Source organism: Nocardia sp. NPDC004711 (genome assembly GCF_053601595.1).
Genome location: NZ_JBSGCB010000011.1, coordinates 56,294 through 171,636, shown reverse-complemented (window position 1 = coordinate 171,636; position 115,343 = coordinate 56,294). Strand labels below are relative to the sequence as shown.

The 115,343-nt window shown below is 68.4% G+C and carries 103 protein-coding genes and 1 pseudogene (1 of these 104 cut by a window edge); 59 read left to right on the top strand and 45 right to left on the bottom strand.

Features of this window, described 5'->3' with window-relative positions:
- Window positions 1-56 carry the final stretch of a nuclear transport factor 2 family protein gene (locus tag ACWEKS_RS13440; RefSeq protein ID WP_452340320.1) on the top strand. 478 nt of this gene lie to the left of the window's left edge, so 56 of the gene's 534 nt are visible here — the last part of the coding sequence; its start codon lies off the left edge, out of view; its stop codon occupies window positions 54-56.
- 108 nt (window positions 57-164) lie between these two features.
- On the opposite strand, the gene ACWEKS_RS13435 is transcribed toward ACWEKS_RS13440, so the two are convergent.
- Window positions 165-404: a hypothetical protein gene (locus tag ACWEKS_RS13435; protein WP_452340319.1), complete on the bottom strand. Its 240-nt coding sequence runs from the start codon at window positions 402-404 to the stop codon at window positions 165-167.
- Window positions 405-690: 286 nt separating this feature from the next.
- On the opposite strand from ACWEKS_RS13435, the gene ACWEKS_RS13430 reads away from it, so the two are divergent.
- Window positions 691-1,020, top strand: a complete 330-nt coding sequence (locus ACWEKS_RS13430; protein WP_452340318.1) for a hypothetical protein — start codon at window positions 691-693, stop codon at window positions 1,018-1,020.
- An 840-nt stretch (window positions 1,021-1,860) separates the two neighbouring features.
- Here ACWEKS_RS13430 and ACWEKS_RS13425 read toward each other — a convergent pair.
- The 11 genes and pseudogenes from ACWEKS_RS13425 to ACWEKS_RS13375 all read right to left on the bottom strand — a co-directional run bounded on the left by ACWEKS_RS13425 (window position 1,861) and on the right by ACWEKS_RS13375 (window position 11,326).
- A complete protein-coding gene (locus tag ACWEKS_RS13425) occupies window positions 1,861-2,337 on the bottom strand; it encodes a winged helix-turn-helix transcriptional regulator (RefSeq protein WP_452340317.1) in 477 nt (158 codons plus the stop codon).
- Between the two features lie 27 nt (window positions 2,338-2,364).
- Window positions 2,365-3,147, bottom strand: coding sequence for an alpha/beta fold hydrolase (locus ACWEKS_RS13420; protein WP_452340316.1), 783 nt, complete (start codon window positions 3,145-3,147; stop codon window positions 2,365-2,367).
- A 46-nt stretch (window positions 3,148-3,193) separates the two neighbouring features.
- Entirely contained in the window at window positions 3,194-3,757 is a 564-nt protein-coding gene (locus ACWEKS_RS13415) for an aldehyde dehydrogenase family protein (RefSeq protein WP_452340315.1), read from the bottom strand.
- A complete protein-coding gene (locus ACWEKS_RS13410) occupies window positions 3,754-4,467 on the bottom strand; it encodes an alpha/beta fold hydrolase (RefSeq protein WP_452340314.1) in 714 nt (237 codons plus the stop codon). The genes ACWEKS_RS13415 and ACWEKS_RS13410 overlap by 4 nt, the downstream gene beginning before the upstream one ends.
- Window positions 4,468-4,516: 49 nt before the next feature.
- Window positions 4,517-4,996 (bottom strand): cupin domain-containing protein, encoded by a 480-nt coding sequence (locus tag ACWEKS_RS13405; RefSeq protein WP_452340313.1) that lies wholly within the window; start codon window positions 4,994-4,996, stop codon window positions 4,517-4,519.
- A 36-nt stretch (window positions 4,997-5,032) separates the two neighbouring features.
- On the bottom strand, window positions 5,033-5,824 hold the full coding sequence (locus tag ACWEKS_RS13400) for an SDR family NAD(P)-dependent oxidoreductase (protein ID WP_452340312.1): 792 nt from the start codon (window positions 5,822-5,824) through the stop codon (window positions 5,033-5,035).
- 8 nt (window positions 5,825-5,832) lie between these two features.
- Complete coding sequence (locus ACWEKS_RS13395) at window positions 5,833-6,627, bottom strand: alpha/beta hydrolase (RefSeq protein WP_452340311.1); 795 nt, start codon at window positions 6,625-6,627, stop codon at window positions 5,833-5,835.
- 90 nt (window positions 6,628-6,717) lie between these two features.
- Window positions 6,718-8,997, bottom strand: a complete 2,280-nt coding sequence (locus ACWEKS_RS13390; RefSeq protein WP_452340365.1) for a helix-turn-helix transcriptional regulator — start codon at window positions 8,995-8,997, stop codon at window positions 6,718-6,720.
- A gap of 75 nt (window positions 8,998-9,072) precedes the next feature.
- Window positions 9,073-9,519: pseudogene (locus ACWEKS_RS13385) on the bottom strand (AAA family ATPase); the annotation flags it as partial.
- A gap of 283 nt (window positions 9,520-9,802) precedes the next feature.
- The gene (locus tag ACWEKS_RS13380) at window positions 9,803-10,759 is read right to left on the bottom strand and encodes a helix-turn-helix domain-containing protein (protein WP_452340310.1); all 957 of its coding nucleotides are present in this window, start codon (window positions 10,757-10,759) and stop codon (window positions 9,803-9,805) included.
- Between the two features lie 153 nt (window positions 10,760-10,912).
- Window positions 10,913-11,326 (bottom strand): hypothetical protein, encoded by a 414-nt coding sequence (locus ACWEKS_RS13375; protein ID WP_452340309.1) that lies wholly within the window; start codon window positions 11,324-11,326, stop codon window positions 10,913-10,915.
- Between the two features lie 87 nt (window positions 11,327-11,413).
- Between ACWEKS_RS13375 and ACWEKS_RS13370 the strand changes: the two genes are divergently transcribed.
- The 13 genes from ACWEKS_RS13370 (at window position 11,414) to ACWEKS_RS13310 (ending at window position 42,693) form a co-directional block, all read left to right on the top strand.
- Entirely contained in the window at window positions 11,414-11,638 is a 225-nt protein-coding gene (locus ACWEKS_RS13370; protein ID WP_452340308.1) for a hypothetical protein, read from the top strand.
- Between the two features lie 260 nt (window positions 11,639-11,898).
- Window positions 11,899-12,177, top strand: coding sequence for an acyl carrier protein (locus ACWEKS_RS13365; protein WP_452340307.1), 279 nt, complete (start codon window positions 11,899-11,901; stop codon window positions 12,175-12,177).
- The gene (locus ACWEKS_RS13360; protein WP_452340306.1) at window positions 12,174-13,271 is read left to right on the top strand and encodes an acyl-CoA dehydrogenase family protein; all 1,098 of its coding nucleotides are present in this window, start codon (window positions 12,174-12,176) and stop codon (window positions 13,269-13,271) included. Before ACWEKS_RS13365 ends, ACWEKS_RS13360 begins: the two co-directional genes overlap by 4 nt.
- Complete coding sequence (locus ACWEKS_RS13355; RefSeq protein ID WP_452340305.1) at window positions 13,268-14,248, top strand: 3-oxoacyl-ACP synthase; 981 nt, start codon at window positions 13,268-13,270, stop codon at window positions 14,246-14,248. Before ACWEKS_RS13360 ends, ACWEKS_RS13355 begins: the two co-directional genes overlap by 4 nt.
- Window positions 14,248-15,273: an HAD-IIIC family phosphatase gene (locus ACWEKS_RS13350; protein WP_452340304.1), complete on the top strand. Its 1,026-nt coding sequence runs from the start codon at window positions 14,248-14,250 to the stop codon at window positions 15,271-15,273. Before ACWEKS_RS13355 ends, ACWEKS_RS13350 begins: the two co-directional genes overlap by 1 nt.
- Window positions 15,270-17,102 (top strand): non-ribosomal peptide synthetase, encoded by a 1,833-nt coding sequence (locus tag ACWEKS_RS13345; RefSeq protein ID WP_452340303.1) that lies wholly within the window; start codon window positions 15,270-15,272, stop codon window positions 17,100-17,102. Before ACWEKS_RS13350 ends, ACWEKS_RS13345 begins: the two co-directional genes overlap by 4 nt.
- Window positions 17,099-21,499: a condensation domain-containing protein gene (locus ACWEKS_RS13340; RefSeq protein ID WP_452340302.1), complete on the top strand. Its 4,401-nt coding sequence runs from the start codon at window positions 17,099-17,101 to the stop codon at window positions 21,497-21,499. Before ACWEKS_RS13345 ends, ACWEKS_RS13340 begins: the two co-directional genes overlap by 4 nt.
- On the top strand, window positions 21,496-22,341 hold the full coding sequence (locus ACWEKS_RS13335; protein ID WP_452340301.1) for a 3-hydroxyacyl-CoA dehydrogenase family protein: 846 nt from the start codon (window positions 21,496-21,498) through the stop codon (window positions 22,339-22,341). Before ACWEKS_RS13340 ends, ACWEKS_RS13335 begins: the two co-directional genes overlap by 4 nt.
- Window positions 22,328-25,759, top strand: coding sequence for an amino acid adenylation domain-containing protein (locus ACWEKS_RS13330; protein ID WP_452340300.1), 3,432 nt, complete (start codon window positions 22,328-22,330; stop codon window positions 25,757-25,759). Before ACWEKS_RS13335 ends, ACWEKS_RS13330 begins: the two co-directional genes overlap by 14 nt.
- 30 nt (window positions 25,760-25,789) lie before the next feature.
- Window positions 25,790-32,770 carry an amino acid adenylation domain-containing protein gene (locus ACWEKS_RS13325; RefSeq protein ID WP_452340299.1) on the top strand — a complete coding sequence of 2,327 codons (6,981 nt, stop codon included), beginning with the start codon at window positions 25,790-25,792 and terminating at the stop codon, window positions 32,768-32,770.
- Window positions 32,767-40,296 carry an amino acid adenylation domain-containing protein gene (locus ACWEKS_RS13320; RefSeq protein ID WP_452340298.1) on the top strand — a complete coding sequence of 2,510 codons (7,530 nt, stop codon included), beginning with the start codon at window positions 32,767-32,769 and terminating at the stop codon, window positions 40,294-40,296. The genes ACWEKS_RS13325 and ACWEKS_RS13320 overlap by 4 nt, the downstream gene beginning before the upstream one ends.
- A gap of 382 nt (window positions 40,297-40,678) precedes the next feature.
- Window positions 40,679-41,932, top strand: coding sequence for a saccharopine dehydrogenase family protein (locus tag ACWEKS_RS13315; protein ID WP_452340297.1), 1,254 nt, complete (start codon window positions 40,679-40,681; stop codon window positions 41,930-41,932).
- Between the two features lie 50 nt (window positions 41,933-41,982).
- Window positions 41,983-42,693 carry a transporter gene (locus ACWEKS_RS13310; RefSeq protein ID WP_452340296.1) on the top strand — a complete coding sequence of 237 codons (711 nt, stop codon included), beginning with the start codon at window positions 41,983-41,985 and terminating at the stop codon, window positions 42,691-42,693.
- Window positions 42,694-42,887: 194 nt separating this feature from the next.
- On the opposite strand, the gene ACWEKS_RS13305 is transcribed toward ACWEKS_RS13310, so the two are convergent.
- The 5 genes from ACWEKS_RS13305 to ACWEKS_RS13285 form a co-directional block, all read right to left on the bottom strand.
- Window positions 42,888-43,490 (bottom strand): TetR/AcrR family transcriptional regulator, encoded by a 603-nt coding sequence (locus ACWEKS_RS13305; RefSeq protein WP_452340295.1) that lies wholly within the window; start codon window positions 43,488-43,490, stop codon window positions 42,888-42,890.
- Entirely contained in the window at window positions 43,487-44,467 is a 981-nt protein-coding gene (locus tag ACWEKS_RS13300; protein WP_452340294.1) for an NADP-dependent oxidoreductase, read from the bottom strand. The genes ACWEKS_RS13305 and ACWEKS_RS13300 overlap by 4 nt, the downstream gene beginning before the upstream one ends.
- On the bottom strand, window positions 44,464-44,601 hold the full coding sequence (locus ACWEKS_RS13295; RefSeq protein ID WP_452340293.1) for a hypothetical protein: 138 nt from the start codon (window positions 44,599-44,601) through the stop codon (window positions 44,464-44,466). Before ACWEKS_RS13295 ends, ACWEKS_RS13300 begins: the two co-directional genes overlap by 4 nt.
- A 225-nt stretch (window positions 44,602-44,826) precedes the next feature.
- On the bottom strand, window positions 44,827-46,335 hold the full coding sequence (locus ACWEKS_RS13290) for a carboxylesterase/lipase family protein (protein WP_452340292.1): 1,509 nt from the start codon (window positions 46,333-46,335) through the stop codon (window positions 44,827-44,829).
- Window positions 46,336-46,593: 258 nt separating this feature from the next.
- Entirely contained in the window at window positions 46,594-46,719 is a 126-nt protein-coding gene (locus ACWEKS_RS13285) for a hypothetical protein (RefSeq protein WP_452340291.1), read from the bottom strand.
- A gap of 187 nt (window positions 46,720-46,906) precedes the next feature.
- On the opposite strand from ACWEKS_RS13285, the gene ACWEKS_RS13280 reads away from it, so the two are divergent.
- Window positions 46,907-50,347 (top strand): protein kinase domain-containing protein, encoded by a 3,441-nt coding sequence (locus tag ACWEKS_RS13280; RefSeq protein WP_452340290.1) that lies wholly within the window; start codon window positions 46,907-46,909, stop codon window positions 50,345-50,347.
- Between the two features lie 257 nt (window positions 50,348-50,604).
- Complete coding sequence (locus ACWEKS_RS13275; protein ID WP_452340289.1) at window positions 50,605-51,048, top strand: helix-turn-helix domain-containing protein; 444 nt, start codon at window positions 50,605-50,607, stop codon at window positions 51,046-51,048.
- Between the two features lie 67 nt (window positions 51,049-51,115).
- Here the strand turns inward: ACWEKS_RS13275 and ACWEKS_RS13270 are convergent, their stop codons facing one another.
- The gene (locus tag ACWEKS_RS13270; RefSeq protein ID WP_452340288.1) at window positions 51,116-51,898 is read right to left on the bottom strand and encodes an SDR family NAD(P)-dependent oxidoreductase; all 783 of its coding nucleotides are present in this window, start codon (window positions 51,896-51,898) and stop codon (window positions 51,116-51,118) included.
- A 97-nt stretch (window positions 51,899-51,995) separates the two neighbouring features.
- Between ACWEKS_RS13270 and ACWEKS_RS13265 the strand changes: the two genes are divergently transcribed.
- Window positions 51,996-52,619 carry a TetR family transcriptional regulator gene (locus ACWEKS_RS13265; RefSeq protein WP_452340287.1) on the top strand — a complete coding sequence of 208 codons (624 nt, stop codon included), beginning with the start codon at window positions 51,996-51,998 and terminating at the stop codon, window positions 52,617-52,619.
- A gap of 118 nt (window positions 52,620-52,737) precedes the next feature.
- On the opposite strand, the gene ACWEKS_RS13260 is transcribed toward ACWEKS_RS13265, so the two are convergent.
- Window positions 52,738-53,325: a TetR/AcrR family transcriptional regulator gene (locus ACWEKS_RS13260; protein WP_452340286.1), complete on the bottom strand. Its 588-nt coding sequence runs from the start codon at window positions 53,323-53,325 to the stop codon at window positions 52,738-52,740.
- 203 nt (window positions 53,326-53,528) lie between these two features.
- Here ACWEKS_RS13260 and ACWEKS_RS13255 point away from each other — a divergent pair, with 203 nt between their 5' ends.
- Complete coding sequence (locus ACWEKS_RS13255; RefSeq protein WP_452340285.1) at window positions 53,529-54,905, top strand: MFS transporter; 1,377 nt, start codon at window positions 53,529-53,531, stop codon at window positions 54,903-54,905.
- 96 nt (window positions 54,906-55,001) lie between these two features.
- On the opposite strand, the gene ACWEKS_RS13250 is transcribed toward ACWEKS_RS13255, so the two are convergent.
- Window positions 55,002-55,646, bottom strand: a complete 645-nt coding sequence (locus tag ACWEKS_RS13250) for a TetR/AcrR family transcriptional regulator (RefSeq protein ID WP_452340284.1) — start codon at window positions 55,644-55,646, stop codon at window positions 55,002-55,004.
- 237 nt (window positions 55,647-55,883) lie between these two features.
- Here ACWEKS_RS13250 and ACWEKS_RS13245 point away from each other — a divergent pair, with 237 nt between their 5' ends.
- From ACWEKS_RS13245 to ACWEKS_RS13230, 4 genes are read left to right on the top strand one after another with little or no spacing between them, the layout of a single operon-like run.
- Window positions 55,884-57,803: a linalool dehydratase/isomerase domain-containing protein gene (locus ACWEKS_RS13245; RefSeq protein WP_452340283.1), complete on the top strand. Its 1,920-nt coding sequence runs from the start codon at window positions 55,884-55,886 to the stop codon at window positions 57,801-57,803.
- Entirely contained in the window at window positions 57,778-58,689 is a 912-nt protein-coding gene (locus ACWEKS_RS13240) for a DUF2236 domain-containing protein (RefSeq protein ID WP_452340282.1), read from the top strand. The genes ACWEKS_RS13245 and ACWEKS_RS13240 overlap by 26 nt, the downstream gene beginning before the upstream one ends.
- Before the next feature lie 56 nt (window positions 58,690-58,745).
- Window positions 58,746-59,150, top strand: coding sequence for a DUF1707 SHOCT-like domain-containing protein (locus ACWEKS_RS13235; RefSeq protein ID WP_452340281.1), 405 nt, complete (start codon window positions 58,746-58,748; stop codon window positions 59,148-59,150).
- A complete protein-coding gene (locus ACWEKS_RS13230; protein ID WP_452340280.1) occupies window positions 59,147-59,587 on the top strand; it encodes an NUDIX hydrolase in 441 nt (146 codons plus the stop codon). Before ACWEKS_RS13235 ends, ACWEKS_RS13230 begins: the two co-directional genes overlap by 4 nt.
- Window positions 59,588-59,595: 8 nt before the next feature.
- Here the strand turns inward: ACWEKS_RS13230 and ACWEKS_RS13225 are convergent, their stop codons facing one another.
- Complete coding sequence (locus ACWEKS_RS13225) at window positions 59,596-60,048, bottom strand: nuclear transport factor 2 family protein (RefSeq protein ID WP_452340279.1); 453 nt, start codon at window positions 60,046-60,048, stop codon at window positions 59,596-59,598.
- A 231-nt stretch (window positions 60,049-60,279) separates the two neighbouring features.
- Between ACWEKS_RS13225 and ACWEKS_RS13220 the strand changes: the two genes are divergently transcribed.
- Complete coding sequence (locus ACWEKS_RS13220) at window positions 60,280-61,053, top strand: DUF72 domain-containing protein (RefSeq protein ID WP_452340278.1); 774 nt, start codon at window positions 60,280-60,282, stop codon at window positions 61,051-61,053.
- A gap of 51 nt (window positions 61,054-61,104) precedes the next feature.
- Entirely contained in the window at window positions 61,105-61,188 is an 84-nt protein-coding gene (locus ACWEKS_RS13215; protein ID WP_452340364.1) for a hypothetical protein, read from the top strand.
- A 658-nt stretch (window positions 61,189-61,846) separates the two neighbouring features.
- On the opposite strand, the gene ACWEKS_RS13210 is transcribed toward ACWEKS_RS13215, so the two are convergent.
- On the bottom strand, window positions 61,847-62,146 hold the full coding sequence (locus ACWEKS_RS13210; RefSeq protein WP_452340277.1) for a hypothetical protein: 300 nt from the start codon (window positions 62,144-62,146) through the stop codon (window positions 61,847-61,849).
- Window positions 62,147-62,629: 483 nt separating this feature from the next.
- Between ACWEKS_RS13210 and ACWEKS_RS13205 the strand changes: the two genes are divergently transcribed.
- Both ACWEKS_RS13205 and ACWEKS_RS13200 read left to right on the top strand, forming a co-directional pair.
- On the top strand, window positions 62,630-62,845 hold the full coding sequence (locus tag ACWEKS_RS13205) for a hypothetical protein (RefSeq protein ID WP_452340276.1): 216 nt from the start codon (window positions 62,630-62,632) through the stop codon (window positions 62,843-62,845).
- A 523-nt stretch (window positions 62,846-63,368) separates the two neighbouring features.
- Window positions 63,369-64,487, top strand: coding sequence for an AraC family transcriptional regulator ligand-binding domain-containing protein (locus ACWEKS_RS13200; RefSeq protein ID WP_452340275.1), 1,119 nt, complete (start codon window positions 63,369-63,371; stop codon window positions 64,485-64,487).
- Window positions 64,488-64,526: 39 nt separating this feature from the next.
- On the opposite strand, the gene ACWEKS_RS13195 is transcribed toward ACWEKS_RS13200, so the two are convergent.
- The gene (locus ACWEKS_RS13195) at window positions 64,527-65,789 is read right to left on the bottom strand and encodes a PucR family transcriptional regulator (RefSeq protein WP_452340274.1); all 1,263 of its coding nucleotides are present in this window, start codon (window positions 65,787-65,789) and stop codon (window positions 64,527-64,529) included.
- A 177-nt stretch (window positions 65,790-65,966) separates the two neighbouring features.
- Here ACWEKS_RS13195 and ACWEKS_RS13190 point away from each other — a divergent pair, with 177 nt between their 5' ends.
- The 3 genes from ACWEKS_RS13190 (at window position 65,967) to ACWEKS_RS13180 (ending at window position 70,994) form a co-directional block, all read left to right on the top strand.
- Complete coding sequence (locus ACWEKS_RS13190) at window positions 65,967-67,544, top strand: GMC family oxidoreductase (protein WP_452340273.1); 1,578 nt, start codon at window positions 65,967-65,969, stop codon at window positions 67,542-67,544.
- The gene (locus tag ACWEKS_RS13185; RefSeq protein ID WP_452340363.1) at window positions 67,538-69,238 is read left to right on the top strand and encodes an aldehyde dehydrogenase family protein; all 1,701 of its coding nucleotides are present in this window, start codon (window positions 67,538-67,540) and stop codon (window positions 69,236-69,238) included. The genes ACWEKS_RS13190 and ACWEKS_RS13185 overlap by 7 nt, the downstream gene beginning before the upstream one ends.
- 118 nt (window positions 69,239-69,356) lie before the next feature.
- Window positions 69,357-70,994 carry a long-chain fatty acid--CoA ligase gene (locus ACWEKS_RS13180; protein WP_452340362.1) on the top strand — a complete coding sequence of 546 codons (1,638 nt, stop codon included), beginning with the start codon at window positions 69,357-69,359 and terminating at the stop codon, window positions 70,992-70,994.
- Window positions 70,995-71,048: 54 nt separating this feature from the next.
- Here the strand turns inward: ACWEKS_RS13180 and ACWEKS_RS13175 are convergent, their stop codons facing one another.
- Window positions 71,049-72,008 (bottom strand): phosphotriesterase family protein, encoded by a 960-nt coding sequence (locus tag ACWEKS_RS13175; protein ID WP_452340272.1) that lies wholly within the window; start codon window positions 72,006-72,008, stop codon window positions 71,049-71,051.
- The gene (locus tag ACWEKS_RS13170; RefSeq protein ID WP_452340271.1) at window positions 72,005-73,507 is read right to left on the bottom strand and encodes a long-chain-fatty-acid--CoA ligase; all 1,503 of its coding nucleotides are present in this window, start codon (window positions 73,505-73,507) and stop codon (window positions 72,005-72,007) included. The genes ACWEKS_RS13175 and ACWEKS_RS13170 overlap by 4 nt, the downstream gene beginning before the upstream one ends.
- Window positions 73,508-73,726: 219 nt before the next feature.
- On the opposite strand from ACWEKS_RS13170, the gene ACWEKS_RS13165 reads away from it, so the two are divergent.
- The 12 genes from ACWEKS_RS13165 to ACWEKS_RS13110 all read left to right on the top strand — a co-directional run bounded on the left by ACWEKS_RS13165 (window position 73,727) and on the right by ACWEKS_RS13110 (window position 84,378).
- Window positions 73,727-74,368 (top strand): TetR/AcrR family transcriptional regulator, encoded by a 642-nt coding sequence (locus ACWEKS_RS13165; protein ID WP_452340270.1) that lies wholly within the window; start codon window positions 73,727-73,729, stop codon window positions 74,366-74,368.
- A gap of 316 nt (window positions 74,369-74,684) precedes the next feature.
- Window positions 74,685-75,437 (top strand): SDR family oxidoreductase, encoded by a 753-nt coding sequence (locus ACWEKS_RS13160; protein WP_452340269.1) that lies wholly within the window; start codon window positions 74,685-74,687, stop codon window positions 75,435-75,437.
- A 10-nt stretch (window positions 75,438-75,447) separates the two neighbouring features.
- Window positions 75,448-76,437: an NADPH:quinone oxidoreductase family protein gene (locus tag ACWEKS_RS13155; protein WP_379395347.1), complete on the top strand. Its 990-nt coding sequence runs from the start codon at window positions 75,448-75,450 to the stop codon at window positions 76,435-76,437.
- A gap of 37 nt (window positions 76,438-76,474) precedes the next feature.
- Window positions 76,475-77,236 (top strand): 3-oxoacyl-ACP reductase FabG, encoded by a 762-nt coding sequence (gene fabG, locus ACWEKS_RS13150; protein WP_452340268.1) that lies wholly within the window; start codon window positions 76,475-76,477, stop codon window positions 77,234-77,236.
- A gap of 34 nt (window positions 77,237-77,270) precedes the next feature.
- Window positions 77,271-77,723: a MaoC family dehydratase gene (locus tag ACWEKS_RS13145; RefSeq protein WP_379385610.1), complete on the top strand. Its 453-nt coding sequence runs from the start codon at window positions 77,271-77,273 to the stop codon at window positions 77,721-77,723.
- 18 nt (window positions 77,724-77,741) lie between these two features.
- Window positions 77,742-78,929, top strand: coding sequence for an acyl-CoA dehydrogenase family protein (locus tag ACWEKS_RS13140; protein WP_452340267.1), 1,188 nt, complete (start codon window positions 77,742-77,744; stop codon window positions 78,927-78,929).
- Window positions 78,926-80,044, top strand: a complete 1,119-nt coding sequence (locus ACWEKS_RS13135) for an acyl-CoA dehydrogenase family protein (protein WP_452340266.1) — start codon at window positions 78,926-78,928, stop codon at window positions 80,042-80,044. Before ACWEKS_RS13140 ends, ACWEKS_RS13135 begins: the two co-directional genes overlap by 4 nt.
- A 50-nt stretch (window positions 80,045-80,094) precedes the next feature.
- A complete protein-coding gene (locus ACWEKS_RS13130; protein ID WP_452340265.1) occupies window positions 80,095-81,324 on the top strand; it encodes an acyl-CoA dehydrogenase family protein in 1,230 nt (409 codons plus the stop codon).
- A 43-nt stretch (window positions 81,325-81,367) separates the two neighbouring features.
- Window positions 81,368-81,691 (top strand): putative quinol monooxygenase, encoded by a 324-nt coding sequence (locus tag ACWEKS_RS13125; RefSeq protein WP_452340264.1) that lies wholly within the window; start codon window positions 81,368-81,370, stop codon window positions 81,689-81,691.
- 10 nt (window positions 81,692-81,701) lie between these two features.
- On the top strand, window positions 81,702-82,703 hold the full coding sequence (locus ACWEKS_RS13120; RefSeq protein WP_379395337.1) for an NADP-dependent oxidoreductase: 1,002 nt from the start codon (window positions 81,702-81,704) through the stop codon (window positions 82,701-82,703).
- 15 nt (window positions 82,704-82,718) lie between these two features.
- Window positions 82,719-83,318, top strand: a complete 600-nt coding sequence (locus ACWEKS_RS13115) for a TetR/AcrR family transcriptional regulator (protein WP_364624609.1) — start codon at window positions 82,719-82,721, stop codon at window positions 83,316-83,318.
- Window positions 83,319-83,493: 175 nt separating this feature from the next.
- Complete coding sequence (locus tag ACWEKS_RS13110) at window positions 83,494-84,378, top strand: SCO6745 family protein (RefSeq protein WP_452340263.1); 885 nt, start codon at window positions 83,494-83,496, stop codon at window positions 84,376-84,378.
- Window positions 84,379-84,529: 151 nt separating this feature from the next.
- Here the strand turns inward: ACWEKS_RS13110 and ACWEKS_RS13105 are convergent, their stop codons facing one another.
- Together ACWEKS_RS13105 and ACWEKS_RS13100 are read right to left on the bottom strand one after the other, a co-directional pair.
- Complete coding sequence (locus tag ACWEKS_RS13105; RefSeq protein WP_452340262.1) at window positions 84,530-84,694, bottom strand: hypothetical protein; 165 nt, start codon at window positions 84,692-84,694, stop codon at window positions 84,530-84,532.
- A gap of 101 nt (window positions 84,695-84,795) precedes the next feature.
- Window positions 84,796-85,281 carry a PaaI family thioesterase gene (locus ACWEKS_RS13100; protein ID WP_354840086.1) on the bottom strand — a complete coding sequence of 162 codons (486 nt, stop codon included), beginning with the start codon at window positions 85,279-85,281 and terminating at the stop codon, window positions 84,796-84,798.
- 60 nt (window positions 85,282-85,341) lie between these two features.
- On the opposite strand from ACWEKS_RS13100, the gene ACWEKS_RS13095 reads away from it, so the two are divergent.
- Window positions 85,342-86,673 carry an aminotransferase-like domain-containing protein gene (locus tag ACWEKS_RS13095; RefSeq protein WP_452340261.1) on the top strand — a complete coding sequence of 444 codons (1,332 nt, stop codon included), beginning with the start codon at window positions 85,342-85,344 and terminating at the stop codon, window positions 86,671-86,673.
- Between the two features lie 34 nt (window positions 86,674-86,707).
- Here the strand turns inward: ACWEKS_RS13095 and ACWEKS_RS13090 are convergent, their stop codons facing one another.
- On the bottom strand, window positions 86,708-87,583 hold the full coding sequence (locus ACWEKS_RS13090; RefSeq protein ID WP_452340260.1) for an SAM-dependent methyltransferase: 876 nt from the start codon (window positions 87,581-87,583) through the stop codon (window positions 86,708-86,710).
- Between the two features lie 374 nt (window positions 87,584-87,957).
- Here ACWEKS_RS13090 and pnuC point away from each other — a divergent pair, with 374 nt between their 5' ends.
- From pnuC to ACWEKS_RS13070, 4 genes are all read left to right on the top strand, one after another.
- Entirely contained in the window at window positions 87,958-88,611 is a 654-nt protein-coding gene (gene pnuC / locus ACWEKS_RS13085) for a nicotinamide riboside transporter PnuC (RefSeq protein WP_452340259.1), read from the top strand.
- Between the two features lie 141 nt (window positions 88,612-88,752).
- Complete coding sequence (locus ACWEKS_RS13080) at window positions 88,753-89,565, top strand: MmyB family transcriptional regulator (RefSeq protein ID WP_452340258.1); 813 nt, start codon at window positions 88,753-88,755, stop codon at window positions 89,563-89,565.
- A gap of 46 nt (window positions 89,566-89,611) precedes the next feature.
- A complete protein-coding gene (locus tag ACWEKS_RS13075; protein WP_452340257.1) occupies window positions 89,612-90,475 on the top strand; it encodes a universal stress protein in 864 nt (287 codons plus the stop codon).
- A 302-nt stretch (window positions 90,476-90,777) separates the two neighbouring features.
- Window positions 90,778-91,392, top strand: a complete 615-nt coding sequence (locus ACWEKS_RS13070) for a cutinase family protein (RefSeq protein WP_364624593.1) — start codon at window positions 90,778-90,780, stop codon at window positions 91,390-91,392.
- Window positions 91,393-91,411: 19 nt separating this feature from the next.
- Here the strand turns inward: ACWEKS_RS13070 and ACWEKS_RS13065 are convergent, their stop codons facing one another.
- The 3 genes from ACWEKS_RS13065 to ACWEKS_RS13055 form a co-directional block, all read right to left on the bottom strand.
- The gene (locus ACWEKS_RS13065) at window positions 91,412-91,912 is read right to left on the bottom strand and encodes a hypothetical protein (RefSeq protein WP_452340256.1); all 501 of its coding nucleotides are present in this window, start codon (window positions 91,910-91,912) and stop codon (window positions 91,412-91,414) included.
- Window positions 91,913-92,074: 162 nt separating this feature from the next.
- Window positions 92,075-92,368 (bottom strand): hypothetical protein, encoded by a 294-nt coding sequence (locus tag ACWEKS_RS13060; RefSeq protein ID WP_452340255.1) that lies wholly within the window; start codon window positions 92,366-92,368, stop codon window positions 92,075-92,077.
- A gap of 2 nt (window positions 92,369-92,370) precedes the next feature.
- Entirely contained in the window at window positions 92,371-93,003 is a 633-nt protein-coding gene (locus ACWEKS_RS13055) for a TetR/AcrR family transcriptional regulator (RefSeq protein WP_452340254.1), read from the bottom strand.
- 197 nt (window positions 93,004-93,200) lie between these two features.
- Here ACWEKS_RS13055 and ACWEKS_RS13050 point away from each other — a divergent pair, with 197 nt between their 5' ends.
- From ACWEKS_RS13050 to ACWEKS_RS13035, 4 genes are read left to right on the top strand one after another with little or no spacing between them, the layout of a single operon-like run.
- Window positions 93,201-94,109: an ATP-binding cassette domain-containing protein gene (locus tag ACWEKS_RS13050; protein WP_452340253.1), complete on the top strand. Its 909-nt coding sequence runs from the start codon at window positions 93,201-93,203 to the stop codon at window positions 94,107-94,109.
- 21 nt (window positions 94,110-94,130) lie between these two features.
- Entirely contained in the window at window positions 94,131-94,832 is a 702-nt protein-coding gene (locus tag ACWEKS_RS13045; RefSeq protein WP_452340252.1) for an ABC transporter permease, read from the top strand.
- Window positions 94,833-94,861: 29 nt separating this feature from the next.
- On the top strand, window positions 94,862-95,986 hold the full coding sequence (locus ACWEKS_RS13040; RefSeq protein WP_452340251.1) for a sensor histidine kinase: 1,125 nt from the start codon (window positions 94,862-94,864) through the stop codon (window positions 95,984-95,986).
- 21 nt (window positions 95,987-96,007) lie between these two features.
- The gene (locus ACWEKS_RS13035; protein WP_379395307.1) at window positions 96,008-96,655 is read left to right on the top strand and encodes a response regulator; all 648 of its coding nucleotides are present in this window, start codon (window positions 96,008-96,010) and stop codon (window positions 96,653-96,655) included.
- Window positions 96,656-96,662: 7 nt separating this feature from the next.
- Here the strand turns inward: ACWEKS_RS13035 and ACWEKS_RS13030 are convergent, their stop codons facing one another.
- Both ACWEKS_RS13030 and ACWEKS_RS13025 read right to left on the bottom strand, forming a co-directional pair.
- Window positions 96,663-97,010, bottom strand: coding sequence for a DUF2218 domain-containing protein (locus ACWEKS_RS13030; protein ID WP_452340250.1), 348 nt, complete (start codon window positions 97,008-97,010; stop codon window positions 96,663-96,665).
- 5 nt (window positions 97,011-97,015) lie between these two features.
- On the bottom strand, window positions 97,016-97,636 hold the full coding sequence (locus ACWEKS_RS13025) for a class I SAM-dependent methyltransferase (protein ID WP_452340249.1): 621 nt from the start codon (window positions 97,634-97,636) through the stop codon (window positions 97,016-97,018).
- A gap of 114 nt (window positions 97,637-97,750) precedes the next feature.
- Here ACWEKS_RS13025 and ACWEKS_RS13020 point away from each other — a divergent pair, with 114 nt between their 5' ends.
- The gene (locus ACWEKS_RS13020) at window positions 97,751-98,323 is read left to right on the top strand and encodes a TetR/AcrR family transcriptional regulator (protein WP_452340248.1); all 573 of its coding nucleotides are present in this window, start codon (window positions 97,751-97,753) and stop codon (window positions 98,321-98,323) included.
- A 57-nt stretch (window positions 98,324-98,380) separates the two neighbouring features.
- Here ACWEKS_RS13020 and ACWEKS_RS13015 read toward each other — a convergent pair whose 3' ends face one another.
- Window positions 98,381-99,010, bottom strand: a complete 630-nt coding sequence (locus ACWEKS_RS13015) for a TetR/AcrR family transcriptional regulator (protein ID WP_452340247.1) — start codon at window positions 99,008-99,010, stop codon at window positions 98,381-98,383.
- Between the two features lie 65 nt (window positions 99,011-99,075).
- Between ACWEKS_RS13015 and ACWEKS_RS13010 the strand changes: the two genes are divergently transcribed.
- The 3 genes from ACWEKS_RS13010 (at window position 99,076) to ACWEKS_RS13000 (ending at window position 101,276) form a co-directional block, all read left to right on the top strand.
- On the top strand, window positions 99,076-99,507 hold the full coding sequence (locus ACWEKS_RS13010) for a tautomerase family protein (protein ID WP_452340246.1): 432 nt from the start codon (window positions 99,076-99,078) through the stop codon (window positions 99,505-99,507).
- Window positions 99,500-99,628, top strand: coding sequence for a hypothetical protein (locus ACWEKS_RS13005; RefSeq protein WP_452340245.1), 129 nt, complete (start codon window positions 99,500-99,502; stop codon window positions 99,626-99,628). Before ACWEKS_RS13010 ends, ACWEKS_RS13005 begins: the two co-directional genes overlap by 8 nt.
- Before the next feature lie 94 nt (window positions 99,629-99,722).
- Complete coding sequence (locus ACWEKS_RS13000; RefSeq protein ID WP_452340244.1) at window positions 99,723-101,276, top strand: amino acid permease; 1,554 nt, start codon at window positions 99,723-99,725, stop codon at window positions 101,274-101,276.
- A 25-nt stretch (window positions 101,277-101,301) separates the two neighbouring features.
- Here ACWEKS_RS13000 and ACWEKS_RS12995 read toward each other — a convergent pair whose 3' ends face one another.
- The 5 genes from ACWEKS_RS12995 to ACWEKS_RS12975 form a co-directional block, all read right to left on the bottom strand.
- Window positions 101,302-102,081 (bottom strand): 3-oxoacyl-ACP reductase, encoded by a 780-nt coding sequence (locus ACWEKS_RS12995; protein ID WP_379385907.1) that lies wholly within the window; start codon window positions 102,079-102,081, stop codon window positions 101,302-101,304.
- A gap of 10 nt (window positions 102,082-102,091) precedes the next feature.
- A complete protein-coding gene (locus tag ACWEKS_RS12990) occupies window positions 102,092-103,453 on the bottom strand; it encodes an aldehyde dehydrogenase family protein (RefSeq protein ID WP_452340243.1) in 1,362 nt (453 codons plus the stop codon).
- Window positions 103,450-104,193 (bottom strand): gamma-glutamyl-gamma-aminobutyrate hydrolase family protein, encoded by a 744-nt coding sequence (locus tag ACWEKS_RS12985; RefSeq protein ID WP_452340242.1) that lies wholly within the window; start codon window positions 104,191-104,193, stop codon window positions 103,450-103,452. Before ACWEKS_RS12985 ends, ACWEKS_RS12990 begins: the two co-directional genes overlap by 4 nt.
- Window positions 104,174-105,541 (bottom strand): glutamine synthetase family protein, encoded by a 1,368-nt coding sequence (locus tag ACWEKS_RS12980; RefSeq protein ID WP_379438320.1) that lies wholly within the window; start codon window positions 105,539-105,541, stop codon window positions 104,174-104,176. The genes ACWEKS_RS12985 and ACWEKS_RS12980 overlap by 20 nt, the downstream gene beginning before the upstream one ends.
- Window positions 105,542-105,703: 162 nt before the next feature.
- On the bottom strand, window positions 105,704-105,913 hold the full coding sequence (locus ACWEKS_RS12975; RefSeq protein ID WP_452340241.1) for a hypothetical protein: 210 nt from the start codon (window positions 105,911-105,913) through the stop codon (window positions 105,704-105,706).
- Window positions 105,914-106,087: 174 nt separating this feature from the next.
- On the opposite strand from ACWEKS_RS12975, the gene ACWEKS_RS12970 reads away from it, so the two are divergent.
- Window positions 106,088-106,630 carry an AAA family ATPase gene (locus tag ACWEKS_RS12970; protein WP_452340240.1) on the top strand — a complete coding sequence of 181 codons (543 nt, stop codon included), beginning with the start codon at window positions 106,088-106,090 and terminating at the stop codon, window positions 106,628-106,630.
- Window positions 106,631-106,706: 76 nt separating this feature from the next.
- On the opposite strand, the gene ACWEKS_RS12965 is transcribed toward ACWEKS_RS12970, so the two are convergent.
- The 4 genes from ACWEKS_RS12965 to ACWEKS_RS12950 all read right to left on the bottom strand — a co-directional run bounded on the left by ACWEKS_RS12965 (window position 106,707) and on the right by ACWEKS_RS12950 (window position 109,269).
- Window positions 106,707-107,432, bottom strand: coding sequence for a methyltransferase domain-containing protein (locus ACWEKS_RS12965; protein ID WP_452340239.1), 726 nt, complete (start codon window positions 107,430-107,432; stop codon window positions 106,707-106,709).
- A 253-nt stretch (window positions 107,433-107,685) separates the two neighbouring features.
- Window positions 107,686-108,522, bottom strand: a complete 837-nt coding sequence (locus ACWEKS_RS12960; protein WP_452340238.1) for a DUF5753 domain-containing protein — start codon at window positions 108,520-108,522, stop codon at window positions 107,686-107,688.
- The gene (locus ACWEKS_RS12955) at window positions 108,519-109,055 is read right to left on the bottom strand and encodes a DUF6879 family protein (RefSeq protein WP_452340237.1); all 537 of its coding nucleotides are present in this window, start codon (window positions 109,053-109,055) and stop codon (window positions 108,519-108,521) included. Before ACWEKS_RS12955 ends, ACWEKS_RS12960 begins: the two co-directional genes overlap by 4 nt.
- Window positions 109,036-109,269 (bottom strand): hypothetical protein, encoded by a 234-nt coding sequence (locus ACWEKS_RS12950; RefSeq protein WP_379438311.1) that lies wholly within the window; start codon window positions 109,267-109,269, stop codon window positions 109,036-109,038. Before ACWEKS_RS12950 ends, ACWEKS_RS12955 begins: the two co-directional genes overlap by 20 nt.
- A gap of 509 nt (window positions 109,270-109,778) precedes the next feature.
- Here ACWEKS_RS12950 and ACWEKS_RS12945 point away from each other — a divergent pair.
- On the top strand, window positions 109,779-110,093 hold the full coding sequence (locus ACWEKS_RS12945) for a hypothetical protein (RefSeq protein ID WP_452340236.1): 315 nt from the start codon (window positions 109,779-109,781) through the stop codon (window positions 110,091-110,093).
- Window positions 110,094-110,663: 570 nt separating this feature from the next.
- Here ACWEKS_RS12945 and ACWEKS_RS12940 read toward each other — a convergent pair.
- Window positions 110,664-112,067 (bottom strand): FAD-dependent oxidoreductase, encoded by a 1,404-nt coding sequence (locus ACWEKS_RS12940; protein ID WP_452340235.1) that lies wholly within the window; start codon window positions 112,065-112,067, stop codon window positions 110,664-110,666.
- 16 nt (window positions 112,068-112,083) lie between these two features.
- Window positions 112,084-112,971, bottom strand: coding sequence for an AurF N-oxygenase family protein (locus ACWEKS_RS12935; RefSeq protein ID WP_452340234.1), 888 nt, complete (start codon window positions 112,969-112,971; stop codon window positions 112,084-112,086).
- 347 nt (window positions 112,972-113,318) lie between these two features.
- Between ACWEKS_RS12935 and ACWEKS_RS12930 the strand changes: the two genes are divergently transcribed.
- Window positions 113,319-114,200 (top strand): carbon-nitrogen hydrolase family protein, encoded by an 882-nt coding sequence (locus ACWEKS_RS12930; RefSeq protein WP_452340233.1) that lies wholly within the window; start codon window positions 113,319-113,321, stop codon window positions 114,198-114,200.
- A 207-nt stretch (window positions 114,201-114,407) separates the two neighbouring features.
- Window positions 114,408-115,235: an SDR family oxidoreductase gene (locus ACWEKS_RS12925; protein ID WP_452340232.1), complete on the top strand. Its 828-nt coding sequence runs from the start codon at window positions 114,408-114,410 to the stop codon at window positions 115,233-115,235.
- Window positions 115,236-115,343 lie beyond the last annotated feature (108 nt).

The following is a 115,343-nucleotide window of genomic DNA, read 5'->3' as shown; positions in this document are numbered from 1 at the left end:
CCGGCCGACGCAACGACCTCTTCGGTGATCTGGCTCGAACGATGCGCCACAGTTGATCCGGATGCCGCTGCCCCAGTGCACGCTGGTGTGCGCGAATAGGCCACTGTCGCCGCGAGTGGCGCGAGAATGATTGCAGTGCGAGGGCTTCTCGAGTGCGACGCCAGTCAGGAACGCGGCCGCGGCGGCGCTGTGCCTGGACGGAAATGACGACGAGGTGGGTGCCGGAACCAGTCGCCGGTGGGCAGCTGCTCGGCGGCCGGTCTAGGGCGCGCGATGAGCGTCTTGAGTCCGGCGTTGACCGCGAGGCTCGTGCCCGCGAGGGAGGCCACACCGCGCAGGACGCCCGCGACCAGGCGGGCAGGTGTGCCGGAGGTCGCCACCAACGCATCGGAATAGGTGGTCATGAGGAATCTCTGCAGGCCAGAGTCTCAGGCGGCGGGGAACCTCAGTGCCGAGGGTGGTGGATCGGTGGCCGCTGTTTCGGCCAGACGGTACTGATCGGACTTCGGGCAGCGAGGGGCGCGCAGTCCTGTAGACAACCGATTGGGCCATGGATCCTCCAATGATCAGTGGCCACAGCCATGCCTCCATGTCCAGAACTCCGGCCACTCCGGCGAGGTCGCGTATTGCGGTGAACAACAGCCTGAACGTGCCGACCGCGATCAGTACCGTCATCAGGGTTGCGAGTGTGTGGATCAGTCGGGCGCGGGCGTGCGCACGCAGCAGGATCGTGACGCCATGCACGGCGCTGAGCAATGCGATCGGCGGCACGATTGCAACGGCCGCGGCCAGCAACACCAGCACGTGTGCGTGCAGCACGGCGTGGGTGGCCTTGCCGGTGATGCTGATGGCTGCGGCGGTGGCGAGTTCACACCAGAAGAAGGTGTGCGCACGTCGGTTCGCCTGGGCGGCGCCGTCCGGATCAGTCGCAGCGGGTCGTCAGCGGTGGACGGTTGTGCCGGATTGTCTGTGGGATCGTTGTCGGTGGGCATGGTGAGGTCCTTGGACAGTATCGAGTAGCGATGAACCTGCGTAGATGATTGCTGCTTGATTGCTATGGCGAGATATCCGATTCACAGCTCGGCGTGTCGACACGCCGAGCTGACGTGTGGGCTATCTCGGACCCTGGCGGCGGCCGCCTGGTGTGCGCATGGGTGTGCCGCGTTGGCGGAGTGCGTCGCGGATGGTGCTGGCGGGGAATCCAGTGAGGCGGCTGCAGCTGGCCAACGAGTGGCCGGCGAGGTAGAGCCGTTCGGCATTGTCGATGTCGTCCGCGGGTATCGACTGGAAGCGTCTCGGTACGCCGCGGTTGTTCAGCAGCGCAAGGACTGCGGTCTTTGAGATGCCGAAGCGCGTCGCGAGCTGTGCCGTGGAGGCGCCGTCACGGTAAGCGCTGATCAGCTGTTCGAGTATTGAGGGGCCGAGGCGCCGCTCGATTCGGCGGGGCTCGCGACGACCCTCTGTCGGAGGTTTCCGGCGTCGTCGGGGGAGCGTTGAGGGCCGCCCGGCTTCGATTTTGGCGCGGCTGGCTTCGAGTTTCTGCAGGTCAGCCCGTTTGGAATAACGCCCAGCCAGGTCCACCATGAAAGAAGTCGCAGGTGAACGACCTGCGGCTTCTTTCGTTCTATGGCAGCAATTCGGGACTGGTGCCGTTGAGCTGCAAAAAGGCGATCAGTCGGGGTTCGAACCCATCACGGGGTTGTGAGGGTTGGTGCTGGAGTGACTGTTGTGGCTCATGTATGCGATGGGCGGCTACCTGCTCGGTGAGTGCTGCCCATCGGTTACCTTTGGCGAGCAGTCGATCGCGGCGGGGGAATGGGCCCGACCGGTCAACCCGACTCCTGATCGTGCAGCAGTCCCTCAGCCCTGACCGCCGCAGACCGGTCCAGGGCTCGATTGCTTTATGTCTCTGCGTCGGGCTTGAACCCCAGGCGTGCTCGGCACGTGAATCGTGGTGTTGGCGGCCGAGATCGGTTCTCCGCACTCGGCGCAGACGACCGCAGCATGCGTATCGCGATCGCAGCTGTGATGGTGAAGGACGGTCGGCGAGTGGCCTTCCTGAGCCAGCCAGCGATCACCCCACCGTGAAATTACGACGAGCACCTCGAAGAGCTCCCGGCCTTTCGCGGTTAAGACGTAGTCGTGGCGGGGTGGTCTGCTCTGGTATTGGCGCTTCTTGGATCTGATCGTGGCACCAATGCTCAATACCGCTGCACTTCTATAATCATCGGCGGCGACACTCGGCGATCGGGATGCGTTCACCGATCGATCACGAGCAGTCCCTCGAAGTCGCCCCCGAAGCAAGCTGACGCTGTCCACTTTTCGGGGGAACCCCATGTTGCGGAATGCCTTGCTGCCGGTTCATTACGGCGAGGCTTGTTCGATGAACGCGGCGACCACATCTGGTCGGGAGACCAGCGAAGCGTGGGAAGCGTCGACCTCGGCGGTGTGCGCGCCCATCCGCTGTGCGAAGAAACGCTCTGCGACGGGCGCGATGACGCGGTCGGCAGCGGAGACCAGGTACCAGGTGGGTGTGGTCGTCCAGGAGGCCGGGCCACTGGGTTCCAGCAGCGCGGTGGTGGCGATGGAGTGCTGGTGAGCGATCATGCTCGCAGCCGTACTGGGTGAAACATCCTGTGCGAATACGCTATTGAAGGATTCGGGAGCGACGTAGCCGTCGAGTCCCGACTCTGAGGGCTTCAATGCGAGTGCGGGCGGTAGTAATTGGCTGCCGGGAAACCGGAAGGGGTCCATGGCGATCGCGATGGGCTCGCCCTGCTGAGGTGCGAAGGCCGCGATGTAGACGAGTGCCTTGACGTTGGCGTTGTGAATGTTGGTGATCACGGCACCGCCGTAAGAATGCCCGACGAGGACGACCGGTCCGTCGATACTGGCGAGTGTTCGCTCGATAGCGGCGGCGTCGTTGGCGGGACCGCGTAACGGATTGTCCGGCACCACGACTCGGTACCCGTCGGCGCGCAACTCGGCGGCGACTCCGTCCCAGCTGGTGGCGTCGGCGAAGGCACCGTGCACGAGCACGATGGTCGGGCGAACGGCCTCGGCGTGCGCAGGCGCGGCGGACGTCGCCAGCGCTGCTCCCAGCGCGGCGGCAGTGAACGTTGCTCGCAAGCTGCTGCGAACGTGCATAGTGGTTCCTGTTCGTGTGAGTTGCGATGAGCAGGGGCAGCAGGGCTCAGAACGAGTATCCGCGGCGCCGATGCTGGAGACTGACCCAGTGATCGGTCGTGAATTCGTTGATCGCCCAACGCCCGCCGAAGCGGCCGAGGCCGGACTGTTTTTCTCCGCCGTAGGCGGTGTTGGGCTCGGCGTTGACCGGCGAGTCGTTGATGTGGGTCATACCGACCTCGAGTTGGAGGGCGAATCGTGCGCCGCGTTCGACGTCTGCGGTGAAAACCGCACTGGAGAGCCCGTATTCGGTGTCGTTGGCGATACGCAGGGCGTCGGACTCGTCACGAGCCTTGATGATCGTGATCGTCGGTCCGAACACCTCTTCGCGTGCGGTCGCGACATCATTGGTGCCGAGCAGTACGTGAGGCGGCATGCTCAGTCCGGCTGGTCCACCGGGCTCGCCGCCGAGCAGCAGGTCCTCGGTCGTGGCCACCGGCAGCTCGGCCAGCACCTCGCCACTCCAGGGATCAGTGTCGGCCAGTACGGTATCGCTCGCGCCGCGCCGCCATTTCCCGCCGATCGGCATGGTATCGAAACTGCCGTAGGGAGTTGGTGCGTCGGTTGTCATTCGCGCTCCAGGCTTCGTGCCGCCTCGATGATCAGGCCCGCCACCGCGTCTGGTCGGCTGACAGCGATGGAATGCGAGCCGGGTACTTCGATCGTCTTCGCGCCCATGCGTTCGGCGAACATGCGCTGAGCGTCGGGATGGATCGCGTGATCTTCGGTGGCGACGGCGAACCAGTTCGGCAGTGTCTTCCAGGCCGGTGCCACGGTGAGCGGTTCGCCGAGGGCGAGAGCGGCTACCGGGCGCTGACTGACCGCGCCGATGGTGGTGACGCTTTCCGGAAGGTCCGCGGCGAACGCCGAGTGAAACCGGTCCTGCTTGATGTAGAACTCCGGTTCTTCGCCTCCCGGATAGGTTTTCGGCTCGAGCGAGACGCCGAGGCCCGGATCGGGATAGTTCGACACCGCTCCCAGGGCGCTCTCGCCCGTATCGATGCCGAAGGCAGCGACGAATACCAGACCGACAGCGTTGGCGGACTTGCTTGCGGCGTAGGTGATCACGGGTCCGCCGTAGGAGTGGCCGACCAGCAGGACCGGGCCCGCGGTCTGGGTGGCGACGCTGGCGACGTATTCGCCGTCGTAGGTGAGACCACGAAGCGGATTGACGAGTGCCTGCGCGCTGATCCCCGCGGCGTGCAGGCGCTCGATGACGTGCGCCCAGCTGGAACCATCGGCGAATGCTCCGTGTACCAACAGAACTGTAGGTGTACTCATGGGTGTTCCTCTGATTCGAATGATGTGATCGCTACTCGTCGTGTCGATTTCACGAGGGTGCGAAAGGGGGGAGCGGCGGGCCGCTGAGGCTGGTGTCGAACTGCCCCGCGGCAGCGGCCAGAGCACCCAGGTCCGGTGGGATCTGTTGCACCAGAGGCGCGGTGGCCTCGAAGAAGCCCTGCATGCCGCCGGGGATGTACATGGTCAGGAATCGCACCGGAATCGTTCCGCCGTTGATCCAGGTGTGGCTGGTGCCTCGGGGAATGAAGACCAACGCTCCCTCCTCGGCATCCTGGAGTACATCGCCGAGCAGGACGCGAAGAGTTCCCTCCAGGATGAAGAAGATCTCGTCGCTGCGATCGTGGATGTGCTGCGGCGGACCCGAGACGAACGGCAACGCGGTCACCTCGGCGGCATCGAAATGTCCACCGGTGCCCTTGGCGGTCACCTTCCACAGCAGGTGTTCGTTCTCGGTCATGGTGAACGGTTCGCCTTCTTTGGCGTGCACCACTGCGGGTTTGATTGTCATGGCTTGCCTCCGGGATGAATCGGGTACGGAACAGGGTCAGAGCGTTTGGATGAGTCCGCCGTCGATCCTGAAGTCGGCGCCGGTGACATTGGCGGTCCGTTCGCTCGCCAGCAGCAGCACCAGGTCGGCGACCTCCTGCGGGTGGGTGAACCGTCCGGTGACGCTCTCGGCCGCGGCCTTGCGGACCACCTCGTCGGGATCGGCGGCCGCGGCGGCGCTGACGACGGCGGCGACGCCCTGATCACCCAGCCACAACGCGGTGGTGACCGGTCCCGGCGAGATGGTGTTTGCCCGGACGCCCTGCGGGCCGAACTCTTTCGACAGCGATTTGCTGAAGTTGGAGAGGGCGGCTTTGGCCGCGGAGTAGTCGATGACGCCGGGATCGGCGAGAGAGGCGTTGACCGAGCTGATCGTCACGATGGCGGTGGTGTCGCGCTGGATCAGGTACGGCAGCGCGGCGCGCGCCGTGCGGACCGCGACGAGCAGGTTCGTCGTCAGCGACCACTGCCAGTCCTCGTCGGTGACGGCGAGGAACCCCTGCACGCGGGGGATGACGGCGCCGACGTTGTTGACCACGATGTCGATTCCGCCGAACGCGGTCACGGCCTCGTCGATCAGCTGCTGGGGTCCCTCGGGAGTGGTGAGATCGATCAACGGCGCCCGCACTCCGTCGTGGGCGGCCAGTTCCGTCAGGCCCTGGCTCCCGGTTCGCGATCCGGCGACCACCGAGACTCCCTCAGCGGCAAGCGCTTTCACCACGGACAGGCCGATGCCCCGGCCGGCGCCGGTCACCACGGCCACTTTGCCCGCGAGGTTGAGGTCGAACATCGCGGCCCTCAGAGCGCCTGGCGCTTCAACCACGACAGGCAGGCATCGGCGACCTCACGCCAACCGTGATCGACGACCAGCGAATGGCCCCGGTCCGGGAACTCCAGGAGATCGGTGACCGCGTCGGAGTGGCGATACTGCTTCAGCGTCGCCCTTGTGACAGCCTCGGGAACCGTATGGTCTTTGCCCCCGGTGATCAGCAGGAGCGGGCCGCGGCCCGCGTTGGCGGTGTCCACCTTGGCAGCGGAGTGCGGGTTGAAGTTGGCCGCCGCCGCTTCGAACAGTGGTTTGCCGGGGGCGGGTACCGCCCACCGTTCGTAGAGTTCGTCGGATTCCTCGGGGGGAAGCGTATTTCCGAAGGCGTACCGGAATTCCGCGACCGTGAGCGACACCGCCCTGTTCCGGTTGGCGGGGTTCTTGAATACGGGTGTGGTCGAGCGCAGCGCCGAAAGCGGTAGCGGCAGTACGCCTTTGATCTGGGCGGCGTCGATGGCGATCGCGGCGGCGGCGCGATCCTGCCCGAGAAGTTTCTGGGCGATCATGCCGCCGAACGAGTGCCCGATGAGGATCGGCGGCTTCGGCAGGTCGGCGATGATCGCGGCATAGTGTTCGACCACGTCGTCGATGCCGTGACCGGCCACACCGTCCGGGGTGGTCCGCGCCGCCTGGACGGTGTCGAGTTCCCCGGGCCAGCCGGGCGCGGAAACCGGGTAGCCGTGTTCGTGGAACAGGTCGAGCCAGGGTTGCCAGGACGCCGAGTGCAGCCAGAGTCCGTGAATGAACATGACCGAGGTGTCAGTCACTATGTCGCCCTTCGATTTCGGTGGGGTTGACTCGTTCATGAGACCGTGCGCGAGCCACCCGGCGAATCGGAGAAACCCCCCAGCGGTTCCCTAGTCTCCGGGCCCCAGCGTCGCTCCTGGCCCCAGCGTCGAACGAAGCTGTCTGCGGGAGGTCACCGTGAGCTTCCGGAAGACCTTCGTGAGGTGGTACTCGACGGTGGAAGTGCTGATATAGAGCCGAGCCGCGATCTCGGTATTGGTCGCCCCGTCTGCTGCGAGCGTGGCGATCTGGGATTCCTGGGGTGTCAGCTGGGGGTCGGGCGTCGGATTTCTGCGGAGTACTCGTTCACCCGTGGCGGCCAGTTCGGCGCGAGCCCGCTCGGCGAAGAGCGGGGCTCGGGCCGAGCAGAACATTTCGTAGGCGATCCGCAGCTGGATCCGGGCCTCCAGTCGCTGTTTTCGTCGGCGCAGCCACTCGCCGTACAGCAGGTGCGTCCTGGCGAGGTCCACGGTGATCGCGGTCTGCCCGAGCTGGTTGATCGCTTCCTCATAGGAAGCCGCGGCGACGTCGTCGTCCGACAGCAATGCCCGCGCTCGCGCCAAAGACCCCAGCGCCCAGTGCGTTCCGCTGGCCCGCGCCTGCGTATCCAGCCTGGCGAAGGCGAGCAACGCCGACTCGATCTCCTGTGCGCGGACTCCCGCCTCGACCATGTCGGCGAGCATCAGGTTGCTGTGACCGGGCACGTCTTCGTCGTAGAGGGATCGCGCCCGGTCCAGGGCTGCGCGATAGTTGCCCAGACTCAGCTCGAGGACGATCAGGTGGCGTGCCGCCTGTGCCGCCAGCATGGCCCGAGACGGGAAGTCCGCTCCGTCGACACTCGACGCCAGCGCGCGAGCCTCGGCCTCCGCACCACTCCAGACCAGCAATTCGAGCCTCTGCATGTACTGCTCCTCAGGCAGACCGATCACCGTGAGCAGCTCCTGAGACTCCGTCAGACAGCCAGCGCACTCGTCGGGTCGACCCGCCCGCAGCGCGTCGGTCGCCTGACATTCCAGCACCACTCGCAGTCCGACCAGTGCGCCGTTTTCCCTGTCGAAGGTATGCAGCCGTGCGAACACGACCCGCCGGGCGCTGTCGTCCCACAGTTCGTCGCTCGCGAAATGGGCGAATACGGCCAGTGGTATTCCGTCTTCCGCGAGTTCGGCATCGCGCACGGCCCGTAGCGCGGTGCGCCAGAGGGGGATCGCTGCCGAATGGCCCTCGCTGATCCGGGTGGCGAAAGCGACGATGAAAAGGTCGTGCACCGACAGCGCCGACGACCGTCGCTCGAGCGCACGCAGCGCGGCGTGGGCGACCTCCGCCAAGGTGGTGCCGACGGTGTCCCCTCTGGACAGCATCGCCGAACTCAGCGCCTGGGACAGCATGAGCCAAGCCAGGTCGCCGTCGGCCGGGTCCAAATCCGCCACGGCGGCCAGCAGCAGAGCGGGCTGATCTTCGAATCGGCAGAAGTAGGTCTCGATCGCCGCTTTCAGCCAGCGAGCCCGACCCCGCATCGCAGGCGCCCCTCTCACCGATTTCGACTCGAGAAGCAGGCGCTGTGCGGACTGGGGGTCACCGCACATCAGATAGACCTGGGCCGCGGCCAGCCGTCTCTCGTCGCGTCGCGGGACCGAGGGAGTCAACTCGGCCGCTCGGGCCAGCAACAGCGCCTCGGCCGCATAACCGCCCCGTGCTCGGGCGCGTTCCGCGGAGTTCTCCAGATCACGTGCGACCGCCTCGTCGGCTCCCGCCGTGGCGGCGGCCAGATGCCAGGCTCGGAGGTCTGGGTCATGGTCGGGATCGCAGGCCGCGGAGATCGCCTGATGCGCTCGCCGTAAGGCGCCCGGGTGGGCTGCCGCGTGGACGGCGGACCGGATCAGCGGATGGGAGAAGGCGAAACCGTCCCCGAGTACGAGCACTCCGGCCTCGATCGCGGGATCGGCGTCGTTCCCTGACAATCCGAGCAGCGCCGCCGCCCGCCACAGCAGCGCTTCGTCCCGGATCGGACTGATCGAAGCGAGCAGGAGCAGATCCTGGGTCGGCTTGGGCAGTGCCCGGATTTGCGCGAGAAAGCAAGTCGCGAGTCGCGAGCCGATCGGTAGTGGTTCGGGCAGCGCCGCTTGGCCGCTCAGCTGCTCGGTCGTCAGCGCGGACACCAGGGTCATCAACGCGAGAGGGTTGCCGTCGGTCTGCTCGGTAAGTCTTCGAGCGACTCCCTCGTTGAGAGAGCTGCGGGCGGTGCGGGCCAAGAGCTCCCTGGCGGCCGACCCTGGCAGTCCGGTTACCGGATATACCGGCAGGCCTTCGAAAACCTCGTTGCCGGCAGCCAATTCGCGTACCGCGAACAGCATACCGACACCTTCGGCATGCAGGCGACGCGCGACGAACGTCAACGCCTCACGGGACTCGCGATCTAACCATTGCGCATCATCGACCAGACACATCAGCGGACCTTCGGCCGCCAGGTCCGTGAAGAGGCTGAGTGTCGCAAGGCCCACCAGGAAGCGATCGGGCGCGGGACCCGTGATCAGTCCGAAAGCTGCTCCCAGAGCGGTCTTCTGCGGCTCTGGAAGGCGCTCGCGACGATCGAGGAAGGGGCGAAGGAGACGATGCAGCGCGGCGAATCCCAAGGGCAACTCCGACTCGAGGCCCGAAGTCCGCAACACCAGCAGATCCTTCGTGGTATCGGCCACATGGTCGAGTAACCGGGTCTTGCCTATCCCCGGCGTGCCGGCCAGTACAAGTCCTTCGCTCAGACCTGCCCGGACCTTGTTGGCAAAAGCCTCCAGTACAGAGCATTCCGCTGCCCTTCCGACGAGCGTCACCCCCAATGCTCGCGTCGGTGTGGGCGCGTGGTCCGCGATTTCGGTCATCAGTGCTGCCTCAGCTCGACATTCGATCTATCCGAGTCCGGTTCAGCGGTGGTTTCGTTGTGTGCCGGACAGCGGGGCTGGGAAGGACGCCGACATCGAGACGTCGGCCGAGATGCCGGGCGATCTCGACTTCGTGACGAGAACCGCGATGACCTCGATCATCGTGTCTCCTTCGCCTCGAGTCGTCTGCGTCCGACGCTAGGGCGATGGCGGACCGGCGTGAACTACCGGACCGCGAATTGTGCAGGCACAGATAATCGCCGTGCCGAATCAGTCAACTCTGTCAATGGGCCTGGCGGTCGTTGGTTTGCTGCCATTCCCGGGGCGACATGCCGTAGGCGGCACGGAAGCGGCGCGTGAAGTGGGCGGGGCTGGTGAAGCCCCATCGGTGCGCGACCACAGCGATCGGCACGGCTCGACCCTGACGAGCCAGATCGGCGTACGCACCCTCGAGACGGGCGCCGATGATCCACTGGCTCAGGGAGGTTCCACGCGCGGACCAGATGTTGTACAAGTGCCGGACCGAAATGTTATGTGCCCGCGCGATTTGATCGGGGCTGAGACCCGGGTCCCCGAGATGCTCTTCGACATAGGCGGCTATCCGCAGATACAGCGTGTCGTGGAGGTCTCCATGCTGACGAGGGTCGGCTGCGGCGGTGGTGATCAGGGCGCGAATCAGTTGGGTGGTAGCCGATTTGAGCATGATCCGTGCGGGTCCCGGTTCGATATCGCCCTCCGCGCCGAGCGCGGCGATATGGGCGGTGACCAGTCCGTACAGCGGACTCGATTGGAGCCGGGTGGCTGCACTGCGGACGGTTTCGACGGGCAACGCGAGTTGGTCGTAGTCGAAGATCACCACCTTGGAGCCGCCGATACCGGTTGATGAGTAGTCCGAGGTGCTGGTGCCGTCGGTGAGCGACAGCTCCCCGACACTGAGGACCTGGTCCGCACCGCAGTGTGAGAAGGTGCCGGATCCGGTCAGCTGAACACCGAGGCCGACCCGTTCGGGTGCGGCGATGCGCAACTGCTTGTCACCGCGCAGCACACTCAGGCCGGTGCCGACGAACTGCGTCACGTGTACACCAACGCCCAGGTCCCATACGGTGAAGCGGTGCCACAGTTGACCGGCGACCGTCCCGAGCTGGTTGATCGCCGGAATCTCTTTGTCGGCCAGCAGATCCTGCGCTGCGTCGATGCGCTCACCCACCGGAAGCAGACCGGTATCCAACACCACAACCACGCAACACCTCCACGGCCCCTCTACGGAGGGGTGAACCAGTGGAACAGACTAACTATTGTCGGGCCTGTCCGAGAGACGAATCGCCTGCAGGTCAGTGCCTTCGAGCACCGCACCTGCGCAATGCGTCCTGCGTGACCCCGTTCGACTGGGCGACTACCGAGATGCCTCGACCGGGCGGCTTTCTCGACAACTGCGGCGATCTCGTCCACTGAATGCCTTGTGATGGTGACGATCGGTCGCAGGGGCGAGGCTTGCACGATCGGACGAGTTCTCCTGCGGCGCAGCAGACGTCGCTGCCGCCTGGATCGGGGTTGTGGCGTGCGCACGGGTGCCGGTAGAAGTGCGCGCGATGGCGAGCAGCGCGAGAGTTGCCTGCGCCACCGAGCCCTCGTAGAAGTCGTCACCGCTGTTCACCCCGTCGATCTGATCGCCGATGCCTTCGAGGAAGGAGTCGAATGCGTTCTGGCAGACGATGATCAGCCGATTCTGATCCGGATGTGCGGCCAGTAGCACCCGATGGCCGATACGCAGCCGCACCGTGCGCCGGATCGGAGCGGGAATCGGCAACTGGCCGTTGCGAGCGATGGAGTATCCGCCATCCGATGGCGCGGTGACGAGGACTACATCAGGCGCAGGTCAGAGACCTGCGGCTGCTTGGGTGAACTGGCGGATCTGATGGTGAACTGGAAATCGGCCGGTCTCAACGGCTTTCGGTTGCGACCGGCCGTGCTGCCCGACGATCTCCAGGTGATCTGCCGCGACCTGGTCCCGCAATTGCAGAGCCGGGCGGGGTTTCGGACCGCGTACGAGGCGACGACGTTACGGAGCATGCTCGGCTTGCCCCGGCCGATCAGTCGCTTTGCCGATGCCAGCCAGTGAACTTGAACCGCCCCGGCGAGTCCGGAGACCTGATGGTGTGACAGCTCAGCGGAATGCCGAACACGCTCCCGTGTCACGGGTGGCACGACAGCGTGCTCGAGTGTTGCGCGAGGCGGGACTCGGACCCCTCTGCGTGGCATCCGTGCCGGTCCGCCCGTGAAACCCGGGGCTTGTCCGGGAGAACCCGCGATGGTGTCGTGGTCTACGCGGGAGGACGGGTTGACGTGCTCGCTGTGAGAGGTCGTTGAGAGGGAGTGTTGGTGGAGGATCTGGCGCGGGGCGTGCGGCATCGGGCGGAGCTGACGCAGGAGTTGCTGGCCTACTTCGGGTCGATGGCCGAGATCGAATTGGCGCCGGAGGACGACATTTTCGCGCTCGGACTGGTGAATTCACTGCGGGCGCTGGAGATTGTCGTGCACGTGGAGAACACCTACGGGATCTCGGTCGATGTCGATGATCTCGAGCTCGACAACTTTCGGAGTGCCGCGCGTGCGGCGGCCTTCGTTGTCCGAAAGCAGGGCGGGGACAGCCACTCGTGATCGACGTGGACGACCTCGTGCAGGCTGCGGCCCGCGATGCGGCACGGTGGGATCGGGACGGTCTGCCCGACGAGATGATCGAGCTTGCGGCTCGGAATGGGCTGCTGGGAGCGGATCGGCCCGCGTGCTTCGGTGGTGCGGAGCTCGATGCGCGGGAGCTCGGGCGATTGGCCGCGACGCTCGGGCACGCGTGCACCAGCCTGCGTTCGCTGGTGACCGTGCACGGCATGGTGGCCGCGGCGGTGGATCGGTGGGGTACGGCCGCGCAGCGCGAGGCGTGGCTGCCCCGGCTCACCGCCGGTGAGGTCATCGCCGCGCTGGCGGCGACCGAAGTCGGCGCCGGAACCGAGTTGTCCGCTGTCACTACGGCTTTCGAGCCCGAGGGCACGGATATCCTGGTGTCCGGTACCAAGCTGTGGGTGACCTTCGGTCAGCGTGCGGACGTCTACCTCGTGCTCGGTCGAGCGCCGGGTGGACTGTGCGCCGCACTGGTGGATCGGGACCGGCCCGGGGTCGGTGTGGAACCTGCCGAGAGCGGTCTCGGGTTGCGCGGCGCCCGGCTGGCGACCGTCCGGTTCGACCGCGTGCGCATACCCGCCACCCAGCTGATCGCACCACCGGGGTTCGGTCTGTCCCATGTCCTCGGCACCGCATTGGATCACGGCCGCTACACCGTCGCCTGGGGCGGTGTCGGGCTGGCCCGCGCCTGCCTCGGCGATGCGACCGCCCATGCGGTCACCCGCGTCCAGGGCGGCACCGCGCTGGCCGAACATCAGCTGATCCGTGCGACGCTCGGCCGCTGCTGGGCGGATGTGGAAGGCGCGCAAGCCCTCTGCGAACGCGCGGCCGATGCGCGGATCAAGGGATCGCCCCAGGCGCTGATCTTCACGATTGCCGCCAAATACGCCGCCGCCGGTGTCGCGGCGGCGGTCAGCGAACGGGCCGTGCAGGTACTCGGCGCGGCGGGCTGCGCACCGGACAGCCGGATCGGGCGCTTCTATCGCGACGCCAAAGTCATGCAGATCATCGAGGGAGCACAGGAGGTCGCCGAGGTGGCCATGGGCGAGCACGTCATGCGGGGTGCGCGATCATGAACGAACGCGTGCTGCTGGGTCCGGTCGCGACCTGGTTCCCGGACCGGATCGCCGCGGTCGCCACGCTCGCGGAGTTGGCCGATCTGCCCCCGAACCGCCGGGAACACGCCCTGGCCCTGGGCATCGACACGGTGCGCACCGCTGACGACATGACCGAGGTCGATCTCGCCGCCGAGGCGGCACGCGCGGCGCTGGACGACGCCGGTCTCGCGGCCGCCGAGCTGGACGCGCTGATTCTGGTCACCGGCCGCGCGCCGCAGTACCTGCTCGCCTCGGAAGCGACCCGGCTGCAACACCGCCTCGGCGCGGCCCGCGCCTTCACCACGGCGGCCGGGGACCTCGGCTGCGTATCCGTCTCCGCCGCACTGACTCTCGCCGCCAGCCTGGTTCGCGCGGATGCCCACTGCCGCAATGTCCTGGTGGTCACCGCCGCCAGGACGCCCACCCGGAATCGCTACCGCGCCCCCATGACACTGCTCGGTGACGGTGCGGCCGCACTGCTGGTCACCACCTCCGGCCCCGGCCGCTGGGAGTTCGTCGACCAGATCGTGCGCAGCGAAGGCAAATACGCGGACCTGTTCCGCATCGACTACCGCGATGTCGGCTCCGGCGAGTGGGCCGAGGTATGCGCGGACGAGTCCACCTACTCGTTCCGGCTCGCGGTCGAGAGCAAGAAGCGATTCGACGCCATTATTCCGGAACTGCTGCGGCGCAATGGCATTCGAGACGGAGAGGTGGGACCGATCCTCATGCAGAACCTGTCGGCCGGCGCCTTCGCCTTCTGGGAGGAGGCCCTGGATCGCCCGGTCGACAAGGTCTGCCGGACCAATCTCGCGGCCTACGGCCACCTGGGCTCGATGGACATGATGATCAATCTGGAGGCTGCCGCGGCCACCCGTGCACCCGGTGCATACGCGCTGCTGTTGAACAGCAGCCCGGTCGCCGCGTGGAGCGCCGGCCTGCTACGGAGGGTGTAATGGCGGCGACAGTGAAATGCCTGGTCTGGGATCTCGACGATACGGTGTGGCCCGGCGTTGTACTGGAGTCGGACGGCGGCACGCCGAAACCGGAAGCGCTGCATGCAATCCGGACACTGGATGAACGCGGCATCCTGCATGCCGTCGCAAGCCGTGGCGAACCAGATGCGGCCACAGCGCATTTGCGCAAGCACGGTATCGAGGACATGTTCTCGGCCGTCGAGATCAGCTGGGGACCCAAGTCGGAGGCCATTCGCCGGATCGCCGAATCCCTCAATATCGGCCGGGACACGATCGCCTTCGTCGACAACGATCCGTTCGAGCTGGCCGAGGTGGCCGCTGCCTTCCCGGAGGTCCGATGCTATCCGGCCGACCGGATCGCCGAACTCCCGGACCTTCCCGAATTCAGACCGGCCACAACGTCATCCGAGGCAAGGCAGCGCCGTTTGCTGTATCGCGCGGAACGGGAGCGCACGACATCCGAAGCCGAATTCAGCGGCTCGGACGCGGATTTCCTGGCCTCGCTGGATCTGGTCATGACCGTCGGCGAGGCGACCGAGGCGGATCTGGTTCGCGCCCACGAGCTGACCGAACGCACCCACCAGCTCAACACCACCGGCGTCACCTTCGACATGGACGAGCTGCGGGCATTGTGCGCGTCCCCGCGTCACGAGGTGCTCGTCGCTGCCCTGACCGACCGTTTCGGCGGCTACGGCACGATCGGGCTGGCGGTGACCGAACGGCGCGGCCCCGATGCGGTTCTGCTCCTGCTGCTCATGTCCTGTCGGGTCATGTCGCGCGGCGTCGGCACGACTCTCATCGCCGAGGTGGTGCGCCGTGCCCGCGCGGCCGGTTTGCGGCCTGCGGCGGAATTCGTCGCCACGCCACGGAATCGGGTCATGCTCGTGACTTTGCGCTTCGCCGGGTTCGAAGTGGCCGAGAAGGACGGCGATCGCATCCTGCTCGTGTGCACCGTGCCCGCCGAAAACATCGGCGGCACCGGCCATGTCGAGGTGGTTCGATGAGCGTGGATCTGCTCGGCGGCCTGATGTGCCAGTTCGAGCGGGTGCCCGATCGTCTCGCGGTCGTGGTCGGGGATCGGTCGCTCACCTACCGCGAACTGGACACCGCGACAATGGCTCTCGCACGCCGCCTGCTCGTGGCCGGGGTGCGGCCCGGGCAGACGGTTGTCGTCTACCAGCGGCAGACCCTGGACACCGTGATCGGCATGATCGCGGCCCTGCGCGCCGCCGCGGCCTGGTGTGTCATCGAACCCGGCCACGGCGGCGAGTCGTCGCTCGGTGCGGCGCTGGCGGCAATGGACTGTGCCGCGGTGATCATCGACGGCCGGGATCCGCTCACTCCGGGCGATACGGCGGCGGCGCTGGCGGACGCGACGAATGGTCCAGCGGTGATCGACATCGCGGCGCGGGTGGATCCACCCGGGATCCCGCTGCCCGGCCCGCCGCCGCGGCTCGCCCCGGCCTACGCCATCACCACCTCCGGCTCCACCGGTGTTCCGAAGGCGGTGGTCGTCTCACGCGCCAACCTCGCCACCCAGATCGGGTCCCGGAACAATGCGCACACCGACGGTGCGCTGGTCACCTTCTCGGCCCTGCGGCTGATCTGGGACGGTTCCCTGCTGGGTGTGGTCTGGCCGCTCGCGGTCGGCGGCACCAGTGTGTTCCCCGATTACCGGATGGTGCGAGATGTCGACGCCGTCGCCGAACTCGCTCGCAGCCGACGTGTTTCGCACTTCATCGCGACGCCGTCGTTCTATCGGCTGGCGCTGCCACGGCTGGCCGAGCTACGGCCGACGCTGCGAACGGTGATCCTGGCCGGGGAGGCGGTCCCGCCGCACCTGGTGGACGAGCACCGCGAAGTCCTGCCCGCCGTGGCGCTGCACAACGAATACGGCCCCACCGAGGCGACGATCACCTGTATCGGCCCGTACGTCGCGGACACGCCGCGGCAGGTCGTCCCGATGGGCAAGCCGGCCGCGGGCACGACGGCTCACCTGCTGGACGACAAGCTGCGCCCCGTGCGCCGCGGCACTCGCGGCGACCTGTACCTCGGCGGCGGGCAGATCGCCGACGGTTATGCGGCCCGTCCCGGACTGACCGCGTCTCGATTCGTGGCCGACCCCTTCGCCACCGAACCGGGTGCTCGCATGTACTTCACCGGCGACCTCGCCCTCGCGGACGAGAACGGCGACATCGAATTCCACGGCCGGGTCGACACTCAGGTGAAGGTCCGTGGCGTGCGGATCGAACGCGGCGCGGTGGAGGCGGTGCTGGAAGACCATCCCGCCGTGCGTGAAGCGGTCGTGCTGCCCGTCGCCGATGTCGACGACTCGGTATATCTGGCCGCCTTCTGGGTGCCGCTGGACACCACGGCGACCCCGCCCGCATCGAGCACGCTGGCCGGATTCTGCGCCGAACACCTCGTGCCGGAAGCGGTTCCGGCACGGTTCGTGACCGTCGATGCCCTGCCCATCACGCCGGGCAGCAGCAAGCTCGACGAGGCGGTGTTGCGCGCGCTGCTGACCGGTTCCACGGTCCGGCCGGCGGTGTCGCGGGACGACTGGACCGAGACCGAGCGTGCCCTCGGCGAGATCTGGTCGGAGGTGCTGCTGCACGACGAATTCGATCGCGCGGACCGCTTTCTCGACGTGGGCGGCAACTCCCATCGCGTGGTCGCGCTGCACATGCGCCTGCAGGCGCGCTGGCCGGGCGCCATCTCGGTGGGCCTGCTGTTCGATCTGGACACCGTGGCCGCGCAGGCGGCCGCACTGCCCGCCGACCTGTTACAGCCCGCCGCACCGGCGGACGTTCCCCTGGCATTCGAAGTGTGAAGGACATCGTGACCGCACCCGCACCACGCGACGGCGACATCGCCGTCATCGGCATCGGCGCGCGCTTCCCGGACGCGGCGAACCTCGACGAGTTCCGCGAGAACCTCGCCGCCGGCAGGGATTCGATCGGCCCCATGCCGGAGTCTCGCGCCTCGGCGACCGCCCTGGACCGCCGCGTCCGGTATCTGCCCATGGGGCACCTCGTCGATATCCACACCTTCGACTACGCGTTCTTCGGCCTCTCCAAACGTGAAGCGGCCCTGATGGATCCGCAGCAGCGGATCGCCCTGGAGCTGGCGCACCGCGCCATCGAGGATGCCGGCTACGCACCCGCCACCCTGCGCGCGGCCACCACCGCGGTGGTGTTCAGCGCGCCCATGCCCAGCTATCACGCCATGGCCGTCGACCCGGGCCCCCTTGCCATGCTGGGCAATCTGCCCTTCGGCGTCCCCGCCCGCATCGCACACCTGCTCGGCTTCGACGGCCCCTGCTACGCCGTCGACAGCGGCTGCAACGCCTCCCTCATCGCCGTCCACCACGCCTGCCGCGAATTGCGCAGCGGCGACGCCGACTACGCACTGGCCGGCGGAGTCAGCGTCCGCGCGCACGGCGCTCCGGCCTGGGCTTTGCAGACCATGACCGAGATCGCTTCACCGAGCAGCCGGGTCCGAGCCTTCGACGCCGACGCCGACGGCACTGTCCCCGGCGAAGGCGGTGCGGCGCTACTGCTGACCACGCTCGAGCGTGCCCACGCCGACCGTGCTCCGGTCTACTCGGTCATCCGGGGCAGCGCCGTCCTGCACAACGGCCATGCCGCCGCAACCATCAGCACCCCCAGCGCCGCCGCACAGGCCCGGGTCATCGCGCGCGCCTGGCGCCAGGCCGGTGCCGATCCCCGTGATGCCGGATACCTCGAAGCCCACGGCTCCGCCACCCGGCTGGGCGACGCCATCGAACTGGAGGGCCTGCGCACCGCGTTCGGCGAGCGCGCCACCGTCCTCCCGATCGGATCGGTGAAGACCAATATCGGCCACCTCGATCACGCCGCCGGTGTGGCCGGCCTGGTGAAGGCCGTCCTGTCGGTCGCCGGCGGACAACTCTTCCCCTCTCTCCATTTCCACCGTCCCACCGGCGATCTCGACTTGGCCGCGGCCGGCCTCGAGGTGGTCACGCAACCGAGACCGTGGCGGAGCGACGGCCCGCGCCTGGCCGGTGTCAGCTCCTACAGCCTCGGCGGCGCCAACGCCCACTGCGTCGTGCAGCAGGCCCCCGATGCGGTACCGCAGCCGGAAGCCGAACCGGCCGAGGCGAGTCGCGAGCCGGTGTCCCGGCTGATCGGGGTTTCGGCGCGGACGGCGACTGCGCTCGCGGACCTGTGCGGCTCACTGGCGGGGCGTATGCGGGACGATTCGATCGATCTCGCGGATGTGGCGTTCACGCTCGGCCGGGGCCGTGCGCACTTCGGCCATCGCATCGCGGTATGTGCGAGCAGCACAACGGAATTGGCCGATCTGCTCGAAACACGCGGCGCTGCCGTCGATTCGGACGGTGTGCAGCCGGTCGCGCCGCGAGTGGCGCTGTTGCTCTCGCCGGGTGCTCGGCCGACCGGGCAAGGTGGCGCCGCACTGCCGGAACAGCTGCCCGCGAACGGGGAGACGGCCGCGGTGCTCGCGGCACAGCTCGCGGTGCACGATCGCTTGCGGGCCTGTGGGATTCAGTTCGCGGCCGTGCTCAGTGGGGGCGCGTCGAAGTTCGCGGCACGCTATCTGCTCGGGTCGCGGGAGCCTGTCGACCCGGGCGAAGTGGCTGTTGCCGCGGAGACGCCCGCGGTGGACCGGGCGCGTCTGCTCGCGGCGGCGGAACTGCTCTTGCGAGATGGGCCGGTCGTCTTCGTCGATCCCAGCCGGGACGGCATGCTCGGGCGGTACCTCACCGAGGACCTCGCGGGTCGTGCGGATGCCGAGATCCTGTTCGGCTCCGCCGATTCCGCGGGGGCGCTCGGCATCCTGGGGCGGCTCTACGAGCGTGGAGTGGATCTCGACTGGGCGCGGGTGCAGGACGGGACCGGTCGCAGGATGCGGTTGCCCGGGCACCCGCTGCACGGCACCCGGTGCTGGGTCGAACCGCCCACTGCGGCACAGCATGCCGAGATCGCGTCCGAGCCCGTCGAAGCTGTCGCCGCGCCCGAACCTCCGGTGGTCGCCGTGCCGTCGGATGCGGCGGAGTGGTTGCGCGCAGTGCTGCGCGAACTGCTGCACGCGGAGACCGAAATCGGGCTGGATGACGACTATTTCGATGTCGGCGGCAATTCGATCATTGCCGTGCAGTTGGTCGAGCGGGTGGAGGAGGCATTCGGGTTCCGGCCGAAACTGCTCGATGTGTACGAGCGGCCCAAGGTGGCCGAGTTCGCGGACCTGCTGCGGGAAGGGGCGCGCCCGGCGCCCGAGGTGATGCCGGGAGCCCGCGGGCTGCCGGCCATTACGCGCACCGACGAGCTGGTCATGTCGCCCGGGCAGGAACGGATGTGGTTCCACCATCAGCTCGTTCCGGACACCACGCTCTACAACTATCCGGTGGTCAACGTGCTGCGCGGGCCGATCGACGTCGACGCGGTCAAGGGAACATTCGAGGATTTCGCGGAGCGACACGAACCGCTGCGCTACAACCTCGTCGAGGTCGACGGTGTGCCGGCGGTGCGAGTGCGGCCCGCTCTCGGCGAGTTCTTCAGGGTCATCGATGTGTCCGGTGCAGGCGATCCGGTCGCCCGGGCACGCGAGCTGCTCCGGGAGGCCGCGGCCCGGCCGTTCGATCTGGGCCGCGACCCCATGGTGCGGGTGCTGGTGGTCGAGCTCGCTCCGGATATGCATGTGCTGCAGGTGGTGTGCCATCACTGCGTCACCGACGGCCAGACGCCGGGGATTCTCGCGCGCGAGATTCCGGTGCTCTATGCCGCCCGGCGGGAGGGGCGCCCGGCCGAGCTGGAACCGCTGCCGATCCGCTACCGCGACTACGCGCGCTGGCACCGGGAGCTGCTCGACTCCGGCGCGCTCGAGCACGAGCTCGAATACTGGACGCATATGCTGCGTGGCGCGCCGAAACTGCGGCTGCCCACCGACTTCCCGCGACCAGCGCGCAAGACGTTCGCCGGTGAGCTGGAGCCGTTCACGGTGCCGGCGACGCTGCTCGCCGCGGCCCGCACGGTCGCGAAGCGGGAGTCGGTGTCGCTGTTCGTGGTGCTGCTGTCCGCCTTCTATCTGCTGCTCGCCCGGCGCAGTGGTCAGCGCGACCTCGTCGTCGGCACGCCGACCACCGGCCGCACCCGCCGCGAGCTGGAAGGGCTGATCGGCTTCTTCAACAGCACCGTCGCGCTGCGCGCCAACCTCTCCGGTCCCGCGACGCTGGGCGATCTGCTCGAACGAGTGCGTGGAATCGTGCTGGGCGCGTTGGAGAATCAGGAGATCCCATTCGAGCGGGTGGTCAATGCCCTCGACGATCAGCGCGACATGTCCCGCACCCCGATCTTCGATGTGCTCTACGTCCACCAGGACCTCACCGGCGCCGGCTCGGCCAACCCGCTCGGCGGCGGGGCGACGGAGTTCTTCGACTCCGAGCACACCATCCACAATGCCTTCGGCGGATTGCCGCCCGGCACGGCCAAATTCGACCTCAGCCTGATCACCTACGATCGCAGCGACGACCTCGACATGCTGGCCTGCTTCGAGTACAGCACCGAGCTGTTCACCCAGCGCACCGCCGCGGGGTTGGCCGCGGCCTACCTCGAGATCCTCACCGAGGTCGTGGAGTCGGCTCCGGCTCGGTCGATCGAGGAACTGCTCGTCACCGTGCCATCGCCTGCCGGCGTGGATTCGGCGGAACAGGCTGTGGCACTGGATATTCCGACAGATCGCCCGCGCGGAACCGGCTCGGCCCGATACACGCCGGGGACGGTGCGCGAGCGGCTCGATGCCGTGCCGGGCGATGCGGACCTGCTCGCCGCCTGGGCGGCACTGCTGAGCTGGTACTCCGGCTCCGATGACGTAGTCGTCGGCTCGGCTACCGGTACCGCCCGAATGGACTTCGCCGACGAACCCACCGGGGCCGAACTGCTCGAACGAACCGTCGCGGAGTTGGCCGCGTCGGCCCAGGGTGACAGCCGGGCCGGGGCCATCTGGTTCGGCGACACCCCGCCGGACACTGCGGAACTGGCGCTCGACCGGGATCCCGGTGACCGTGTGGTCCTGAAACTGGCGTACGCCACAGAACTTTTCGACGAATCGACCGCGCAGCAGATGCTCTCGGATCTGACCCGGCTGCTGCACGGCCTGCTGGCGGCACCGAATGATCCGGTGCCGGATATCGCGGTGCGCTGCATCACGGAAACGGAGGTGACCCGATGACCGGAGTCGTGGCAGTGATCGGCGCGGGCACCATGGGCGCCGGCATTGCACAGTGCCTCGCGCAGGCGGGACGCGATGTCATTGTGGTCGAACCCGATCCGGCCGCCGTGGAGCGGGCGCGCCGCGGCCTGAACGAAGCGGTGCGCCTGGCGCTGCTGCTGGGCCGCGGTGATCGGCGGACGGCGCTCGAGACTGCTCGCCGGGTGCGCTGGACCGACCGCCTCGATGACCTCGACGCGGTCGAGTTCGTCATCGAGTGCGCGGTCGAGCGGATCGAATTGAAAGAGAAGCTCTTCGCCGAACTGGACCGTATCTGCCCGGCCGACGCCGTGCTCGCCTCCGCGACGTCGGCCATCCCCATCGCCCGGCTGGCCGCCGCGACCGGTCGCCCCGATCGCGTGCTCGGCCTGCACTTCATGAACCCGGCCCCGCTGACCGATGCGGTGGAAGTCGTTCGCGGGGCACAGACCTCGGCCGGCACCATGGCGCGCGCCACCGAACTGCTCACCGCGCTCGGCAAGGAAGCGCTCGTCGTCGGCGACCGCCCCGGGTTCGTCATCAACCGCCTGCTCATGCTGAGCATCGCGCAAGCCGCCGCCACCCTCGACACCGGTACCGACGCCGCGACGGTGGACGCCCTCTTCGAACGCTGCCTCGGCCACCGCATGGGTCCGCTGCGTACCGCGGACCTGATCGGCCTGGACAACGTCGCCGACACCATCGAGGTGCTGCGGCACGAGACCGGCGAGGACCACTACCGCATTCCGCCCGCGCTCGCGACGCTCGTCGCCGCAGGACATTTCGGCCGCAAGACCGGACAAGGATTCCATGACTATCGTTGAGACCACCCGCATCGCGACGGCCGGACCGCAGGTCCCCAGTGATGCGCAACGCGCCGCCCTGGCGGCCGGTGATCGCTATGTCGACCTGTACATCGAACTGACCGGCTCGGTGGACGCGGACGCCCTGCGCCGGGCCATCGACGCCGTCATGACGGAATGCCCGTTGGTGCACAGTGTGTTCCGCGATGACGCCGGCGCGATCCAGGTGTCCCGGAACCCGCCCGCCCCGACTGCCGTGCTCAGCGCCGACGGGACGGATCCGGGAGATTTCGTCGCCGAGTGGATCGTGCACGAACGTGCGCGCTCGATGGATATCGCGCACGGGCCGCTGTACCGGCAGGCCGTCTTCCGATTCCCCGATGGCCGACTCGGTTGGTACCAGCGCTATCACCGCCTGGTCAACGACCACCCGGGAGCGCTCGCGATCCTCGCGCGAGTGCGCGACCTCCTGGCCGGTGCGACCACCACCCCCGGCACGAATCCGCCGTTCGGCGCGACAGCGGACCAGCTGGAAAACGAGCGCCGATACCGCGAATCGGGCGCGTGGTCCGCCGACCGGGACTACTGGGAGCAAACCCTCGTCGATGCCGCCCGGCCCGAACCTGCCGCCGCGGGTATCGCGCCTTCCTCCGGTGGTACGCCGGACGAGGCGGTCTGGGCAGCGGTGGGGGCAGCGGCGGAGCTGACCCGGATCGCGCGTACGTGCGGCGGCGGTGCGCCTGCGGTGGTGCTGGCGGCGTTGGCCGTCTATGCGTCTCGCCTGGCGTCTGCGGGGGAGTGCGTGCTCGCACTCGATACCGGGGAAACGACGGTGCCGCTGCGGATTCCGGTCACCGCGCAGGCGGGGTTCCGCTCGATCGCCGAACAGGTGGGGCGGGAGCTGCGCAAGGCACGGCGGCACAGGTTCATCCCCGATATCGATGAGCCGTGGGTGGATTCGCCGGTGCACGGGCAGTGGCCGCTCACGGTACGCATGCTCGGCGGTGTGGCGGTCGACGGTGTCGGCACGGCATCGGTGACCGAGTGTTTCGGGGGCGGCGACGAGTTCACCGTGTGCGTCGACGATCGGGCGGCCGGTGGCTGGCGGATCGCCGTTCCCGGAGCGCATCGTTCGCACCGGGACCGGCTGGTTCGGCTGCTGGAGCAGTTGGTCCGCACGCCGCATACGCCCATTGCCCGGATCGACATCGCCGCACCGGGGGAGATCGAGCATCTCATCGGCAGTCCCCCTGCCGACGTGGTCACGGCGTCCACGACACTCGCGGCTCTGTTCGCCGAGCAGGCGGCCCGCTCGCCGGAGGCGTCGGCGATCGTCGGACGCGATCCCGGCATGACCTACGCGGACCTGCACGGTGACTCGAATCGGCTGGCGCGCAGGCTGATTACCCTCGGCGTCGGGCCGGAACGAGTGGTGGCGCTCGCTTTCGGGCCATCGGCCGAACAGATCCTCGCGGTGCACGCGGTGCTGGCAACCGGCGCCGCATACCTGCCGCTGGACCCGGAGCATCCGCGTTCGCGTCATGCTCAGGTGCTCGACATCGCACAGCCGGTGTGTGTCCTCACCACGCGGCGGGACGGGTTCGACGCTCCCGATGGCGTCCGGGTGATCCACATCGACGAACTCGACCTGGCCGCCGACTCGGGCGCCACGGTCACCGACGACGATCGCGTCGCCCCGCTGCGTCCGGAAAACCTGGCGTACGTGTTGTTCACGTCCGGCTCCACCGGGCAGCCGAAGGGCGTGGGCGTCACCCACGCGGCGGTGTGCGCTCATCTCACCTGGATGCAGCACCTGCACCGCCTCGACGACACCGACACGGTCGTGCGCAAGACCGCCCTGACATTCGATGTCTCGGCCTGGGAGGTGTTGTGGCCGTTCACCGTCGGTGCTCGGGTCGTGGTCGCCGGGGCGGGTGCGCACGGCGATCCGAGCGAGCTGGCGCGAGCGATCTTCGACCACGATGTCACCACGGTGCAGTTCACGCCGTCCACGCTCGCGGCGCACCGGCAGGCGGTGGCCGCGCCGATGGCGCCGAGTGTGCGTCGCATACTGCTCGCCGGTGAGGCGCTCACGCCCGCACTCGCCGCAGCTCTGCCGACTGTCGCTCCGGGCGCCCGCTACGACAATCTCTACGGTCCGACCGAGGCGACAGTCGCCGTCACCCGGCACGCGATCGGTGAGAGCGGCATTGCCGCAGTGCCCATCGGTGCACCCGCGTGGCGGGTCCGTGCCCACGTGCTGGACGCCTTTCTGCGGCCCGTTCCGGCGGGCGTGCCGGGCGAGCTCTACCTCGGTGGCGCGACGCTCGCGCGCGGCTACGTGCGCCGGGCGGGGCACACCGCCGCACGTTTCGTCGCCGACCCGTTCGGTGATTGCGGGCAGCGGCTCTACCGCACCGGTGACATCGTGCGGTCCACCGGTCACGGCGAGCTGGAGTACCTCGGCCGCAGTGACTTCCAGGTGAAGCTGCGCGGTGTGCGCATCGAACTCGGCGAGCTCGAATCGGTGCTCGCCGCACAGGAATCCGTGGCCCAGGCGGTTGCCATCGTTCAGGACGCCGACCCTGCCGGTGGGGCCGGTGGTCGCCTGATCGCCTATGTCACCCCGGCCGCCGGGCACAGCATCGATCCGCACGCTCTGGACCAGCGGTTGCGTGCCGTACTGCCCAGGCACCTGGTGCCCGCCGTGATCATCGGTCTACCCGCACTGCCGGTGAACCGTTCCGGCAAGGTGGATCGAAAGGCCCTGCCCGCACCCGATGTCGAGACGGTGGCCTTCCGGGCCCCGCGCACCGACACCGAAACCGCGCTCGCCGCCGCCTATGCCGAGGTGCTCGGCCGGGACGGCATCGGTGTGGACGAATCCTTCTTCGCGCTCGGCGGCGACAGCATCATGTCGATCCTGCTGGTGTCGCGGGCACGGTCGCGCGGTATCGCGGTGACCGCGCAACAGGTCTACGAGCACCGCACCGTCGCCCGCCTGGCGGCCATTGCCGAAACCGCGGGCGGAGAGGAGATTCCGCCGCTCGCCGAACTTCCGGGCGGCGGCGTCGGCGAATTACCGCTCAACCCGGTGCTCCGGTTCCTGGTCGAGCGCGGTGGCACCTTCGACCGTTTCTGCCAGTCCATGACACTGGACCTGCCGGCCGGAATCGACCGCGGTGCACTGGTTTCCACCCTCTCCGCCGTCGTCGATCACCACGACATGCTGCGCTCGCGGCTCTACCGCGACGGCTCGGGGGACTGGCATGCGCGGGTCACGCCGCCGGGCAGCGTCGATGTGGACTCCCTCGTCCACCAGGTTGCCTACGACGCCGGCCTCACCGGTGATGAACTCGGGGCACTCGCCGAATTCGAACTGAACGCGGCCATCGACCGGATCGACCCGTCCGTCGGCGCGGTACTGCGGTTCGTCTGACTGACCCCGGATTCGGGCACCGCTCCCGGAATGCTCGTCATCGCCGCGCACCACATCGCCGTCGACGGCGTCTCCTGGCGAATCCTGTTGCCCGACTTCATTGCCGCATGGGCGGCGGTCGCGGCGGGGAACACCCCGCGGCTGCCGGCGGTCGGAACATCCATGCGCCGATGGGCGCACGCCCTCGTCGACGCCGCGCACACCGAGGCGCTCACCGCGGAGCTGCCGCTCTGGCGCGAGATCGTCGAGGGCCCGGCGCCGTCCTTCGGCGAGCGGCCCTTCGATCCACACCGCGATATGGCAGCCGACGTCGCGCACACCTTTGTCGAACTCGACGAACGTGATACCGCCGCCATCCTCACCGCCATTCCCGAGCGCTACCGGGCCCGCGTCGCGGACGCGCTGCTGACCGCGCTCGCGCTGGCGGTGACGCGCTGGCGGTCGCGGCGCGGCGAGGACGAGCGGTCGGTGCTGCTGCGCCTGGAAGGCCATGGCCGCGAACAGGATGCGGTGCCCGGGACGGAGCTGTCGCGCACCGTCGGCTGGTTCACCTCCATCGTCCCGGCGCGGCTGGACCTGACCGGAGTGGATCTCGACGACGCCTTCGGCGGCGGCCCGGCCCTGGGAGTCGCGATCAAGGCCGTCAAGGAACAGCTGCGGGCAGCGCCGCACAATGGCTTCGGCTACGGCCTGCTCAGATACCTGAACGAGGACACCGCCGCCGCACTGCCGGCGGGCGAGCCGGGGGAGATCTCGTTCAACTACTTCGGGCACATCACCGGCCTCGACATTCCGGAGGAGCTGGCCGGAATCGGCTTCCTGCCCTCCACCGACTTCGGCATGCTGGCCATTCGTCCCGACGCCCGCCGGGGCGCGCTGGGTGCCGTGGAAGTGGATTCCATCGTCCTCGGCCAGCGCCTGGTGACCGGCTTCGGTTACGTGCGAGGCATATTCGGCGAGGCCGCGGGTGCGGAACTGGTCGAGCTGTGGCGTGCGGCGCTGGGCGCGCTCGCGCGCCACGCGCGCGATCCCCATACCGGCGGCGGGCACACCCCGTCCGACTTCCCGCTCGTGACCGTCACACAGGGCGATATCGACACCTGGGAACAGCGGTACCCGACGCTGAGCGAGGTGTGGCCGGCTGCGCCGCTGCAATCCGGCATGATGTTCCACGCTCTGTTCGATCCGGACGCGGTCGACGTGTACACGGTGCAGCTGGTGCTGGGCCTGGAGGGCGCGGTCGACGCGGCGCGCCTGCGGTCGGCCGCGGCGGCCGTGCTGGAGCGACATGCCAACCTGCGCACCGCCTTCGAGGTGGATGCCGCCGGGACCCCCGTCCAGATCGTCACCGGCGATGTGGTCCTGCCCTGGCGCGAGGTCGATCTGTCCGCGGCGGGCGGCGATGACCAGGGCCTCCTCGACGCCGAACGGACGATGCCGTTCGACCTCACCGCGCCGCCGCTGCTGCGCTTCCTCCTGCTCCGCCTCGGCGACGGGCGGACCCGGTTCGCCGTGACCTGCCACCACCTGCTCCTCGACGGTTGGTCCATCCCCCTGCTGCTGCGCGAGATCATGGCCGGTTACGCCGGTCTCGCGGTCGAACCTCCGCATCCTTACCGCCGCTATGTGGAATGGCTTGCCCGGCAGGACAACTCGCTTTCGCGACAGGTGTGGGCCAAGGCCCTGGCCGGGGTCACGGAGCCGACGCTGCTCGCGGATTCCGCCGCCGTGCACGCCCCCACCACCCTGCCCCGGGAGCGGGCGTTCGACCTGGACGAGGCGCAGACCCGGGCGCTGACCCGGCTGGCGACCGAGTTCGAGGTGACGATCAATACCGTCGTGCAGGCGGCCTGGGCGATCCTGCTGGCGCGCACCACCGACCGCGACGACGTCCTCTTCGGCACCACGGTCTCCGGCCGCCCCGCCGACCTCGCGGGCGTCGAGAACATCGTCGGATTGTTCATCAATACGATCCCGGTGCGCATTCGACTGACCCCGGGAGAGTCCGTGGGTGCGCTACTGCGTCGCGTACAGCGCGAGCAGTTCGAACTGACGGCCCACCACCACCTGGGCCTGCCGGATATCGGCGCGCAGACGCAGGTCGGTGAGCGGAACCTGTTCGACACGCTCCTGGTCGTCGAGTCCTACCCCGTCGACGAGGCGAAACTGCGGTCGGACGCCCTCGCATTCGCCGGTTTGGCCATCGGCGGATTCGAGTCCAGGGAGGCGACGCACTACGCGCTGACACTGACTGTCCGGCAAACCGATCGGCTGCACCTGCTGGCCGGCTGGTGGCCCGAGCTGCTCGACACGGAGACCGTGTCACGACTGGGCGAACGGCTGACCCGGGTACTGGCGGCGCTCGCCGCGAATCCGAATGCCGCTGTGGCGGACATCGATCCGATCGGCGAGGCGGAACACAACCGGGTGCGGGGCTGGCAGCGCCCCGCCGCGCCGGTGCCGGACGTGACGCTCGTGGATCTGTTCCGTGCCCAGGCCGCGGTGCGCGCAGATGCCGTCGCGGTGCGCTGCGGCGACCGCGCGCTGACCTACCGCGACCTCGACGCGGCCTCCGATGACCTGGCCCGCGCGCTCGCAGCGCACGGCGTCGGCGTGGAATCGCTGGTCGCCGTGGGTGTTTCACGATCAGTGGAGCTCATCGTGGCGCTCCTGGGAGTTCTCAAATCGGGCGCGGGTTACGTGCCGCTCGATCTCGGCAATCCGCCGCAGCGGCTCGAATTCATCCTCGGCGAGACCAACCCGGTCTGCGTCGTGACCACGGCCGCCGACCGTGCGGCACTGCCCGCGAGCGACCGGCCGTATCTGGTGCTCGACGGTGCCGACCGCGGCCACGCCAACGGCGCCGAGTCCTCGATCGCGCCGGGCCCGGACAATATCGCCTACGTGCTGTACACCTCGGGTTCCACCGGGCGTCCCAAGGGCGTGAGCGTGACGCATCGCAATGTCGTCGCCATGCTCGCCGCGACGCGCGGTCTGCTCGATACCGGCCACACCGATGTGTGGACCATGTTCCACTCGCATGCCTTCGACTTCTCGGTGTGGGAGATGTGGGGTGCGCTCGCGAGTGGCGGCACGCTCGTCGTCGTGGACGCCGGGTTGACACGCTCGCCCGACGAGTTCGCCGAACTGATTGCCCGCGAAGGCATTACGGTGCTGAGCCAGACACCCTCGGCCTTCGGCGCGCTCCTCGGCACCGGACTGCGCCCCGCCGCCGTGCCCGCGCTACGGCATATCGTGCTCGGTGGCGAAGCGCTGGATCCGGGTAGTCTGCGGGCGTGGTACGACACGGATCGGGCGGGGGCGGCCCGGATCTCGAACCTGTACGGCATCACCGAGGCGACCGTGCACGCCACCCACTTCGCGCTGGACCGTGCACACGCCGGGGCGGCGCAGACCAGCGTTGTTGGTCGTGGCCTACCGGGAATGACTGTGCGCGTGCTGGATTCGCGCCTGCGGCCGGCGCCGGTCGGCGCGCGCGGCGAGATCTATCTCGCGGGAGCCCAGCTCGCCCGTGGCTATCACGCCCGCCCCGCGACCTCCGCGGAGCGCTATGTGGCCGATCCGTTCGGTGCGCCCGGTGCCCGCATGTATCGCACCGGTGATCTGGCGCGCTGGAACGGCGGCGGGCAGCTCGAATATCTCGGCCGCGGTGACCAGCAGGTGAAGATTCGCGGCTACCGCATCGAACCGGGGGAGATCGAGGCCGCGCTGCTCGAGCACGAGTCGGTGGCTCGGGCGGTCGTCGTGGCCCGGGCCGGGGATTCCGGATCGGCACGCCTGATCGCCTATGTGGTTCCCGCCGTCGAGACCGCACCCGCGGTCGAGTCGTTGGAAACGCATATCGCACACCGTGTTCCCGTCTACATGCGCCCGGCTGCCATCGTGCTGGTCGATACGCTGCCGTTGACCGGCAACGGCAAGCTGGACGTGGCCGCGCTGCCCGATCCCGTTCCGGTGCCGCGCTCGGATCGGGCGCCGCGGACCCCCGCCGAACAGGTGGTGGCCGAGCTCTTCACCGAGGTGCTCGGTGTCGGCCGGCCGGGCGTGGACGACTCGTTCTTCGCGCTCGGCGGGGACAGCATCATCTCCATTCAGCTGGCCTCACGGGCGCGGGCTCGCGGCCTGCACTTCACGCCGCGCGAGGTGTTCGAGCGCCGGACGGTGGCCGGGATCGCCGCTGTCGCAAGGACACCGGAGGCGGATGCCGACGCACCTCGGATGCTGCCGGAATTGCCCGGTGGCGGGGTCGGCGACATGCCACTGACGCCCGTGGTCCGGTGGCTGGCCGAACGTGGCGGCGGTTTCGGCCGGGTCAATCAGACCCTCACCATCGAACTGCCCGCTCGCACCGGGCACGATCACTTGATCCGGGCCGTCTCGGCGCTGATCGACCGGCACGATATGTTGCGCAGCAGGTTGTTCCGCGACGACTCCGGCGAATGGCGATTCGAGACCATGTCGACGGATGCGCTCGATGCGTCGGAGCTGGTGCACCGCGGCACCTTCGAGGATGCCGCGGACACCGATACCCTGCGCGAGCTCGTCACCGCGGAACTCGACGCCGCGTTGGATCGCCTCGATCCCGCCGCCGGGGTGATGGTGCAGTTCGTCCGGCTCGATGCCGCGCGGGGGAGTGTGCCGGGCCGATTGATCATCTCCGTGCACCATCTCGCCGTGGACGGCGTGTCCTGGCGCATCCTGCTGCCCGACCTGTTCGCAGCCCTCGCGAGTGCCGCGAGTGGCGTGGTGCCGCAGCTGGATCCGGTGGGAACCTCCATGCGCCGCTGGGCGCACGGTCTGGTCGACGCGGCGAACGCGCCGCAGCGGGCCGCCGAGCTCGAATTCTGGCGGCGGGTGTGCGCGACACCGGATCCCCTGCTGGGCTACCGGCCGCTGGATCCCGCCGTCGATAACGCCTCCGGGCTCCGGACGGTCGAGGTCGCCGTGGACGAAACGGTCACCGAGGCGCTCGTGCGGACTGTTCCCGCACGCTTCCACATGGGTGTCGACGAGGTCCTGATCGCCGCGCTGGCCGTGGCGCTCGCGGTCTGGCGTGCCCGGTGGGGCACGCACGCTCCGGTTTCCCTGCTGCGGCTGGAAGGCCACGGGCGAGAGGAACAGATCGCGCCGGGCGCGGACCTGACCCGGACCGTGGGATGGTTCACCTCGCTGTACCCGGTTCGGCTCGATCTTCGTGAGATCGGTATCGAGGCGGCGTTGGCCGGGACCGAGGCGATCGGTGCCGTGCTCAAGACCATCAAGGAACAGCTGCGTGCCATCCCCGACCACGGAATCGGCTACGGATTGCTTCGCTACCTGAATCCCGAGGCCGCCCAACAGCTCCCGGCGGCCATGCCCGGACAGGTCGGCTTCAACTACCTGGGCCGCGTCGACGACCTGGGTGCGGGAGTGCTCGCGACACCGGCTGCCGACCCGGATCCGGACCTGCCCGCGGCTGTCGCCGTCGACGTGAACGCGATCGTGACGGGCACCGAGTTGCGCGCCGGATTCACCTATCCCACCACGCTTCTCGACGACGCGGCGGTCTCGCACCTGGCGCAGCTGTGGGTGACCGCGCTCGGAGCCATCGCCGGCCACGCCCGGGACGAACGCGCGGGCGGGCACACGCCGTCGGACTTCCCGCTGGTGCAGGTGAGCCGCGAGGACATCACCGGCTGGGAGCAGGACTACGGCCCGCTCACCGACGTGTGGCCGCTCGCGCCTTTGCAGTCGGGGCTGTTCGTCCACGCCGTCATAGCCACGGCGGCCGCCGCCGACGTCGCCGATGTCTACAACGTGCAGACGGTGTTGCGGCCCGGTGGCGCGATCGACCGCGACAGGCTGCGACAGGCCGGGCAGCGCATCCTGCAGCGCTATGCGAACCTGCGTGCGGCCTTCGTCTTCGACGCTTCGGGCACGCCCCTCCAGGTGGTGCCCGAAACGGTCGAACTGCCCTGGCGTGAAGTGGATCTGGCCACCGCGGATGATCTCGTGGAGCTGGCCGCACAGGAGCGTGCACGTCGATTCGATCCGGCCCGTCCGCCGCTGCTGCGCTTCACGCTCGCGCGTGTCGCGGGGGCCGAGACGGTGCTGATCGTGACCTATCACCACATCCTGTTCGACGGCTGGTCGCTACCGCTGGTGCTGCGCGATCTGCTCGCGCTCTACACCGGTGGGGAGCCGCTGCCCGCACCGGCAGGATCCTTCCGCGACTACCTCGCCTGGAACCACGGCCGGGACGCGGCCGCATCCACCCGGGCCTGGCGGCGAGTCCTGGACGGCGTGAGCACACTGACCCTGGTCGCCCCGCCCGCCCGCACTCGCGAAAGCACGGTCACGACAGGGGAATACCGCTGGTCCCTCGATGCGGAGACCACCGGCGAACTCGGTGGGACCGCCGCCGAACTCGGCGTCACTGTCAACACCGTGGTGCAGGTGGTCTGGGCAATCCTGCTGGGACGCAGGCTCGGACGCGGTGACGTGGTCTTCGGAGTGACCGTCTCCGGCCGCCCGGCCGCGCTGCCCGGCGTGGAATCCATTGTCGGACTGTGCATCAACACCGTGCCGGTACGCGTGCAATTCGGTCCGAACACGCCCGTGGCGGATCTGCTGCACGCGGTGCAGGCCGAACAGGCCGAAATGATCGAACACCACCAACTCGGGCTGAGCGAGATCCACGCTGCCGCCGGTCTGCGCGACATGCTGTTCGACACGGTGGTCGTCTTCGAGTCCTATCCGGTGGATGCCGAGCAACTCGACGCCGCGCTCGCCGGGCTGGACGGTGTGACCGGCGCGCGCCTCGAACTCACCGACGGCACCCACTATCCGCTGTCGGTCACCGTCGATCCGGGACCCGAACTGAGAGTCCGAATCGGTTATCTCCACAGTGTTTTCGACGAATCACAGGTGGCCGAGATCGGATCCGTCATGCGAGACCTGCTGACCGCCATCGCCCGAAATCCCCACGCGACCATCGAGGAGCTAGCATGACCCGGCGCCTACCGCTGACGCGCGCGCAACAACACGTCTGGGTCGCACAGCAACTCGACGACACCGGGCAGCGTCTGATCGTCGGCGGCTACGTGCAGATTCACGGCGCGCTCGACGAGCAGGTGTTCGAACGGGCACTGCGCCTCGTCATCGCCGGGGCGGAGTCACTGCGCGTGCGCTTCGACACCGAGGCCGACGGATCGGTCGTGCAGGTGGTGGAAGAAGTATCGGACTGGCCGTTGTACCGCAACAGCTTCCGCGCCGCCGCGGACGCGCACGGCGAGGCGCTGCGGTTCATGGAGACGGCCCTTGCACGGCCGTTCGACCTGGGGCGCGCGCCGCTGTTCGAACACCATCTGCTCGATGCCGGCGAGGCGGGCACGCTGTGGTTCATTCGCTCGCATCACGTGGTGCTCGACGGGGCGTCCTCGGCCGCCTTCATCCGGCGTGTCGCCGACACCTACACCGCTCTGCTCGACGGGCGTCCGGTCGCCGAATCGGTGTTCGACCGGGTGGCGGATCTGGTCGCCGAGGACGAGCGGTTCCGGACTTCCACGCGGTTCGCGGCCGACCGCGAATTCTGGGCGCAGCGGCTCGCCATCGGCGGGTCCTACGAGCCACCGCAGTTCGCCGCCGCGCCGGCGGCCGCGGACGGCAATCGGTACCTGCGGCAGGCCGGAGTGCTCGCCGAGGCCGAGTGGAAGACACTGCGCGCCCGGGCGGATGCCACCGGGACCCCGTGGCCGGTGTGGATGCTCGCCGCCATCGCGCTGCTGTTGCACGCGGATTCGGGCACACGCACGGTCACTGTCGGTCTGGCCGTGCCCGCCAAGCGCTCCCGGCACGCACTCGGCATGACGGCGAACATCCTGCCGCTGCGGATCACGATCGATCCGGCCGCCACCCTCGGCGAGCTCCTCGCCGCCGTGCGCGCCGAATCCCTGATCATCCTGCGCCACCAGCGTTTCCAGTACGGCGATATGCTCGCCGACCTGGGCGGGAGCGGGCTCGAGGGCGGCATCCTCGGGCCCACCGTCAATGTGATGCCCATGCAGCAGGATCTGCGCTTCGGATCCGAATCCGCCTCCCTGCGGCATTTGGCGGCCGGACGCTCCGACAATCTGAACATCAGCGTCTACGACAACGGCGATCCGGCGCTGTCGGTGGTGCTGGAATCGACGGCGCTGCGGTACTCCGAGCACGACCTCGCCGCGCACCACCACCGGCTCACCGAGACCGTCGCCGCCCTGGCCGTGGCCCCGGAGGACCTCCCGCTCGGCATGCTGCGGCCCACACTCGATCCGGCCGGGCCCGCGGACACCGACGAGGTAGCCGAAACACTCGTCGATCGATTCGACCGCATGGTGGCCGCGAACGGTGGGGCCGTCGCCGTGGTGCACGGCGACGAGCAGCTCACCTATGCCGAACTCGACGAGCGGGCTCGCAGACTGTCCCGGATCATTGCCGGATACGGGGTCGGCCCGGGGGAATTCGTCGGCCTCGCACTACCGCGCTCCATGGACCTCATCGTCGCCATCATCGCGGTGCTGCGCGCGGGTGCGGCCTATGTTCCGCTCGATCCGAGCTGTCCGCAGGGGCGGCTGCGGGCGGTCCTCGACGATGCCGCACCGGCGCTCGTACTCACGGGTGCTGGAGTCGAACTCCCGGAGGGGATCTCGGCCGCGCCCGTCCTGCGCCTCGGGGACCCGGTGCAGGTCGTTCCGAGCGAGCGCGCTGTGCTGCGGTCGCCGCACTTGCCTGCCTACGTGATTCACACCTCCGGAACGACCGGCCGCCCGAAGGGCGTGGTCGTCACACACGCGAATGTGGTCCGGCTGCTCACCGCGACCCGGCCGTGGTTCGAGTTCGGGCCCGATGATGTCTGGACCCTTTTCCACTCCGCCGCATTCGACTTCTCGGTGTGGGAGATCTGGGGAGCCCTGGGCCACGGCGGCAAGCTGGTCATCGTCGACGCCGAGACGGCGCGATCGCCGCGTGAATTTCTCGAACTGCTGGTGACGCAACGAGTCACGGTGCTCAATCAGACGCCTTCCGCCTTCGGGATGCTGGTCGACGCCGAGGCGAGCCGGCCGGCCGAAAGGGACCGGCTCGCACTGCGTTACGTGCTGTTCGGCGGTGAGCCGGTGGAGCCGTGGCGGCTGGCCGAATGGTGGTCGCGGCATGAACCGCGGGCGCCGCGGCTGGTCAATATGTACGGCATTACCGAGACGACGGTGTTCACCACCGGAACGCCGCTGACCGGTGTCGCGTCGGCCGGCGAAATCGGCACGGCTATACCGGATCTGGCCGTGTACATCCTCGACGCCGCGCTGCGGCCCGCCGCGCCCGGGGTGCCGGGTGAGCTCTACGTCGCCGGTCCCGGCGTCACCGCGGGATATCTGCGCCAGCCGGGCCGCACCGCCGTGCGCTTCACCGCCGATCCCTTCGGCGGGCCCGGCGCCGTCATGTATCGCAGCGGCGATGTGGCGCGGTGGACCGAGAGCGGGACACTCGAATACCTCGGGCGAGCCGACCGGCAGGTGAAGATCCGTGGCTTCCGCATCGAACCGGGCGAGATCGAGGCCGCCCTGTGCGCACTCCCGGCGGTGCGTGCGGCGGTGGTGCTGATCGTGGAACACCGGCCGGGTGACCGGCGGCTGGCCGCCTATGTCGCCGGCCCGGGTATCGACATCGGCGCGGTGCGCAGCGCGATCGCCGAACGGCTTCCCGCACATGCTGTTCCGTCCATCATCGTGGCGGTCGAGGCCATCCCGACGACCTCCAACGGCAAGATCGACGAACGCGCTCTGCGCGCGCTCACCGTTGATGGCACGGCGCCCGCCGACGGTGTTTCGCCGCGTGGCGATGCCGAGGCCCGCCTGCGCACCGTGTTCGAGGAAGTGCTCGGGCACAAGGGTTTCGGCGTCGAAGACGGTTTCTTCGCCATCGGCGGGGACAGCATCCTCGCCATCCGGCTGTCGGACCGGGCCCGGGCCGCCGGGCTCGCGATCACACCGCGGGATGTGTTCGAGCACCAGAGTATTCGTGCGCTGGCGCGCACGGTCGGGACGCCTTCGCCGGTACCCGCCCGAGCGGCGGTGAGCCCGCTCGCCATGCGCGACGGCCGTACCCTCCTGCCCGCGACTCCCTTGCAGGCCGGGCTGTTGTTCCACTCGCTGTACCAGGGCGGGGAAGGCGAGGACCCCTATCTCATACAGGTTGTGCTGACGGTGGACGGCCCGATCGACGCGGAGCGGCTGAGCGCTGCCCTGCGCGCGGTGCTCGATCGACATCCGCACCTGCTTGGCCGGTTCGTCGTGGATGGCGACACACCGGAATACGAGATTTGCGCTGACATCGAGTTGCCCTGGCGGGTAGTGGATCTCGGCGATCCGACTTCGGACGAGCGTGACGAGGCGGTGGAGCGGGTGCGCGCCGAGGACGCGCACACGGAGCCGCTGGTGGGTCCGTTGCTCACGGTAACTCTCGTTCGCACCGGGCCGAACTCCGCGACCCTGCTGGTGACGCACCACCATGCGCTGCTCGACGGCTGGTCGCTGGGCATCCTGCTCCGTGAACTGCTGCTGGGCTACCGCGGCCTCGAATTGCCCGCTGCCACACCGTTCACCGCATTCCTCGAACGGTCCGCGGCGCAGGACCGCGACGGCGCGCGCCGAGCCTGGGCCCAGGCCCTCGCCGGAGCCGAACCGTGCAAGGTCGCGCATGCCGACCGGCGGCGGTGGCGGCGGCCCGACGAGCGCAGCTTCGTCCTGCCCGCCGCCACGGTCACCGCGCTGCGCGAACAGGCCGCGGCGCACGGGCTCACGCTCAACTCGATGATCCAGGCGCTGTGGGCGCTGGTGATGTCGAATCTCACCGGAAGCGACGACGTCGTCTTCGGCATCACCGTCTCCGGCCGCGATGGTGGTGATCTGGACGGTGCCGTCGGGCTGCTCATGAATACCGTGCCGCTGCGGGTGCGCTCGCGCATGCCGGAGACGCCGATCGAACTCGCGGTCCGGATTCAGCGCGAACGCGTGGCGTTGATGGAGCACGACCATCTCGGGCTGCCCGACATCCTGGCGGCGGCGAGCGCGAGCGACCTGTTCGACACCTCGCTCGTCTTCGAGAACTTCCCCATCGATACCGCTCTGCTCGACGATCCGGACGCGGACTTGCGGGTGACCTCCGTGAATGTTGTCGGCGGAACACATTTCCCGCTGACCGTCATCGTGGAGCCCGCTGCGGGCGCGCTGACCTTCCGAATCGCGGTGCAGCTCGAACAGGTCGATGCCCTCACCGAGGTCGACGAGCTGTGGTCGCGCATCCTGGTCGCCGCGGCGGCGCTCACCGCACCGCGGCAGTCCCCGGTCGGGCAGCTCGACCTGCTGCCGCCCGCGCGCCGGGCCGAACTGCTCGCCGCCGGACGCGGCACCGCGGCCGAAATCGGCAATGACGGGCTCGCAGAATGTTTCGAGTCGACCGTACGGGTGCACGCACACGATGTCGCGCTCTGGTGCGACGGTGCGGAGCTCACCTACGCCGAGTTGAACGCGCGCGCCAATCAGGTCGCCCGCTGGCTGCGCACCCGCGGTGCGGGACCGGGCGTGCCGATCGGCATCGCAGTGCCGCGCTCGGTCGATCTCGTGGTCGTTTTTCTCGCCATCGCCAAGTTGGGCGCGGTCTGCGTACCGCTGAGCGACCGCTACCCGCCCGCGCACGTGCGGCGGCTGCTGGCGTTCACCGGTGCCGAACTGGTGATACATGAACTCGACAGTGCGGCAACCGAGTTCGACGTCAGCGATCTCGGCGTCACCGTACTGCCCGATGCCGTGGCCACGCTCATGTTCACCTCCGGATCGACCGGGGCGTCCAAGGGCGTGGAGGTCACCCACCGCAATATCGTGGCGCGCGCCCGCGACCGGATCGGCCGGGACGACGGGCACCAGCGAATGCTGATGCATCTGCCCTACACCTGGGACATGGTGGTGTGGGAGCTGTGGCTGCCGCTGCTCAACGGCCACGCCGTGGTGCTCGCGCGATCCGGCGTCCTCGATGTGCACGACTACACCGAGGTACTGCGCGCGGGCCGGGTCACCTCGATCATGCTGCCGCCGGGCCTGTTTCACCTACTCGCGGAGCAGATTCCGAATGAGCTCGCCGAACTGCGGATGATCGCGTCCGCCGGGGATGTGCTGCCGCCGCGGGCCGCCGCGACGGTACGGCGGGGTGAGCACCCGCCCGTGGTGAGAAATCTGTACGGGCCGGTCGAGGCGACCAGCTTCGCGCTCCACTTCGCGCTCCCGGCCGACATGTCTCCGGACAGTCCGGTCCCGATCGGACATCCGGCCGGCAATACCCGGGTCGTGGTACTGGACTCGGGCCTGCGACCGGTACCCGCCGGGGTGACCGGGGAGATCTTCCTGTCCGGTGCGGGACTCGCCAACGGCTACCACCGGGACCCGGTCCGCACCGCGGAACGCTTCGTCGCCGACCCGTTCGGCCCGGCCGGTGCGCGCATGTACCGCACCGGTGATCTCGGACGCTGGGGCGCCCACGGCCGGCTGCACTTCCTCGGCCGTGCCGATCGGCAGTTGAAGATCAACGGTTTTCGCGTCGAACCCGGGGAGGTCGAGGCGGCCATCCGGCGTGAACCCGGCATCACCGCGGCGATCGTCACGGCGCGCCGGGCCGCGAGCGGACAGTCGCTCATCGCGCACGTCGTCGGGGACAGCACCGTCGACACCGCCGCGCTGCGGACCCGGCTGGCAGCGTCCCTGCCGTCGTACCTGGTTCCGTCGGCCATCGTGGCCATGGACGAATTGCCATTGACTCCCATCGGCAAGCTCGATGTCGGCGCATTGCCGATGCCCATCGCCGGTGATCACGTTCCGGTTCGCACGCAACGGCAGCAGGTCATCGCGACGGCGTTCGTGCGGGCGCTGGGTGTGGCGGAAGTCGGTGTCACCGATGACTTCTTCGCGCTCGGCGGCAACTCGCTGTCCGCGATCCGCGTCGTCGCAGGCTTGCGGTCCGCGCTCGGAGTCGCGGTATCGCTGCGCGATCTGTTCGAATCGCCGACCATCGCCGCCCTCGAGCAGACCCTGGATCGGCGCGAATCCCGGGATCTCCCGCAGCACATCGCCGCCGGGCGCCGCACGGACCCGATCCCGCTCGCGCCCGCCCAGCAGCGGCTGTGGACCGTGAACTATCTCAGCGGCAACCGCCCCGACTATCTGATCGCCACCGGACTCGAGCTGCACGGGCCGCTCGATGTGAGGGCGGTGGACGCGGCGGTGAACGATGTGGTCGAGCGGCACGAGATCCTGCGAACCGTTCTGCCGTATGCCCTGGACGGTCCCATTCAGCGCATCCTGCCCATGGAGTCCGCGCGGCCGGATTTCCGCGTCGTGGACGTCTGTGACAGCGAAACCATCGATAGGACAGTCGATTCCGAGCTGCAACGCGGCTTCGACCTCACCACGGAACTACCTCTGCGCATCCGTCTCTTCCGCTCGAGCCCGGAGCATCACGTCCTGCTCGGCGTGCTGCACCACGCCGCCGGCGACGGCGAATCCCTGGCCGTGCTCCAGCGGGACCTGCTCACCGCCTACCGTGCGCGCGCTACCGGGCAAGCACCCCATTGGCACACTCCGGCAACACAGTTCGCGGACTACACCCTGTGGCTGAGGCAATCGCTCGACGCTGCCGGCGCGCACGGAGGCCTGCTGACCCGGCAGGCGCGCTACTGGCGCACCACACTCGACGGTCTGCCACCACATCCGGTGTTGCCCACCGACCGTCCGCGCGCCGAACGTCGGGAGAACATCGCGGCAGCCGTCCCCGTCCACATCGACGCCGCCACCCACCGCGCCCTCGCCCGCACCGCCCGCACCCACCGCGCGAGCACCTACATGCTCGTCCACACCGCCCTCGCGCTCGCCCTGTACGACCGGGGCGCGGGCCCCGACCTGCCCATCGGCGTCGCCCTGAGCGCCCGCGACGCCGAGGGCCTGCAGGACCTGGTCGGCTGCGTCGTCGACACCGCGATCGTCCGCGTCGACCTCTCCGGCGACCCGCCCCACTCCGACCTCGTCCAACAGGTCCGCGAACGCGTCCTCGCCGCCTACGACAACAAGGAGTTCCCGTTCGACAACCTCGTCGAACTCCTCAACCCACCCCGCTCTCGAACCCACCACCCGCTCTTCCAGGTCATGGTCACCTACCTTCGCGGAACCGAAATCGCCACAGCCGGAGCCGAACTGACCATCCGCCACCGCCCGGTCCCGGTCCGCCACACCCCCTGGGAACTTCTACTCAACCTGCGTGAGGAGTACACCCCCGACGGCGACCACGCCGGGATCCACGGCGAAATGATCTACGCCGCCGAACTTTTCGACCACGCCACCGTCGAATCCATTGTCACCGCCATGGCCTCCGCCCTGGAGACGCTGTGTACCGAACCGGCGCCCACCGCTCACCCGCACCACCGGGCAGACCACGGGGATCAGGTCCTACCCCAGTAGGCGGCCGATCCGGAGTCGGTGATCCGCGAGTCGCGGCGAGCGCACCCCAGGTGAGGAGCCAGGCGGGATCTCCTACGGCTCGCCGTACGGGGCGTCGTCGGCGCCGAGGCGATGAACCGCCACGGCGTGCCGTCGGAGGTGGACGCCCGGCGTGCTCAACCGCTGGTTCCCGGACGTGGCCTGGCAGGACAACGTCGTGTCGCGGCGGTTCGTCGAGCCCCGACGGCCCGTTACATTTTCGATAAGGCTGTAACAATTTCGGCGAACGGCTAGCGCCGAGTGCGCCTCCGCACTAGCTTCTACTCATCAAACTCGAACTCGAATCGACTACGAGTAATGTCACCTGGACCGCACGCGGCCCTCGATCCACAGGAGCATGACCATGGGCACCAAGCGAATAGTCTTCATCGGGGCCGCGGGAGAGATGTGTCGGCTTGCCATTGAACGGTTCGCCGTCGCTGGTGGGGACTGGGAGCTGGCCCTGTACGACATCCGTCCCGAGCTGCTCGATCAGCTGCTGCAGCGGCTGCCGTCCGGCCTGGCGACCGCCGCACAGCTCGACCTGTACGACCGCGAAGGGCTTCGCACGGCCATCGAGGGGGCCGCGCTGGTGGTGCTCGGCGCCGGTCCGTACAACCGCACCGCCGGTCCCGTGATGGAGGCGTGCCTGGAGGCCAGGGTGCCCTATCTCGATTTCGACGACGATATCGAGAGCACCCTGCACGCGCTGTCCATGCACGACGACGCCCGGGCGGCGGGAGTCCCGATGTACATCGGCTGCGGTGCGTCGCCCGGCTTCACCAACGTGCTGGTCGCCGACGCGGCCGGCGAGCTGGACCGGGTCGACAACATCGACGTGTACTGGGTCGTCGGCGATGAGCGCGGAGCCGTCGGCCGCGCGGTTCTCGACCACATGCTGCGGGTCGCCGCGGGTCCCTGCGTGACCTGGGAGAACGGCGGACCGGTGTTCCACCAGTCCTGGGTGGAGACCCGCTGGACGGAGCTGGGTGCCGGACTGGGGCTGACCATGGTGCACGAGACCGCTCACCCGGAGCCGGTGACCTTGCCGCGAAAGTACCCGGATGCCAAGAACATTCGCTGCTTCGGCGGGCTCGATCCGGCCCCCTACAACGGCATGGTCCGCGGCGTCGGCCTGGCGGTCCAGAAGGGCGACATGCCGATGAACAAGGCCATCGACTTCTTGGAAGCCGTGATGACGAACAAGTTCGGCAGCGTGAAGGGCTGGCGCAAGGTCCTGTCCGGATTGCGGAACCTCGTGCGTACCGGTGAGGCGACCCGCACCGAGCTGGTCAAGTTCCTTGCCCTGGCGGCGGTGGGCCATACCTTCCCCCACAAAACCGCCCTGAAGGTCGAGGTGACCGGCCTCCGAAATGGCGTGCCCACGGTGGTCAGCCGCCGTACTCCGGTGAGTGGACCTGGCACCTATCTGTTCACCAATATGGCCGCGGCGACGGGAACGGCCTGCGCCGCGTTCATGGTGGTGGCACTCGACGAAGAGCCCGGAACCCACGCAGGGGTATTCACGCCTGAAGAGTGGGCCGAGCCGGAGCGGTTCTACAAGGCCCTCGAACGTGTCGGCACCCCGCGCGAGGAGATCTTCGAAGTCGCGCACTAGGTGTCGGTTCCTCGACACGTCAAATATCGAGCCTCGAAGCAAGGTTGGTCATGGATCTCAAAACCGCACTGTACGCACTCGCCGATCTCCTCATGATCGCCGCCGGGTTCACCACCGGCTGGAAGTTCATCCGGGACTACAGAAACTACTTACTCGGCCTCGAATGGATCATCGTCGCGACCTCGGGAACCAACTTCCTCATTTACGGGCTGGTCGGCGCGAACGAAACCAGTCCGATGTATCACCTCGCCTTCTTCTTCGATGCGTTCTCCCGGTCGGTCGGAATCACCGTGATTCTCGTCCTGGGTCTGATGCAGGTCACCCACGGGTTCAAGCCTTCGCTTGCCGGCGATATCGGCGTGTTCGGGCTGGCCATCGTGGGTGGACTGGTCATGTCCTTCTTCGCCGATGAACTCGGGCTGGCCGGGGCGATCTTCTATGTCGTGATGAACGCCCTGACCACCTTGTTCCTGCTCTATTTCGCGTGGCGGCTGTGGAACATCGGTGAGCGCGGTCACGCGATTGCGGTAGCGGCCGTCTCCGCTGCGGCAGCCGCGATAGCCGGGATGTACAACTTCTACCGCATACCCGGCGACGACGAGCACCACACGATCTTCTACATCCTGGCCCTCACCACCTGGGCCTCCCAAATGGTCGTGTACTACTTCGGCTATCGCGCGCTGCAAAAAAGCAATGACCGAATTGCAACTGGTCGAGCACCAGGGTCCTCGGTCGCGAGTTCGGCGGCAGCGTTCGACTGAGTTGATGCCGTCGCCGAAGCCACCTGGTTGAAGGACCTCGAACGTGAAAACTCCACCCTGAAAAGGCTTCTCGCCGAAGCTGAGCTGGAGAAGGCAGCCCTGAAGGAGATCGCCAAGGGAAAAGGTCGGTCCATCGCAGGTTTGTGATGGACCGACCTCCTTCCTGCCCGCATTCTGGCGAGGCTCGGGGGTGTTCAGTTCCCGACGGAACGCGCCTGGCGCCCGTCCATCAGGTCCTCGGCCAATGCCGTGAGGCGGACGGCGGGTCCACCGGTCGGGTAGATTCCGCCGACCGCGAAGGCACCGACGATGGCGAGGTGGAGCTGATCGGCGAGCCGATCGCCGTCCGGGACGCCGAGGCGTGCCGTCAGCGCGCGGAGCCGTCGCGCGAGTTCGTGTTCGTGCTCGGCGCACCGCTGCCGGATCTGCTCCGATTGCGCATTGCTGAATTCCGCGGCTGTGTTGACGAAAGCGCAGCCGCGGTAGCCCTCTCGCGTCGCGACGTCCTGAATCCAGGAGAGCTGGGCGTCGAGTTCGGCCCGTGCGTCGGCGTGACGCGACGCGGTCTGGTCCCAGTGGGCCCAGAACCGGTCGTCGCGCCGCTGCAGCACCGCGAGCACGAGGTCGTCCTTGGTGGGGAACCAGCGATACAGGCTCGCCTTCGCCATCCCCGCCCGTCGCACCACCTCATCGACACCGATGGCACGTACACCGTGGTCGTAGAAGAGGTCGGTCGCGATGCCGACGAGCTTGTCGCGCACCGCGATTCCGCGTAGCTGCTTGGGCTTTTCGGTCACACCGGATCCGTCGAGCTCACCGTGATCGCGGCCTTGCCGAAGCCACGCCGGTCCTTGACCCACTGCTGGGCATCGGCCGCCTGGGCGAGATCGAACTCGGCACCGACGATGACGCGCACCGCGCCCGAATCGACCAACTCCGCGATGGCCGTGAGGGCGGTGGGATCGGGTTCCACCAGGCACGAGGCCACATGGATACCTCGCTCCGCCGCAGCGGCCTGGTATCCCTTGACCGACCATGCGGTCGCCAAGGCGATCACGCCTCCGGGCGTCACGCGGTCGAACAGCGAAGCGCCGAAATCGAATCCGACCAGATCGATCGCCGCGTCGACCTTCCCGATCGCCGTGACAGCGTCCGGGTCGGTGTAGTCCACGCAGGTGTGCGCGCCCAATTCGTACAGTGCGGCATGGTGATCGGGACGCACCAGGGCAGTGACCGTGGCGCCGCGCGCGACCGCCAACTGCACCGCGAGGTGACCCACGCCGCCGGAGGCGCCACTGATCAGAACGTGCTGACCGGCGCGTGCCCCGACCGCGTCGAGCATCTGCCAGGCCGTCAGCGCGGCCATCGGCAAGCACGCCGCCTCCGCGAAGGAAGCCGACTTCGGCATCGGCACAAGGTGATACGCCGGCACCGTCATGTATTCGGCATACGTGCCCGCGGGATAGGGGAACCAGGCCAGACCGTAGAGGCGGTCGCCCACGGCATAGCGCGTCACTCCGTAGCCCACCGCATCCACCACACCAGCGACGTCCCACCCGGGGATGCAGGGCAGCCGCATGGACTGCTCGTAGCCGGAATTGTTGCCGGTGTGCATGTCGATCGGGTTCACGCTGGTAGCCCGCACCGCGATACGGACCTCACCCGCGGCGGGCTCCGGCCGTTCGACGTCGGCGATCTCCAGTGGTGATCCCCAGTTCTCGTGCCGAGCCGCGCGCATGGTGGTGGTGCTCGGCCGGCGAGCGCCGACGATCATGACGCCCGCACCAGGGCGCTCGCGTCGACGCCGTACACGGCCATCGCGGCCGCCACGTCCTGTCGGTTTTTCGCCTCTGCCAATCGTTCGACGATCTGGACGGCTTCCCGCACGTCCAGTACCTGCGCAACCATGTTCGACTCGCCTCCATCGGGCCAAAATCGAGACTGACCTGTCTCGATTTCAAGATAGTGGTGGGGCCGCATCCGCGTCAAGCCGGGCGTACGTCGACCGGTCGTGGACTGCGCATGGCCAACGCGCCCGGATTCGTTGGTTCCCAACGCCTCTCGCCGGCTCGAGCGGGCACGCACGATAAAGGCCGCAGGTTCCTGACCTACGGCCTTTGCCATTTCATGCCGCTAGACCGGCGCGCCGGAGGTGAGCTTCGCTCGGCGCAGGGCGCGTAGTTCGTCCGCGCGGGGGTCGGCCACCTCATGGGATTCCGGGGCGTCGAAGACGCGAACGGTGCGGGTGGTGGTGTCGAAGCGGGACCAGCCCGGGTCGCCGTGGGTGGCGAAGCGCACCCAGGCGCGATGCACCTCGTCGGCCAGGGGCTGCGGTGGGTTCGAGCCGGTCAGGGTGTGGGCGGCGGCGAGTTGGTCGAAGACGAAAGGGACCTCGATGACGTGGCAGGCGCCCAGGTCGGCAATGGCTGAGCGCCAGGCGAATTCGTAGACGTAGGCCGGGTTGCCCGCTGCGGCGGTGGCTTCCGCGATGCGCATGGCGTCATCGCGGAAGACGAGGTCGGTGAGGACGGCGGCGAACACGTCCGCGGGTGTGGCGTTCGGCCGGTTGGCGGCGTAGCGCGCGCCGACCGATGGATCCAGACCGTAGCGCGCGAGGAAATGCGGCAGTGTCTGGTCGGTGATTCCGGCGGCGAGACCGGAGGGGAAGGTGAAGAATCGGAATTCCTCGGCGGTCCATCCGGTGAGCAGAGGCACGGTCCGATCCGGTTGAGCGGCAAGGATATCCGCCGGACGGTCCGGGATCACATCGCCGTCGATCATCGGGAAGAAGCTCATGATGCCGAGGCCGTTGGCGACGATCGACGCACCCCAGCGGTCCGGATCCGGGGCGGTCATCAGCGCCAGGGCGAGCGCATCCTGGCCGCTGCGCAGCTCCTGCGGCCCGAGCCGGCCGAAGGCGGACGCGGTCGGTTCGATGCCGAGCAGATCGGCCAGCTGCCGCGCCACCTTGCCCGCGTCCTCCGCGGTGGCGACCGCGGAACCATTGGCGCTCTGTGCGATCGCGCGCCGGAACAGCCCGCGTGCCCGCGGTGACGCGAGCAGCGCCACCACGCTCATCCCGCCCGCGGATTCGCCGAAGACCGTCACATTGCCGGGATCGCCGCCGAAGGCCGCGATGTTCTCGCGCACCCACTCCAATGCGAAGATCTGGTCGCGCAGACCACGATTCGACGCGGATCCGGGAATCGCGGCGAACCCCGAGATGCCGAGCCGATAGTTGATCGACACCACCACGACGCCGTCGCGCGCGAAGGCGGTGCCGTCGTAGATGCGCCGGGCGTTCGACCCACGGACGAACGCCCCGCCGTGAATCCACACCAGCACCGGCAGACCGGACCCCGTGTGATCGGGCGTCCACACATTGACGTTCAGATACTCGTCGCCGGGGATCCCGTCGCTGCCGATGAGGGCGTGAATCGGTGCCGGATACGGGGATTGCACACAGGTGGGTCCGAATTCGAGGGCTTCGCGCACCCCCGACCAGGCTTCGACCGGTCGCGGGGCTTCGAACCGGGCCGGCCCGATCGGCGCCGCCGCGTAAGGGATGCCGAGGAAACGGGTGACGCCGCCCTCGCGCGTGCCCAGAACCTTGCCGCCGGTGACGGACACGATCTCTGCCATCTTGAACTCCTTCGCCGACATCAACTATCGCGCAGCGATCGCGGGGTGGACCCGATTCCGAGTTTTCCGGCTACGGTGCACGCGACTCGATGCGATGGCGCGATACACGCGCCGAGGAGCGGGCGGCGCGGCGATTTGGCAGACGGTAGGAGACATGTGGCGGACCGGACGTCTGGTCTCGCGGACTGCGTCCGATTATCGGACCACTCACCGAACCGACTCACCTCCCCGGAATCAGGGAAGCGGCCTCCGCAGACGTCAGAGCAGTGCGGGGTGCTCATGAGCGGCTTCCCTGTCGGACTTCGGCTTGGCGGCGGTTTCGTCCGGGCCCACCCCGGACTGGATTCGGCTGCCGGTACAGCACCAGCCGAACTCGGTCACCATCGATGCCATCCGCGCTCGCCGAGGGCGACCGCCGGCCAGGCCGTTGCTGGTGAGGCTGGTGTGGTCGCTGGGGGCACTGCGCGGGTTCGCGATTCCGGCCGCGGTCGGCAACAATCCGCCGATCGGGCATACCCGTGGTTACGATCGGGGTTGTCGGAGCCCAACTCGTCGAAGCAAATGAGCGGGCATGGTCGAACGGGAAAGTAACGGTACGCAGCCTGACCTGCGGATAGGGGTCGCCGAGGAACTCGCGGCGGCCGGGTTGGACGATGCCCTGGAGATCGGGCGGGGTGGTTTCGGGGTCGTCTACCGGTGTCACGAGCATTCGCTGGATCGGCTGGTCGCGGTGAAGGTGCTCGATGCGCGGTCGAGTGGGGATGAGCGGGAGCGGTTTCTCCGGGAACAGCGGGCGCTGGGCCGGTTCGGCGGGCATCCGCATATCGTTCAGGTGCTGTCCGCCGATGTCACGGTCACGGGGCGGCCGTATCTGGTCATGCCCTTCTATGCGCTCGGGTCACTGCAATCGCGGATTCGGGAGCGGGGGCCGCTGCCGTGGCAGGAGGTGCTGTCGGTCGGGGTGAAGATCGCCGGTGCGCTGGCGGCCGCGCACGGGCACGGGATGGTCCATCGCGATGTGAATCCGGCCAATATCCTGCAATCCGACTATGGCGAGCCGTTGCTGAGCGATTTCGGAATCGCCCGCATCAGTGGGGCTTTCGAGACCCGGTCCGGACTCATCGCCGGGACACCGGCATTCACCGCGCCCGAGGTGCTGCGGGGAGCCGAACCTGCCGAGGCCGCCGATATCTACGGCCTGGGCGCCACCCTGTTCTGTCTGCTCACCGGGCACGCCGCCTTCGAGCGCCGCGAGGGCGAGTCGATGGTCGCGCAATTCGTGCGAATCACCTCGGAGCCGGTGCCCGATCTGCGGAGCAGCGAGGTACCGGCGGCGCTGTGCTCGGCGCTGGAATCCGCTATGGCACAGGATCCTTCGGACCGGCCCGAGACCGCGAGGGAGTTCGGTGACCGGCTGCGCAATATCGAATTCGCCTCCGGGCTCGTAGTCGACTCGATGGCGCTGCCGGCCGACGCCGGAGCCCGGACGGTCACACCGCCTGTTCCCGTCCCGCCGCCGCGCTCGAGCCTGGCGCCGGCACCGACGCCGTCCACCCGGTACCGTCCGCCGAGCGCGCCGCGGCAGCCGGTACTGCGCGGGCGCCTGCTCGACCGGCTGCGGGAGGGGCAGGGCCGGCGGCTGGTGCTGATCCACGGACCCGTCGGATTCGGGAAGAGCACGCTGGCCGCGGAATGGGTGGATGTGCTTGCCGCCGAGGGCGTTCGAGCGGCCTGGCTCAGCGTGGACGACGATGACGACAATGTCGTCTGGTTCCTGACCCATGTGGTGGAGGCGATCCGCTACGCCCATCCGGGTGTCGCCGCGGATCTGGAACAGCTGCTCGAGGAGCATGCCAGTGATGTCGCGCGGCACGTCATGACCACCCTCATCGACGAGATCCACAACAGCGGCCAGACCGTGGCGCTCGTGATCGACGACTGGCATCGAGTAACCAGCCCCGCGACCGTGGCCGCGATGGAATTCCTGCTCGACCACGGTTGCCATCACCTGCAGGTGATCGTCACCAGCCGCCACCGTACCGGGCTTCCGCTGGGGCGCATGCGGGTTCGCGACGAGTTGACCGAGATCGACGAGTCCGCACTGCGATTCGACGACGCGGAAACCGCCGCGTTCTTCGCCGACACCAGCGGGCTGACCCTCGGTCCGGCGGAGGTCGAGCGACTGCGCGAATCCACCGAAGGGTGGGCGGCGGCACTGCAACTGGCCTCGATGTCGCTGCGCGGCCGCGACGATCCGGGCGCGTACATCGATCAGATCTCGGGACGGCACTACGCCATCGGCGAGTACCTGATGGAGAACGTCGTCGACACCCTCGAACCCGAACTGCTCGAATTCGTCACGCGGACATCGGTTCCGACGCGCATCAACGGTGAGCTCGCCGAGGTGCTGACGGGCGTGAGCAACGGCCAGGACATGCTCGAACAGGTGCGGCAGCGAGATCTGTTCCTGCGCAGCATCGACGACGATCTGCGCTGGTTCCGCTATCACGCGCTGTTCGCCGACTTCCTGCGCGAGCGGCTGATCCGGCAGTATCCGGGACTGCTCGAGGAACTGCACCTCACCGCCGCGCAGTGGTTCGAGGCCCACGACCTGCTCACCGAGGCCGTCGATCACCTGCTCGCCGCAGACGAACCCCAGCGGGCCTGCCGGCTGGTCGCCGAGCACGCCGGGCAATTGATAGAGCAGTCGCGCATGGGGACGCTGCTCGGGCTGGCGGCCAAACTGCCGGGCTCGCTCACCGCGTCGAATCCACAGCTGCAGTTGAACATCGCGTGGGCGAACGTAGCCATACAGCGCCCGGCCGCCGCGGAGACCGCCTTGGCACGCGCTGAGACAGCGCTCGCCGCGGCACGCGACCGCGATGGCGCATCCGCCGACCTCGAGCTCGAGCTGAAGCTGGTGCGTATCAGCCTGGCGCTCGCGACCGACCAGACGACGGTACTGGCGCCGGAGCTCGCACAGGAACGGGATTCGGTGCGGCCCTTCATGGCCCACGGGCTGGCAGTGGGGGCGATGATCTCGGCGCTGTATCGCTTCGACTTCGCCGAGGTGCACAGCTGGTATCGCTGGATCGAACCGTACCGCGACCGGGCGCGCGGACCGTTCGGCCCGGTGTACTGCGACTGCGTCGACGGGAGCGCGGCCTCCGAACAGCTCGATGCCGGCACCGCCGAGGCCCGGTTCCGCACCGCGCTCGGTCAGGCGCTGCAGACGGGCAGGCAGTCGCAGGCCACCCGGCTCGCCAGCGCGCTGCTCGGCGAATTGCTGTACGAGAAAGGCCAATTCACCGAGGCCGAGGAACTGCTCGCGGGCGGGCTCGGCGTCGAGGGCGGGGCGGTCGAGTTCCAGATGGCGGGCTACGGCACCGCCGCCCGCCTGGCCGCGGTGCGCGGCGATGTCGACGCCATGAACGACCGATTGGACGAGGGAACCAAGCTCGCGGCGAACATGATCCTGCCGCGGCTGGCAGCCCGCATGATCAACGAACGCATCCGGCTGGGTCTGCCGATCACCGACACCGACAGCCGCGACCTCGAACACCTCGAGCCGTATACCGCCCATCCCGATGCTCCCACCGCGGTGGCCGCGGAACTGGCCCACGACTCGGCCATCCGGCTACTCCTCGGCAAGGGCACCCGGGCAGCGGCCGAACAGGCGTGCCGGCAAGCGCAGCGCCTCGTCGACGTGATCTCCACCCAGAACCGCCCGCGCGCGCTCACGAATGCCGAACTCCTGTACGGCTGCTGCCTGTCGGCCGCCGGCCGGACCGCGGACGCCGCGAAGTTCCTCGAGCCGACCCTGACCCGCTGCGCCGAACAAGGCCTGGTGCGCCTGGCCGTCGACACCGGCCCGCAGCTGCAACCGGTAATCGAAACCCTGTACAGCGCAACGACATCAGCCCAGCACCAGATTCGAGCCTTCCTCCGTCACGTGCTCACCGAGTTCGAAGACGTACCGCTCCACCGCAACAACTCACCTGAAAACGGCTGACACGGCTCGAGGTCGGCAGCGCCCGTGACTCGCCGGTTCGCAGCTGCCGACTCGGCGTTGCGGTCGGAAATCCGGGTGGGTTCGGAGTTCGGCGGCTCGGGGTGCGGTCGCCATCCAGCGATCGACAGGTCGTCTGTGCGTGCGCTTTCGAGGCTTGGCACGCCGAGGGGGAGGAGATGGCAGGGGAATCGTGCGAACTTGTGGCAACCTTGCCGGGGCTTCAGTGAAGGCTGGGATTGCGGATCGAGGAGCGGTGTATGGCGAAGATGGGTAGACGGAAGCGGTCTCGGCTCATTACCCAGGGGGTGATTGGTTCCGGGAAGGCACCGCGGGTGCTGGATGCGCAGGGGGCGAAGGCGGAGTCCGTCGTTTCGGAGGCTGCGGCGCCGGCCGTTTCGGAGCCGGTGGCGGTGGCGGCGGCTGCGGAGACCGGCGCCGCGGCGACGGGCGGAGCGCCGGATATCGAAGCGCTGGCCGAGCGGGTGAAGGCGCGGCGGCGGGAGAACGGGTGGACGCAGGCTGAGGTGGCCAAGAAGGGCGGGCCATCGGCAGGGGTGATCAGTCAGATCGAGCGGTGCCTGGTCGAGGCGCCCGCGGGGGATGTGCTGGACAAGCTGGATGCGGCGCTCGAGTGGCCGGCGGGGACGGCGGACGGCATTCTGCGCGGGGCGTCGGCCGAACTGGTGGGTGCCGCACAGTAGTTGCGGCCGTGGGCCCCGATCGGATCGTCGATCGGGGCCTTGCCGTATCGATCGGGGCCGTGCCGTATTACGTGTGGGCAGCGCCGTCGATGCGGATCTCGGTGCCGCTGATGAAGCGGCCGTCGTCGGAGACCAGCATGGCGATGACGCCGGCCACATTCTCGGGGCCCGCCAGTTCGGCCGGATTGTCCTGGGGCAGAACGGCGATCAGGCGGCCGAACAGCGACCAGTCGGCGTCCTGGGGGAGGTAGCCGGGGGTGGCGTCGGTGATGCCGGACTTGATGCCGCCGGGGGCGACGCTCACCGCGCGCAACCCCTGCTTGCCGTATTCGAGGGCCAGGACATGGGTGAGAGTCTGGATGCCGCCCTTGCTGGCGGAGTACGCGGCCATGTACGGGTGGGCGAAGTTCGCCGAGGTCGAGCTGAAGTTGACGACCGTGCTGCGCGGGTTGGCGAGCAGGGCGGGCAGGGCCTCGCGGATCACCAGGAAGGTGCCGGTGAGGTTGACGTTGATGATCTGGTTCCACAGATCCAGCGACGTCTCGTGGGTGTGGGCCGCGCGCAGTATCCCCGCCGCGTTCACCACCGCGTCCAGTCCGCCGAGGGCATCGATGGCGGTGCGCACGCCCGCGACCACCTCGGACTCCACGCCGATATTCATCTCGACGGTGGTCAGCCGCGCGGCGGTGCCCGCCTCGGCGGCCTGCTTGCGGGTCAGGGCGAGGCCCTCGGCATTGACGTCGGCGCCGGCGACGACCGCGCCTTCGGACAGCAGACGGAGGACGGTGGCCTGGCCGATACCGGATCCGGCGCCGGTCACCAGAATGCGGCGCTGCTCGAGACGGTTCATGGATCACTTCCTGATCGGTGGAACTGGTTTCTGACACGATATGCCGAAAATGGCACGTCGCGCCATCAAACGTTTTCGACCTCGGTACAGTTCCCGGGTGACCAGCGAGCGAAACCGTGCCGGGCGCCCGGCGCTCAGTGAGACCCGACGGGCGGCCACACGCCGGGAAGTGGCACTGGTGGCCGCCCGCCTCTTCATCGAAAACGGTTATGCCGCAACGACCGTGGACGAGATCGCGGCGGCCGCGGGAATGGGGCTGCGCACCTTCTACCGGTACTTCGCCGGGAAGGAGGACGTCGTCGCGCCGCTGCTCGCCATCGGAACCCAGGCCTGGGCCGACGAACTCGCCGCCTGCCCGCCCGAACTGTCGCTGCGGGAAGCCCTGAGCCGCTCGTATCGCACCGCGACGGTCGGCACGCTCGCGATCGAGGGCATTGCCGAGAGCCGCCTGCGCCCATTGGTCCGGGCCGCGACTCAACTGCCCGCCCTGCGTGCGACCTGGCTGCGCGTCCAATACGACTGCGAAACCCAGCTCATCCCGATCATCGCCGCTCGCACCGGCCGCCCCGCCGACGACCTGGACGTCGCGCTCGCCGCCGCCATGGCCAATACCGCCGTCCGCCTGGCGACCGAAATCTGGGCGGCGGGGGAGGCGTCCGGCTCCGCCGCCGACGTCGTCGACACCTGCCTCGCCCGCCTCGCCGCCAACAGCTTGCTCTAGCACCTGCCGCCGAACCCCGCCGCGCTCACACCGCCGGTTCTCCCGCGTGGTTCGCCCAGCTCGATCCACATTCATTTCCCTTGCTGGAGCGCAGTTTCAGCTGGGTTCGGGAACAGCCCTACAACCGCTGAGCGTCGGCAGGGGTGGTGCGCAGGCCGTCGAGGGTCACCGAGATCAGGCGTTCGGCGGCGTCGGGTGTGGTCTCGCAGGCGACGCCCAGGCCGTGCCCGAGCCGGATCAGATCGCGCGGCTCGATGTCGGCGCGGATGGTGCCCGCCTCCCGCGCCGCCTGTACCAGCAGGGAAGCCGCCCCGGTGATCGCCTCGCGGCACAGCGTGAAGGTCGGCGTGTTGTGGTCCATGCCCGCCTTGAGCGTGGTGGCGAGGACGCGATTGGCCATCACCCACTCCACCTGTTCGCGCATCCAGTACTCGAAAGCCGTCCCGGCCGTGTGGGTTTCGAGGAGGTCGTGGGCGCGTTGGCTCAAATGCTCGATGCTGGAACGGTAGACGGCCTCGATCAGCGCCTCACGATTGGGGAAGTGCCGGTACAGGGTGCCGATGCCGACCCCGGCGCGGCGCGCGATCTCCTCGAGCGGCGCCTCGGGGCCCAGTTCGGTGAAGGCCTGCTGGGCGGTGGTCACGATCCGCTCGTAGTTGCGGCGCGCGTCGGCGCGCATCGGCTTTCCGGTCGACGGTGCTTCCACAAACCCTCCACTAGAAACGGATGGACCCTCCGGTTAGGCTTGCGCAAGTGGAGGAACCCTCCATATGATAACTCCATCGAAAACGGAGGGTTCCTCCGTTTGTATCCCATTCGATGGAGCATTCCTTGTCGACCACCCTTCCCTCGAGCGCTGCCGTGCGCGTGCCGGCACCCGCTCGAGCCCCCCGACTCCGGTCGGGAATTGTGCTGGCCATCCTGTTGACCTGCCAATTGATGATCGTCCTCGACATCACCGTGATGAATGTTGCGCTGCCGCGCATCCAGACCGACCTGCACTTCAGCGCCACCGGCCTGTCCTGGGTGATGAACTCCTACAGCCTCGCCTTCGGCGGATTACTGCTGCTCGGCGGGCGTGCCGGCGACCTGTTCGGCCGCCGCAACCTGTTCATTGCCGGCGCCACCCTGTTCACCCTGGCCTCGCTCGCGGGCGGGCTGGCGCCCTCCGCGGGCTGGCTGCTCGCCGCGCGCGTCGTGCAGGGCATCGGCGGGGCCATGGCCGGACCGAACACCCTCGCCCTGCTGACCACCACCTTCAGCGATCCGAAAGCCCGGATGCGCGTACTCGCGCTGTTCTCCGGAATGTCCAGTGCCGGTTTCGCTATCGGCCTCATCGTCGGCGGACTGCTGACCGAATGGCTGAGCTGGCGCTCGGTGCTCTTCATCAATGTGCCGTTCGGGTTGATCGTCGTGGTGCTGGCGCTGCGCTACCTGCCCAGGGCCGAACGGCAGCCGGCCCACCTCGACCTGCCCGGTGCGCTGACCGCCACCACCGGCGTGGCGGCTCTCGTCTACGGCTTCATCAACGCCGCCTCGGACGGTTGGGGGACTGCCACCACCGACATCTCGCTGGCGGCCGGCGCGATCCTGATCGCCGCGTTCCTCGCCATCGAATCCCGTGCGGCCCAACCGCTGCTGCCGCTGCGCCTGTTCGCCGACCGCAATCGCGCCACCGCCTACGCGAACATGTTCCTGGCGCCGATGGCGGGCATGTCGATGTTCTTCTTCCTCACCCAGTTCCTGCAGGACGTGCTCGGATTGAGTGCGCTGGCAACCGGTTTCGCCTTCCTGCCCACCGCCCTGCTGATGTTCACCATGATCCGGCTGATCCCGCGCCTGCTGCCCCGCTTCGGCCCGAAACCGGTGACCGTCACCGGCGCGGCCCTGATGGTGGCCGGCCTGGTCCTGCTCACCCAGCTGACGGCCGACAGCGGCTACTTCCCGCTGCTGTTCATCGCCATGATCCTGATGGGATGCGGTATCGGCCTGTCGGTTTCGCCTCTGAACGTCATCATCATGTCGAATGTCGACACCCATGAGGCGGGTGCGGCCGGCGGTGCACTGCAAACTCTCCAGCAGACCGGCGCGTCCCTCGGTCTGGCCATCCTGGTCACGGTCTTCGGCACCGCGTCCCGCAATGCCGGCGGCTCGCTCCAGCACGCGCTGGTCGGCGGCATGACCACCGCCTTCGCGGCGGCCGCCGCCATCGCGGCCCTCACCTTCGTCGTTGCCCTCACCTTCCGGGCCATCGGTCCGGTGACCACAGCGGCCCGGCGCGGCTAGCCCCGGCGGTATTCACGTCGGAGTAGGTAACCGGCGTGCGGCGAAGGTTTCATCGAACGATCGGCCCACCACGAATCGTGGTGGGCCGATCGTCGTCTACCGAATCCCGGTGCCCCACACGGCGGTCAGCCACACCTGCCGGACGGCGGCCATAGTGCGGGCGGCGGCCGCGGTGTCGGCGGCCGCGGTCTCTTCCCGCAGGACCGCAACCGTCATGGCGACGAGCACGCTGATCAGGGTGGGCAGGTCGGCGGAGGCCGGGCGCATGTGGTGGGAGTCGACCTGGGGCTGGATGAAGGCCACGAGCTTGTGCTCCAGGTTTCCGATGAACGCGTCCCACATGGCGCGCAACTGGGCGTCGGTGTCGCGGGATTGGGCGCAGGCGTTGAGGAGGTGGGCATTGCGGCGCCAGACCGCGACCGCGCCGTCGATCATGCGGATGGTGAAGTCCGCCGGGGGCTCCTGGTTGTCGTAGGAGGTCAATTCGCTTGTCTCCTGGTCTATTTCGGTCCAGACCTGCTCGAGGGCGGCGGCGACCACCGAGTACTTGGACTCGAAATAGAAGTAGAACGCGGGGCGGGAGACGCCGGCGTGCTTGGCGATCCGCAGCACCGACATATCGGTGATCGACACCGTGCGCAGCAGATCGGTGACCGCGTCGATGATCAGGGCGCGCTGCTGGTCGCCTCGGCTGGGCGGGCGGCGGTCCCCGGCGACGTTGCGCGCGGCTGCCTGCGTCATCGACTGCACCTCCGAATCCTGGGTTCGCGGTCAGTCTACCGGCTATTGACACACTGTCAGATTGGCTGACAGTGTGTCAGGTATGGGTTGCTGTATTGCCGTGGCTTATCTGATCGCCCTCGCCGGGTTCGGCTGGCGGCTGCTGACCCGGCGTGGCGGGGCGCCGTCGACATCGGCGCCGCCGCCCGCCCGGCGGCTCGCGCCCCAGGCCGTGGCTCCCGCGCCGAGGAGTGCCCTATGACGATCGGCACGCTGTATCCACCGGGCAGGCGGACCCGTACGGTCCGGCTGAGCCTGCCCGAGGGCCTCGGCCGGATCGGCACGACGACGCGGCGAAAGCTGCTGCGTGCCATGGCCTGCTGGACCGTGGTGTGGCTGGCCGCCGCCACGGCCGTGCTCGCCGACGTCTCGCCCGCGGTGACGTCCTTCGCCCTCGGGGCGGTCGTACCGGGCGGCGGCCTGGTCTACGCCGGGCATCCGCTGCTCATGGCGGCGGTCTGGCTGGGCAGCCTGGCGGCACTGTTCGCCTGGTGGGCTTTCGGTCCGGTGGTGCTGCCGCCGCTGGTGTGGTTCGCATCGGCTCTGCTCGGCGCCGCGATGAGTGGTCACGCGGTGTGGTCCTGGGCGGCCGGGCTGGTCCTGGCGACACCCTTCGCGCTGGTATCGGTCGCGTTCATGGTCTTCCTCGTGCGGCGGGCGTCGCAGCGGAAGCGTGGCCGAGAGCTGAACGCGCGCTTGGAGTCCCGAGTGTTCACGATCACCGGTGCGCCGGAAGCGCCGCCGGTGGCCGAGCACTCGGCGGAAGACCTCGCGGCGCTGCGCTACGCCCTCGATCTCGCGTTGCAGCCGCTGGACCGGTTCGACGGCTTCACCAGGATCGATCAGTTCCGTGAGGCGGCCCTGCGCTACCAGCTCAACGGGCTGGGGTACGCGTTGGCGACCGCCCAGTACACGCGAACTCCGGCCTTCACCGGTTATCTCGCCGAGGCGCAGCGCAATGCCATCGTCAAGATGCTGGACCGCCGGGTCTGGGGCTATTGGGCGCTGGAGAATCTCTGGGGCAATCTGCGGTGGAATCCGGACCCGGCCGACCGCGAGAACATCATGCTCACCGGTTTTCTCGGGCTGATGGTGGGGATGTACGAGACGCTCAACGACGATCGGTTCTCCGCCCCCGGCGCACTCACCTTCCGGTGGAACGATCGCCGCGCATACCGGAACAGTTTCGGCACGCTCGCGGAATCGGTGCACCGCAATATGATCGCCGGGGACTACACCCTGTACCCGTGTGAACCGAACTGGATCTACACGGTGTGCAACACCTTCGGGCTCAACACCCTGCTGACCCACGACCGCTTGCACGGCACCGCGCTCACGGCCGATGTCATCGACCGCCTGCATCACGCCTACGAATCGGAGTTCCTGCGCCCCGACGGCCGGATCATCGGCGTCCGCAGCGCCCGGCTGGGCGGATCCTGGAACTTCTGGGCGGGTCCGGCGATCCAGCTCACCACCGCCCTGTGGCTGCACGCCGGGTTGCCGGAGTATTCGCAGCGGGCCTGGTGGATCGTGCGCGACCAGGAAATCCATGCTCGCGGTGAGCATGTCGGGTTTCCGCTGCGGGCGAGCTCGCGGGTCGATGCGGGCAACTATCGGTTCGGCAGTGCCTACGGGCAGGTCATGATCGCTTCGGCCGCCCGCGAGGTGGGCGATGAGGATATTGCGCGGACGGCGCTGGCGGGGATCGAGGAATTCGGTGATCCGGTGAGCGCCAATGGCGTTCGCTACTACCAGGGGCTGTCCGGACTGGGCAATATGTATGCGCTCCAGTTCCGCTTCAATCGGGCCGCCGGTGTGCGCGATCTGATCGCTTTCGGCGCGCCGCCGCAGTGGCGGGCCGGGCCGGTGCTGGCGGAGGCGGCCTATCCGGACGTCCTCGTGGCCCGTGCCGTCACCGACGGCCGCGCCCTCGACCTGGTGCTGAGGCCAGGGAATGGCCTGTGCCGCACCACTTTACGGATATCGCGCCTGGATCCTGGGCGCGCCTACAGCGTGGCCGGTGCGCGGGACGCGGAGTTCACCGCGTCGTACGCCGGTGAAGCCCTCATCGATATCGATCTCGGAGGTCGTCATGAAGTACGCATTGCCCCGCGCTAGGGGCGGACTGATCTCCGGCCGCGCGCTCGCTCGCCGGCTGGCGGCGCTCGATCCGGTACGTGACAACGAGGAGGCCACCCGCCTCAGCATCGAAGTCCGGTACGGTGACGCCATTTTCGTGCATGCCGCCTACACGGTCGCCTTCGCCCGGCAGGTCGCGATCCCATCCATCTCGCGCATCGTGTATCGGCGCGGGACCGGCGACATGATGCACGACGTGCGCCGTCGCAACGACGACACCCTGGTGTTCTTCGGCGAGATGTTGCGTCACGGCCACAGCAGTGCGCGCGGGCGCGCGGCGATCGACCGGATGGAGGCCATTCACAGCCGTTTCGGGATCAGCGATCAGGACAAGCTCTACACCCTCGCCTCGCTGGCCCTCGAAGCGGACCGGATCCTCGAACACCTGGGTCTGGCCGTGTTCACCGACGCGGATCGACTGGCCCGCTTTCACTTCTGGCGCGGAGTCGGTGAGCGTATGGGCCTCGAGGTGCCTGACACCCGAGCCGACCTGCTGGCCTGGACCCTCGACTACGAACACGCCCACTACGCCTACACCGAGGGCGGCCGCGCGCTCGTCGACCAGCTCTTCGAGGACTGGCGGCAACGCTGGTTCCCCGGCCCGCTGCGCCCGCTGGCCGACAATGCCCTGCTGCTCGTCATCGACGACCCGCTGCGCGCGGTCCACCGGCTCCCGAATCCGCCCGCCGCCCTGCAGTCCGTCGCACACCGAATCATCGGTTCCTACATGACTTTCCAGTCCGTCCGCCCCCACCGGCTGGACCGATCCTGGGTCGATCATTTCCGCCGCGATGACGCCGGCCCCGTCGACCTCGATCGGATCGGATACCAGCCGGGCCGGTACGGAATCGAGCGCCAACGCTGATCAGCATTCGATGCACTCGCGAGCGCGGCCGGGCCGGGAATGGCAGGATCGGGATTGTGAGTGAGCCGGTGCACCCCAACGACATTCGGATCTCCGACGCCGAACGGAAGAAACTCGAGGAGACGCTGCGCCGCGCTGTGGACGCCGGCGTGCTCGATCTCGGTGAGTTCGACAGCCGGGTGCAGTCGATCTGGCAGGCTCGTACCCGGGGCGAGCTGGCCAAGGTGTCCGCTGATCTGCCCGAGATGAAAGAGCCGGGGCCATCGGGCGGGCGGATCGCCATGACGGTGCTGACCATCGTGTGGCTGTCGCTCAGCGGGCTGAACTTGATCGTGTGGCTCTTGCTGGGCGTCACGCTGCAGTGGTTCTATCCGTGGTGGGTGTGGGTGCTGGTGCCGCCGGGGGCGGTGCTGGGGACCTTGTGGGCGTGTGGAATCGGTCGGAAGCCGCGCAACGAGTGACGGATCGTTACCGCAGCATCATCGATGTCCACATCGTCCTGTGGCGCGATGGCCTGGTCCTGCTCGGCGAGCGCGCGAACACGGGCTACGGTGACGGCCTGCTGAATCTACCCAGCGGCCACCTCGAGGACGGCGAATCGGTGGTGGACGGCGTGATCCGTGAAGCCATGGAAGAAATCGGAATCACCATCGACCCCGCCGACCTGCGCTTCGCGCACGTACTCCACCACCGCGGCGAGTCCGGGGCCGCCCGCATCGGCTTCTTCTTCGAAGCCCTCCGCTGGACCGGAGAGCCAGTGAACATGGAGCCCCACAAATGTGCCGGCCTGCTCTGGGCCGACCCGAATGCCCTGCCGCCCAATATCATCCCCTACCAGGCCGCGGGCGTTCGTAACTGTCATCTCGGCACTTCCTTCGCCCTGCACGGGTGGGACTGATCCGCCCGTCAGCTCTCCTGTGGGGCCGGGGTGCGCAGGTGCCGGCTCATGTCGCCGGTCAGCGTGATCTGTACTTGGCGCTCGGCGAACCGCCATTGCCCGGCACTGCGCTCGAAGCGGTCCCGGTAACGGCCCGCTGCCACGGGCTGCAAGGGCAGGTCCGGTGTGGCCTGGAAAACCGTGAAATAGGAACGCGCCGTGGCGGTATCGGTGTCCTCGCCGAATTCGACGGCGATGTTCGTGGTGACGTGATGGGTGCGCGGCGTCCCGTCCTCGTACACGATCACCATGCCCCGAAACATCTTCTCGATCCGCTCACTCCCCGCGACCGACCCACCGCTGCCGCTGAACACCCCGTGCTCGAACAACGCCCCCACTCCTGCGAAATCCCCACTGTCGACCAACTCGGCATACTTCGCGATCAAGTTCGTCACGGCGGTTGTATCAGCGACTGAGCTCATGCCACCCGAGAGTAGGCCACAGTCTCCCCGATCATGGGTCTGTGCACGTCGATCGCGTGTAGGGGCGGGACGGCGGAGATGAACAACCTCGGCGGTGCAAGAACTGCGGTCGAATGGGCGCAAGGTTGTGTGAAACGCAAAGATTTCACTGCCTTGTAGGACCGGTGGTGGGACAGTGGGGTATGGCGTCCGGAGGTTTGCTCAGGTGATGCGGGGCCGGGGTGGCGAGCCGTGACGGTGTTCGTCGGAACATCGGGGTGGCAGTACGCCGACTGGCGGGAGCTGGTGTATCCGCTAGGAATCGGGCAGCGGCGGTGGCTCGAGGTGTATGCCCAGGCATTCGGGGCGGTGGAGTTGAACGCGGCCTTCTATCGGCCGGTGGCCCGGACGACCTTCGAGGGGTGGCACGGCCGGACGCCGGAGGATTTCGTGATGGCGGTGAAGGCCAGTCGGGTGGTGACCCACTATCGCCGGCTGCGGGACGTCGAGATCCCACTGGAGCGGATGATCGATGCGGCGCGCGGACTGGGGGATCGGTTGGGGCCGATACTGATTCAGCTGCCCCCCACCCTGACCGTCGAACCCGAGCGGCTCGACCAGGTGCTAGGGCTGATCCCCGCCGAGTTGCGCGTGGCGGTCGAGCCGCGCCACGAGAGCTGGTGGGACGACCGGGTCCGGGCCGTGCTCGAAGCGCACCGCGCGGCACTGTGCTGGGCCGACCGGCTCGGCCGGCCGATCGCGCCGCTGTGGCGCACGGCCGACTGGGCCTACGTCCGTTTCCATGAAGGTCCCGGCCGGTCCGCACCCCGCTACCCGGAACGCGTTCTGGCCGAATGGGTCCGGCGCATCGAGGACACCTGGGATGGAAATCACGATGCCTACGTCTTCTTCAACAACGATGTCGGTGGCGCGGCCGTCCGCGACGCGATCCGGATCGGTGAGCTGGTCCGCGCCGCAGGACGGCCGGTAGCCCGTACGCCCGATCGACTCCCGCTCACACCCTGACTGCGACTCGCAGCCGTAGATGGCGCGATGAACGGGTAGCGGCCGGCCACCGTGGCGTTCTTGATGAGCCCGAACGCGGGATACATCACCGGCCAGGTCATCAACGTCGACGGTGGAATCGGCATGGGCCACTGAGCTTCTCGCCCAGTACTAGGCGGTAGTGGCGTAAAAGCCGGATCCCGGGCACTTGCACTGCTACCCCAGGCATACGTTAAGGGCTTGTCCGGCTGGATATTTCACTATTTGATGGTTTTATGGCCTGGCTATCTGGAGGCAACTGAGGCGAGGCTCTGGGCTGCTGCTTTACGTTCGACCCGAGCTCGCCCCAGCCGAGGTCCTCGAGCTGCCGGGTGCATTCGGGGAGGTCTGGCGAGCCTTTGCGCATTCGGCCGACAACGCGGGTGCGAACCAAGCCTGGGCCGGTAACGGCGTCTGTGCATGGCGTGGTGGCCGCGGTTCCGCGATTGGGGGGCAGTCCAGCTGATATCGGACTGACTCGCGCAGCTGCCGGCTCTCGGCAGTGCCAGTACGGGGAGAGTCAGCGCGCAGAGGCTACCGCGGTGCCACTGCGTGGCTCGGTCGAACATCGGTCGTCCCCATTCCCAAGGGACAGCTGCGCGCCCTAATGCAGCTGCGGGGCAATCCCCGCAGCTACTTCTTCTGAACGGGCGCTCTCGACAGGATGGACGGTCGCGGCAAGTTGCGGCGACCGTTGTTTTCAGCGGTTTTCGCGCTCACCCTGCAGACGAATTCAGACCACTCGAGTACGAGCTCTTCAGTCTCGCATCCCGAATCAGGAGGCGGGCTTGGGCTGGCTCAGCTTCTGGACACCGGTGATCGCATCGAGGATGTTGTCGATGGTGTGAGTGCCCTCGTCGAGTGCCGAGCTGCCGGAGTCGAGCATGGAGGAACCGGCGGACGAGCCGGCCGAACCCGAGGACGAGCCGGCCGAACCCGAGGACGAGCCAGCGTCAGCGGAACCCGCGCCCTGGCTGGTGGCGGGGGAGCCGGCAGCGGAGGCCGCGGCGACCGGGCCGAGGAACAGGGCGGCGGCAGAGAGGGTGGCGGCGGCAACGATCTTGCGGGAGAACACGTATGGAGCTTCCTTTCATCTACAGATAACGACGCCATCACGGCGCATATCAAAATGTTATGAGGAAGAAATCTGCAAATCCACCGCTAATATTGTGGGATTAATCACCGTTAATAATGAGCTAACAGAACATTGTGCCGAGGTGAAGCTATTTGATCTTCATTCCGCCCGCGAATTCAATGATCAAATTCTATTGCTATTTCTACGGTGCTGCGTATCGGCCTGCGGCGGAGGGGATCTCGTAGCGGACCTCCGATCCCGGCACGGCGCGACCTCGAGCTGGACGACACGCTCGGGACCCGCTGGCAGGACGGCGATCCGGCGTTCCCGGGCGAGGTATCGCGCGACGCGAGGGTGCGACACGCTCAGAACGCGATATCGTCCTGGACGTCTCCCCCGTGCTGTGCTATAGGGGCCGGTGGCTCGGTGTGACCTCATTGCAGCGCCTACGGCGCGCCGCCGCACCCCTGGATGGTCGGGTCGGTGCCCGTTGACGCGGCGTCCGGCTGCAACGGTAAGGAGGAAATCATCCCCGGTCACACCCACTATGCGGACCTGTTTCAGCGAGCTTCCGTGGCCAAGCTCGGTGCGGTGGTGCCGGACCGGCCACCGCGAGCGCCCGTGGACACACGGCTGGCGTCGACTCCGTTCGACGCCCTAATGCAGCTGTGCGGCAATCCCGGCAGCTACTTCTTCTGAGCGGGCACCCTCGACGGGATGGATGGTGGCGGCAAGTTGCGGCGACCGTTGCTTTTCGCGGTTTCCGCGCTCACCCAGCAAACGAACAGACCGCTTGAATACGAGCCCTTGGCAGTCACTACGCCAGCAGGCGCAGTGCGCTGCCGTGGGTGTGGCTCGCCATCATCTCCACCGGGTGCTCGAAGCCCCGGCGGGACGCGCCGGGGCATGGTGGATACGGGCCCCTCGGCGAGCGGGCAGGATTGACTGTTGGGTACCGCGCCCGCCGAGGGGGACTGCCGTGTGCAGCTCCGGCCCCGGTGTTGGCCGGGACCGTGGAGGCCGCCAAGGGCCAGCGGCCAACGGGGATCAGACTATGTCGGCGGCGCGAGTTTGCCCGCGCGGCCCGAGGCCATGCCTCTGCTGATTTGGGCCACCCTCAAACCCGCTGTGACCAGGCGACACGCCCGGGGAGACGCGACATTAGCTGATCAATTGCCGAATTGAGCTGGCGGAGGGGATCGGGTGGGAGATCATCGTCGGCATGCTCGACGACTCCTGGTGTGTCCGTTCGATACACAGCGCGGCAGTGCTGGTCGAATTCGCCGCCGGCCGCTCGATGTCCACAGCCGCCGCGCTGGCCGGGACCGGGCTCACCGAAGCCGACCTGGAGGACCCGGAGCTCGAGATCGACATCGGCCAGGAGTTCCGGATCATCGGCAACATCCTCGACACCACCGGCGACGACCCGGGAATGGGCCTGCTGGCGGGGTTTTCGGTGCACCTGCCCATGCTGGGCAGCCTGGGCATCGCCCTGAGCAGCTGCTCCACGGTGCGCGAGATGGCCGAACTGTGGGCCCGCCACGCCGAATTGTCCTTCGCCTACTGCCGATTCACCATCGCCGACGCCGGTGACCGGGTGCTGGTGTCCCTCGACACCGAGCCCGTCCCGCCGCGCCTGCGCGCCTTCGCCCTCGAACGCGACCTGGCCGCCCTGCGCACCATTCAGCGCGAACTGCTGTCCTGGGACGTCCTGGTGCACCGGCTGGAGCTGACCCTGCCGTACGCCCCGGTGTACGAGGCGGTCGGTGTACTGCTCGGCATCGGCGACATCGTCTACGACCAGCCCGCCGACACCCTCTACCTCGACGCCACCGATCTGCAACGCCGGATGCCGCAGGCGAATTCGATGCTGCGCAGGCAGTACGGGCAGCTGTGCGCGGAGATCGTCGAACGTCGCCGCGCCCGGGTCGGGCTGGCCGGTCGGGTCCGGGCCCTGCTGATGCGGCACGGCCGCGCCATCGATCAGGTCGCCATCGCCGCCGACCTGCACATGAGCGTCCGCACCCTGCGCCGCCGGCTGGCCGAGGAGGGCACCACCTTCCGCGAACTGGCCTGCGAGACAACGGGCCTGCTGGCCGAGGAGCTGCTGGCCGCCGGTTTCACCGTCGACACGGTGGCCGCCCGGCTCGGCTACACGAGCGCGTCAGCGTTCGCGACCGCGTTCCGGGACTGGAAGGGGCAGACCCCCGGCCAGTTCGCGCGTTCCGGCCTCGCCCCGCGGCACCGCCGCCGCACCGGCGGCATCGGCGCGGCGGGAAGCCCCGCCCGCCCGCACCCCGCCACGAATGAGCGCCGCCCTACCGGACAGCATGAAATCTAGGACGATTCGGGCGATCGGGACGCTGAACCCGGTTGCGGCTCAGGCCGGATCGAATCCGGCGAGCCGCGCGGCGTGCAGGGCGATGTACAGCTCGGCGGCGGCCTTCGGGTCCGAGCACCGGCGATCGGTCAGCGTCTCGATCCGCCGCAGCCGGTAGTGGATGGTGTTGCGGTGGTAGTGGAGCCGTTGCGCCACCTCGGTATTGGAGCCACCGCATTCGAACCACAGCTCGAGGGTATCGAGGAGGGTGTCGCGTTCCTCCGGCGGCAGTTCGAGCACCGGGCCCAGGACATCGTCCGCCAATTCCCGTGACGCCGAGGGCGCATGCGCGAGAACGAGCGGGATCGGCGTGCTGCCGTACGCGGTCACGGCCGGGCTGCCGGGCGGCGCGCACCTCCCGGCGAGTTCCGCCTCGCGCAAGGCGGTCGCCGCGGACCCCGGCGTCGGGAAGGGGCGGCTCACCCCGATGCGCCCGGTCGCATGGGCGCGCAGGCGCGACAGCACCCGCTCGTGCGAGCGTGCGGTGGCCACATTGAGCAGCCCGATCCGCGCGCCCGGCTCGGTGAGCCAGATCGACTCGACGAAGTCGGCCCGCAGCCGATCCTCGATCCCGAACAGCGGTTCGATTGCGCCGGAATCGGTTTCGGCGTGCACGACGACGAAACTGCCCAGCGGCGGCAGGTGCAGGGCCCGGGCGATGTCGCGCCGGGTGGGATCGTCGGCCTCGCCGTCGAACAGCCGCCGCAGCATGGCGCGGCGCTCCACGTCGTGGTGGCGGACCCGCTCGGTGAGGTAGTCGGCGTACGCGTCGGCGGCGGCGCCGGAATAGTCGTCCAGGAGCCGCCACATCTCCGAGCCGAGCTGCGGCAGCGCGTCCAGATTCGTCCCCCGCGCCGTGACGAGCGCGCGTTCCCACAGCAGCCGTCCCGCCAGCCGGTACGCGTGCAGCACCGCCGCGATCGGCACACCCAGCTCCGCCTTGACCCGGCCCACCACGGTCGCCGGTTGCAGCCGCCGCCCGGCGCTCCCGGAGAGTTGTTCGAGCAGGGCGGCCAGATTGTCGCGGACGACGAGGTGCAGCTGCGCCTCGGTCAGGGCGGCCTCCGCGTAAGCGTTCTCGCCGGTGAGGATGCGACCGACGAGTTCGGTGGTGAGGTCGTCGACCTCGACGAGCAGGGTGCGCGCTACCGCGGTCGAATCGCTCGGCGGCACTGCGGTCGAACCGCTCGGCGTTACCGCGGTCGAATCGCTCGGCGGCACTGCGGTGGAGCCGTTGCGCGGCGGGCCGGTGAGCGCTGTCATGGATTCGATAGTAGGCAACTGCTCTCGCCGCCGACTGTGCTCGAGCACAGTCGGCCGGGCGGTATCGGCAAACCCGCGCACATGGTGGGCGGATGGACCTGACCCGCAATATCGACACCGACAGCGACAGTGACCCGGGTCATAGCCGACCCGGGTCGATCGATGAGGTGGAGAGAGGTGCCGACCGTGTACGACTACATCGTCGTAGGCGCGGGGTCCGCGGGATCCGTGCTGGCCAGCCGATTGTCCGAGGATCCGGCGATCCGGGTGGCCGTGATCGAGGCCGGGCCGCGCGACACCGCCGAGAAGATCCACCTGCCGGTCGCCTTCCCGTCCCTGTTCAAGAGCCCGCTGGACTGGGACTACGACACCGAACCCGAACCCCGGCTGCACAGCCGCCGCGCCTACCTGCCGCGCGGCCGCGTCCTGGGTGGATCCAGCTCCATGAACGCCATGATCTACATCCGTGGCGCCCGCGCCGATTACGACGCGTGGGCCGCGGCCGGCGCGGACGGGTGGAGCTACGACGAGGTGCTGCCGTACTTCGTGCAGGCCGAGGACAACGAGCGTGGCAAGGACGCCTACCACGGTGTGGGCGGGCCGCTGTCGGTCAGCGACAGCCGGTCGAATCATCCACTGGGCGAAGCATTCCTGCGCGCCGCCGAACAGGCCGGGCACACCCGCAACGACGATTTCAACGGCGTCACCCAGCTCGGCGTCGGCCGCTACCAGGTGACCCAGCGCAACGGCATGCGATGCAGCGCCGCGGTCGCCTACCTGCACCCGGCGCTGGAGCGGGAGAACCTGACGGTCATCACCGACGCCCTCGCGCACCGGATCGTCATCGAGAACGGCCGGGCCACCGGTGTGGTGATCGGCCGCGAGGGCAGCACCGAGACCATTCGGGCCCGGCGCGAAATCGTGCTGGCCGCAGGCGCTTACGGCTCCGCGCAGCTGCTGTTGCTGTCCGGCATCGGCCCGGCCGAACAGCTGGCGGCCTTCGGCATCGAGACCGTCCGCGACCTGCCGGTCGGGCAGAACCTCCAGGACCACCTGTCGGTGTTCCTCAACTACCGCACCGACCGCGAATCCCTGATGACCGCGCTCACGCCCGAGAATCTGGGCCTGCTCCAGGAATCCGGCCGCGGCCCGCTGACCTCGAATATCGGTGAGACCGGCGGCTTCCTCGAAACCCGCACCGGACTGGCGGGCCCGGACATCCAGTTCCACCAGGCCCCGGTCCTCTTCCACGGTGAGGGCATGGGCGCGGCGACCGAGCACGGCTACGCGTTCGGCCCCTGCCTGATCAACCCCACCAGCCGCGGCGAACTCACCCTGCGCTCGGCGGACCCGGCCACCGCGCCGCGCATCCGCCACAACTACCTCGATACCGAGGCCGACCGCGCGAGCATCATCGCCGGACTGCGCAGCGCCCTCGACATCGCCGGCCGGCCCGCGCTGCGCGAGCTCACCACCGGCGAATTCCTCACTCCCGCTGGTGATTCCGACGCCGACCTGCTCGACTTCGCCGCCCGCACCGCCCAGACCCTCTATCACCCCACCTCCACCTGCGCCATCGGCGCGGTCGTGGACCCGCGTCTGCGCGTACTCGGCGTCGCGGGCCTACGGGTCGCCGATGCCTCGGTCATGCCGTCGGTGGTGCGGGGCAATACCAACGCGCCCACGATCATGATCGGCGAGAAGGCCGCCGCCATGCTCGCCGAGGACGCCGACTCAGAAGGAAACGCATCGTGACCACCACCGCCGCGGTGACGATCGACGCCACCGTCTCCGCACTCCGGCAGGGCGAAATCGACTGGGCCCGAACCCCGTTGCCCGCCCGGCGGCAGCTGCTCGAACAGGTTCACGCCAATACCGCGCGCTACGCGCGGGAGTGGGTCGAGACCGCCGCCCGCATCAAGAAGCTGCCCCTGGACTCGCCGCTGCTCGGCGAGGAATGGGTGAGCGGCCCCTACTCGCTGCTCACCGGCGCGGCCGCGCTCGCCGAATCGCTGCGGGCACTGGAGCAGGGCCGCAGCCCGGTCGACGGCTACCCGATCCACGCCGCCCCCGGCGGCCGCACCGCGGTCGACGTCTTCCCGCACGGCGTCTTCGATTGGCTGCTGCTCAACGGATTCCGCGCGGAGGTCTGGACCAGGCCCGGCGTCGACGCCGAAACCGTGCGCGCCCGAGCCGGTCTGGGGCAGCGCACCCCGGCCGAGACCGGCGGCGTGGGCGTGGTTCTCGGCGCGGGCAATATCTTCTCGATCGCGCCACTGGACGTGCTCTACCAGCTCTACGCCGACAACCGGGTGGTGGCGCTCAAGCTGAATCCGATCACCGACCCGCTGCTGCCGGTGCTGGAGAAGATCTTCGCGCCCCTGATCGAGGGCGGCTTCGTACGCCTGCTCACCGGCGGCGCCGAGGTCGGCACGGCGCTGGTGCACCATGCCGGCGTGGACGCGGTGCACATGACCGGCAGCGCGCTCACCCACGACGCCATCGTGTTCGGCACCGGCGAGGAAGGCGCGCGGAACAAGGCGGCGGGCACACCGAAACTGGACAAGCCCATCACCAGCGAACTGGGCGGCGTCTCACCCACCATCGTGATCCCCGGCCGCTGGTCCGACGCCGACCTCCGGTACCAGGCCGAGCACCTGGCCACCCAGCGTCTGCACAACAACGGCTACAACTGCGTCGCCGCGCAGGTCGCGGTGATCTCCGCGGACTGGCCCCAGAAGGACCGGTTCCTCGCCGAACTGCGCGCCGCGCTCGAGCGGGCGCCGCAGCGTCCGGACTACTACCCGGGCTCCGCCGCCCGCGTCGACGGCGCGCGCACGTCCTATCCCGACGCCGAGCGGATCGGCGCGCGCACCCTCATCACCGGCCTGGTGCCGCATCGGGACGAAACCGCGCTGCGCACCGAGTATTTCGCCCCGGTGCTGGGCGTGCTCGAATTGAGCGGCGACGCAGCGGAATTCCTCACGCAGGCGGTCCGCGTGTCCAACGAGGAGTTCGAGGGCACCCTCGGCGTCAATATCATCGCCGACCCCGCCACCATCGACCGGCTGGGTGCGCATTTCGAGCGAGCCATCGCCGACCTGCGGTACGGCACCGTCGCCATCAACGCCTGGACCGGCCTCGGCTATCTGACCGCCCGCGCCTCCTGGGGCGCCTTCCCCGGGCACACCCTCGCCGACATCCAGAGCGGAATCGGCGTGGTGCACAACGGCTTGCTGATCGCCGATCCGGAGCGCACCGTGGTCCGCGGCCCCTTCCGTCCCGTCCCGCGGTCGCTGCTGCGCGGCGAGTTCGCGCTCTCCCCGAAACCGCCGTGGTTCGTGACCAACCGCACCGGCGCCACCACCCTGCGGCGACTGACCAACTTCGCGAAGCGACCCGGCGCCGCCGCCCTGCCGGGCATCTTCGCCTCCGCGCTGCGCGGCTGAGCGCAGCGAACCGGGCCGGGCGCGCCGCTTCCGCGCACGGCGCACCCGGCCCGGTTCACCCCGGGCTGTACCCGAGAAAGACATCTGCACAATGACTTACGACGAGCTCGACCTGCCGATGCCCAGCACCATGCAGGACGAACCGCTGTCCCTGGCCACCCTGTTGCGCTATGCGAGCACGGTGCACGCCGACGCCACCGTCCGCACCTGGACCGGCACCGAATCCCGCGTCCTGACCTACCGTGAACTGGGGGAGCAGGCGGCCCGGCTGGCCCATGCCCTGACCGCGCTGGGCATCGGCCGCGGGGATCGCGTCGGCACCTTCATGTGGAACAACAACGAGCACCTCATCGCGTACTGCGCGGTGCCCGCCATGGGGGCGGTGCTGCACACCATCAACATCCGGTTGTTCCCCGAACAGATCACCTACGTGACCGACCACGCCGCGGACCGGGTCGTGATCGTCGACGCCTCCCTGATCCCGGTGTTCGCACCCGTACTGCCGACCCTGCGCACGGTGCGCCACGTCATCGTCGCCAACGGTGACGCCGCGACGCTGCCCGCGCCCGAGGGCGTCACCGTCCATGAGTTCGACACCCTGCTCGCGCAGTATCCGGGCACCTTCGACTTCCCGGTCCTCGACGAGCGCTCGGCCGCCGCCATGTGCTACACCTCCGGCACCACCGGCGACCCGAAAGGTGTTGTCTACTCCCATCGTTCGAACTGGCTGCACTCCATGCAGGCCTGCACCACCGATGCCATGGGCGTGCGTGCCGGCGACCTGATGCTGGCCATCGTGCCCATGTTCCACGCCAACGCCTGGGGCCTGCCCTATGCCGCGCTCATGGCCGGGGCGTCGCTGGTGATGCCCGACCGCTTCCTGCAACCGGAACCGCTGCTGGCGCTCATGGCCGCCGAGCGGCCGAGTTTCGCCGCGGCCGTGCCGACGGTGTGGAACGGCGTGCTGACCGCCGTCGACGCGAAGCCGCAGGACCTGACCCATCTGCGGGCGGTCGTGGTCGGCGGTGCCGCGGTGCCGCCGCAGCTGATGCGCGCCTTCGAGGAACGGCACGGCGTGCCCATCATCCAGGCGTGGGGGATGACCGAGACCTCCCCGCTGGGTGCGCTGGCCTGGCCGCCAGCGGGCCTCGACGGTGAGGCCGCCTTCGCCTACCGCATCACCCAGGGCCGCATCCCGGCCGCGGTCCAGGCGCGGCTCATCGGAGACGATGGCGCCGAGCTGCCCCGCGACGGAAAAGCGGTGGGAGAGCTGGAGGTTCGCGGCCCCTGGGTCACCGCCTCCTACTACTCGCCGGATGCCGCGGGAATCGGCGCCGACGCCTTCCGCGACGGCTGGCTGCGCACCGGCGACGTCGGCACCATCAGCGCCGACGGCTACCTCACCCTGGTCGACCGGGCCAAGGACATCATCAAATCCGGCGGTGAATGGATTTCCTCGGTCGATCTGGAGAATGCGCTGATGGCGCACCCCGACATCGCCGAGGCCGCCGTTTTCGGTGTGCCGGACGAGAAGTGGGACGAGCGCCCGGTCGTGGCCGCCGCACTGCGCGCCGGCGCCGAACCCGATGCCGGTGCGCTCCGCGCGTTCCTGTCCGGCAAGATCGCGAAATGGCAACTCCCCGAACGCTGGACCTTCGTCTCCGAGGTGCCCAAGACCAGCGTCGGCAAGTTCGACAAGAAGGTGCTGCGCGCCCGTTACGCCGCCGGTGAACTCGCCATCGTCATCCCCGACTGACCGCTGGCGAGGGTTGTGCGCCGCCGCGGGGAATCCCCGCGGCGGCGCACACTGTCATTTCTCGAAGTAGCGGCGCGGGTTTCGCACCAGGATGGTGTCGATGTCGTCCTCGGTGAGGCCCTTGGCGAGGAGGGCGGGGAGGACATCCTCGCTGATGTGGCGGTAGTTCCACTTCGGGGCGATCTGGGCCTTGGCGGCCGGATCGAACCAGTCCATGAAACAGGCGGCGTCGTGGGCGATGACGATCTTGTCGCGGTAGCCGCGGCGGACGAGTTCCACGATGGTGTTCACTCGGTCCTCGAACGGCAGCAGGACGTCGATGCCGAAGCGGTCCATGCCGAGATAGGAACCCGCATCGGCCAACTCGGCGAGGTAGTCCAGGTCGGTGGAATCACCGGAGTGGCCGATCACCACACGGGTCAGGTCCGCGCCCTCCTCCCGCAGCACCCGCTGGGCCACCAGCCCGGACCGGGTGTGCGGGTTGGTGTGCACGGTGATCGGCGCACCCGTCCGCACCGCCGCCCGACCGACCGCCCGCATCACCCGCTCCACACCCGGCGTCAGCCCGGGTTCCTCGATGGCGCACTTGAGGAATCCCGCACGCACCCCGGTCCCGGCGATGCCCTCGGTGAGGTCCTTGACGAACAGCTCCACCATGGGCTCGGGCATCTCCATCATCAAACCCGGCCCGTTGTAATGGAATTGGAACGGCAGGTCGTTGTAGGTGTAGATGCCGGTGGCGACGACGATGTTCAGCTCGGTGCGGGCCGCGATCTGCTGGATGCGGGGTATGTAGCGGCCCAGCCCCAGCACGGTCGGGTCCAGGATGGTGTCGATGCCCAGCGATTTCAGCTCGTCGAGCTGCTTCACGGCGTCGTCGACGCGGGCCTGCTCGTCCCAGTCGCCGTAGTTCTGCCGGTACTCCTCGCCGAGCACGAAGACGTGCTCGTGCACCAGCACCCGGCCCAGCTCGCTGGAATCGACGGTGCCGGTGACGGTGGGGACGATGCTCATCGGGATGCCTTGTCTGTGAACAGGTTCGGGTCGATGGCGCGCTTGAGGATCTTGCCCGTCGCGCCCTTGGGCAGCTGGTCGGTGAAGGCGAAGCGGTGCGGCACCTTGTAGGCGGACAGGCGTTCCTTGGCCCAGACGCGCAGCTCCCCGGCATCGAGTTCGACGCCGGGTGCGGTGGCCACCACCGCGCCCACCTCCTCGCCGTAGTGGTCGTCGGGCAGGCCGATCACCGCCACCTCGACAATGCCGGGATGCTCGTAGAGCACCTCCTCGACCTCGCGCGGATACACGTTGTACCCGCCGCGAATGATGAGATCCTTTGCGCGGTCGACGATGTAGACGTAGCCGTCGGCGTCGACGCGGCCCAGATCACCGGTGCGCAGCCAGCCGCCGGACAGCTCGGCCGCCGTCGCGTCGGGCCGCTGCCAGTACCCCTTCATCACGCTGGGCCCGCGCATGAACAGCTCACCGACCGTATCGGCGGGCAGCACCGTGCCCTCCGGATCGCGCACCTCGATCGACGTGCCGGGCAGCGCGGTACCCACCGACCCGGCCCGCTGCTCGCGATCCAGGGGGTTGTAGGTCGCGGCCCCGCTGGACTCGGTGAGCCCGTAGCCCTCGAGAATGGTGCAGCCGAAACGTTCCGTGAAGGACCGGATCACCTCCGCGGGCAGCGACGCGCCACCCGAGCAGGCCAGCCGCAGGCTCGCGAAATCCTCCGGACCGTAGTCGCCGGCGCTGTGCAGCATGGCATTCCACATGGTCGGCACGCCCGCCACCACGGTCAGCCGGTGATCGCGGATCGTCTCGATCATCGCCCCGGGGACGAACGGCGACACCATGGAGAACGAGCTGCCCGCGTGCAGGGTGGTGATCAGGCACACCGCCTGCCCGAACACGTGGAACAGCGGCAGTCCGGTGCCGAAGCGCTCCTCGGGCGTGAGCCGCAGCTGATCGATGAAAATGCGTGCGGTCTCGATCAGATTGGCGACGGTGAGCTCCACGCCCTTCGGTTTGCCCGTGGTGCCCGAGGTGTAGAGCAGGATCGCGGTGTCGTCGGGTTCGCGCCGGACCGGTTCGGCGGTCGGCTGGGCTGGGGAGGCGTGCGCACCGGGCTCGAGCAGCTGCACCGGGATGCCGCGCTCGGCGGCGGCCTGCTCGGCCGCGGTGCGGGCCAGATGCCAGGCGATGGCATACCGGGCACCGGAATCGTCGAGCACATAACCGATTTCGGGTGCGGTCGCCATGGTGTTCACCGGGATGGCGACGGCTCCGATCAGATGCGCGCCCAGGTAGGCGATCACGAACTCCGGCACGGTCGGCGCCACCAGCAACACGCGATCTCCCACCGCGACACCGGATTCGGTGAGCAGACCGCCGAAGGCCGCACTGCGGCGGGCCAGCTCGGCGTAGGAGAGGGTGTCGTCCAGGTGGCGCAGCGCGATGGCGTCGGGGCGTTCGGACGCGTGCTGCCAGATGCGGTCGGCGACATTTGTCATGGAACATCCAGTTATGTAGAGGTCGAATGAGACGGGGTCGGAGTGAGCGGCGTCACGACCTGTGCGCGACCATATCTGAATCCGGTGTCAACTTCAATGATGCTGCTGCCGCGTGCGCCGGCGGGCCGAAGATCGTCGGCGTGGGACGATATGTGCTGGTATAAGCGGTGATACGGTGGCAATCGGCAGCCGTCCCTGCGACCGAGTGAGTGATCCGCCGTGACGTCCGAACCCATCGACCGCGAGGCCGCGCCTCGCCGGGTACCTCCGCGCACCAAGCGCGGCGAGCGCACCCGTGCCGCCCTCATCGCCGGGGCCCGCGAAGTGTTCGAACGCGACGGCTACCTCGACGCCAGGATCGCCGACATCTCCAAGGCCGCAGGCGCCGCCGCCGGCTCGTTCTACACCTACTTCGACAGCAAGGAAGAGATCTTCACCGCCGTCGTCGAGGAGGTGCAGGAGGAAATGCTGCACCCGCACGTGCGGGCCCGCACCGGCGTCACCGACCCGCGCGAGCTCGTCGAGGCCGCCAACCGGGAATACCTGCTGGCCTACAAGCGCAATGCGCGCCTGATGGGGGTGTTCGAAGAGGTCACCCAGATCAACGAGAACTTCCGCGCGCTGCGCCTGGAACGCAACCGCGCCTTCATCCAGCGCAATGCCAGGATGATCCGTGAGCTGCAGGAATCCGGGCAGGCCAGTGCGGATCTCGATCCGATGATCACCGCTCAGGCGCTGTCGGTCATGGTCAGCCGCATGGCCTACATGGTCTTCGTGCAGCACCAGCGCATCGCCTTCGAGAAGCTGGTCGGCACCCTGACCCAGCTGTGGGTCAATGCCCTGCAGGTGAAGTCCGAATAACTAGCGACCCACCTGATAGCCGGCGACTCGATAGCTCGCGACCCCGCGTGCGCGGATGGCGCGGTAGCTGCCGCGCGGGTCCGCAATCTGAATCCGGGTTCGAGTTCGTGTCGTTTTCTCGTGCATGACCTCGGCTTTCGAGTGCGCTGTGTGACGTATCACAGGAGTTCGACCCCCTCGGCGGTATTGACCGCGGCGGGAGTTTGGCGCATGGTGGCGGAAGAAAATAAGCGCTTAGTAAGTTCCCTGCTCGGGGTCGGCCCCGGGGCGCGGCGCGAGACCGCCGTGGCCACGGGCGACCTGAAAGGACCTGTCCGTGAACAGATTCGAAGGCAAGACCGCCATTGTCACCGGCGCCAGCCGGGGTATCGGCCTCGGTATCGCGCAGCGCTTGGTGGACGAGGGCGCCAAGGTGGTGATCACCGCCCGCAAGCAGGAGGCGCTCGACGAGGCCGTCGCGGCGCTGGGCGGGCCGTCGAAGGCGCTGGCCGTGGCGGGGCGCGCCGACGATTCCGCGCATCAGGCCGAGACCCTCGAGCGGGCCGTCGAGACCTTCGGGAGTGCCGACCTGCTGGTGAACAACACCGGGATCAATCCGGTGTTCGGGCCGATGGTGGAGCTCGACCTGGACGCGGCCCGAAAGATCGTGGAGGTCAACTGTCTTGCCGCGCTGTCGTGGGTGCAGCACGCCTACCGGGCGTGGATGAAGGACCATGGCGGCGCGGTCGTGAACGTCTCCTCGGTCGCCGGGCTCAAGCCCGCGCCCGGCATCGGTTTCTACGGTTCCAGCAAGGCGATGCTGACCCACATCACCCAGGAGCTCGCGGTCGAACTCGGCCCCGACATCCGCGTCAACGCCGTCGCGCCGGCGGTGGTGAAGACGAAGTTCGCCACCGCGCTCTACGAGGGCCGCGAGGAGCAGATCGCCGCCGCCTACCCGCTCAAGCGGCTGGGCGTGCCCGAGGACATCGGCAGCGTGGTCGCCTTCCTGCTCTCCGCGGACGCGGCCTGGCTCACCGGCCAGCTGCTCGTGGTGGACGGCGGCCTCACGCTGACCGGGGGCGTCTAGAGTGGCGGACATGCGGGCCTGGCGGGTCCATGAACTGGGCGAGCCTGCACAGGTGATGCGGCTCGACACGGTGGAGCGCCCCGAACCCGGCCCACGTCAGGTGGTCGTGCGGGTCACCGGTGCGGCGGCGAACTTTCCCGACGTGCTCATGTGCCGCGGCCTGTACCAGGTGAAGCCGCCGCTGCCGTTCACGCCCGGCGTCGAGCTGTGCGGGGAGGTCGTGGCCACGGGTGGCGAGGTCACCGGGATCGCGGTCGGTGACCGTGTGCTCGGCGGCAGCTCGCTGCCGTACGGCGGTTTCGCCGAGTACGCGGTCCTGGAGGCGGCCCAGACCTTCACCGCGCCAACCGCTTTGGACGATGCGGAGGCCGCGTCCCTGTTCATCGGTTACCAGACGGGATGGTTCGGCCTGCATCGCCGTGCCGCGCTGCAGGCGGGGGAGACCCTGCTGGTGCACGCGGCCGCGGGCGGGGTCGGCAGTGCCGCCGTCCAGCTCGGCAAGGCGGCCGGGGCCCGCGTCATCGGCGTGGTGGGCGGGCCCGAGAAGGCCGAGTACGCCCGCGCGCTCGGCGCCGACATCGTGATCGACCGCAGGAGTGAGGATTTCGTCGAGGTCGTCAAGCGGGTCACGGACAATCGCGGCGCCGACGTCGTCTACGACCCGGTCGGCGGCGACACCTACACCCGCTCGACCAAGTGCATCGCCTTCGAGGGCCGCATCCTGGTCGTCGGCTTCGCGGGCGGCGACATCCAGAGCGCCGCACTGAATCACGCACTGGTCAAGAACTATTCGATCGTCGGCCTGCACTGGGGGCTCTACAACGCCTACGACCCGGCCGCGGTCGCCGACTGCCACCGCGAGCTGACCCGGCTGGCCACCGCGGGCGCGATCCGCCCCCTGGTCAGCGAACGACTCGACTTGGCGGACATCGCCGATGGCGTCCAGCGCCTTGCCGACGGCAAGACCGTCGGGCGCGTGGTCTGCACGCCCTCGGCCTGATCGACACCGACCTGATCGCACCACAGAGGAGAACATCGTGAGCACGCAGACACCGCGGGTAGCGGTCGTGACCGGCGCGGCCCGGGGCATCGGCGCCGCGATCGCACGGCGACTGGCGGACGACGGAATGGCCGTCGCCGTCCTGGATCTCGACGAGCAGGCCTGCAAACCGGTCGTCGCGGAGATCGAGGCGGCCGGCGGCCGCGCCCTCGCCGTCGGCGCGGACGTGTCCGACGAGCCGGCCGTGACCGCGGCCGTGGATCGGGTGGCCGCCGAACTGGGCGCGCCCACCGTGCTGGTGAACAATGCGGGCATCCTGCGCGACAACCTGCTGTTCAAGATGAGCGTCGCGGATTGGGACGCGGTCATGGGCGTGCACCTGCGCGGCGCGTTCCTGTGCACGCGGGCGGTCCAGCGTCACATGATCGAGCAGGGCTTCGGCCGCATCGTCAGCCTGTCCAGCACCTCGGCGCTGGGCAATCGCGGCCAGGCCAACTACTCGGCCGCCAAGGCCGGATTGCAGGGCTTCACCAAGACCCTCGCCTTCGAGCTCGGCAAGTTCGGCGTCACCGCCAATGCCGTCGCACCGGGCTTCATCGAAACCGAGATGACCCAGGCCACCGCCGAGCGCATGGGCGTCTCGTTCGACGACTTCCGGCAGGCGCTCATCTCCACCATCCCGGTGGCCCGCTCCGGCAAGCCCGAGGACATCGCGCACACGGTGTCGTTCCTGGCGAGTGAGGGCGCGGGATTCGTGTCGGGACAGGTCATCTACGTGGCCGGCGGGCCGAAGAACTAGCCGCGCAACGGAATCGAACGGAAGGACGCGAACAATGCGGGTATTCCAGGGGCTGCCCGAACTGGAGAAAGCAGTCGGCACCCATCTCGGCTACAGCGACTGGCACACCGTGACCCAGGAGCAGATCGACCGGTTCGCCGACGCGACCGGCGATCACCAGTGGATCCACATCGATCCGGAGCGGGCCGCCGCCGGTCCGTTCGGGACGACCATCGCGCACGGCTTCCTCACCCTGTCGCTGCTGCCCATGCTCACCGCGAGCGTGTACACCGTCGAGGGGCTGTCGATGGGAGTCAACTACGGGGCCAACAAGGTTCGCTTCCCGTCTCCGGTCCCGGTCGGTTCGCGGCTGCGTGCCGGAGTGGAACTGGTGTCGCTGACGCCGGCGAGCATGGGGTTCCAGGCGGTCAGCCGGGTCACCGTGGAGATCGACGGCGCGGCCAAGCCGGCCTGTGTCGCCGAAGCCGTCTCCCTGCTGGTGCCCTGAGACGAAGGAGCAGGACCGATGAGCGATACGGTTCGCGACGACCTGCGCCGGCGGGTGGAATCCCTGCTGGCCGAGCATGATCCGGCCACCACCGACCCGGTGACCTTCCACCGCGCCCGCTTCGACGCCGGACTGGCCTGGGTGTACTTCCCCGTCGGGCTGGGCGGCCGCGGCGCCGACCGCGACCTCCAGCTGTTCGTCGACGAGCTGTTCGAGCAGGCGGGCGCTCCGGGTCATCAGGCCGAACTCAACGGCATCGGCCTCGGGATGGCGGCGCCCACCATCGCCATCCACGGCACTCCGGAACAGCGGCAGCGCTACCTGCGTCCGCTGTGGACCGGCGAGGAGATCTGGTGCCAGCTGTTCAGTGAGCCGGGCGCCGGATCGGACCTGGCGGCGGTCGGCACCCGGGCCGTCCGCGACGGTGAGGACTGGATCGTCAACGGGCAGAAGGTGTGGACGTCGGTGGCCCACAAGGCCGATCTGGCGATCCTGCTCGCGCGCACCGACCCGGACCGTCCCAAGCACGCGGGCCTATCCTTCTTCCTCTGCGATATGCGCCATCCCGGCGTCGAGGTGCGGCCGCTGCGCCAGATCACCGGCGAGGCCGAGTTCAACGAGGTCTTCCTCACCGACGTCCGCATCCCCGACGCCCAGCGCCTGGGCGGGGTGGGGGAGGGCTGGCGCGTCGCCACCACCACCCTCAACAACGAGCGGGCGGCCATCGGCGGACGCGCGGTGCCGCGGGAGAGCGGGGTGCTCGCCGCGGTCACCCGCACCTGGCGGGAGAATCCGGACAGGCACACGCCGGAACTGCACGATCGGCTGCTGCGGCTGTGGGTCGAGGCCGAAGCCGGGCGGCTGGCCGCCGCCCGCATGCGGCAGCGGACCTCCGCCGGTCAGCCGGGGCCCGAAAGTTCCGCGCTCAAACTGGCTTTCGCGCGGTCCAACCAGCAGCTGACCGGTCTCGAACTGGAGATCCTCGGCGAGGACGGCCTGCGCTACGACGACTGGACCATGGTCCGGCCCGACCGCGTCGACTTCGCCGGCCGCGGGCCCGGCTACCGCTACCTGCGCGCCAAGGGCAATTCGATCGAGGGCGGCACGTCCGAGATCCTGCGCAATATCGTCGCCGAACGGGTCCTCGGCCTGCCCGCCGAGGCGCGCGGGGACAAGGACACCGCCTGGAAGGACCTGGCCCGATGAGCGACGACATCCTGCTGCTCGATACCGACACCGAGGCGGCGCTGCGGCACGCGGTGCGCGATCTGCTTGCGGCCCACTGTGATCCGGCGGCCGTTGCGCGGGCCTATGCGGGCGATCGGTCGCTGACGCCGGGATTGTGGAAAGCGCTGGCCCGGGACCTGGGGCTGGCCGGACTGCTCGTCCCCGAGGAGCGTGGCGGCGCGGGCGGCTCCGCTCGCGACGCGGCGGTGGTGCTGGAGGAACTGGGGCGGTCCGTCGCGCCCGTACCGTTTCTCACCAGCAGTGTCATCGCCGCCACCGTGCTGCTCGCCGGTGATTCCGACCTGGTCGGGCAGCTCGCCGACGGTGCGGTGACGGTCGCGCTGCTCGCGCCCTTCACCGCCGCTTCGCCGGACGCGGTCCCGTCCTTCCGGAAGGATGCCGACGGCCGCGTGTCCGGCAGCGTGACCAGCGTCGCGGGCGTCCTGGACGCCGATGTGCTGCTGGCCGCGGTCGAAACCACGTCCGGCACCGAGATTCATGCCGTGCCGGTGGCTGCGGCCATGGTGACGCCGGTGGTCTCGCTCGATATGACCCGGCCGCTGGCCGATGTCGTGGTCGACGCCGCGCCCGGGCACCTCGTGGTCCCGGCCGAGGCGGGAGCGGCCGCGCTGCGGACGGCGCTGGAGACCGGCGCGGCGCTGCTGGCCTCGGAGCAGGCCGGTATCGCGGCGTGGTGCCTCGAGACCACCGTCGGCTATCTGAAGATGCGCCGCCAATTCGGCCGCGTGGTGGGCGGATTCCAGGCGCTCAAACACCGTCTCGCCGACCTGTTCGTGGAGGTCGAGGCGGCGGCCGCCAGTGCCCGCTACGCGGCGGGCGCGATCGCGGCGGGCGATCCCGACGCGGCCGTGGGCACCGCGGTCGCCGCCGCCTACTGCGCGGACGTCGCGGTGACATCCGCCGAAGAAGCGCTCCAATTACACGGCGGCATCGGCATGACGTGGGAGTATCCGGTGCATCTGTATCTCAAGCGCGCCAAGGCCGATCAGCTCGGGCTCGGCAGTCCCGGCCGGCACCGCGCGGTGCTGGCCGAACTGGCCGACCTCGGCTCGGCCACCGGAAAACGAAGTTGAATCCGGGTTCAAGTATAGTTTCGCCTGCGCGGCACAGACTATTTCGAGGAGTGAGCATGTTCGACATGACCGATCGGGCCCAGCGCTACCGGGACGATCTACTCGCCTTCATGGACGAGCACGTCTACCCGGCCGAGGCGGTGTACGAGGAGCAGATGGCGGAGTCCGGGGACCCGCACTTGCAGCCGCCGATCGTCGAGGAGCTCAAGACCGAGGCCAAGAAGCGGGGGCTGTGGAACCTCTTCCACCCGCATCCGGAGTGGGGCCCGGGCCTGACCAATCTGGAATACGCGCCGCTGGCCGAAATCATGGGCCGCAGTGCGCATCTCGCGCCGGAGGCCACCAACTGTGCGGCCCCGGACACCGGGAACATGGAGGTGCTCACCCTCTTCGGCACGCCCGAGCACAAGGAGCAGTGGCTGCGCCCGCTGCTGGACGGTGAGATCCGGTCCGCGTTCGCCATGACCGAGCCCGCGGTCGCGAGCTCCGACGCCACCAATATCCAGCTGCGCATGGACCGCGACGGCGACGACTACGTGCTCAACGGCCGGAAGTGGTGGACCTCCAACGCCTTGCACAAGAACTGCAAGGTCCTCATCGTCATGGGCAAGACCGATACCAGCGCCGCGACGCACCGCCAGCAGTCGATGATGGTGGTCCCGATCGATGCCCCGGGTGTGACCGTGCAGCGCGGCCTGCCGGTCTTCGGCTACCAGGACCGCGAGGGGCACGCCGAGGTGCTGTTCGAGAACGTCCGGGTGCCCAGGACCGCGCTGCTCGCCGGTGAGGGCGACGGTTTCATGATCAGCCAGGCCCGCCTGGGTCCGGGCCGCATCCACCACTGCATGCGCGCCATCGGCATGGCCGAGCGGGCCCTCGATCTGATGATCGACCGTGCGCAGTCGCGCGTGACCTTCGGTGAGCCGGTGGCGAATCGGGCCAATATCCAGGACTGGATCGCCGAGTCCCGCATCGAGATCGATATGGCCCGCCTGCTGACGCTCAAGGCCGCGCACCTGATGGACACCGTCGGCAACAAGGCCGCGCGCACCGAGATCGCGGCGATCAAGGTGGCGGCGCCCAATGTGGCGCTGAAGGTCGTGGACCGCGCCATCCAGGTACACGGCGGCGGTGGCGTCTCCGACGACTTCCCGCTCGCCAGCATGTACGCGCACCTGCGCACCCTGCGCCTGGCCGATGGACCGGACGAGGTGCACAAGCGTTCCATCGCGCAGTGGGAACTGCGCCGCCGCGACCCCGAGTGGGGCAAACGCGGCTGACCGCAACGAGTTTCGACACCATCCATTCTCCGAGGAGGATCCCATGGCCGATCCCTGCGTCGTCGTCGCGACCATGATCGCCAAGCCCGGCCAGGAAGACCTGGTCGAGCAGACCCTGCGCGCGGCCGCTCCGGCCGTGCACGCCGAGCCCGGCTGCCTGCGCTACGCGCTGCACCGGCATGCCAAGAACCCCGGGCAGTTCGTCATGATCGAGAAGTGGGCGTCCCGGGACGCGCTGCGCGAGCACGGCCAGGGCGCGGCTCTGCGCGAAGTCGGAACGGCCCTGGCCAACGCCCTCGCGGCACCGCCGGACGTGCAGGTCTTCGAACCGCTGCCAGCCGGCGACCCCGACCAGGGCGCGATCTGAGGAGGCCCCCATGACGAAGACACAGCAGGTACGGCTGGCCCAGCGCCCCACCGGACTGCCCGGCGTGGGCACCTGGAAGGTGACCACCGAGGAACTGCCCCCGCTCGGCGCGGGGCAGATCCTGGTGAAGATCGACTTCATCTCGCTCGATCCGGCCATGCGCGGCTGGCTCAACGACGTGCGCTCCTACCTCCCGCCGGTCGGGCTGGACGAAGTGATGCGGTCGCTGGACATCGCGACCGTCGTCGAATCCACCCACCCCGATTTCGCCGTCGGCGACACCGTGAGCGGCACCTTCGGGGTGACCGAGTACGCGATCAGCGACGGCCGCGGCGTGCAGCATGTCGACCTGGGCGTCGCGCCCGGGCCGACCTGGCTGGGCGCGCTCGGAATGCCCGGCATGACAGCGTATTTCGGGCTCCTGGAGGTCGGGAAGCTGAAAGCCGGTGAGACCGTGGTGGTCTCGGCGGCGGCGGGCGCGGTCGGGAGCGTGGTCGGCCAGATCGCGAAGGCCAAGGGCGCCACCGTCATCGGGATCGCCGGCGGGGCGGAGAAGTGCCGGCTGCTCACCGAGGAGTTCGGTTTCGACGCCGCGATCGACTACCGCGGTGAGGACGTGCTGCAGCGGCTGCGGGAGCTCGCGCCGAAGGGCATCGACATCTACTTCGACAATGTCGGCGGTGAGATTCTCGATGCGGCGCTGGCCAATCTGCGCCGTGGGGCCCGCATCGTGCTGTGCGGGGCGATCGCGGCCTACAACGACGACCAGCTGCGGCCCGGGCCGTCGCGCTACATGTCGCTGCTGGTGTTCCGGGCGTCCATGACCGGCTTCGTGGTCTTCGACTACGCCGACCGCTACGGCGAGGCGGTGGCGGACATCGCGAAATGGCTGACCGAGGGCAGGATCAAGAGCCGGGAGCATGTCGTGCAGGGTGGGGTGGAGCATTTCGGCGAGACGCTGAATCTGCTGTTCACCGGCGGCAACACCGGAAAACTGGTGCTAGCGCTCTGATGTAAGACTGTCCAGGTGACCGAATCAGAGGATCGCTCGCGCGCGGACGAGACGCGGGCCCGACTACTGGACGCCGCGGTCGCCGCTTTCGCCGAGCGCGGCTTCCACGGCGCCACCACGCGCGACATCACCTCGATCGCGGGACTGAGCACGGCGGCCATCTACGTCCACCACCGCTCCAAGGAAGAGCTGCTCTACCAGGTTTCGCACACCGGGCACCTGGACACGCTCGAGCGGATGCGGGAGGCGGTGGCCGCCTCGGACGACCCGGTCGAGCAGTTGGTCGCGGTCATGCGGCAATTCGCGATTCACCACGCCCGCGCGCACACCGTGGCCCGGGTCATCAACTACGAACTCGCCGCGTTGAGCCCCGAGCATCAACGCGAGATCAAAGAGATCCGCCACGTCATCGATACCGAGATGCGGCAGTTGATCGAGCGCGGGGTCGACGCGGGCGTGTTCGACAACCCGAATCCGCGCATGGCGGCGGTGGCGCTGCTCTCGCTGGGCATCGACCTCGCGCGCTGGTACCGGGAGGGCGGGCCGCTGTCGCCCGAGGAGATCGGCGACTACTACGTGGATCTCGCGCTGCGGATCGTCGGCGCACGCAAATAGCCTGCGCCACATGGCAATTTCTGCTCTTCACCCGCGTCTCTCCACCCTTGAAGCCGACATCGGATTCAGGTAAGCATGTGATGACGCACGTCACATCCGGTCGTCTCGCTGCGAGTGCCGCACGGCGACGGCCGGGTCCGGCGTCCTCCACGCAATGAGACATGGGAGCGACCTCGTGAGCACGCTTTCCCCCGCCACCGCCCGTCTGACCTACCGCGCCCTGGAACCGGTGCACGGCATGATCTACTTCAGCCCGCACGGGCCGCAGGTGTATCGGGAGCTGGGCATCACCGATCCGCGCATGATGTATTTCGCGTCCCGCTCGGCCGCGTTCGGGCCGGTGCCGGCCGAGGTCACCATCGCGACCTTCTTCAATTTCAATCCCGCGGCGGTCCGCGCGGTCCTGCCCGCCGCATGGAACATCGCCGCTCCCACCGACATTCTCCATGCCCGGCTGGCAGCCGCCGACCGCTCACTGCGGCAGGCCTGGGGCGTGGACGTCGATGGGCCGGAAGTACGCGAGGCCGCCACCCTGGCGCGGCAGGCGGCCGAACGCGCCTGCGAACGCGCACCCGGACGCCCCCTGTTCGCGGCACACGCGGCCCTCCCGTGGCCGGCCGAACCGCATCTGGTGCTCTGGCACGCGCAGACCCTGCTGCGCGAATTCCGCGGCGACGGCCACGTCGCCCTCCTCCTGACCGAGGGCCTCAGCGGCCTCGAAGCCCTCATCACCCACGCCGCCACCGGCGAGATCCCGCCAGAAGTCCTGCGCATCAGCCGATCCTGGACCGAGCAGGACTGGGCCCGGGGAGTGGCCGCACTGCGCGACCGCAACTGGCTGACCGACCGCGACCTCACCCTGAGCACCCACGGCGCCGCGCGCCGCGCGGCGATCGAGACCCGCACCGACGAACTATCGACCCACCCCTACGAGGCGATAGGACCGGACGGCTGCGACCGCCTGCGAAAACTGTCCTCGGCCTTGTCGATTCGCATCATGGACGCCGACCTCGCCTTCCCGCCCATGCTGGCACAGCGCTACCGCGACACGGTTCGGTAAGGCCGGCGGTCCGGGGATCCGAAATTCGGTCAGAACGCCTTCAACAGTTCCGCGGCCAGCGGGACCGAGGAGGCGGGGTTCTGGCCGGTGTAGAGGTTGCGGTGCACCTGGATGTGCGGGGCGAAGGGGTCGGCTTCGCGGTAGTCGACGCCTAGGGCGATGAGGCGGTCCTGGAGGAGCCAGGTGGCGTTGTCGGCGAATCCGGCCTCTCTTCGGCATTGGTGAACGCCGCCACCCGGTATCCGGCGAACGGTGACCTGCCGTCGGCGAGCGTCCAGTGGTCGACGCCGGTCATGACGAACAGGATCTGTGCCATCGGATTGTTCCTCTGTCTCGCGGTCGATTCGGCGACGGACCGACGTTGCGTAGGGTTCGTCAGCTCGTCCCGGCGACCACGTTAGGAAGCTGTTCCGATACTCAGCGGCCATGGGAGCGTTCGCCTCGCAGGGTGGTGACGATGCTGGTCACCGTGGCGACCGGCTTGCCGTCCGCGCGGGTGATATCGCACTGGTAGTGGGTGATGGTGCGGCCGGAGTGGGTGGGGAAGGCGGTGGCGCGCAGCGTGTCCTGCCATACCGGGCGGAGGAAGACCGCGCGGAGATCGATGCTGGTGAACGTTTCGCCGGGACCCACGACGGTGGAGTGGGCGGTGCCGATGGCGGCATCGGCCAGCTCGGTGAGCAGGCCGCCGTGGACGGTGCCCTGCTGGTTGCCGTGCCGGGCGGGATCGGTGTCCATCTCGACGGTGGCGCGGCCGGGGTCGATGGCCACCAGCCGGATGCCCAGGGTGCGGGAAATGGCGGTGGGGTAATGGAATTGGCAGGTCAGGCCGTCGGTCCCGGTGCCGTCGAGCTGTGCGCGCAGGTAGTCCAGGACGGGCACTTCGGTGGTCGCGATCGTCATGGGAACGGACGGTAGGACGCCGGGTCAGGACGATCAAGAAATTGTCCTAGGTACAGTCGGATGATGCGGACCTACTCCGATGTCGCCACCGCCCTCGCCGGGCAGATCCGGGACGGGCGCTGGGCGCCGGGACAGCGACTGCCGACGCATCGGCAGCTGGCCGCCGAGCACGGTATCGCGGTGGCCACCGCGACCCGGGTGTTCGCGGAACTGAAGCGGGCGGGGCTGGTGGTCGGCGAACCGGGGCGGGGGAGCTTCGTGCGGGATCGGTCGGTGCGGCTGGCCGCGGCCGCGTACGGGCCGGGCGCGGAGACAGTGTGGGCGGATCTGGCCTTCACCCAGCCGCTGTCGCCGCGTCGAGAGGAATTGCTGCGCACGGGTTTACGTGAGCTGGCAGCCTCCGGCGATCTGGACGCCCTGCTGCGGCAGCAGCCGCCGGGCGGGCGGCCGCACGATCGCGCGACAGTCGCCGAGTTCCTCGGCCGGCAGGGGATCGAGGTCGATCCGGCGCGGGTGGTGCTGACCGCCGGGGCGCAGCACGGGCTGGATCTGATTGTGCGAGCGATGTTCTCACCCGGCGATGTGATCGCCGTGGACGAACTCACCTACCCCGGATTCAAGCTGCTGGCCCAGGCGCACGGGCTCACACTCGTGCCGGTTCCGGCGGCCGGGAACGGCCCGGATCCCGACGCCCTGGCGCGGTTGTGTGCGAAAAGGCCGGTGCGCGCGGTCTATACGATGCCGACCCTGCACAATCCGCTCGGCTGGGTGATCGACAGCGACCGGCGGCGAGCGCTCGTTTCCGTTGCGCGCCGGCATGATCTGTTCCTGATCGAGGACGCCGCCTACGCCTTTCTCGCCGATCCGGCCCCGCCGCCGCTGGCGGCCATCGCCCCGGAGCGCACCTTCTGGGTGTCGAGCCTGTCCAAGAGCGTCGCGGCCGGACTGCGTTTCGGCATGCTGGTCCACCCGGCCTTGGCCGCGCCGGCTTTGGCCCGCACCCTGCGCGCCACCATGGCCGGTCCGCCCGGGCTGACCAGCGCCCTGGCCACCCGCTGGCTCGCCGACGGCACCGTCGACACTCTCGAACAGGCGAGCCGCGTTGCCGCGCAGGAGCATCAGCGCATCCTGCACCGGGAGCTCGGCGATCGGAATCCGATCGCCCACCCGCGCTCGTTCTTCGCGTGGCTGCCCATCGATCCGGACCAGCGCATGGACCGGATCGCCGCCGAACTGTCCCGGCGCGGCATTCGCGTCTGCACCGCCGAAGCGTTCGCCACCACTGCGCACGTGCCGCACGGGCTGCGCATCGCGCTGGGATCGCCTGCCCCGGAAGAACTTCCGCTGGTGCTCGCGGAAATGCGCGCGGCCCTGGACAGCGTGCCGCTGTGACACCAGGACCGCGCGAGATCCGGGCCGGGCCGGGTCAGGGCCGGATGACCGTGACCAGATTGATCAGCGACTGCTGTCGCGGATTGTCGGGCGGAGTGCCGCCGAGGTCGTGAATGTAGTCGGTGAGATTGACGCGCTCACCGGTCCAGCCGTGGGCGGTGAACCATTCGATGGCGTCGCTGCGGGGCTCGTTGTAGATCATGTCCACCCAGTCCGAGCCGGTCTCGCCCTCCCCGGTCATCTCGGCGACCGACTCCGCGGGCAGCGGATCCATCTGCTCGATGGCGACCCGGCTGCCGTGCGCGCTGAGCCCCACGATGGCATCGAAGAGCTGGTCCTGCGCAGCCGGCGTCAGATAGATCAGCAGGCCCTCCACCAGCCACGCGGTCGGCGCGGCGGGATCGAATCCGCTGTCGCGCAGGGCCTTCGGCCAGTCTTCGCGCAGATCGACCGCCACCTCGTGCCGCTCGGCGCGGGGCCGGTGCCCGGCCGCGGCGAGCGTGTCCCGTTTGAAGTCGAGCACCTGCGGACGGTCGAGCTCGTAGATCACGGTGCCGTCCGGCCACGCCAGCCGGTAGGCGCGCGAGTCCAGGCCGGCCGCCAGAATCACCACCTGACGCACGCCCGCATAGGAGGCGGCGGCCATGTAATCGTCGAAATATCGGGTGCGAGAGATCTGATGCTGCTGGAACTGCACCCCGAACTCGGGTGCCAGCAGCGGGTGTTCGGGCAGCCGGCCCGCCAGCAGCTCGGCCCATTCCCCGCCCGCGGCCCGCACGAACAGCTCGGCGAACTCATCGTGCGCCGGCGCATCGATCGCACGGCCACCCAGCACCCGGGCGGCCGCCACGAACAATGCCGTGGATCCAACACTGGTCTTGATATCCCAGGAATCACCTTCGGTGCGCATATTCGCCAACGTACTCACGCGGGCGCACAAGGTCATTCCGCCGCGCGAAGTCGGCCGGAATCCACCACGGATCCATCATCTCGCTGCAATTCGCATTGTCGAATGTCCTGTCAGCGATCGATCTGGTCATCCTGATCGGCTGGAGACTCGTAGATCCGCCGCACACCGCGCGCCTTTTCGACGCGGGACCCGTACCGTTCCGGGGCGATCGGCATCAATGCCGGCGGTCCATACCTGTGCCGCGCCGGTCGCCGATCGGGGAGGGGCGGTGGGGGGAATATCGGGCTGTGGCACGGTGGTTCCGCACGACGACAGAACGCACGCCCGGGACCCGGATCCGGCAGCTGTGCTCGGCAGGCAGCGGAGGAGGCCCGGTGAACGCCGGATTCGACCTGTTCGGTGAACACATCCTGTGGACCGACGCCGTCGGCAATCTGTTGTCCCTCGCGGTGGTGTGGCTGGCCATGCGCAAGACCATGTGGACGTGGCCCGTGCAGCTGGCCGGTGCGGTTCTGCTGCTGGCGGCGTCGGTGCACGCCCACGTGCCCGGCAATGCGCTCAAGCAGTTGTTGTTCATCGGGCTCGCGGGCTACGGCTGGCTGGCCTGGCGGCGCGGCACCTCCGAGCACCGGGATCTGATGGTCCGGCCCGCCACCCGCCGCGAACGCCTGACGCTGCTGGCCCTGCTGGCGGTCGGCACGGTCGCGGTGGCCGAGGCGTTCGCCCACCTCGGCTGGCTGCACATCGCGTGGTCCCCGTGGGCCAATGCCTATGTCTTCGTCGGCAGCGCCATCGCGACCTTCGCGCAGAGCCGGGCCCTGACCGACTTCTGGATCATCTGGATGCTCGTCGATCTGGTCGGTGTGCCGCTCGCGATGAAATCCGGCCTGTACGCCTCGGGCGCGGTCTACGGACTGTTCTTCCTGCTCGTGGTGCTCGGGTTCCTGCGCTGGCGTGGCGAATATCGTTCGCGCCGAGACGTTCCCGCCGCCCCGGCGGCCGTCGCTGCGCCCGCGGGCGGCGAGTGAGCCGGTCCCGATACCCGGTAATTCGCTGCTCTGCCCCTATTTGTTCCGGATTCTCGATTTGCCGACAGGGGAGCAGGCTGCTAGGCAGTAGCCACTGATCGAGGTCCATCCAGGCGGGTGGAGTGTTTTCCGGGGCGGGATATGAGTGACGGAACGTTCGGCGACTCGGGGTCGGTGTTCGGGCGGGTGGAACCGCCGAGCTTCGGCAGTACGCTGCGGCGGCTGCGGGAACGACGCGGCGTCTCGCGTGAGCGGCTGGCCTTCGGCTCGGGTGTCAGCGCCAGCTACATCACGCGCTTGGAACGCGGCGATCGCGACCACCCGACCGAGCAGGTGCTGACGGCCATGGTGCGCTATCTGCACAAGGTCGGCCCGGTGACCCCGGTCGAATACCGGCATCTGTTCGAACTGGCCGCCCTGCCGCAGCACCCGGCCGCCGCCCGCGGCCCGATCGCCGCGGACGTCTCGGGCATTCTCGCCGCCCACCTCCCGCACCCCGCGGCCTACCTGGACCGGTATCTGAATGTGCTGGCCGCCAATACCGCTCATCTGCGTACCTTCCCGGGCGTCGGCGAGGACGGCAACTATCTGCGGTGGATGCTCACCAATCCGTCCGCGCGTGCGGTGCTGCCGGCCTGGGAGTCCGATCTGCGGCGTGCGATCGCCACGCTGCGCGGCGTGATGGCCATCGTCGGCGAGGCCGCCGACGATGCCCGGCTGCTGACCGAGTTCGGCCGCTTCGAAATCTTCCGGCGCCTGTGGACCGAGGAGCGCTACAGCCTCACCGGGGCGCCGACGGTCATGCGCCTGCGCGATGCCGAGACCGGTGAACCGTATGCGCTGCTGTGGCAGATCCTGCGAGATCAGTCCACCCAGATGTACCCGGATCAGCCCCTGTTCATCGTCGGACTGCCCACGGCGAGTCGACCCGGAGACCGTCCGGTCGGCTCGTAGGATCGCCCGCGGAAGGTTCTTTCCACCCGGAGGGAGACCGAACGCGGTGCCTGTCTACAGTCTCGACCGGCCGATCGTGGTCGGTGTCGACGCCTCCGAGTCCGCCCTGCACGCCGTGCGCTGGGCCGCCGTGGACGCGGCCCTTCGCGGCGCGGCTCTGCACCTGGTGTTCGCGGTGCCCGCGGGCGGCGAATCGCCCCTGGACGAGAGCCCGGTCCGGCTGCTGCACGATCGGCTGCGCGACACCGCCCAGGCCGCCCTCGACGCCGCGGCCGAGATCGCGCGGAAAGCCGCCGGGGACCGCGAGATTCGCGATATCCGCACCTTCCTCGTCGATGTCCCGGCCGTCATGGTGCTGGCGGAGCTCGCCGCCACCGCCTACTACGTGGTGGTCGGCGTGCGCGGGATGAGCGCCTATCACCGCAGCCTGCTCGGGTCGGTCAGCACCGGTGTGGCGCGGCATGCGCAGGGGCCGGTGGTGGTGGTTCCCGGTGCGACGGACGGGCTGTGGGACCGGCCCGTGGTGGCCGGCGTGGACGGGTCGCCGCACAGCGTCCGCGCGCTCGAGATCGCCTTCGACGAGGCCTCCCGGCGCGGCGTGCCGCTGATCGCGGTCCAGGCGTGGGAGGTGTCCGGGGACAGCGACACCCGCTCCTACGACGACGCGGTCCGGCTGCTCACGCGCATGCTCGATCGCAATACCCGGGACTACCCGGGCGTCGAGGTGAAATCCGTTGTGAAGGAAGGACGTCCAGCCCGAGTTCTGCTCGATGCCGCCGCCGGCGCGCAACTGCTGGTGGTCGGAAGTCACGGGACCCGTGGCTACCCCGGTATGGCGCTCGGCTCGACCGGTCACGCGCTGCTGCACGGCAGCGAGTGCCCCATCGCCCTGGTCCGCTTGCGCAACTGAGCCGGGCGGCACCGCCGATTTCGCGCAGCGCATCCTCGGTTACGGGAGTTTCGCACCGGCACACCGGATTCGGACGCGACCGACCCGCGCGCTGTGCGACTGATGGCCGAACGTCTCCGTGTCAATGGCCGGCAAGCTCGCCGGGTCGTGCACACACGGCCCGCTGACATCGCGGTACGGCCAACAAAAACAGTGCGTGTGTAACTGTTTCGCCAGAAATCAAGAACCCCAGCAATTTTTGGGTACATCATGCGCAAGCCGGGCTCGACCCGGAGGTTATACAAATAAAGAAAGTTACGACCATGCGTAGAGCAACGGCGCTCTTCGCCGCATTACTGTTGGCCATCCTCTTTTCCATCACACACCTGGCGGCCCCGAAGGCCAATGCCGATGTCTGCACCGGTGATTGGGCGATCGGCATCGGCGGACTCGGCGACAACACCTCGTCCATCTTCATCCCGTACGTCGATCAGCCAGTCGGATACAACTCCGCCGACCCGATGTCGGGGTTGAACGAACTGGACCGACTGTTCTGGCAGCACCGCAACGAATGCCCGGGCGACCACATCCGGTTGATCGGGCACAGTGAGGGCGCCGGCATCGTGCACGCCTGGGTCACCGCACACCAGGATGTCGACAATGCCAATGCCATTCTGCTGTCGGATCCCAAGCGGGCCCCCGGCCCGGGTTGGGGCGGATTGTCCTCTACTCCCGGCAACGGGATCATCGGCTATCCGCTGGCCGGCGTCGACGACTGGTTCGGCGACTTCCCGGTTCTGACGGTGTGCAACCACGACGACCAGATCTGCGACACTTCGGCCGGCTGGTGGGGTTACCTCTTCGGGGGTGCACATGGTCGTTACGATTTCAATGTCTGGGACTACGGCGACTGGGATTCCGGCGTCTGGTACCGGTAATCACGTGATTCGAAGGGGATCAGTAGCCGAAAGGCACTGGTCCCCTTTGGCTGAACCCGTGCCCCATCGACGTGCACACGGCCGAGCCATTGAAGGTGATCTGACAGGTCGCGCCGGCATGGGTAATCGAGAACTGCGGATCGTGTCCGCTCACCTGCGCGATGGGGGCCAGACCCGGATTGCCGCCCGCGAGGGTGTGGCTGCCGTTGGAATTCCACTCCGGATGCGCGGGCAGCGCGGTCGAATCGATGGCAATGGCAGGCACATTCGAGAACGGCACCTGCGCCCCGGCATAGAGCACATTCATGGTGGCCGCCGGAACCGTCAGATCACACCCCACCGCGCCGGCCGCGCCGATCGAGCAGTTCCACTCGCCCATGCTGAAATACACGGTGTCGCCGACCTGGGTGGGACCGCCCGCGTCGTCGGCGTACGCGGCGCCCGCCCCGAACAAACCGGCAACAATCCCGAGAATTCCCCCGCAAACCCATGCGGCGGTCGCTTTCACAGCTCTGGACACGGCATCTCCCTGATGCGCATTAAGTGTTATCGGCCGAACCGGCCATAGAGAAAACGTATCACTTTACGGCGCAAAGGCAGAAGTTCTGTCGAGGGGGCTGACACAATTTTCGGCCACCGCGCCGGTCAATTCGCCTCAGCGACCGGCAAATCCTTCCGCGTTTCAGACCTTCAGCCCGTTGCGGGTGACGTAGACGATGTGGAAGGTGATCAGCCCGGCGAGGGCCACGAGCCATTGCAGCGTGGTGGCCAGGGGAACGGCGTCGAGGGGCAGTGTATAGGCGAAGGCCACCCGGACGACGGCGTCGAGGGTGAACACCGCGGTCAGCACGCGCAGTTGATGGCGGAAGCGGAAGTCGTTGTCCCAGCGGGCATCCCATCCTCGATAGCCCGTGCGCTTCTGGTCGGGGGTGCGGTCGGGGCCGGGGGTCTGCGGGGTGGTCGCGGGCAGCGCCATGATCAGGCGTCCTTCCGGGTGGCGCGGTCGAAGATGTCGGCGAGTTCCTGGGCGCAGGCCGCGGTGTCGAAGGCCGGGTCGGCGGCGGCGCGTGCGATGGCGGCGTCCACCGAGCCGCGGATGGCCATCAGCATGACGACCGGATCGAACTCGCGGAATGCCCCGTCGCGCTGGCCTTCTCGCAGTCGCTCGACCTGTGCCGCGGACACGCTGTCGAGCTGCTCGACGAGGCCGAACAGGTGCGGATCGTCGGTCCCGGCATTGGCCGCGATATTCGACAGTGCCCGCATGTGTTTCGGATATTCGTCGATCAGGGCCAGGTTCGCGGCGAAGAAGCCGCGCAATCGGCCCCGGTGTCCCGCCTCCGAATCGAGTTTGGCGACAACGTATTCGGCGGAGGTCTGCATGATGCGGGCGACCACCTCGCGGATGAGATCGCCCTTGCCCTGGAAGTGATACGAGATCATGCCGGTGCTGCTGAGCCCGGCCTGCTTGGCGATCTTGGCGAACGAGGCGTTCGGATAACCCTGATCGGCAACGACCTCGATGGCCGCGTCCACGATCTGTGCGCGCCGGGCGACCTCGGTGAACGTCCGCCCCAATGCTTGCTTGCTTGGGCTGGAGTTTGCTTGCATGAGCAAAAACCCTACGGCGGTTTGCTCGGCCGAGCAAGAGAATCGTCCGATCCGCCGGCACTCATCGACCCGGAGGTAAGCCGAAAGTGGTACCTCGCCGTGTGCCGTCGGCTGATGGCCGCGCCGCGCCGCTCCGGAATCGTCGGAGCAGACACGGTGACGCAGCGGGCGTCGCCCCTCCGATACGAGGTGAACGGATGATTCAGGCGCGTGGGCTCGGCAAGCGCTACGGGGACGTGCCGGCGGTGGACAACCTGTCCTTCGATGTCCAGCCCGGCATGGTGACCGGCTTCCTCGGTCCGAACGGGGCCGGGAAGTCGACCACCATGCGGCTCATGCTGGGCCTCGATCACGGCAGCGGCCGCACCCTTTTCGACGGGCAGCCCTACGCCGAGCTGACCGATCCGCTGCGCTCGGTCGGCGTCATGCTCGATGCCCGCGCCGTGCATCCCAAGCGCACGGCCATCGGGCATCTGCGCATGATCGCCGCCGGGGCGGGCATCGGCGAGAGCCGGGTCGAGGAGGTGCTGGGCCTGGTCGGCCTGTGCGATGTGGCCGGGAAGCGGGCGGGTGGGTTCAGTCTCGGGATGCACCAGCGGCTGGGTCTGGCGGCCGCGCTGCTGGGTGATCCGGCCACCCTGATCCTGGACGAGCCCGCCAACGGGCTGGACCCCGAGGGTGTGCGCTGGCTGCGCGATCTGCTGAAAGAGCTTGCGCACCAGGGGCGCACCATCTTCGTCTCCTCGCATCTGCTGAACGAGATGGCGCACCTGGCGGATTCGCTGGTCGTCATCGGCGCCGGGCGGCTGCTGGCCGCGGAATCGGTGCGTGAGTTCGTCGCCCGCAACTCCGCGCCCCACATCACGGCGCGCACCGATCGGCCCGCGGAACTGGCGAAGACGTTGAACCGCCATGGATTCCGCGCCCGGGTGGAGGCGGACGGCACGGTGACCGTCGAAGGTCACGACCGGCAGGGTGTCGCCGCCCTGGCCCTGCGCGCCGGGCTGCTGATCACCGAGCTGACCCAGGCGCGCACCAGCCTGGAGGACGCCTACTTCCAGGCCACCGCCGATTCCGCCCAGTACCGCGGCCACGTTGTCGCCTGACATCGAACAGGAATTCCGCTCATGTCCAATGCCATCCGCTACGAACTGACCCGGCTCGCCACCCTGCGCTCCACCTGGGCGCTGCTCGCGCTCGGCCTGGCCCTGCAGACCTTCATCGCCTATCTGTCCGCGGCCCGCGACTATGCCACGCCGGGCGAGCAATTCGCCGCATCGGTCTCGGGGCTGCCGTTGCTGCTGGCCGCACTCTTCGCCACCGCGGTGGCGGTCAATGCCTTCGGGCACGAATACCGTTACGGCACCATCACCACCACCGTGCTCACGGTGCGGCGGCCGGGCCGGGTCCTCGCGGCGAAGGCACTCACGGTGGGCGTGCTCGCCGCTCTCTACGGCCTCGCGCTGGTGGGCGTGAGCGTGCTCGTGCAGCTGCTGGTCTCGACGCTACCGGCCGAAACCTCGCATCTGGCAAGGGCTTTCACCGCAGTGCCCGTGTATGTGACGCTCGCCGCCCTGGCCGGTATGGGCATGGCCGCCGTCACCCGCAATGCGACCGTCGCCATGGTGGTGGCCATCGGCTTCCCGACCGTAGCGGAGACCGGTGCGGTGCTGGCCGGCGTCAGCCCGAAGATGATGCCCTTCCTGTCCGCCGGGCAGTTGGTGCAGCCCGGCACCGGGAATCCCGCCCTGCTGGTGTTGCCGCTGACGCTGGTGGCGGCCGGGTTGCTGGCGCTCGGACGCGTGCTGCTCGCGCGCCGTGACGTCTGAGAATGCCGAGCCCGACTAGGGTTGCCGGAATGAGCACGACGCGACGGATCGGCACGGTGATCCTCGACGTCGTGCTCGCCGCGCTGTTCGGCGCGGCCGGTTTCGAGGAGGTGCACACCTCCGCGATCGGCCTGCTGCCCGCCGCGGCGGGCCCGCCGGTGGCCGTCGTGGCCGGTGTCGCCCTGCTGGCGCGGCGCTTCCGGCCGCTGCCGGTACTCGGGGCGGCGCTGCTCGGACAGCTGCTGGTCGGCGCGTTCGCGCCCATGCTGCTGGCGATCTACACGGTCGCCCGGCGCTGCGGCAACCGCCGCCCGACCTGGCTGGCGGCACTCGCGTCGGTGATCGTGGCGGTGGTGCCCTGGGGCGCGGGCAGCTGGTGGGAGCTGTTCTTCCACCGGGGCGTCATTGTCACGGTCGGGCTCGCGCTGCCGCTGCTGCTGGGATTGTGGACCAACCAGCGCGCCGAAACCCTTGCGGCCCTGCGGGAACGCGCCGAGCAGGCCGAGCGCGAACGCGACCTGCGCGCCGCGGCGGCCGTGGAGGCCGAGCGCTTGCGCATCGCGGGGGAGCTGCACGATATTGTGGCGCACCGGATTTCGCAGATCACCGTGCTGGCCGGGGCGCTCGAGGTGTCCGCCGACGGCAAGCCCGCCGAGATCGCCGGCACCATCCGCGCCACCGGATCGCGCGCCCTGACCGAGATGCGGGAGCTGCTCGGCGTGCTGCGCGCCCGCGACGGTGGGGAGGCAGCGCCACTGCGTCCCGTGCCCGACCTGGGCGCCATTGCCGAGCTCGTCGCCGAGGCGGTCGCCGCCGGGCAGCAGGTGGACCTGTCGTTGCCGCCGGACCTGCCGCCGGTGCCGGGACCGGTCGGCCGGGCGGCGCATCGACTGGTGCGGGAGGCGCTGACCAATGCCGCCAAGCATGCGGCCGGGGCCGAGGTGCGGGTGGCGCTCACCATCGCCGACGATCGTCTCGACGTCGATGTCCGCAACGGCCCCGGTGAGCGGACCGCCCTGGCTGCCCAGGGTTCCGGCTTCGGTCTGCTCGGCATGCGCGAACGGGTCGAACTCGCCGGTGGGACCGTGCATTCCGGTCCGCTGGCCGGCGGCTACCGGGTGCACGCGACGTTCCCGCTGACGGCCGACGAATGACGATGTGGTGAAGGAGGTTTCGTGATCCGGGTGGTGCTGCTCGACGACGAGGAACTGGTGCGCTCCGGCATCGCCATGATCCTGGAGGCCGGCGGCGATATCGAGGTGGTCGCCCAGGACGGCGACGGCCGCGCCATCGTGGACCTGGTGCACCGGCACCGCCCGGATGTGGTGGTCACCGATATCCGCATGCCGCACGTGGACGGCCTCGAGGTGACCCGCCGGGTCCGCGGCCTCCCCACGCCGCCGGCGGTGGTCGTCCTCACCACCTTCGGACTGGACGAATATGTCTACGCCGCACTGGAATCCGGCGCGGCGGGCTTCCTGCTCAAGGACACTCCGCCCCGCGAACTCGCCCGCGCGGTCGAGGTGGTCGCCGCCGGTGACGCCATCCTCGCCCCCGCCATCACCAAACGCATGCTCACTGCCTTCACGCAGGGTCCCGGCGCGCAGCAACCGGACGCGCTCGCCCAGCTCTCCCAGCTCACCGATCGGGAACGCGAGGTCGCGCGGGCCGTCGCCACGGGTGCGGGCAATGCCGAGATCGCCCGCACCCTCCACATGAGCGAGTCCACGGTCAAGGTGCACATCAGCCGCGTCATCGCCAAGCTGGGTCTCGAAAACCGCACGCAGATAGCTATTCTCGTGCTGCGCGCCGGATTGGCCTGAATGCCGGTCAGTCCGGATCCCGCCAGTCGACGGTGAGGGAACCGCCGCCGAAGCGGGTGAGGTCGCGGGTGAGGATGTCGCGGATGCGGTGCAGGGCCGTGGCGTCGGTCGCGTCGATGCGCATCACGAGGGCCTCGGGTTCGGCGGTGAGGGTGCAGTGGCCCCAGGGGCCGAAATGGGCTGTGGTGCGGGTATCGGTGCCCTCGACGCGCAGGTGGATCTCGCCCGCGGCCCGGGGATTGCCGGCGTGGACGCGGTGGCCGCGCGGGGAGGCGATCGCCTCGGCGTGGGTGCGGAACTGACGCAGGTAGCGGGCCGATCGGTCGGTGGGGACACGGGATTCGAGTGCGGGCATGGGAATCACTGCCGGGTGAGGGCGGCGAGCCAGGCTGCCACCGGGGTCGGGCTGGGAAGGATGTCGAGGGTGGCAGGTTCGAGGGAATCGAGTCGCCAGCCATCGGTGAAGGCGGACTCGATATCGGTGCGGCTCAGCCGATGCGGACCCCAGGTGCCGGGCTGTCGATCGCTGAAACCGAGCAGGAAGTAGCGTCCGCCCGGCGCAATGATCGTGGCCAGGCCGTCGACCAGGGCGATCCGGTCCGCGCCGTCGAACAGGTGGAACAGGCCGCAGTCCAGCACGGTGTCGAAGGTCTCGCCGAGGGTGGCCAGGTCCAGGGCGCTGTGGCGCACGAACCGCGCCTGCAGGCCGCGTTCCGCCGCCTTGTGCCGGGCCAGTTCGAGCGCCTGCGCGGATTGGTCGATCCCGGTCGCGTGGAGACCCAGGCCGGCGGCGAGCAACGCGTGTTCGCCGGTGCCGCAACCGAGGTCGAGGACCCGGCCGCGCAGGGCACCGGCCTCGGCGAGGGCGGTGAAGGCGGGCTGGGGGCGGTCGATGTCCCACGGCGGTTTCGTCGCGTACAGGGTGTCGGGAGCGTTGGGGTCGTGGTATTCGGGGTGCGGGTCGTCGGTGGGTGGGAACACGGAATTCTCCTGTCGGGGGGGCCGGCCGTGACCTGATGCCTCGAATTTATCGAGACACTGTGTCTATGGTCAAGAGTTTGTGTCTACAGGGTTGTCAGTCTGTATGGTTGAGCCGTGCCGAAGCTGTGGAACGAGACGATCGACGCCCATCGCCGCGAGGTGCGGGACGCGATCCTCGACGCCACCGCGGCCCTCGCCTTCGAGCAGGGGCTGCGCGGGGTGACCATGTCGCAGATCGCCACTCGCGCCGGCATCGGACGGGCCACCCTGTACAAGTACTTCCCGGATGTCGAGACCATTCTGCGCACCTGGCATGCCCGCCGGATCGAGGCCCACCTCGGGGAACTGGTCAAGGTCCGCGACGGCGAGGGCAGTGCGAGCGGCCGCCTCGACGCCGTCCTCACCGCCTACGCGCACATCACCCGCCAAACCGGCAGCCACGACCGGGAATTGGTGACATTCCTGCATCCCGACGCGCACATCGTCGCCGCCCTGAACCAGCTGCGCGACCTGCTCCGGCAGCTGATCGAAGAAGGCGCCGCCACCGGCGAACTGCGCGCCGACGTCCCACCCGACGAGCTGGCCGCCTACTGCCTGCACGCCCTGTCGGCCGCGGCCGACGCGACGTCGGAGGCCGCGGTGGGGCGGCTGGTATCGGTCACCGCGGCGGGACTGCGCGCGGTCTGATCCACCGCGCGGCTCCCGCCGGCCTGGGTCGGCGCGCTTCGGGCGGGAGCCGGGATATCAGATCCGGTCGCGCGTAATCGTCGACCGCACAAGCGGTTCCAGCTGGGTGGCGATGCGATCCAAGGGTTCCGCGCTCTGCTGTGCGCGGCACATGGCCACGCTGCCCTCGACGGCGGCGACGATCAGGGTGGCCGTGCGCTCGGCCTCGGCGCGTTCGGCCCCGTGGGCACACATCGAGTCGGTCAGCAGCTCGGTCCAGCGGCTGAACGCCGCGGCGGCCGCCTCGCGTGGTGCGCCCTCGGCTTCGGGCAGGTCTTCCACGGCGACCGCCAGCACCGGGCACCCGGCGCGGAAGTCGGTGTCCACCACGACCTTCCGCCACATCTGCAGGAAGGCCCGCATTCCCTCGATCGGCCCCTGGTCCAGTTCGCGGGCGAGCAGCGTGGCCGCGAGATCCCCGGCGAAGGTGACCGCCTCGGTCGCGAGCTGGGTCTTGCCGCCGGGGAAGTAGTGGTACGTCGAACCCAGTGGCGCCCGAGCGTATTTGGCGAGCTCGCGCACACTGGTCGCGTTCAGGCCGCGCCGCCGGATCATGTCGGCCGCCCCGGCCACGAGTCTGCCGCGCGAATCCGCGGCATCGCCCGGCGTCCCCGCCATCGACTCCTCCTTGTCTATAACAACCGTCATAGAGTACCGTCCCTCGATTATAACGACTGTTATAGAGGGTCGGCCGGAAGCGAAGGAGCACGTAGATGCCGATGATTCACCTGACCCTGCCCGCCGGAGTGCTGACCGGGGACGCACGGGGCGAGCTGTCGCAGGCGCTACCCCAGACCCTGCTGAAGTGGGAGGGCGCACCCGACACCGCGTTCTTCCGTGCGCAGGCGTGGTGCCGCATCGAGGAGGTCGCCGATGGCGGATTCGGAGCGCTCGCAGACGATCTGCCCCGCTTCCTGGTCGACGTGACCGTCCCCGAGGACGCGCTGTCCGAACGCCGCAAGACCGGTCTCATCGCCGAGGTCACCGAAAAGGTGCTCGCCGCAGCGGGTCTCGGTCAGAGTGAGGCGCTGCGGGTGTGGGTGCTGATCCACGAGCAGCCCGAGGGCACCTGGGGCGCAGCCGGAGCGGTCGTGAAGTTCAAGGAACTGGCCGCCCTCGCCCAGGGGCAGCGGTCGGATGCGTGAGCTGCAGTTCGTCCGGACCGGGCCCGCCGCTTGGGAGGACGCGCCCGCGGCGTACGCGGCGCACACCACCGAGCTGGTCCTGCACCGCGAGCGCCTCACGGTTTCCGAACCGGGCGACTAGTTTGCCCGTTGGGCTGCGGTTCGGCACGGGATTACCGCACACTGGGCTCCTGGCAAACGCCGTGTGAGGGCGGCGTTTTCACTCGGGAGCTAGCATGACCGCAACCCAGCCTCGATCCGATGATGAACGGCGGCTCGCCGAACTCGGTTACAAACAGGAATTGGCGCGATCCTGGTCCGGATTCTCCAATTTCGCGATCAGTTTCACCATTGTCTCGATTCTCACCGGCGGCCTGGCGAGTTACGGGATCGGCCTGTCCAATGGCGGGCCGATCACCATGGCGTGGGGCTGGCCGCTGGTCTCGGTCATGGTGTTGTTCGTCGGGCTGGCCATGGCCGAATTGGCCTCGGCCTATCCGACATCGGGCGGACTGTACTGGTGGGCGTCGGAGCTGGGTGGGCCGGTGTGGGGCTGGTTCACCGGCTGGTTCAACCTGATCGGGCAGATCGCGGTGACCGCGGCCATCGATTACGGCGCGGCCATCTTCACCACCGCGGTGCTGAACGTGATCGGATGGGATATCGGGACCGACCGCAACGCCATCTTCGCGGTGTTCTCCGGGATTCTGGTGCTGCACGCGGTGCTGAACATCATCGGCCCGCACCTGTCGGCGGTCATCAACAATGTGTCGGCCTGGTGGCATGTGGGCGGTGTGGCCATCTTCGTGGTGGTGCTGGGTTTCGGTGCACGCCACCACCAGAGCATCGGCTTCGTGTTCACCAAGACCGTGGACAACAGTGCGATCGGGTTCGGCGGGGTGGCGTTCAGCTTCCTGCTCGGGCTGCTGCACGCGCAGTACACGTTCACCGGGTACGACGCGTCGGCGCACATGTCGGAGGAGACGCACGACGCCTCGCGCATGGCGGCCAAGGGGATCATCAACACCATTGTGGTGTCGGCGATCGCGGGGTACCTGCTCATCATGGCGGTGACGTTCGCGATCCCGAATCTCGACGATGCGCTGGATCCGGCCAAGAACAGTGGCTATCCGGTCATCTACATCCTGCAGAATTCGCTGAATTCGTTCTGGTCGGGGCTGCTACTGATCATCGCCGCTGTCGCCCAATTGTTCTGCGGCTATGCCTCGGTCACCGCGGCCTCCCGCATGCTGTTCGCCTTCGCACGCGACGGTGCGGTGCCGGGATCCAAGCTGTGGGCGAAGCTGTCGGCCCGCCGGGTGCCGGTGAACGCGGTCTTCTTCGTCTCGGTGTTCGCGTTCATCCTGCTGATTCCGTCGATGCTGGTGCCCGCCGCCAATGCCCCGACCGCGTACGCCGCCGCCACCTCGGTGGCCACCATCGGCCTGTACATCGCCTACGGGATTCCGGTGCTGCTGCGGCTGTTGCGCGGCAACCGATTCCAGGCCGGGCCGTGGCAGCTGGGCCGCTGGTATCGGCCGATCGGGATCATCGCGCTGGTCTGGATCGTGATCATCAGCGTGCTGTTCATCCTGCCGACCGACGACCACGGGTATCCGTGGGTGGACGGATTCACCTGGAACGCGGTGAATTACGCGCCCCTCACCCTGGTGGGGGTGGTGGGCGCGATCGCCGTCTGGTGGTTCGTCTCGGCCCGGCGCTGGTTCACCGGGCCCAGACGAACCGTGGAGGAGCCGCCGGAAGTCGACCAGGCCCCCGTCGGCGCCTGAACCGGAGCGCCCGAAAACCGTTGCGCTACAGGGGCGTCACGTACGCGCCCGCAATACCGCCGTCGACCATGAACTGCGAGGCGGTGATGAAGGAGGAATCGTCGCTGGCGAGGAAGGCCACGGCGGCGGCGATCTCCTCCGGCTCGGCGAATCGGCCGACGGGAATGTGCACCAGGCGGCGCGCGGCGCGTTCGGGATCCTTGGCGAACAGCTCCTGCAACAGGGGAGTGTTGACCGGTCCGGGACACAGCGCGTTCACGCGAATGCCCTGGCGTGCGAACTGGACTCCCAGCTCCCGGCTCATGGCCAGCACGCCGCCCTTGGAGGCGGTGTAGGAGATCTGAGAGGTGGCCGCGCCCATGACGGCCACGAAGGACGCGGTATTGATGACCGAGCCCCGGCCGCGTTCGAGCATGTGCTCGATGGCGTACTTGCTGCACAGGTAGACGGAGGTCAGATTGACCTCCTGTACCCGTTTCCAGGCATCGATGCCGGTGGTGAGGATCGAATCGTCCTCCGGCGGTGAGATGCCCGCGTTGTTGAATGCGATGTCGAGGCCGCCGTAGGTGTCGACGGCGGCCTGGAACAGGTCCCGCACCTGCTCCTCGTCGGTGACGTCGACCTTCACGTAGAGCCCGCCGGCCTCGGCCGCGGCGGCCTCGCCGCTGGTGGCGTCGATATCGGCGACCACGACCTTCGCGCCCTCCTGGGCGAAGCGCCGGACGGTGGCCAGCCCGATGCCGCTGCCGCCGCCGGTGACGACCGCGACTCGATCCTGTAAGCGCTGCAACGTATCTCCTTCGATGAGAAGCGGGTTACTCGGTGGCGAGGAAGACGTTCTTGGTCTCGGTGAAGGCGCGGGCGGCGTCGGGGCCGAGTTCGCGCCCCAGACCGGACTGCTTGAATCCGCCGAACGGCGTCCAATAGCGCACGGAGGAATGGGAATTCACCGACAGGTTCCCGGCCTCGACCCCGCGGGCCACCCGCAGCGCCCGCCCGACATCGCTGGTCCAGATGGAGCCGGACAGACCGTAGGGGGTGTCGTTGGCGATGCGCAGGGCGTCGGCCTCGTCCTCGAAGGGCACCACCGCCACCACCGGGCCGAAGACCTCCTCGGTGAGCACCCGGTCCTCGGGGCTGGACGGGAGAACGACGGTGGGGGCGAACCAGTATCCGGGTCCGTCGGGGCGGGAGCCGGTGAACGCCACCTTGGTCGACGGTTCGAGGAATCCGGCGACGCGGTCGCGGTGGGCGGCGGAGATGAGGGGTCCCATCTCGGTCGACTCGTCGGACGGATCGCCCACCCGCACGCCCTGGACCGCGGGTTCGAGCAGTCCCAGGAAGCGATCGAAGACGCTGCGCTGCACCAGGATCCGGGAGCGGGCGCAGCAGTCCTGACCGGCATTGTCGAAGACGCCGTAGGGCGCGGTGGCGGCGGCGCGCTCGAGGTCCGCGTCGGCGAACACGATATTGGCGCTCTTGCCGCCCAATTCGAGGGTCACCCGCTTCACCTGCTCGGCGCAGCCGGCCATGATCTGCCTGCCCACCTCGGTGGAACCGGTGAACACCACCTTGCGCACGGCCGGATGGGTGACGAAGCGGGCCCCGACCACCCCGCCGCGACCCGGGATCACCTGGAAGACGTCCTCGGGCAGGCCCGCCTCCACGGCGAGCTCGCCGAGCCGGATGGCGGTGAGCGGGGTGAGCTCGGCCGGTTTGAGCACCACGGTGTTCCCGGCGGCCAGCGCGGGACCGAAGCCCCAGGCCGCGATGGGCATGGGGAAGTTCCAGGGCACGATGATGCCGACCACGCCCAGCGGCTCGCAGAAGGTGATGTTCACGCCGCCCGGGACCGGAATCTGATTGCCCAGCAGGCGTTCCGGCATGCCCGCGCTGTAGTGCAGGACGTCGCGGACATTGCCGGCCTCCCAGCGGGCATTGCCGATGGTGTGGCCGGCATTGCTGACCTCGAGCCGGGCCAGCTGCTCGATCTCGGCGTCCACCGCCTCGGCGAAGCGGCGCAGCAGCCGCGCCCGGTCGCCGGGGGCGACGGCGCGCCAGCTCGCCGTCGCCCGGTGCGCGCGTTCGATGGCGGCGTCGGTGGCGGCCGTGTCGGCCGCGGCGATGGTGGCCAGCGCCTGCTCGGTGGCGGGATTGACGATGTCGGTGGTTGTCACGGGGTGCGCTCCTTTCCGTACTGTGCCGCATGGTCGACCAGGGCCCGCATGAGGCGGAGGTCGGTCGGGTTCTCCTCGGGATGCCATTGCACGCCCAGCAGGAACGGGTCCTCGCTGGTCTCGGCGGCCTCGATGATGCCGTCCGCTGAGTGCCCGGTGGCGGTGAGGCCGGGGGCGAGCGTGCCGATGGCCTGATGGTGGTGGCAGTGCGCTTTCGCCTCGGGACCGACGATGGCGGCGAGGCGGCTGCCGGGGACCGTGGTGACGGTGTTGACCGTGAAGACGCCGGGGGAGCGGGAGTGGTCGGTGTGCCCCACGGCATCCGGGACGTGCTGCAGCAGGGTGCCGCCCAGGGCGACGTTCACCAATTGCAGTCCGCGGCAGACGGCCAGGACCGGCAGGCCCGCGGCGCGGGCGAGCGCGAAGAGCCCGAACTCGGACTCGTCGCGGTCGGGGCGCAGGCCGCCGGTGGCGGGATGCGGTGGCGCGCCGTAGCGGGCGGGATCGAGGTCCGCGCCGCCGGTCAGCATCAGGCCGTCGAGCCGGTCGACGAGCTCGGGGCGCGGAGTTCCGCTGGGCGGCAACAGGACCGGGATGCCGCCCGCACGTTCGGTCAGGTCGACGTAGGTGCGGGCCAGCACCGCGGCGTCGACGTCCCAGTGGCCGAAGCGGGTGCGTTCGGAGTACGTGGGCAGGCCGATGACGGGCCGGCGCCCGGGGTCAGAGTCGTTCGAAGCCACGGATCCGCTCCCAGTCGGTCACCGCCGCGTCGAAGGCGTCCAGCTCGACCTGCGCGGCATTGCGGTAGTGCCGCACCACCTCCGGACCGAACGCCTTCTGGGCGATCTTGCTGTCACCGAACAGCTGCGCGGCCTCGCGCAGGGTGTGCGGGACGCGCGGGCGGTGCGAACGGTAGGCGTTGCCATGGAACTCCGGCTCCAGCGGGAGCTGCTGCTCGATACCGTGCAGACCGGCCGCGATGGCCGCGGCGACCGCCAGATACGGGTTCACATCGCCGCCCGGGATGCGGTTCTCCAGGCGCAGCGACGGGCCGTGGCCGACGACGCGCAGGGCGCAGGTGCGATTGTCGCGGCCCCAGGCCAGGGCGGTGGGCGCGAAGCTGCCGGCCTGGAATCGTTTGTAGGAGTTGATGTTCGGGGCCAGCAGGTAGGTGAGTTCGCGCAGGCAGTCCAGCTGGCCCGCGATGAAGTGGCGCATCAGTGCCGAGGGGTCGTCGCCGTCGGCGAAGACCGGCTCGCCCGCGCTGTTGCGCAGGCTCAGGTGGATGTGGCAGGAATTGCCTTCCCGCTCATTGTATTTCGCCATGAAGGTGATGCTGCGGCCCTCCTGGGCGGCGATCTCCTTGGCTCCGGTCTTGTAGATGGTGTGGTTGTCGCAGGTGACCAGGGCCTCGTCGTAGCGGAAGGCGATCTCGTGCTGACCGGGATTGCATTCGCCCTTGGCGGACTCGACATACATTCCCGCGCCGGACATGTCGGTGCGGATGCGGCGCAGCAGCGGTTCGATGCGGGCGGTGCCGAGCATCGAGTAGTCGACGTTGTACTGGTTGGCGGGGGTGAGATCGCGGTAGCCGCTGCGGAAGGCGGACTCGTAGGTGTCGTCGAAGACGAGGAATTCGAGTTCCGTGCCGACATAGGCGGACAGGCCGCGCTCGGCCAGGCGATCCAGCTGGGCGCGCAGCACCTGCCGGGGTGAGGCGGCCACGGGCTGCCCTGGCCGGCCGTGCGGGTCCACCTGCTCGACGTCGCAGAGCACCAGCGCGGTGCCCGGCCACCACGGCACCAGCCGTAGCGTGCCCAGGTCCGGGCGCAGCACGAAATCGCCGTAGCCGGTGTCCCAGGAGGACATCTCGTAGCCCTCGACCGTGGTCATCTCCACGTCGACGGCCAGCAGGTAGTTACACGCCTCCGTCGCCCGATCCAGTACCTCCTCCACGAAATACCGTGCCGAACAACGCTTTCCCTGTAATCGCCCCTGCATGTCGGTCATGGCCACCAGCACCGTGTCCAGCGTTCCCGCCTCGACCCGTGCCACCAGCTCCGCCACGCTCAGCATCCCGGCCCGCATTCTTGACCCCTCTCGACGTCAACCCCGCTCACGCTAGGCGAACCCGGGCTCCGTGTGTGCCCGAATACGGCAAGTGATCACCCGCGTGTCCATACCGTTTCGGAGCTGGAGGCCGGTGCCGCGTGGGCGAAGGCTTGATGCGTCGCGAAGCGCGGGCCGGCGCTAGCGGCCGACTTCGGTGAGAATCCGCCAGGCGATCGGCGCGGCGAGACCCAGGACGGTCAGGACGATCAGCAGTGCGAGGACCGTGCTCGTCGAGCACCCGCCGCCGGCTCCGCCACCGCCCCCGCCGCCTGCCAGCCGTCCCGATTCCCGGGCTGCCTCGAGCGCCCGTCGCGAGGCCTCGGACCCCTGCCAGTGTGGAGAGTTCATCGCCGTGCCGCCTTTCCTCCCGAATATGCCGACACCGCAACAGTATTGACCGACGCGGCACGCCGAATCCGCCGAAGTACTCAGCGCCGTTACTCACGGCCGGGGGGTCGGGCGACTCGCCGGGAGCGGAAAGGTCGCTGCGGGGGTGGCGGCTCGTCGGCTACCGTCCGGACCATGCCCGGTCCTGGTGAATCCTCCGCCGTCTATCTGATCACCGGTATTCAGGCCGCCGGGAAATCGACCGTGGCGCAGGCCCTCGCCGAGCGGCTGCCGCGCTCGGCCCATGTGCGCGGTGACGTCTTCCGGCGTTTTCTGGTGGGAGGGCGCGCCGACATGACCCCCGAGCCGAGTCCCGAAGCGCTCGAACAGCTCCGCCTGCGGCACCGCCTCGCCGCCGAGGTGGCCGACTCCTACGCGGCGGCGGGGTTCACGGCGGTGGTGCAGGATGTCGTGCTCGGCGACCTGCTGCCCTACCTGATCGGCCGGATCCGCACCGACCCGCTCTACGTCGTGGTGCTCGCTCCGAGTCCGGACGCGGTGGCGCGGCGCGAGGCCGCCCGCCCGAAGAACGCGTACGGGGCCTTCACCGTGAACGACCTGGACAGCGTCCTGCGCGGCGAAACCCCGCCCCTCGGCCTGTGGCTCGACAGCTCCGATCTCACCGTCGGCGAAACGGTCGATGCGATCCTCGCGAACGCCCGGCCGTTGGCCCGCTGACGAATGTTGCTGGGAAGCCCCGACTCTGGAGGTTGCCCAACATCCTCAGCGCCTTCAATGCCTTGGCTCAGCGCGATCACTCACTGTCACGAGGGTCCTTGCGGCACACCATCATTTGATCGGCACCCTGCTGGAATTCGTACTCGACCTCGACGACGTCGCTGGTGATACCGAGATTCAGAAGGTCACCGCGCAGTTCATTCAACCGCGGATAGACCTGCGCCGATCCGGTGGGCACCAGAGGGAAGATCCGCACGTCGCCGCGGCTGACCCGGATCAGCTCGGTGATCGCGCGTACGTGGAAGTCGTATCCGAGTCCGTCGGCATAGGAGAAGAGCAGATGTGAGCTCAGCACCAAGTCGAAGGCGTTGTCAGGGAACGGAAGTCGAGGCAGTTCCGCAGGAACATATCGATCCGGATTTCGCTGCCGATCGGCGACGAAGAGCTCGACCGCCGACCGCCGCCGCCGATGGTGATCATCCGGATCGGTGAAGAACGTCCAGCAGTAGTCGCCCGGATGGGCCCGGACATACCGGTCGCCTAGATCGGTCTGGGCTCGGCAAACCTCCCCGACCTCAACGCCATCGAAGTCGAAATACGCCGCGTCACAGGCGGTCACATCACCCCCGAACCGCGCCACCTCGGCGGCGAAGCTCGCCGCCCCAGCAGGGCAATCAAGGATCCGACCCCCGAGATCTGCAGGCCCGAGACCGAACATCGCCCGATACTCATCCAGCCCCCGCGAGGTGATCAGAAACCCGCCCACCTCATCGCCGAAACCCGTGTCATCGCCGAAGCTCATCCCGCAATCCTTTTCCTCTCGAATCAGCCACACCGACCGGAACAGGAAGCCGCAGAACACAAATCATGGCCGCCCGATGTGGCGGCCCAAACGCACAGTTCAAAGCCGCTGAGAAAGCAGCCACCAGCCCCGCGCAAACATCATCACGTCCCGATTGAACCACATGCCTACACCCGCCACGCGACCGAATTCCCAGCCGGCAGTGATGGCATCGTGAACCCGCGCACAAGGTGCTGCGGCGGCCGGCCTTCGCCTAACCTGACCGTGACTCGATGGCGTTGCGGATCAATACTCGAGCCGGTTCGCCGGTTACCGATTGGCCGGCAAGCCCTTTGAACGCCCGGCTGTAGGTCGCTACCTCGCGGGGCTGAGTAATCGTCAGCTCCGCCGCCGTTCCTTCCACCATGACGAGGCGGTTGTCGAACATGGCGAAGTTCGTGGAGACGACCAGAGCCTCAGCGGTTACCGGGATGATTCCGAGCGTGATGCGGGGCATCCCGAGGATGGTGGCCAACCGGTCGAGCTGGCCGATCATGACGGCGTCGGTACCGACCGTGGTGTACAACGCTTGCTCAGCGATGAGGAAGTGGAACAAGTGGTGCCGCTGGTACAGGATGCGTTGGCGTTCTATGCGTTTCGATACGGCCTCGTCGACATCGTCGGGTATCTGATGGAACTCCATGCCGCGCCGTAGTTTCGCTGCTGCGTATTCCGCGGTCTGGAGAAGGCCCGGGACGATCTGTGGCTGATAGTCGCGAATGTGGATTGCTTCGGCCTCGAGCTTCAGCGCTTTCTGTTGACGATGCTTCAATCCGGTGCCGAGGATGCGTCGCCATTCGAGGTAAGCGCTATCGATCGTGTGCAGGGTAGCCAGCAGATCAGCCGCCTGATTGTCCGCGCCGGTATACAGGCAGTAGGCCCGGATGTCCGCATCGGTCGGTGTGATTCGCCCGTATTCGATTTTGCTGACCTTCGACTCATGCCAACCGCACAGCTGAGCCAACTTGCGCCCGGTGAGACTCGCCCTGAGGCGAAGCTCCCGGAGACGTAGTCCGAGAGCTTCCCTCGCATCTTGAACGCCGCTCGTCACTGTCGGGCGTGCTCGTTCTCGACGTATTCGGTGAAAGGCGTGCTCAGGTCCCACAGTCGGTCCTTCACGCTGCGGGAGTACGCGACGATTCCCGGATCGGTGGTCACCGCGAGTCCCGCCGGTTTCCCGTTCTCGTTCACCAGGTTGTAGACAACCCTCTCGTTGTCGATGAGCCACCAGTCGTCCGGCGGGACTGTTCCCGCGAGTTGCCTCGGCACATAACGGATGTCCTCACCGGCTGTCGTGTTGGTGCCGGTCACCGACAGCAGCCAGCGGTGATAGTCGGTAATCGGTTCGGTGACTACGCGAATCCTGCTGACGATGACCCCTCGGCCGGTGGTCTCTCGGATCAGGTCGTTCCATCGGTCCTTGTGTTCATCCTGGAGAGCGGGCTCACCGGCCAGGAAACGGCGGAACCGTTCGGACTCTTGCGGTACCGCATAGGCGTCCCTGACTTCCAGGTGGAACGCGTCGTGCTTGCAGTCGCGGAACAGACTCACCCAGTCGGGCGGATCATGCGGCAGTAGTAGCACCGTAGAAGCTCCTCTCCGCCACCGGAACCTCGATCGCTGTCTCGTTCGGTTCCATAGCGAGCTCGTCCACAATCTCTGGGTCACACATCGGGTTTCCGGTCAGCGTGAACGTTCCACGGCCCGTGTCGGAAAGAGCCACGCCGATGAAGGTGTCCGGCGCGAGGAATCCGAGCAGAAGGTGCGGGATCTCCACGGTCTCGAGCCGATCGGTCATCCACCCCACTACGACGTAGGTACCGCGATCGGTGAGGTAGAGCGCTGGGCATTGCCCAACATCGGAACCGCCCCTACCAAGAAACGAAAGGCGCATGATGCTGCCCCCTGTCTAGCAGTGTGCGCAGGTTTTCCCGTGCATCAACCATAGTTCTCCGGTCAGCTCGGGCGTGGGCCACCGTGAAAGATTTGCAGCAAAGTCGAGCACACTGATGGCTCCCGCCAGGCCCGTCTTCGTACCGTCGGGACAGGCGCTCGGGTTCGGACGTGCATCTCCCGGTCCCGAGTTGCCAATCGAACGGCAGACGGGAGATCGAAATGTGGAGGCGTACACGGCTCTTCGAGTTCACAGATGGTCTGATCGAGCTCCGGGACGCTGGGGAAGGGGACGAGGACTGCGCCTATGTGGACTTCCACGGAACTATCCCGCTCGACGGACACCAGGAGTCAGGGGTGATCATGCGATACAAGCCAACATGTCTCGGCTACCTCCGGACGGATGTGTCGGGGATGGGCCAGCTTTGGGACGAGACCCAGGTGCGGAGGCTCGCCGAGCGCTACGGCTACGACCTGGCCGAGGTGGTCGTCTACGACCCGAAATCGGGCCGGCCGCCGCTGGCCCGGCTGAAGGCTCGAGCCACTCGCCTCGACGCGGAAGCGGTCATCGTTCCCGGACCGGAGCATTTCACCGACGGGCAGATACCCCGCTCACTGGTGCGGCGGCTGGACGTCATCACGATCCACCCCGAGGAAACCCATGCCCGCGGTGCGGTCCTGCCGCTGCCGGATCCACCGCCGGTCAACTCGAGGGAGCGCGATCGCTGAGGCCCGGCTCCACGTCAGCTGAACTGGTGACCTCCCTCCGATGCGGAAGCGGCGCCGGGCTCGGCAGCGGGGCCAGGATTCCCAGATCAGCCCGTGCGCATGCGTAAAAGCGGTCTCGCTTGCTCCCGCTGCCAAGCGAAGAGCTCTTTCCGCGAGCCGAAATAGTAGCTCAACCACGCCGACGTAGCACCGGTGACCAGGGCGACCGCAGCACTGTAAAGCGCAAGCACCACACCAGGATACGGTTCACCGTTGTCCGTGATGCTCCACGCCACCCCGATCCCGACCCTCGAGGTCCGTGACCACCGAGACGGGCTAGGTCACTCGCTGAAGTCTTCGACCACGTCGCGGATGAACGGCCGGTCCAACCGTTCTGAACGCGCACTACGGCTGAGGAATTGGCGCGAAACTGCTGTTCGACGGCGGTCTGTGCGGGATTGCACCGGTCGTCCGCAATTCGGCAGCCGCGCTGGCAGGTTTGGTCAGCGTGAAATGCGGCTCGGGCTCAATGGGGCACGGCATCACCGCGTGGATGATCGTGTCGGCGTGGAGGTTTGGGTGGGGGGCAGCTCACATGGCCGTGCTCGGCTGGTGGGTCGCGCGGGTCAGATGGAGGTCGATCGCGAGTTGCTCGACTGTTTCGGCGGCGCAGACGCGGTTTTCGCCGATTCCACCGTGTGCGCCGCGTTTGGCCCATCCGACGACGTACACGCCGCGCAGAGGATCCCTGGTTGTCGGAGAAATGACTCTGCCGTTTCGGTTGAGGATCTGACCGTTGTGTGTGTCGGGGAGTCCGTCGATAGGTGCGGTGCGGAACCCGATGGCACGCACCACCGTGCTGGCCGGGAACGTGTGCCCGCCGGTCGTATACACGGTCAATTCGCCGGTGCCCGTCGACTCGATGTTCGTCACGTGCTGTCCGAAGCAGAACACGACTGGCAGCCGGGTGTCGTCTCGGTCGTTCGGATTCGCTGGGTGGTTCATCGCCGGTCTCAGCGGTTGGCCGGCTGCGGAGCCGGGTTCATGGTCCGGGGTTCTGGTCGTGTGTATCGCCAGATTGGGCAGGGCCAGGATGTCCTGCATGGCGGGGGTGGCAAATGCGGACCGGTCTGCGCGGGCACGGGACAGGACGGTCACCTGTGTCAGTGCGGCGATGCTCGGAGATGTGCTGTGTTGGTGGGCGAGGTGTCTGATCACCTCGAGGGCGACGTTTCCGGCGCCGGCGATGAGGCAATGCGGCCCGAGGGGCGGCGGCTCGGCGGGGGATGGGTTGTTCACGCTGGCAAGGACATCGAGTGCGTCGTACACACCGACGGGCAATGATGAGTCGGATCGGGTGAGGGGGCGGGGAATCGAGGCGCCGTGGGCGAAGACCACCGCGTCGAACCGGCGGCGCAAGTCTTCGAGGGAGAGATCGCGGCCGATCTCGGTGTTGTAGACGACGTTGACCCGGTCGTCGCCGAATGGAACATCGAACAGGCTCAGCATTTCGCGCAGGTCGGCGTCGGGTGCGATGGCCCTACGCAGCAGGCCGCCGAGGTGGGCGTGGCGTTCGTAGACGGTGACGTCGACGAAGCTGGACCGTCGCAGCAGCTCACGAATGGTGTACATGGCGGCGGGGCCGGCGCCGACGACTGCGATGCGGGGCTGTCGGCCACCGACGTTCGAAGGCCGTGGGAGAGGCGTTGCCGGTCGCCGGCCGGATGTGGTTCGGGGCCCGGTGTGTGCGAAGTAGTCGCTGTTGCGGCGGATATGGTGTTGTTCGGTCGCGGTGAGGGCGTGGTCGGGTTTGATCGCTGAGGTGGGGCAGGCGTCGACGCAGGCGGTGCAGTCGATGCAGGAGTTCGGGTCGATGTGCAGTGTCGGCGTGGTGGCGAAGTCGGTGTCGCCGGGGCGGGGGCGGATGCAGTCGCGCGGACAGGCGCTCAGGCAGGAGACGTCCTTGCAACAGTGTCCCAGGATGACGTGGGCCATAATCGCTTTCGAGAGGTCAGAGCAGGTTCGAGGCGCGGTAGATACGTCGAGCGACCCGGTTGAGCAGGCCTTCGCGGTGGAGGAACTCGATGAACGAGCCGGTGGCCGAGCGGAACATCATGCGGTGGTGCTCGTTGGCGTCGATCGCGGATTTCACCTCCGGCCAGCGCAGTCCGAGTTCTTCGTAGACGCGCCGGTTGATCAGGCTCTTGGCCACGACGTGGGTTCCGACGGCGATGGCGATCGTGCTCAGGAACCGTCGTGGCCGCGAGATGGAGGTGAGCTGGTCGCGAATGCGGCGGCGGGCGAAGGCCATGTGCCGTGATTCCTCGACGACGTGGATGTAGGAGGTGCGGCGTATCGCGTCGGCGACTGTGGCGTCTGTCATCCAGTCGCGTTGCATGGCGTCGAAGATTTCCTCCCCGGCCAGCACGATCCCGTAGGTGACCTCGTGCCAGGCGAACATCGCGAACAGCCGGCCCAGCAGTTTCTGCAGCCGGTCGTGGGGATAGAAGTGTGCTCCGATGCTCTCGACGCCCTTGATGAACATCAGCGAATGCAGGTTCTCGTCGGCGCATTCGTTGAGCAGAAACGCGATGTCGGGGCGAGCGGGGTCGGCACCGTGATTGGCGCGCAACAGCGCGACTTGCAGTCCGACTTCGAGCCAGATCGCGATACCGAGGAACTGCGCTACTTCGCAGCGGGTCAACAGGATTCGTTGCTGCTCCGACATCGACGCCCAGATCGGGGTGTCGAACAGCGGCGACCACTGCACGGTCATTCCATAGCGCTGATCGGCGTCGGGCTCCGGCTCATACAGCTCCGGACATCGTGGGTCGAACGATAGTCGCTGGGCCGACTGGATCAGTGTGTGGAAGAACTGATCCTGCTCGGTAGCTACCACTGCTGAACTCCTCTGCTCGGTCATGTTTCACGCTGGTTGGCGCGCGGCCGGGCTTCCTTTTTCCTCCGCCGTGTTCTCGACGGCCTGGCGAACAGGGATGGCTGTCGACGGACCTATACCCGGAAAGGCGAGGCTCTGCGACTGCGCATCCCGCCGCGCAGACCGTCGCGCCTGGAATTCGCTGAAAGTGCCAACACTGCAAATCATTTTGGAGAGGTCAGGCTCCCTCGGCTGTGCACGATGAGCCGGGTGCGGACGTGACGCACCGCGCAGGCCGAGGATGGCTCAGGGAGTATAGGCGTTGGTGAGGGTGGCGACGTCGTCCAGGGGCGTCGAGAGTGTCGCGGATGGTCATTTGGCGGAGGCTGGAGGGGCCGGCACACCCGATCGAGGAAGACATCGACCGCGTAGGTCACTGCATTCACATTGTGCGGCGTAATCTGCAGCGCATGAGAGTCGCAGCGGCACAGCTCACTTGCGCACCCACCGATGTCCGGGCCAATATCGGACAAATGGTCAGGCTTGCCGAACAGGCAGGCGCAGACTCCGCCGAGCTGATCGTGTTTCCGGAACTAGCGGTGACCGGATACGAACTGGCCGCCACTGCAGCCGATGAGAGCCTGTGGCTCCGCGCCGATGACCCTCGCCTGGATCCGCTGCGCACCAGCGGGATAGCGACCGTTGTGAACTGCGCTGCCCCCGACCTCGGCGGTCACCGTCCCGTGATCGCCACTTACGTCTACAGCGCCGCCGGCGATCTGCTCACCACCTATCACAAACAGCATTTGTTTGAGGAAGAGCAGCAGTTCTTCACCTCCGCGGACAAGGACGGCCGCTTCGAACTCCAGGGTTTACGTTTCTCCCTTGCCACTTGCTTCGACAACCATTTCCCCGACTTGGTCGGCCGAATCGCCGACGATGGTTGTGACGTTCATCTGGCCAGCGCCCTGTACGGCACCGGTCGCGGCATCGCCGAACGTGCGTCGATATATCCAGGCATCGCAGACCGTGCGAACGTTTACGTGGCCCTTGCCAACCACGTGGGGCCTGCGGGCCCGGTCACCGGGTGCGGCCGCGCCGCTCTGTGGGATACCTCCGGAACCCTGCTGGCAGAGGCCGACGACCACACACCGATGTTCGTCGTCGCCGATATCGGCTGCAATGGCGACACGCAGCAACCGGAGTACGAAACCATCCCCCTGCAAACGGCATTCGTGGCTGACCATTAGTGGACCCCTCGGCGATCCCGACAGAGGCCGAGACGCGGCTGTGCGTACCCCGCGAATAATCCATGACCGGCAAGAGGTCGGGCAATTACGCTGCCGGCCATAGAGATCCTCGGCGCACTGCGCGTAGGCGTCTCGGTTTCTCTGGATGCGCACCGTGGCGACGCCTACATAGGGTGTTGGGGTTGTTCCGGCATCGGCGAGGTGTGAGTGCGCGGTGCCGGTCGGGTGATGAAAAGGGGCGCGATGACATCGCAGGCAGGGACCGCCGGACGTACTTATGTGGTTACCGGTTCGGCATCGGGAATCGGCGCGGCGACTGCTGCGCTGCTCCGTGAACGCGGTGCCAGGGTCATCGGATGCGATCTCGAAAACGCTGAGGTCCAAGCTGATCTGTCCACGCCGCGAGGTCGTCGCTCACTCGTCGACCAGGTGGGTGAGGTTGGGCCGATCGATGCGGTGCTGGCGATTGCAGGCGGCGGCCGGACCGGCATGCTGGAAACGAATTACTTCGGCACTGTCGCAACGTTGGAGGGCCTTCGTCCGTTGCTGGCGCACAGTCCCGCGCCCCGCGCGGTGGCGGTGTCGTCGACATCGTCGCTGGCACCTGCGGACGAACGCATCATGCAGGCATGCCTCGACGGCGATGAGGCTGCTGCCGTCGCGTATCTGGCCAACGATCCGGCTGCCGGTGGCGCGACCGCTGGTTACGGGACTGCCAAGCGCGCCTTGAACCGCTGGGTGCGCAATGTCGCTCCGACCGCCGAGTGGGCCGGAGCCGGCATAGCGCTCAATGCAGTTGCCTCGGGTGTCGTCGACACTCCGGCAGCCGCGTGGATCTTCGCTGATGACAACGTGCGCAAGGCTGTCGAAACCGCTGCGCCACAACCCTTCGGCGGGTTCCCGGGCCGTCCGGAATGGGTTGCGGAACTCATCTGCTGGCTCGCCGGTGAGGCCAACCGTTTCGTAACCGGTCAGGTCATCTTCGCCGACGGTGGTTCCGAAGCAGCGGCGCTCGGCGACCACCACTGGCGGTAGTCCCGACCTGCCGACCTGGTCCGCATGGCAACAGCTGGACAACCTCCACTCGGCATTCCCGCGCCCTGCCAACGGTCGGTCAGCCGCCCGAGATGACGCCCGCCCGTT

Bases quoted from the DNA above. Each gene is read 5' to 3' on its own strand.
- ACWEKS_RS13030 (WP_452340250.1), bottom strand. From the start codon at position 97,010: ATGCCCGCACTCGAATCCCGTGTCCCCACCGACCGATCGGCCCGCTAC.
- ACWEKS_RS13345 (WP_452340303.1), top strand. From the start codon at position 15,270: ATGAGCGTGGATCTGCTCGGCGGCCTGATGTGCCAGTTCGAGCGGGTG.
- ACWEKS_RS13155 (WP_379395347.1), top strand. From the start codon at position 75,448: ATGCGGGCCTGGCGGGTCCATGAACTGGGCGAGCCTGCACAGGTGATG.
- ACWEKS_RS13170 (WP_452340271.1), bottom strand. From the start codon at position 73,507: ATGACAAATGTCGCCGACCGCATCTGGCAGCACGCGTCCGAACGCCCC.
- ACWEKS_RS13295 (WP_452340293.1), bottom strand. From the start codon at position 44,601: ATGGTTGCGCAGGTACTGGACGTGCGGGAAGCCGTCCAGATCGTCGAA.
- ACWEKS_RS12975 (WP_452340241.1), bottom strand. From the start codon at position 105,913: ATGAACTCTCCACACTGGCAGGGGTCCGAGGCCTCGCGACGGGCGCTC.
- ACWEKS_RS13270 (WP_452340288.1), bottom strand. From the start codon at position 51,898: ATGAACCGTCTCGAGCAGCGCCGCATTCTGGTGACCGGCGCCGGATCC.
- ACWEKS_RS13350 (WP_452340304.1), top strand. From the start codon at position 14,248: ATGGCGGCGACAGTGAAATGCCTGGTCTGGGATCTCGACGATACGGTG.
- ACWEKS_RS13390 (WP_452340365.1), bottom strand. From the start codon at position 8,997: ATGCTGTTCGCGGTACGCGAATTGGCTGCCGGCAACGAGGTTTTCGAA.
- ACWEKS_RS12950 (WP_379438311.1), bottom strand. From the start codon at position 109,269: ATGACCGATCGGCTCGAGACCGTGGAGATCCCGCACCTTCTGCTCGGA.
- ACWEKS_RS13195 (WP_452340274.1), bottom strand. From the start codon at position 65,789: ATGACAGCGCTCACCGGCCCGCCGCGCAACGGCTCCACCGCAGTGCCG.
- ACWEKS_RS13100 (WP_354840086.1), bottom strand. From the start codon at position 85,281: ATGACGATCGCGACCACCGAAGTGCCCGTCCTGGACTACCTGCGCGCA.
- ACWEKS_RS13050 (WP_452340253.1), top strand. From the start codon at position 93,201: ATGATTCAGGCGCGTGGGCTCGGCAAGCGCTACGGGGACGTGCCGGCG.
- ACWEKS_RS13425 (WP_452340317.1), bottom strand. From the start codon at position 2,337: ATGGGGTTCCCCCGAAAAGTGGACAGCGTCAGCTTGCTTCGGGGGCGA.
- ACWEKS_RS13335 (WP_452340301.1), top strand. From the start codon at position 21,496: ATGACCGGAGTCGTGGCAGTGATCGGCGCGGGCACCATGGGCGCCGGC.
- ACWEKS_RS13060 (WP_452340255.1), bottom strand. From the start codon at position 92,368: ATGGCGCTGCCCGCGACCACCCCGCAGACCCCCGGCCCCGACCGCACC.
- ACWEKS_RS13275 (WP_452340289.1), top strand. From the start codon at position 50,605: ATGGCGAAGATGGGTAGACGGAAGCGGTCTCGGCTCATTACCCAGGGG.
- ACWEKS_RS13300 (WP_452340294.1), bottom strand. From the start codon at position 44,467: ATGATCGTCGGCGCTCGCCGGCCGAGCACCACCACCATGCGCGCGGCT.
- ACWEKS_RS13400 (WP_452340312.1), bottom strand. From the start codon at position 5,824: ATGTTCGACCTCAACCTCGCGGGCAAAGTGGCCGTGGTGACCGGCGCC.
- ACWEKS_RS13010 (WP_452340246.1), top strand. From the start codon at position 99,076: ATGCCGATGATTCACCTGACCCTGCCCGCCGGAGTGCTGACCGGGGAC.
- ACWEKS_RS13325 (WP_452340299.1), top strand. From the start codon at position 25,790: ATGCTCGTCATCGCCGCGCACCACATCGCCGTCGACGGCGTCTCCTGG.
- ACWEKS_RS13330 (WP_452340300.1), top strand. From the start codon at position 22,328: ATGACTATCGTTGAGACCACCCGCATCGCGACGGCCGGACCGCAGGTC.
- ACWEKS_RS13435 (WP_452340319.1), bottom strand. From the start codon at position 404: ATGACCACCTATTCCGATGCGTTGGTGGCGACCTCCGGCACACCTGCC.
- ACWEKS_RS13310 (WP_452340296.1), top strand. From the start codon at position 41,983: ATGGATCTCAAAACCGCACTGTACGCACTCGCCGATCTCCTCATGATC.
- ACWEKS_RS12970 (WP_452340240.1), top strand. From the start codon at position 106,088: ATGCCCGGTCCTGGTGAATCCTCCGCCGTCTATCTGATCACCGGTATT.
- ACWEKS_RS13120 (WP_379395337.1), top strand. From the start codon at position 81,702: ATGACGAAGACACAGCAGGTACGGCTGGCCCAGCGCCCCACCGGACTG.
- ACWEKS_RS13105 (WP_452340262.1), bottom strand. From the start codon at position 84,694: ATGGCACAGATCCTGTTCGTCATGACCGGCGTCGACCACTGGACGCTC.
- ACWEKS_RS13410 (WP_452340314.1), bottom strand. From the start codon at position 4,467: ATGAGTACACCTACAGTTCTGTTGGTACACGGAGCATTCGCCGATGGT.
- ACWEKS_RS13005 (WP_452340245.1), top strand. From the start codon at position 99,500: ATGCGTGAGCTGCAGTTCGTCCGGACCGGGCCCGCCGCTTGGGAGGAC.
- ACWEKS_RS13285 (WP_452340291.1), bottom strand. From the start codon at position 46,719: ATGGTGACCGAGTTCGGCTGGTGCTGTACCGGCAGCCGAATCCAGTCC.
- ACWEKS_RS13175 (WP_452340272.1), bottom strand. From the start codon at position 72,008: ATGAGCATCGTCCCCACCGTCACCGGCACCGTCGATTCCAGCGAGCTG.
- ACWEKS_RS12980 (WP_379438320.1), bottom strand. From the start codon at position 105,541: ATGCGGGCCGGGATGCTGAGCGTGGCGGAGCTGGTGGCACGGGTCGAG.
- ACWEKS_RS12930 (WP_452340233.1), top strand. From the start codon at position 113,319: ATGGTCATTTGGCGGAGGCTGGAGGGGCCGGCACACCCGATCGAGGAA.
- ACWEKS_RS13000 (WP_452340244.1), top strand. From the start codon at position 99,723: ATGACCGCAACCCAGCCTCGATCCGATGATGAACGGCGGCTCGCCGAA.
- ACWEKS_RS12945 (WP_452340236.1), top strand. From the start codon at position 109,779: ATGGGCCAGCTTTGGGACGAGACCCAGGTGCGGAGGCTCGCCGAGCGC.
- ACWEKS_RS13125 (WP_452340264.1), top strand. From the start codon at position 81,368: ATGGCCGATCCCTGCGTCGTCGTCGCGACCATGATCGCCAAGCCCGGC.
- ACWEKS_RS13040 (WP_452340251.1), top strand. From the start codon at position 94,862: ATGAGCACGACGCGACGGATCGGCACGGTGATCCTCGACGTCGTGCTC.
- ACWEKS_RS13090 (WP_452340260.1), bottom strand. From the start codon at position 87,583: ATGCGCACCGAAGGTGATTCCTGGGATATCAAGACCAGTGTTGGATCC.
- ACWEKS_RS13140 (WP_452340267.1), top strand. From the start codon at position 77,742: ATGAGCGATACGGTTCGCGACGACCTGCGCCGGCGGGTGGAATCCCTG.
- ACWEKS_RS13200 (WP_452340275.1), top strand. From the start codon at position 63,369: ATGCTCGACGACTCCTGGTGTGTCCGTTCGATACACAGCGCGGCAGTG.
- ACWEKS_RS13080 (WP_452340258.1), top strand. From the start codon at position 88,753: ATGAGTGACGGAACGTTCGGCGACTCGGGGTCGGTGTTCGGGCGGGTG.
- ACWEKS_RS13045 (WP_452340252.1), top strand. From the start codon at position 94,131: ATGTCCAATGCCATCCGCTACGAACTGACCCGGCTCGCCACCCTGCGC.
- ACWEKS_RS13290 (WP_452340292.1), bottom strand. From the start codon at position 46,335: ATGGCAGAGATCGTGTCCGTCACCGGCGGCAAGGTTCTGGGCACGCGC.
- ACWEKS_RS13280 (WP_452340290.1), top strand. From the start codon at position 46,907: ATGGTCGAACGGGAAAGTAACGGTACGCAGCCTGACCTGCGGATAGGG.
- ACWEKS_RS13245 (WP_452340283.1), top strand. From the start codon at position 55,884: ATGACGATCGGCACGCTGTATCCACCGGGCAGGCGGACCCGTACGGTC.
- ACWEKS_RS13355 (WP_452340305.1), top strand. From the start codon at position 13,268: ATGAACGAACGCGTGCTGCTGGGTCCGGTCGCGACCTGGTTCCCGGAC.
- ACWEKS_RS13415 (WP_452340315.1), bottom strand. From the start codon at position 3,757: ATGACAACCGACGCACCAACTCCCTACGGCAGTTTCGATACCATGCCG.
- ACWEKS_RS13180 (WP_452340362.1), top strand. From the start codon at position 69,357: ATGCCCAGCACCATGCAGGACGAACCGCTGTCCCTGGCCACCCTGTTG.
- ACWEKS_RS12965 (WP_452340239.1), bottom strand. From the start codon at position 107,432: ATGAGCTTCGGCGATGACACGGGTTTCGGCGATGAGGTGGGCGGGTTT.
- ACWEKS_RS13145 (WP_379385610.1), top strand. From the start codon at position 77,271: ATGCGGGTATTCCAGGGGCTGCCCGAACTGGAGAAAGCAGTCGGCACC.
- ACWEKS_RS13015 (WP_452340247.1), bottom strand. From the start codon at position 99,010: ATGACGGTTGTTATAGACAAGGAGGAGTCGATGGCGGGGACGCCGGGC.
- ACWEKS_RS13315 (WP_452340297.1), top strand. From the start codon at position 40,679: ATGGGCACCAAGCGAATAGTCTTCATCGGGGCCGCGGGAGAGATGTGT.
- ACWEKS_RS12940 (WP_452340235.1), bottom strand. From the start codon at position 112,067: ATGGCCCACGTCATCCTGGGACACTGTTGCAAGGACGTCTCCTGCCTG.
- ACWEKS_RS13095 (WP_452340261.1), top strand. From the start codon at position 85,342: ATGATGCGGACCTACTCCGATGTCGCCACCGCCCTCGCCGGGCAGATC.
- ACWEKS_RS13250 (WP_452340284.1), bottom strand. From the start codon at position 55,646: ATGACGCAGGCAGCCGCGCGCAACGTCGCCGGGGACCGCCGCCCGCCC.
- ACWEKS_RS13135 (WP_452340266.1), top strand. From the start codon at position 78,926: ATGAGCGACGACATCCTGCTGCTCGATACCGACACCGAGGCGGCGCTG.
- ACWEKS_RS13225 (WP_452340279.1), bottom strand. From the start codon at position 60,048: ATGAGCTCAGTCGCTGATACAACCGCCGTGACGAACTTGATCGCGAAG.
- ACWEKS_RS13240 (WP_452340282.1), top strand. From the start codon at position 57,778: ATGAAGTACGCATTGCCCCGCGCTAGGGGCGGACTGATCTCCGGCCGC.
- ACWEKS_RS13070 (WP_364624593.1), top strand. From the start codon at position 90,778: ATGCGTAGAGCAACGGCGCTCTTCGCCGCATTACTGTTGGCCATCCTC.
- ACWEKS_RS13420 (WP_452340316.1), bottom strand. From the start codon at position 3,147: ATGCACGTTCGCAGCAGCTTGCGAGCAACGTTCACTGCCGCCGCGCTG.
- ACWEKS_RS13405 (WP_452340313.1), bottom strand. From the start codon at position 4,996: ATGACAATCAAACCCGCAGTGGTGCACGCCAAAGAAGGCGAACCGTTC.
- ACWEKS_RS13320 (WP_452340298.1), top strand. From the start codon at position 32,767: ATGACCCGGCGCCTACCGCTGACGCGCGCGCAACAACACGTCTGGGTC.
- ACWEKS_RS13055 (WP_452340254.1), bottom strand. From the start codon at position 93,003: ATGCAAGCAAACTCCAGCCCAAGCAAGCAAGCATTGGGGCGGACGTTC.